At 71.7% G+C, this 115,343-nt stretch carries 103 protein-coding genes and 5 tRNA genes (2 of these 108 cut by a window edge); 88 read left to right on the plus strand and 20 right to left on the minus strand.

Annotation, left to right across the window (positions count from 1 at the left end; all coding sequences use genetic code 11):
• On the minus strand, nucleotides 1-466 hold the 5' portion of the coding sequence (locus ES689_RS04205; RefSeq protein ID WP_146900580.1) for a sulfurtransferase. It extends 434 nt beyond the left edge of the window; only the first 466 of its 900 coding nucleotides appear in the window; the start codon lies at nucleotides 464-466; the stop codon falls past the left edge of the window.
• 236 nt (nucleotides 467-702) lie between these two features.
• Between ES689_RS04205 and zapE the strand changes: the two genes are divergently transcribed.
• Nucleotides 703-1,734, plus strand: a complete 1,032-nt coding sequence (gene zapE / locus ES689_RS04210) for a cell division protein ZapE (RefSeq protein WP_146900583.1) — start codon at nucleotides 703-705, stop codon at nucleotides 1,732-1,734.
• A gap of 236 nt (nucleotides 1,735-1,970) precedes the next feature.
• Nucleotides 1,971-3,251, plus strand: a complete 1,281-nt coding sequence (locus tag ES689_RS04215; protein ID WP_146900586.1) for an ammonium transporter — start codon at nucleotides 1,971-1,973, stop codon at nucleotides 3,249-3,251.
• A gap of 303 nt (nucleotides 3,252-3,554) precedes the next feature.
• Here ES689_RS04215 and ES689_RS04220 read toward each other — a convergent pair.
• The 3 genes from ES689_RS04220 to ES689_RS04230 form a co-directional block, all read right to left on the minus strand.
• A tRNA-Val gene (locus ES689_RS04220) sits at nucleotides 3,555-3,626 on the minus strand.
• A gap of 63 nt (nucleotides 3,627-3,689) precedes the next feature.
• A tRNA-Cys gene (locus tag ES689_RS04225) sits at nucleotides 3,690-3,763 on the minus strand.
• Nucleotides 3,764-3,825: 62 nt separating this feature from the next.
• Nucleotides 3,826-3,897, minus strand: a tRNA-Gly gene (locus tag ES689_RS04230).
• 248 nt (nucleotides 3,898-4,145) lie between these two features.
• Here ES689_RS04230 and ES689_RS04235 point away from each other — a divergent pair.
• Both ES689_RS04235 and ES689_RS04240 read left to right on the plus strand, forming a co-directional pair.
• Nucleotides 4,146-4,221, plus strand: a tRNA-Val gene (locus tag ES689_RS04235).
• Nucleotides 4,222-4,896: 675 nt separating this feature from the next.
• Nucleotides 4,897-5,928, plus strand: a complete 1,032-nt coding sequence (locus tag ES689_RS04240) for an alcohol dehydrogenase catalytic domain-containing protein (protein ID WP_146900589.1) — start codon at nucleotides 4,897-4,899, stop codon at nucleotides 5,926-5,928.
• Nucleotides 5,929-5,986: 58 nt separating this feature from the next.
• Here the strand turns inward: ES689_RS04240 and ES689_RS04245 are convergent, their stop codons facing one another.
• The 5 genes from ES689_RS04245 to ES689_RS04265 all read right to left on the minus strand — a co-directional run bounded on the left by ES689_RS04245 (nucleotide 5,987) and on the right by ES689_RS04265 (nucleotide 11,365).
• A complete protein-coding gene (locus ES689_RS04245; protein WP_146900591.1) occupies nucleotides 5,987-6,940 on the minus strand; it encodes a manganese catalase family protein in 954 nt (317 codons plus the stop codon).
• Between the two features lie 117 nt (nucleotides 6,941-7,057).
• Nucleotides 7,058-7,906 (minus strand): glycosyltransferase family 2 protein, encoded by an 849-nt coding sequence (locus tag ES689_RS04250; RefSeq protein ID WP_146900594.1) that lies wholly within the window; start codon nucleotides 7,904-7,906, stop codon nucleotides 7,058-7,060.
• Nucleotides 7,903-8,952, minus strand: coding sequence for a glycosyltransferase (locus tag ES689_RS04255; protein ID WP_146900596.1), 1,050 nt, complete (start codon nucleotides 8,950-8,952; stop codon nucleotides 7,903-7,905). Before ES689_RS04255 ends, ES689_RS04250 begins: the two co-directional genes overlap by 4 nt.
• Nucleotides 8,949-10,166 (minus strand): glycosyltransferase, encoded by a 1,218-nt coding sequence (locus ES689_RS04260; RefSeq protein ID WP_146900599.1) that lies wholly within the window; start codon nucleotides 10,164-10,166, stop codon nucleotides 8,949-8,951. The genes ES689_RS04255 and ES689_RS04260 overlap by 4 nt, the downstream gene beginning before the upstream one ends.
• Nucleotides 10,163-11,365, minus strand: a complete 1,203-nt coding sequence (locus ES689_RS04265; RefSeq protein ID WP_146900602.1) for a glycosyltransferase family 4 protein — start codon at nucleotides 11,363-11,365, stop codon at nucleotides 10,163-10,165. Before ES689_RS04265 ends, ES689_RS04260 begins: the two co-directional genes overlap by 4 nt.
• A gap of 254 nt (nucleotides 11,366-11,619) precedes the next feature.
• Here ES689_RS04265 and ES689_RS04270 point away from each other — a divergent pair, with 254 nt between their 5' ends.
• From ES689_RS04270 to ES689_RS04300, 7 genes are all read left to right on the plus strand, one after another.
• Nucleotides 11,620-12,552, plus strand: a complete 933-nt coding sequence (locus tag ES689_RS04270; RefSeq protein WP_146900605.1) for a WcbI family polysaccharide biosynthesis putative acetyltransferase — start codon at nucleotides 11,620-11,622, stop codon at nucleotides 12,550-12,552.
• 32 nt (nucleotides 12,553-12,584) lie between these two features.
• A complete protein-coding gene (locus ES689_RS04275; RefSeq protein WP_146900608.1) occupies nucleotides 12,585-13,589 on the plus strand; it encodes a glycosyltransferase family 4 protein in 1,005 nt (334 codons plus the stop codon).
• Complete coding sequence (locus tag ES689_RS04280; protein ID WP_223269368.1) at nucleotides 13,586-14,950, plus strand: glycosyltransferase family 2 protein; 1,365 nt, start codon at nucleotides 13,586-13,588, stop codon at nucleotides 14,948-14,950. The genes ES689_RS04275 and ES689_RS04280 overlap by 4 nt, the downstream gene beginning before the upstream one ends.
• Before the next feature lie 238 nt (nucleotides 14,951-15,188).
• Nucleotides 15,189-16,322, plus strand: coding sequence for an ABC transporter substrate-binding protein (locus ES689_RS04285; RefSeq protein WP_146900611.1), 1,134 nt, complete (start codon nucleotides 15,189-15,191; stop codon nucleotides 16,320-16,322).
• A gap of 11 nt (nucleotides 16,323-16,333) precedes the next feature.
• A complete protein-coding gene (locus tag ES689_RS04290) occupies nucleotides 16,334-17,242 on the plus strand; it encodes an ABC transporter permease subunit (RefSeq protein ID WP_146901811.1) in 909 nt (302 codons plus the stop codon).
• Complete coding sequence (locus ES689_RS04295; RefSeq protein WP_146900614.1) at nucleotides 17,239-18,102, plus strand: ABC transporter permease; 864 nt, start codon at nucleotides 17,239-17,241, stop codon at nucleotides 18,100-18,102. Before ES689_RS04290 ends, ES689_RS04295 begins: the two co-directional genes overlap by 4 nt.
• Entirely contained in the window at nucleotides 18,099-19,181 is a 1,083-nt protein-coding gene (locus ES689_RS04300; protein ID WP_146900617.1) for an ABC transporter ATP-binding protein, read from the plus strand. The genes ES689_RS04295 and ES689_RS04300 overlap by 4 nt, the downstream gene beginning before the upstream one ends.
• Before the next feature lie 63 nt (nucleotides 19,182-19,244).
• Here ES689_RS04300 and ES689_RS04305 read toward each other — a convergent pair whose 3' ends face one another.
• Nucleotides 19,245-19,514 (minus strand): hypothetical protein, encoded by a 270-nt coding sequence (locus ES689_RS04305; RefSeq protein WP_146900620.1) that lies wholly within the window; start codon nucleotides 19,512-19,514, stop codon nucleotides 19,245-19,247.
• A 193-nt stretch (nucleotides 19,515-19,707) separates the two neighbouring features.
• Here ES689_RS04305 and ES689_RS04310 point away from each other — a divergent pair, with 193 nt between their 5' ends.
• A complete protein-coding gene (locus ES689_RS04310; protein ID WP_223269369.1) occupies nucleotides 19,708-20,514 on the plus strand; it encodes a DUF817 domain-containing protein in 807 nt (268 codons plus the stop codon).
• Here ES689_RS04310 and coaBC read toward each other — a convergent pair.
• Entirely contained in the window at nucleotides 20,474-21,742 is a 1,269-nt protein-coding gene (gene coaBC / locus ES689_RS04315; RefSeq protein ID WP_146901825.1) for a bifunctional phosphopantothenoylcysteine decarboxylase/phosphopantothenate--cysteine ligase CoaBC, read from the minus strand. The genes ES689_RS04310 and coaBC overlap by 41 nt on opposite strands.
• 181 nt (nucleotides 21,743-21,923) lie before the next feature.
• Between coaBC and ES689_RS04320 the strand changes: the two genes are divergently transcribed.
• The 4 genes from ES689_RS04320 (at nucleotide 21,924) to ES689_RS04335 (ending at nucleotide 25,134) form a co-directional block, all read left to right on the plus strand.
• A complete protein-coding gene (locus tag ES689_RS04320) occupies nucleotides 21,924-22,670 on the plus strand; it encodes an NRDE family protein (protein WP_191330172.1) in 747 nt (248 codons plus the stop codon).
• 119 nt (nucleotides 22,671-22,789) lie between these two features.
• Nucleotides 22,790-23,656, plus strand: a complete 867-nt coding sequence (locus ES689_RS04325) for a transporter substrate-binding domain-containing protein (protein WP_223269370.1) — start codon at nucleotides 22,790-22,792, stop codon at nucleotides 23,654-23,656.
• Between the two features lies 1 nt (nucleotide 23,657).
• Nucleotides 23,658-24,323, plus strand: coding sequence for an amino acid ABC transporter permease (locus ES689_RS04330; RefSeq protein WP_223269371.1), 666 nt, complete (start codon nucleotides 23,658-23,660; stop codon nucleotides 24,321-24,323).
• Nucleotides 24,310-25,134: an amino acid ABC transporter ATP-binding protein gene (locus tag ES689_RS04335; protein ID WP_146900630.1), complete on the plus strand. Its 825-nt coding sequence runs from the start codon at nucleotides 24,310-24,312 to the stop codon at nucleotides 25,132-25,134. The genes ES689_RS04330 and ES689_RS04335 overlap by 14 nt, the downstream gene beginning before the upstream one ends.
• Before the next feature lie 48 nt (nucleotides 25,135-25,182).
• Here the strand turns inward: ES689_RS04335 and ES689_RS04340 are convergent, their stop codons facing one another.
• From ES689_RS04340 to ES689_RS04350, 3 genes are read right to left on the minus strand one after another with little or no spacing between them, the layout of a single operon-like run.
• Nucleotides 25,183-26,502: an LLM class flavin-dependent oxidoreductase gene (locus ES689_RS04340; RefSeq protein WP_146900633.1), complete on the minus strand. Its 1,320-nt coding sequence runs from the start codon at nucleotides 26,500-26,502 to the stop codon at nucleotides 25,183-25,185.
• Nucleotides 26,499-27,914, minus strand: a complete 1,416-nt coding sequence (locus ES689_RS04345) for an O-acetylhomoserine aminocarboxypropyltransferase/cysteine synthase family protein (protein WP_146900636.1) — start codon at nucleotides 27,912-27,914, stop codon at nucleotides 26,499-26,501. The genes ES689_RS04340 and ES689_RS04345 overlap by 4 nt, the downstream gene beginning before the upstream one ends.
• A 25-nt stretch (nucleotides 27,915-27,939) precedes the next feature.
• Nucleotides 27,940-29,166 carry a cobalamin-independent methionine synthase II family protein gene (locus ES689_RS04350; RefSeq protein ID WP_146900640.1) on the minus strand — a complete coding sequence of 409 codons (1,227 nt, stop codon included), beginning with the start codon at nucleotides 29,164-29,166 and terminating at the stop codon, nucleotides 27,940-27,942.
• A gap of 160 nt (nucleotides 29,167-29,326) precedes the next feature.
• Between ES689_RS04350 and ES689_RS04355 the strand changes: the two genes are divergently transcribed.
• The 15 genes from ES689_RS04355 to ES689_RS04425 all read left to right on the plus strand — a co-directional run bounded on the left by ES689_RS04355 (nucleotide 29,327) and on the right by ES689_RS04425 (nucleotide 44,654).
• A complete protein-coding gene (locus ES689_RS04355) occupies nucleotides 29,327-30,658 on the plus strand; it encodes an aminotransferase class V-fold PLP-dependent enzyme (RefSeq protein WP_223269372.1) in 1,332 nt (443 codons plus the stop codon).
• Entirely contained in the window at nucleotides 30,655-31,104 is a 450-nt protein-coding gene (sufU, locus tag ES689_RS04360; RefSeq protein WP_146900647.1) for a Fe-S cluster assembly sulfur transfer protein SufU, read from the plus strand. The genes ES689_RS04355 and sufU overlap by 4 nt, the downstream gene beginning before the upstream one ends.
• 218 nt (nucleotides 31,105-31,322) lie before the next feature.
• Nucleotides 31,323-33,233, plus strand: a complete 1,911-nt coding sequence (gene thrS / locus ES689_RS04365) for a threonine--tRNA ligase (RefSeq protein WP_223269434.1) — start codon at nucleotides 31,323-31,325, stop codon at nucleotides 33,231-33,233.
• Between the two features lie 2 nt (nucleotides 33,234-33,235).
• Complete coding sequence (locus ES689_RS04370) at nucleotides 33,236-33,814, plus strand: HIT domain-containing protein (protein WP_223269373.1); 579 nt, start codon at nucleotides 33,236-33,238, stop codon at nucleotides 33,812-33,814.
• 54 nt (nucleotides 33,815-33,868) lie between these two features.
• Nucleotides 33,869-34,789 (plus strand): pyridoxal 5'-phosphate synthase lyase subunit PdxS, encoded by a 921-nt coding sequence (gene pdxS / locus ES689_RS04375; protein ID WP_146900650.1) that lies wholly within the window; start codon nucleotides 33,869-33,871, stop codon nucleotides 34,787-34,789.
• Nucleotides 34,779-35,417 (plus strand): pyridoxal 5'-phosphate synthase glutaminase subunit PdxT, encoded by a 639-nt coding sequence (gene pdxT / locus ES689_RS04380; RefSeq protein ID WP_146900653.1) that lies wholly within the window; start codon nucleotides 34,779-34,781, stop codon nucleotides 35,415-35,417. Before pdxS ends, pdxT begins: the two co-directional genes overlap by 11 nt.
• A 126-nt stretch (nucleotides 35,418-35,543) precedes the next feature.
• On the plus strand, nucleotides 35,544-36,308 hold the full coding sequence (locus ES689_RS04385; RefSeq protein WP_146900656.1) for a YebC/PmpR family DNA-binding transcriptional regulator: 765 nt from the start codon (nucleotides 35,544-35,546) through the stop codon (nucleotides 36,306-36,308).
• A gap of 9 nt (nucleotides 36,309-36,317) precedes the next feature.
• Entirely contained in the window at nucleotides 36,318-36,893 is a 576-nt protein-coding gene (ruvC, locus tag ES689_RS04390) for a crossover junction endodeoxyribonuclease RuvC (protein ID WP_146900659.1), read from the plus strand.
• Nucleotides 36,890-37,504 carry a Holliday junction branch migration protein RuvA gene (ruvA, locus tag ES689_RS04395; RefSeq protein WP_146900661.1) on the plus strand — a complete coding sequence of 205 codons (615 nt, stop codon included), beginning with the start codon at nucleotides 36,890-36,892 and terminating at the stop codon, nucleotides 37,502-37,504. The genes ruvC and ruvA overlap by 4 nt, the downstream gene beginning before the upstream one ends.
• A complete protein-coding gene (ruvB, locus tag ES689_RS04400; protein ID WP_146900664.1) occupies nucleotides 37,501-38,526 on the plus strand; it encodes a Holliday junction branch migration DNA helicase RuvB in 1,026 nt (341 codons plus the stop codon). The genes ruvA and ruvB overlap by 4 nt, the downstream gene beginning before the upstream one ends.
• Nucleotides 38,527-38,608: 82 nt before the next feature.
• Entirely contained in the window at nucleotides 38,609-39,043 is a 435-nt protein-coding gene (gene yajC, locus ES689_RS04405; protein WP_146900667.1) for a preprotein translocase subunit YajC, read from the plus strand.
• A 93-nt stretch (nucleotides 39,044-39,136) separates the two neighbouring features.
• A complete protein-coding gene (gene secD, locus ES689_RS04410) occupies nucleotides 39,137-40,900 on the plus strand; it encodes a protein translocase subunit SecD (RefSeq protein WP_146900671.1) in 1,764 nt (587 codons plus the stop codon).
• Nucleotides 40,900-41,913 carry a protein translocase subunit SecF gene (gene secF, locus ES689_RS04415; RefSeq protein WP_146900674.1) on the plus strand — a complete coding sequence of 338 codons (1,014 nt, stop codon included), beginning with the start codon at nucleotides 40,900-40,902 and terminating at the stop codon, nucleotides 41,911-41,913. Before secD ends, secF begins: the two co-directional genes overlap by 1 nt.
• Complete coding sequence (locus ES689_RS04420) at nucleotides 41,910-42,275, plus strand: rhodanese-like domain-containing protein (protein ID WP_223269374.1); 366 nt, start codon at nucleotides 41,910-41,912, stop codon at nucleotides 42,273-42,275. Before secF ends, ES689_RS04420 begins: the two co-directional genes overlap by 4 nt.
• Nucleotides 42,276-42,371: 96 nt before the next feature.
• Nucleotides 42,372-44,654, plus strand: a complete 2,283-nt coding sequence (locus tag ES689_RS04425; protein ID WP_223269375.1) for a bifunctional (p)ppGpp synthetase/guanosine-3',5'-bis(diphosphate) 3'-pyrophosphohydrolase — start codon at nucleotides 42,372-42,374, stop codon at nucleotides 44,652-44,654.
• Nucleotides 44,655-44,700: 46 nt separating this feature from the next.
• On the opposite strand, the gene ES689_RS04430 is transcribed toward ES689_RS04425, so the two are convergent.
• The 3 genes from ES689_RS04430 to ES689_RS04440 all read right to left on the minus strand — a co-directional run bounded on the left by ES689_RS04430 (nucleotide 44,701) and on the right by ES689_RS04440 (nucleotide 47,450).
• The gene (locus ES689_RS04430) at nucleotides 44,701-45,255 is read right to left on the minus strand and encodes a type IV toxin-antitoxin system AbiEi family antitoxin (protein ID WP_146900677.1); all 555 of its coding nucleotides are present in this window, start codon (nucleotides 45,253-45,255) and stop codon (nucleotides 44,701-44,703) included.
• A gap of 92 nt (nucleotides 45,256-45,347) precedes the next feature.
• Nucleotides 45,348-46,580 (minus strand): DUF349 domain-containing protein, encoded by a 1,233-nt coding sequence (locus ES689_RS04435; protein WP_191330176.1) that lies wholly within the window; start codon nucleotides 46,578-46,580, stop codon nucleotides 45,348-45,350.
• 90 nt (nucleotides 46,581-46,670) lie between these two features.
• Nucleotides 46,671-47,450: a peptidylprolyl isomerase gene (locus tag ES689_RS04440; protein ID WP_146900685.1), complete on the minus strand. Its 780-nt coding sequence runs from the start codon at nucleotides 47,448-47,450 to the stop codon at nucleotides 46,671-46,673.
• An 83-nt stretch (nucleotides 47,451-47,533) separates the two neighbouring features.
• Here ES689_RS04440 and ES689_RS04445 point away from each other — a divergent pair, with 83 nt between their 5' ends.
• The 39 genes from ES689_RS04445 to ES689_RS04635 all read left to right on the plus strand — a co-directional run bounded on the left by ES689_RS04445 (nucleotide 47,534) and on the right by ES689_RS04635 (nucleotide 91,324).
• Nucleotides 47,534-48,943: a replication-associated recombination protein A gene (locus tag ES689_RS04445; protein ID WP_146900689.1), complete on the plus strand. Its 1,410-nt coding sequence runs from the start codon at nucleotides 47,534-47,536 to the stop codon at nucleotides 48,941-48,943.
• Between the two features lie 244 nt (nucleotides 48,944-49,187).
• Nucleotides 49,188-49,817, plus strand: coding sequence for a 30S ribosomal protein S4 (rpsD, locus tag ES689_RS04450; RefSeq protein ID WP_146900693.1), 630 nt, complete (start codon nucleotides 49,188-49,190; stop codon nucleotides 49,815-49,817).
• A 174-nt stretch (nucleotides 49,818-49,991) separates the two neighbouring features.
• Nucleotides 49,992-50,204 carry a hypothetical protein gene (locus ES689_RS04455; protein ID WP_146900696.1) on the plus strand — a complete coding sequence of 71 codons (213 nt, stop codon included), beginning with the start codon at nucleotides 49,992-49,994 and terminating at the stop codon, nucleotides 50,202-50,204.
• 65 nt (nucleotides 50,205-50,269) lie between these two features.
• Entirely contained in the window at nucleotides 50,270-52,942 is a 2,673-nt protein-coding gene (gene alaS / locus ES689_RS04460; protein WP_146900699.1) for an alanine--tRNA ligase, read from the plus strand.
• A gap of 7 nt (nucleotides 52,943-52,949) precedes the next feature.
• Nucleotides 52,950-53,459, plus strand: coding sequence for a Holliday junction resolvase RuvX (gene ruvX / locus ES689_RS04465; RefSeq protein WP_146900702.1), 510 nt, complete (start codon nucleotides 52,950-52,952; stop codon nucleotides 53,457-53,459).
• A gap of 3 nt (nucleotides 53,460-53,462) precedes the next feature.
• Entirely contained in the window at nucleotides 53,463-54,710 is a 1,248-nt protein-coding gene (gene mltG / locus ES689_RS04470) for an endolytic transglycosylase MltG (RefSeq protein WP_146900705.1), read from the plus strand.
• Complete coding sequence (locus tag ES689_RS04475) at nucleotides 54,707-55,303, plus strand: shikimate kinase (RefSeq protein WP_370512326.1); 597 nt, start codon at nucleotides 54,707-54,709, stop codon at nucleotides 55,301-55,303. Before mltG ends, ES689_RS04475 begins: the two co-directional genes overlap by 4 nt.
• Nucleotides 55,300-56,391, plus strand: coding sequence for a 3-dehydroquinate synthase (aroB, locus tag ES689_RS04480; protein WP_146900711.1), 1,092 nt, complete (start codon nucleotides 55,300-55,302; stop codon nucleotides 56,389-56,391). The genes ES689_RS04475 and aroB overlap by 4 nt, the downstream gene beginning before the upstream one ends.
• An 80-nt stretch (nucleotides 56,392-56,471) precedes the next feature.
• Nucleotides 56,472-57,035 (plus strand): elongation factor P, encoded by a 564-nt coding sequence (gene efp, locus ES689_RS04485; RefSeq protein ID WP_123545904.1) that lies wholly within the window; start codon nucleotides 56,472-56,474, stop codon nucleotides 57,033-57,035.
• Between the two features lie 18 nt (nucleotides 57,036-57,053).
• Nucleotides 57,054-57,464, plus strand: coding sequence for a transcription antitermination factor NusB (gene nusB, locus ES689_RS04490; protein ID WP_146900715.1), 411 nt, complete (start codon nucleotides 57,054-57,056; stop codon nucleotides 57,462-57,464).
• Nucleotides 57,465-57,568: 104 nt separating this feature from the next.
• On the plus strand, nucleotides 57,569-58,111 hold the full coding sequence (gene pyrR / locus ES689_RS04495) for a bifunctional pyr operon transcriptional regulator/uracil phosphoribosyltransferase PyrR (RefSeq protein WP_146900717.1): 543 nt from the start codon (nucleotides 57,569-57,571) through the stop codon (nucleotides 58,109-58,111).
• Nucleotides 58,108-59,064 carry an aspartate carbamoyltransferase catalytic subunit gene (locus ES689_RS15815; protein ID WP_146900720.1) on the plus strand — a complete coding sequence of 319 codons (957 nt, stop codon included), beginning with the start codon at nucleotides 58,108-58,110 and terminating at the stop codon, nucleotides 59,062-59,064. The genes pyrR and ES689_RS15815 overlap by 4 nt, the downstream gene beginning before the upstream one ends.
• Entirely contained in the window at nucleotides 59,061-60,431 is a 1,371-nt protein-coding gene (locus ES689_RS04505; protein WP_223269376.1) for a dihydroorotase, read from the plus strand. The genes ES689_RS15815 and ES689_RS04505 overlap by 4 nt, the downstream gene beginning before the upstream one ends.
• Nucleotides 60,428-60,952 (plus strand): hypothetical protein, encoded by a 525-nt coding sequence (locus ES689_RS04510; protein WP_146900726.1) that lies wholly within the window; start codon nucleotides 60,428-60,430, stop codon nucleotides 60,950-60,952. Before ES689_RS04505 ends, ES689_RS04510 begins: the two co-directional genes overlap by 4 nt.
• Nucleotides 60,945-62,132 carry a glutamine-hydrolyzing carbamoyl-phosphate synthase small subunit gene (carA, locus tag ES689_RS04515; RefSeq protein WP_146900729.1) on the plus strand — a complete coding sequence of 396 codons (1,188 nt, stop codon included), beginning with the start codon at nucleotides 60,945-60,947 and terminating at the stop codon, nucleotides 62,130-62,132. The genes ES689_RS04510 and carA overlap by 8 nt, the downstream gene beginning before the upstream one ends.
• Nucleotides 62,132-65,407 (plus strand): carbamoyl-phosphate synthase large subunit, encoded by a 3,276-nt coding sequence (carB, locus tag ES689_RS04520; RefSeq protein ID WP_146900733.1) that lies wholly within the window; start codon nucleotides 62,132-62,134, stop codon nucleotides 65,405-65,407. Before carA ends, carB begins: the two co-directional genes overlap by 1 nt.
• Nucleotides 65,404-66,300: an orotidine-5'-phosphate decarboxylase gene (pyrF, locus tag ES689_RS04525; RefSeq protein WP_146900736.1), complete on the plus strand. Its 897-nt coding sequence runs from the start codon at nucleotides 65,404-65,406 to the stop codon at nucleotides 66,298-66,300. Before carB ends, pyrF begins: the two co-directional genes overlap by 4 nt.
• The gene (gmk, locus tag ES689_RS04530; protein ID WP_146901835.1) at nucleotides 66,297-67,202 is read left to right on the plus strand and encodes a guanylate kinase; all 906 of its coding nucleotides are present in this window, start codon (nucleotides 66,297-66,299) and stop codon (nucleotides 67,200-67,202) included. The genes pyrF and gmk overlap by 4 nt, the downstream gene beginning before the upstream one ends.
• Nucleotides 67,203-67,262: 60 nt before the next feature.
• Nucleotides 67,263-67,529, plus strand: a complete 267-nt coding sequence (gene rpoZ, locus ES689_RS04535) for a DNA-directed RNA polymerase subunit omega (RefSeq protein WP_146900739.1) — start codon at nucleotides 67,263-67,265, stop codon at nucleotides 67,527-67,529.
• A 183-nt stretch (nucleotides 67,530-67,712) separates the two neighbouring features.
• Nucleotides 67,713-68,933, plus strand: coding sequence for a methionine adenosyltransferase (gene metK / locus ES689_RS04540; RefSeq protein ID WP_146901837.1), 1,221 nt, complete (start codon nucleotides 67,713-67,715; stop codon nucleotides 68,931-68,933).
• 10 nt (nucleotides 68,934-68,943) lie between these two features.
• A complete protein-coding gene (locus ES689_RS04545) occupies nucleotides 68,944-70,959 on the plus strand; it encodes a primosomal protein N' (protein ID WP_223269377.1) in 2,016 nt (671 codons plus the stop codon).
• Between the two features lie 14 nt (nucleotides 70,960-70,973).
• Nucleotides 70,974-71,981 carry a methionyl-tRNA formyltransferase gene (locus ES689_RS04550; RefSeq protein WP_146900742.1) on the plus strand — a complete coding sequence of 336 codons (1,008 nt, stop codon included), beginning with the start codon at nucleotides 70,974-70,976 and terminating at the stop codon, nucleotides 71,979-71,981.
• Complete coding sequence (locus ES689_RS04555) at nucleotides 71,978-73,339, plus strand: RsmB/NOP family class I SAM-dependent RNA methyltransferase (protein ID WP_146900745.1); 1,362 nt, start codon at nucleotides 71,978-71,980, stop codon at nucleotides 73,337-73,339. Before ES689_RS04550 ends, ES689_RS04555 begins: the two co-directional genes overlap by 4 nt.
• Before the next feature lie 51 nt (nucleotides 73,340-73,390).
• On the plus strand, nucleotides 73,391-74,056 hold the full coding sequence (rpe, locus tag ES689_RS04560; protein ID WP_146900748.1) for a ribulose-phosphate 3-epimerase: 666 nt from the start codon (nucleotides 73,391-73,393) through the stop codon (nucleotides 74,054-74,056).
• Nucleotides 74,053-74,316 (plus strand): phosphoribosyl-ATP diphosphatase, encoded by a 264-nt coding sequence (locus ES689_RS04565; protein WP_123354635.1) that lies wholly within the window; start codon nucleotides 74,053-74,055, stop codon nucleotides 74,314-74,316. The genes rpe and ES689_RS04565 overlap by 4 nt, the downstream gene beginning before the upstream one ends.
• Before the next feature lie 67 nt (nucleotides 74,317-74,383).
• Nucleotides 74,384-75,223 (plus strand): ATP phosphoribosyltransferase, encoded by an 840-nt coding sequence (gene hisG / locus ES689_RS04570; RefSeq protein ID WP_146900751.1) that lies wholly within the window; start codon nucleotides 74,384-74,386, stop codon nucleotides 75,221-75,223.
• Nucleotides 75,224-75,225: 2 nt separating this feature from the next.
• Nucleotides 75,226-76,002 carry an imidazole glycerol phosphate synthase subunit HisF gene (gene hisF, locus ES689_RS04575; protein WP_146900754.1) on the plus strand — a complete coding sequence of 259 codons (777 nt, stop codon included), beginning with the start codon at nucleotides 75,226-75,228 and terminating at the stop codon, nucleotides 76,000-76,002.
• Nucleotides 76,003-76,016: 14 nt separating this feature from the next.
• Nucleotides 76,017-76,463 (plus strand): phosphoribosyl-AMP cyclohydrolase, encoded by a 447-nt coding sequence (hisI, locus tag ES689_RS04580; RefSeq protein ID WP_146900757.1) that lies wholly within the window; start codon nucleotides 76,017-76,019, stop codon nucleotides 76,461-76,463.
• Entirely contained in the window at nucleotides 76,456-77,979 is a 1,524-nt protein-coding gene (locus ES689_RS04585; RefSeq protein WP_146900760.1) for an anthranilate synthase component I, read from the plus strand. The genes hisI and ES689_RS04585 overlap by 8 nt, the downstream gene beginning before the upstream one ends.
• Nucleotides 77,979-78,635, plus strand: a complete 657-nt coding sequence (locus ES689_RS04590) for a Trp biosynthesis-associated membrane protein (protein ID WP_146900763.1) — start codon at nucleotides 77,979-77,981, stop codon at nucleotides 78,633-78,635. The genes ES689_RS04585 and ES689_RS04590 overlap by 1 nt, the downstream gene beginning before the upstream one ends.
• 47 nt (nucleotides 78,636-78,682) lie before the next feature.
• A complete protein-coding gene (locus tag ES689_RS04595; protein ID WP_123547220.1) occupies nucleotides 78,683-78,931 on the plus strand; it encodes a DUF6704 family protein in 249 nt (82 codons plus the stop codon).
• Entirely contained in the window at nucleotides 78,932-79,705 is a 774-nt protein-coding gene (gene trpC / locus ES689_RS04600; RefSeq protein ID WP_146900766.1) for an indole-3-glycerol phosphate synthase TrpC, read from the plus strand.
• 2 nt (nucleotides 79,706-79,707) lie between these two features.
• On the plus strand, nucleotides 79,708-80,916 hold the full coding sequence (trpB, locus tag ES689_RS04605) for a tryptophan synthase subunit beta (protein ID WP_146900769.1): 1,209 nt from the start codon (nucleotides 79,708-79,710) through the stop codon (nucleotides 80,914-80,916).
• Nucleotides 80,913-81,731 carry a tryptophan synthase subunit alpha gene (trpA, locus tag ES689_RS04610; RefSeq protein ID WP_370512327.1) on the plus strand — a complete coding sequence of 273 codons (819 nt, stop codon included), beginning with the start codon at nucleotides 80,913-80,915 and terminating at the stop codon, nucleotides 81,729-81,731. Before trpB ends, trpA begins: the two co-directional genes overlap by 4 nt.
• 88 nt (nucleotides 81,732-81,819) lie before the next feature.
• Nucleotides 81,820-82,821, plus strand: a complete 1,002-nt coding sequence (gene lgt / locus ES689_RS04615) for a prolipoprotein diacylglyceryl transferase (protein ID WP_223269378.1) — start codon at nucleotides 81,820-81,822, stop codon at nucleotides 82,819-82,821.
• A 238-nt stretch (nucleotides 82,822-83,059) separates the two neighbouring features.
• Nucleotides 83,060-87,640 (plus strand): glutamate synthase large subunit, encoded by a 4,581-nt coding sequence (gltB, locus tag ES689_RS04620; RefSeq protein WP_146901849.1) that lies wholly within the window; start codon nucleotides 83,060-83,062, stop codon nucleotides 87,638-87,640.
• On the plus strand, nucleotides 87,633-89,090 hold the full coding sequence (locus ES689_RS04625) for a glutamate synthase subunit beta (protein ID WP_146900772.1): 1,458 nt from the start codon (nucleotides 87,633-87,635) through the stop codon (nucleotides 89,088-89,090). Before gltB ends, ES689_RS04625 begins: the two co-directional genes overlap by 8 nt.
• 75 nt (nucleotides 89,091-89,165) lie before the next feature.
• Nucleotides 89,166-90,614, plus strand: a complete 1,449-nt coding sequence (pyk, locus tag ES689_RS04630) for a pyruvate kinase (RefSeq protein WP_146900775.1) — start codon at nucleotides 89,166-89,168, stop codon at nucleotides 90,612-90,614.
• 92 nt (nucleotides 90,615-90,706) lie between these two features.
• The gene (locus ES689_RS04635; RefSeq protein ID WP_146900778.1) at nucleotides 90,707-91,324 is read left to right on the plus strand and encodes a hypothetical protein; all 618 of its coding nucleotides are present in this window, start codon (nucleotides 90,707-90,709) and stop codon (nucleotides 91,322-91,324) included.
• 322 nt (nucleotides 91,325-91,646) lie between these two features.
• On the opposite strand, the gene ES689_RS04640 is transcribed toward ES689_RS04635, so the two are convergent.
• Together ES689_RS04640 and ES689_RS04645 are read right to left on the minus strand one after the other, a co-directional pair.
• Nucleotides 91,647-91,850: a cold-shock protein gene (locus tag ES689_RS04640; protein ID WP_055797427.1), complete on the minus strand. Its 204-nt coding sequence runs from the start codon at nucleotides 91,848-91,850 to the stop codon at nucleotides 91,647-91,649.
• Between the two features lie 300 nt (nucleotides 91,851-92,150).
• Nucleotides 92,151-92,233: transfer RNA gene (locus ES689_RS04645), tRNA-Leu, on the minus strand.
• A gap of 38 nt (nucleotides 92,234-92,271) precedes the next feature.
• Here ES689_RS04645 and ES689_RS04650 point away from each other — a divergent pair.
• Entirely contained in the window at nucleotides 92,272-92,877 is a 606-nt protein-coding gene (locus ES689_RS04650) for an ANTAR domain-containing response regulator (RefSeq protein WP_146900783.1), read from the plus strand.
• A gap of 63 nt (nucleotides 92,878-92,940) precedes the next feature.
• Here ES689_RS04650 and ES689_RS04655 read toward each other — a convergent pair whose 3' ends face one another.
• Nucleotides 92,941-93,417, minus strand: a complete 477-nt coding sequence (locus ES689_RS04655; RefSeq protein ID WP_146900786.1) for a PaaI family thioesterase — start codon at nucleotides 93,415-93,417, stop codon at nucleotides 92,941-92,943.
• A gap of 44 nt (nucleotides 93,418-93,461) precedes the next feature.
• Here ES689_RS04655 and polA point away from each other — a divergent pair, with 44 nt between their 5' ends.
• The 17 genes from polA to whiA form a co-directional block, all read left to right on the plus strand.
• Nucleotides 93,462-96,134: a DNA polymerase I gene (gene polA / locus ES689_RS04660; protein WP_146900790.1), complete on the plus strand. Its 2,673-nt coding sequence runs from the start codon at nucleotides 93,462-93,464 to the stop codon at nucleotides 96,132-96,134.
• Nucleotides 96,135-96,332: 198 nt separating this feature from the next.
• Nucleotides 96,333-97,094: a DeoR/GlpR family DNA-binding transcription regulator gene (locus tag ES689_RS04665; protein WP_123545849.1), complete on the plus strand. Its 762-nt coding sequence runs from the start codon at nucleotides 96,333-96,335 to the stop codon at nucleotides 97,092-97,094.
• The gene (gene pfkB / locus ES689_RS04670; RefSeq protein ID WP_146900793.1) at nucleotides 97,091-98,113 is read left to right on the plus strand and encodes a 1-phosphofructokinase; all 1,023 of its coding nucleotides are present in this window, start codon (nucleotides 97,091-97,093) and stop codon (nucleotides 98,111-98,113) included. Before ES689_RS04665 ends, pfkB begins: the two co-directional genes overlap by 4 nt.
• 22 nt (nucleotides 98,114-98,135) lie before the next feature.
• The gene (locus tag ES689_RS04675; RefSeq protein WP_146900796.1) at nucleotides 98,136-99,302 is read left to right on the plus strand and encodes a PTS mannitol transporter subunit IICB; all 1,167 of its coding nucleotides are present in this window, start codon (nucleotides 98,136-98,138) and stop codon (nucleotides 99,300-99,302) included.
• 57 nt (nucleotides 99,303-99,359) lie between these two features.
• Nucleotides 99,360-99,668 carry a PTS lactose transporter subunit IIB gene (locus ES689_RS04680; protein ID WP_146900799.1) on the plus strand — a complete coding sequence of 103 codons (309 nt, stop codon included), beginning with the start codon at nucleotides 99,360-99,362 and terminating at the stop codon, nucleotides 99,666-99,668.
• Nucleotides 99,669-99,670: 2 nt separating this feature from the next.
• Complete coding sequence (locus tag ES689_RS04685; RefSeq protein ID WP_146900802.1) at nucleotides 99,671-100,135, plus strand: PTS sugar transporter subunit IIA; 465 nt, start codon at nucleotides 99,671-99,673, stop codon at nucleotides 100,133-100,135.
• 19 nt (nucleotides 100,136-100,154) lie between these two features.
• Nucleotides 100,155-101,222: a zinc-dependent dehydrogenase gene (locus tag ES689_RS04690; RefSeq protein ID WP_146900805.1), complete on the plus strand. Its 1,068-nt coding sequence runs from the start codon at nucleotides 100,155-100,157 to the stop codon at nucleotides 101,220-101,222.
• A gap of 58 nt (nucleotides 101,223-101,280) precedes the next feature.
• Nucleotides 101,281-101,550 carry an HPr family phosphocarrier protein gene (locus tag ES689_RS04695; protein ID WP_146900808.1) on the plus strand — a complete coding sequence of 90 codons (270 nt, stop codon included), beginning with the start codon at nucleotides 101,281-101,283 and terminating at the stop codon, nucleotides 101,548-101,550.
• Nucleotides 101,551-101,627: 77 nt separating this feature from the next.
• The gene (locus tag ES689_RS04700) at nucleotides 101,628-103,316 is read left to right on the plus strand and encodes a DUF885 domain-containing protein (protein WP_146900810.1); all 1,689 of its coding nucleotides are present in this window, start codon (nucleotides 101,628-101,630) and stop codon (nucleotides 103,314-103,316) included.
• 148 nt (nucleotides 103,317-103,464) lie between these two features.
• Complete coding sequence (gene rpsA / locus ES689_RS04705; RefSeq protein WP_123545838.1) at nucleotides 103,465-104,910, plus strand: 30S ribosomal protein S1; 1,446 nt, start codon at nucleotides 103,465-103,467, stop codon at nucleotides 104,908-104,910.
• A gap of 111 nt (nucleotides 104,911-105,021) precedes the next feature.
• On the plus strand, nucleotides 105,022-105,672 hold the full coding sequence (coaE, locus tag ES689_RS04710; protein WP_146900814.1) for a dephospho-CoA kinase: 651 nt from the start codon (nucleotides 105,022-105,024) through the stop codon (nucleotides 105,670-105,672).
• A gap of 10 nt (nucleotides 105,673-105,682) precedes the next feature.
• Nucleotides 105,683-107,749, plus strand: a complete 2,067-nt coding sequence (uvrB, locus tag ES689_RS04715) for an excinuclease ABC subunit UvrB (RefSeq protein WP_146900817.1) — start codon at nucleotides 105,683-105,685, stop codon at nucleotides 107,747-107,749.
• Entirely contained in the window at nucleotides 107,739-108,641 is a 903-nt protein-coding gene (locus tag ES689_RS04720; protein ID WP_146900820.1) for an SDR family NAD(P)-dependent oxidoreductase, read from the plus strand. The genes uvrB and ES689_RS04720 overlap by 11 nt, the downstream gene beginning before the upstream one ends.
• Nucleotides 108,642-108,719: 78 nt before the next feature.
• A complete protein-coding gene (uvrA, locus tag ES689_RS04725; RefSeq protein ID WP_146900823.1) occupies nucleotides 108,720-111,689 on the plus strand; it encodes an excinuclease ABC subunit UvrA in 2,970 nt (989 codons plus the stop codon).
• On the plus strand, nucleotides 111,686-113,608 hold the full coding sequence (uvrC, locus tag ES689_RS04730; RefSeq protein WP_146900826.1) for an excinuclease ABC subunit UvrC: 1,923 nt from the start codon (nucleotides 111,686-111,688) through the stop codon (nucleotides 113,606-113,608). The genes uvrA and uvrC overlap by 4 nt, the downstream gene beginning before the upstream one ends.
• Nucleotides 113,609-113,660: 52 nt before the next feature.
• Entirely contained in the window at nucleotides 113,661-114,542 is an 882-nt protein-coding gene (gene rapZ / locus ES689_RS04735; protein WP_146900829.1) for an RNase adapter RapZ, read from the plus strand.
• An 85-nt stretch (nucleotides 114,543-114,627) separates the two neighbouring features.
• Nucleotides 114,628-115,343 carry the 5' portion of a DNA-binding protein WhiA gene (whiA, locus tag ES689_RS04740; protein ID WP_146900832.1) on the plus strand. It continues 265 nt past the right edge of the window, so 716 of the gene's 981 nt are visible here — the first part of the coding sequence; its start codon is at nucleotides 114,628-114,630; its stop codon lies off the right edge, out of view.

Here is a 115,343-nt window from a genome sequence, read left to right on the forward strand (position 1 = left end):
GGTCGTCCCGCTCGACGACGGGGTAGTCGGTCGGGACCGGCTCGGGGGCGTCGGTCGTGTACTCACGGCCCTCCGCCTCCCACGCCGCCCGGCCGCCGTCGAGCAGGCGCACGTCGTCGTGGCCGAAGAGGGAGAAGACCCACAGCGCGTAGGCGGCCCACCAGTTGTTCTTGTCGCCGTAGATCACGACGGTGCTGTCGCGCGCGATGCCGCTGCGGGACATCAGGGCGGCGAACGCCTCGCCGTCGACGTAGTCGCGCTGCACGGGGTCGTTCAGGTCGAGGTGCCAGTCGATCTTGACCGCGCCCGCGATGTGGCCGGTGTCCCAGAGGAGCACGTCCTCGTCGGACTCGACGACGACGAGGCCGGGCGTGCCCAGGTTCTGCTGCAGCCAGTCGGTGCTGACGAGGCGCTCGGGGTGGGCGTACTCGCTGAACCGTGCGGACGTGTCGTGCTCGACGACCATTGCTGTACCTCCTGGGTCGGCCCCGAGGGGCTGGGTGGCGCTGCGGGCTGGTGGTGCGGGGCTTGGGCGACGCTTCGGCGGGCGGTGCCGCCGGGGCGGCGGATAAGATCGCCGCGCGGCCCCGTCGAGGCTACGCACCCTCGGTGCGTGCCGACCGGGTCCCTCTGACTCTGACACATCTCGCGCCCCTGGCATTCCCCGGGGACGCCCGCCACGACGCCTGCGAGGTCGCACCGATGCCCACCGAACACGTGCCCGCCGGACCTCACCGCTCCGTGGTGTCGCTCGTCGACCGTGCCCCGACCATCACGGGTGCCGAGATCGTCGCCGAGCTCGTGCCGCCGCGCCAGTTCGCCGAGGCGTCCCTCGAGAACTACCGGCCCGACGACGCGTTCCCCTCCCAGGCCGAGGCGGTCCAGGCCGTCGCCTCCTTCTGGGCCTCCGCCGAGCGCCCGTCCCGGCGCGGGCTGTTCCGACGCCGTCCCGAGACCGAGGAGGCGCCTCCCGGCCTCTACCTCGACGGCGGCTTCGGCGTCGGCAAGACGCACCTGCTTGCCGCGGCGTACAACCGCGCGGCAGGTCGGCGCTACTTCGGCACCTTCATCGAGTACACCGCTCTCGTCGGCGCGGTCGGCTACGCGGGGGCGGCGAAGCAGCTCGAGGGCGCGGCGCTCGTCTGCATCGACGAGTTCGAGCTCGACGACCCGGGCGACACGATGATGATGACGCGTCTGCTCGGCGACCTCGCCGACGCCGGCACCCGGATCGCGGCGACCTCGAACACGCCGCCGGGAGCCCTCGGCGAGGGGCGCTTCGCCGCCGCGGACTTCCTGCGCGAGATCCAGGGGCTCTCCGACCGGTTCCGCACCCTGCGCATCGACGGGAACGACTACCGGCGCCGTGAGGTCGAGGCGCGGGCGCACGTCGTCGACGACCTGGACGCAGCCGTCGCTGCGGTCGCGGGCACCGCCTCCCTCGACGACTTCGGCGCCGCCGTGCAGCACTTGTCGACCGTGCACCCCAGTCGCTACGTCAAGCTCATCGGCGGCCTGGACGCCGTCGGGCTGCGCGAGGTCACGCCGCTCAGCAGCCAGACCGACGCCCTGCGCTTCGTCGCGTTCGTCGACCGTCTGTACGACGCCCAGGTGCGCGTGCTCGCGACCGGGACGCCCCTCGACGAGGTCTTCAGCGACGAGATGCTCGCGGGCGGCTACCGCAAGAAGTACCTCCGCGCGACGTCGCGGCTCGTCGCACTGACCTCTTCCTAGACCGCTCCGGACAGGTCAGGGGCGGCGTCCCTGCCGTCCCTGAGTCTCGGGAAACGCGTTGTTCACACGGGGCCGGATCCTGTTACATCGCCGAAACACGGGTGCACACGGTCCGAAACGAGGCGCCGCGACACTGGGGACCGCACCGCCCGAGCCCACAGCTCACAGCCCGCTCACCCTCGCGGACGGGTCGGGACCGGTGCGCCCCTGGCTCCCGAACTCGAGAGGTACCACCCATGGATCAAGGCAACACCGCGTTCATGCTGATCTGCGCAGCACTCGTGCTGCTCATGACGCCTGGACTGGCGTTCTTCTACGGAGGCCTCGTCAAGGCCAAGAGCGTCATCAGCATGATGATGCTCAGCTTCGGGGCGATGGGCCTCATCGGCGTCCTGTGGGTGCTGTACGGCTACGCGATCGCCTTCGGCAACCCGACCTCCATCCCCGGCGGCTCCGACGCGTTCGTCGGCATTCAGGGCTGGTTCGGCATCGACACCGCGTCGCTCGGCCTCGACTCCGCGTTCCAGGACAGCCTCGCCCCGGCCGGCGACTACCCGACGATCGCCTTCGCAGCCTTCCAGGCGACCTTCGCGATCATCACCGTCGCCCTCATCTCGGGCGCCATCGCGGACCGTGCCAAGTTCGGCGCGTGGATGATCTTCGCCGGGGTCTGGGCCACGGTCGTCTACTTCCCCGTGGCGAGCTGGGTCTTCAACTTCACCACCGACGACGACGGCAACGTGGTCGGCGGCTGGATCGCCGCCATGGGCGTCATCGACTTCGCGGGCGGCACGGCCGTCCACATCAACGCGGGTGCCGCTGCCCTCGCCCTGGCGCTCGTCCTCGGCAAGCGCGTCGGCTTCGCCAAGGGCGCCGACAAGCCGCACAACCCGCCCTTCGTGCTGCTGGGCGCCGGTCTGCTCTGGTTCGGCTGGTTCGGCTTCAACGCCGGCTCGGAGCTCGCCGCCGACGGCGTGGCCGCCCTCGCGTTCCTCAACACGATCGCCGCGCCCGCGGCCGCCGTCCTCGGCTGGCTCGTCGTCGAGAAGCTCAAGGACGGCAAGGCCACCTCGGTCGGCGCCGCTTCGGGCGCCGTCGCGGGCCTCGTCGCCATCACCCCGGCCTGCGCCGCGCTGACCCCCGGCTGGGCCGTCGTCCTCGGCGTCGTCGCCGGCGCCGTCTGCGCGCTCGCCATCGACCTCAAGTTCAAGCTCGGCTTCGACGACTCGCTCGACGTCGTCGGCATCCACCTCGTCGGCGGCCTCCTCGGAACGCTCTACCTGGGCATCTTCGCGAACGACACCGGCCTGATCTTCTCGGGCACGTTCACCCAGCTCGGGATCCAGGCGCTCTCGGCCGTGGCCGTCATGCTCTACTCGTTCGTGCTCGCCTTCGTCATCGGCTTCGCCATCGAGAAGACCATCGGCTTCCGCGTCAAGAACGAGGACGAGGTGGCCGGCATCGACCTCGCCCTGCACGGCGAGGAGGGCTACGTGCTCGAGAACGCGCGCGTCTAGCGCACCGCCTCGGCGCAGCTCGTCAGAACGGCCCCGGTCCTCGCGACCGGGGCCGTTCTGCGTGCCCGGCCGCCGTGCGTGCCGGGCCGTCGACACCCGCGGAAGCCGCGCGGACCCTCGTGAGCGCCGCAGGGTGTGCGCGGCTTCGAGGGGTGCCGGCAGCCGAGGAGGCGCGGGCCGAGCACCGGGGGAGCCGCCGGCAGCCCCCTGGACCAAGTCGGCGGACGACACGAGCTCGACGACGACACGAGTCCGCGTCCGGGAACGACGAAGGCCCCCGATCTCTCGGGGGCCTTCTGCGTGTGAGCGATACTGGGATCGAACCAGCGACCTCTTCCGTGTCAGGGAAGCGCGCTACCGCTGCGCCAATCGCTCATGCTTGTTCAGTTGTCTTCGTCTCGGGGAGACGAATCGATCATAGACCCAGAGGGTGGTCCATGGAGGTGGAGACGGGATTTGAACCCGCGTGAACGGCTTTGCAGGCCGGTGCCTCGCCTCTCGGCCACTCCACCACATGAGATACTCCCAGAAGGAGCCACCATCGGTGGACTCCCTCTGGTGAGCTTTACACTCGAGCGGATGACGAGATTCGAACTCGCGACCCTCACCTTGGCAAGGTGATGCGCTACCACTGCGCCACATCCGCATTTCGTTTCGCATTGCTGCGATGTTTCTTTTCGCATCGCTGCGATGTTTCTTTTCGCATCGCTGCGATGTTTCTTTCTTTTCGCATCGCTGCGAACAAGAAGAACACTACCCAGACCCTGGACAGAAAACAAATCGAGAGATGTTCGTGTCTTGGCCGCCTCCTCGACGCCTCGCCGGAGGTGCTGCCGGCCCCCTCGAATGGCGTCGGAGCCAGAAGATCCACTAGTATCGACGAGTCCCGATCAGGGGCGATTGGCGCAGTTGGTAGCGCGCTTCCTTCACACGGAAGAGGTCATCGGTTCGAGTCCGGTATCGCCCACCACGTTCTTCCTGTCATGTGACGGACCACGATCATGGCCTGACCCCGCTCCCCGTCGCCGTCCGTGCGCCCGGTCATCGTCGAACTCGCCCTCTGTCATGGCCCGCGGCCACGTCCGGAGGCCTCCGTCGCACCGATCACCACCCCGTACCCGTTCGACTCCGCCGAGCAGCAGGCCAGTGGGATCGACAACATGAGGATCATTCCGCTACGGTGTTGACCACTCCTAGAGGCCCGATGCGAGGACGCCACCCGACGGCGTCCGAGCGCCGCTGGACACCCGCAGCAGCCGGGTCCTCGTGTCACCTCGGCCCGAACCGAGACTGGGGGAGTCGCGGGCGCCGGCCCTCACCTGGCCGGCGCCCGTCCCCGCCGTTCGCCGGCAGCCGGGAGGATCGGCACCGGTCCACGTCGAGGACTCGGGGAGTGGCCTCGACGCGCAGGGCGACTTCGGCGCCGGCCAGCTGCACCGTGACCAGGTCGTCTGGCGGCACGGGTGGAGAGCCCCCCGCCTGACGCTGGCTTCCGGTGCTCGGGCACGCTCTCTTCCCACCGTCGGGCGGGCAGGTCCAGCACGACGCCGACAGGCCCCATCTCGTGCTGGTGGCGGTTCGCTCGTCGGCACCTCGGTGAAGGGCAGCGGCTCACCTCGTCGTCGAACGGTGCCAGGATCGGGGGATGCGCGCCGTCCAGTACGACCACTTCGGGTCCGCCCCGACCATCGTCGAGCTTCCCGACCCAGCAGCGCCGGCGGACGGCGTGGTCGTCAGGGTCGCTGCGACCGGGGTCTGCCGCAGCGACTGGCACGCCTGGAAGGGGCACGACGACTCGGTGCGGCTGCCACACGTCCCCGGGCACGAGTTCGCCGGCGTCGTCACCGCAGTGGGCGCGGACGTCACCCGGGTCTCCGTCGGCGACCGCGTCACCGCGCCGTTCGTCTTCGCGTGCGGCACGTGCGGCGAGTGCCGGGCGGGGGCGACCCAGGTGTGCACCCGCCAGGAGCAGCCGGGCTTCACCCTGCCCGGCTCCTGGGCCGAGTCCCTGGTCGTCCCGCACGCCGACGTCAACGTCGTCGCACTGCCGGACGCCGTCGGGTTCGCGGCCGCCGCCGCACTCGGCTGCCGCTTCGGGACGGCGTACCACGCGCTCCACGAGCGGGCCAGGGTGAGCTCGGGTGAGCAGGTCGCCGTCTTCGGCTGCGGCGGGGTCGGCCTCTCGGCGATCACCGTGGCCGTCGCGGCCGGTGCCCGCGTCGTCGCCGTCGACATCTCGCCCGCGGCGCTCGAGCGGGCTGCCGCCCTCGGCGCCGACGTCGTCCCGATGGACGACCAGGCCGTCGACACGGTCAGGGACCTCACCGGAGGCGGTGCGCACGTCGCCCTCGACGCCTACGGCAGCCGCGCCACGTCCGCCGCCTCGGTCCGCTCGCTCAGGCCTCGGGGTCGGCACGTCCAGGTGGGGCTGCTCCTCGACGACGAAGCCGCCCCCGTCATCCCGATGGGCCGGGTCATCGCCGACGAGCTCGAGCTGCTGGGCAGCCACGGCATCTCGATCGGCGAGTACGCCGCCATGATCGCCGACGTCGTCGCTGGCCGTCTGCGGCCCGAGGAGTCGATCGGGCTGACGATCGGCTTCGAGGACCTGCCGAGCGCCTTGGCCTCCATGGACCGCCCGGCGGCCACCGCCGGGATGACGGTGGCCGTCTGGTGACCGGTCGGGCCTGCGACCTGCCGGTCAGCTACCTGCTCGCCAGCGACCTGCTGGTCAGCTACCCGCCGGTGGGCCCGTAGAAGCTCTCGATGTCGGCGAGCTCCATCTCGGCGGTCTGCTGGATGAGCGACAGCAGGTCCTTGTCGAGCCCGGGCGAGAACTCCTCGAGACGCTCGGGCGAGATGGTCGACGGGGCCCCCTTCGGCGCCTGCTCGGTCGACGACAGCTCGGTGCCGTCGCCCGAGGGTGAGCTGCCCTGAAAGATCTTGCCTGCCTCCGACTTGCCGTCGAGGTCGAACGTGTACTGCTTGCTCTGCAGCCCGAGGTCGACCAGCTCCTTCACCTCGGGGAACTGCTCGGCGTTGGTCTTCGGGATCGGCAGCAGCTTGCCCCAGTCGACGCCGAGCGTCTCGAGCGCCTTGGCGTAGGCGTTCTCGTGCGCCTGGTCGCGGACGATCAGGTACGCGACCGTCTTGCGGGCGACGGGGTTGTCCGTCATCTCGTAGATGCGGCTCTTCTGCAGTCGGCCCGTCGACTCGAGCATGAGGTTGTAGAGCAGGTCGAGGGGCAGGTTGCCCGAGTTGTAGACGTAGCTGCCGCTCCAGGGGTTGCCGACGGAGTCGACCGGCAGCGCGCCCTGAACGCCCACGAGGTAGTGGTGGATGTTGCCCGTGTCGAGCGCGATGTTCAACGGCGTGGCCCCGCCGGCGCCTGGGGTGTCGAGCGGGTCGGTCAGCGTGCCGGTGTAGTCGGGGCTGCCGTCGAGGAGCCTCGAGATCGTGGTGCCGATCAGCTCGACGTGGCTGATCTCCTCGGTGCCGATGCCCTGGATGAGGTCGCGGTACGGCTTCGCCGCCGGCCCGCGGAAGTTCATCGCCTGGAACAGGTACTGCATCATGGTGCGCATCTCGCCGAACTGTCCGCCGAGGCCCTCCTGCAGGGCGTTGGCCGCTGCGGGGTCCGGCTCGCCGTCGGCGATGTCGTTGATCCAGGTCTGTGCGTGGAAGTACATGGTTCCTCCCTGGGCGCCGGTCGGCAGGGGTACAGACGGGGGACCGGGCAGCGGGGGACGAGACGGGGGACCCACGAGACGGGGGACCAGACGGCGGGGGACAAGCGCGCAGGCCGCTCAGGCCGTGACGCGCTCCCAGCCGCCGTCCTCGGCGACGCGCACCGCGCCTCCTTCACGGAAGGCCTCGAGCCAGCCGCCCATCGGCCACTCGCCCCATCGCTCGGCGAACCGACGGCCGTTGCGGAGGATGTCGTCGAGGTGCTGCCACGGCGGCGACGTCGTGGGGTGCCACTGGTGGTAAGCGTGCGCGCCGCCGACCCAGACGAGGGGGAGGCCGAGCGACCGCGCGGTGAAGGCGAAGTCGGTGTCCTCGCCGCCGTAGCCCTCGTAGCCGGGCTCGAAGCCCCCGGTCCGCCCCCAGGCGTCGGCTGCCAGGGCGAACGAGAGCGACCAGAAGAGCGGGTACTCGTCGTGCCCCGCGACGATCGTCTCGCCGGCCGCCGGCGCCGGGCGTGCGGTGTGCGGTCGCGTGGCGGCAGAGAGCGAGTCGTCGTCGAGGCCGACGTGCCCTTCGGGCAGGTACGTGACCGGGCCGCAGAGCAGCGCGTCCGGGTGCACCGCCGCGGCGGCCTCGTAGCCGGCGACCAGGTCGGGACCGGGGACGCAGTCCGCGTCGAGGAACACCACGAGCGACGCGCCGAGGGCGATCGCCCGGTCGGCACCTGCGTTGCGGCCGGTCGCGAGGCGCAGGCCGTCCGGCCCGGGGGGCACGTGCAGCACGTGCGCGTCCGCCAGCTCGGGCAGCGCGGGCGCCGGCGCCTCGTCGAGCCAGACGACGACGTGGGGGACCGAAGGCCGGAGGCGCGCTAGTGCCTCGCGCTGCGGCAGGAGGTGGTCGAGACGGGCTGCCGAGCACAGGGTCACCGCGACCGTCGAGACCGGCGTCGAAGTCTGCTGCCCCGTCACCGGGCGACCTCGGCGATCACCGCGGCCGCACGGGACGCTGCCCCCTCGACCTGCCAGAGCGACCAGTCGGGAGCGAGCGAGCGCGCCCGGTCGAGCAGCCCCGGCCACAGGTCGGGTACGGGCCAGCCGTCCTCGGGCACGACGGCGAGCCCCCGGTCGGCGAGGAGGCGCGCGGTCGTCCGCTGCTCGTCGAAGGGACGGTCCTGGGGCACGACGACGGCGCGGGAGCCGGCCGCCGCGAGGTCGGCGACGCTGTTCTGGCCGGCGGCCGAGACGACGACCTCCGCCCCGCGGAGGAGCGGCCACGGGTCGTCGACCCAGCTGTCGGGCGACGCGCCGAGCACGGACCAGCGCCAGGCAGGCGTCGCCGCCGAGGCCTCGGCGACACGCTGTGCGAGGCCCTCGCGGCCTTCGGCACCGCCGCCGGCCAGCACCAGGACCGTGCCGGCTGCAGGCGAGTCGGGGCCGTCGACCCGTCCGTCGTGCCGGGAGATCCCGCCGACGAGCCGGACCCTGTCCCGGACGCGGTCGAGAGCGGGCGAGACGTGCAGTCCCTCGGCCCAGGGCGCGAGCACACGGTCGGCGGCGTCCCAGCCCAGAGTGTGCGGGGCGTCCGACCGGTCGCCGGGCTGGGCGACGACGACGGGCGGGACGCCGAGCAGGCGGACGAGCAGCGTGACCTCGACCGAGACGTCGACGACGAAGGCGCGGGGACGGGCGTGCGCGATCCACGCCGCCACCGCGGCGAGGCGTCCGGCGTGGCCGTCGTGGTGCAGTGGGGCCCAGTGCAGCAGCCCCCGCACAGTCGGGTCGGTGCCCGAGTCGGGGTCACCGGGGGCCTTGGTCGTGCCGTCGGGTGCGACGACGTCATGGTCGTCCCGGGGGAGCTGCAGCCAGGTGGTGCGCTCGGGGAGGACGACCGGAGCGGCCAGGGAGCTGAACACGACGACGTCGGCGTCGAGGTGCGGCCGCACCGCGAGCAACCGGGTCAGGTGCCCAGCACCGTGGTGGTGCACGTACCAGCCGACGAGGGGACGCGCGGTCACGCGGCGGCCTCCGGGGCGAGCGGGGCACCGGCCTTGCCGGCGCCGGCGAGGTGACCGGCGACGAGGGCCTCGTGCACCTCCTCGACCACCTCGGCACGGCGGTGCAGCGAGAAGCGCTCCAGGGCGTCGGCGCGCACCCGCCGGCGGAAGCCGGGCGTCGTCGACGCGGCGTCCGCGAGACCCGCGGCGAGGTGGGCGAGCCCCACCACGTCGCCCCGAGCCACGAGGCCCGCGCCGATGCTCGAGCCGACGACCTCGGGCACGCCGCCGGTCGCGAACGACGCCACCGGCGTGCCGGCCGACAGCGCCTCGGCGATGACGAGCCCGAACGGCTCGTCCCAGCAGGGGGTGACGAGGGCGCATGCCGAGTGTCCGACGAGCTCCGCGAGATCCGGCTGGCGCAGCGGACCCACGTGCTCGGCGTCCGCTCCCAGCAAGGGCAGGACCATAGACTCGTGGTAGTCGACGTCGCCGACACGACCGGCGAGGACGATGCGCCGGCCGGCCAGGCGCGCGGCCTCGATCGCGAGGTGAGGGCCCTTCTCGGGCACGATCCGGCCCGTCCAGACCAGGTCGTCACCCCCGGGGCCCAGTGGCCAGAGATCGGTGTCGACGGCGTTCGGCAGGACCCGCGCCTCGACCCCCTCGGCTCGCCAGGCCGCGGCGGTGTGCTCGCTCACGGCCAGGAACGCGCTGCGCGGCTCGCCGCCCGCGCGGTGGTGCGCGAGCAGGTCGGGCAGGGTCGGGGTGTGCAGGGTCGAGACCACGGGCACGCCGAGCTCGCCGGCGCGCGACAGCACGTGACCGCTCAGGGAGTGGTTCTCGACCACGTCGATCTGGTCGGCGTGGTCCCGGATCCAGTCGAGCGCCCGGTGCAGCGCCGGCACGGCCACCTCGAGGTAGCCGTCCGGGTACGTCGAGTCGGTGGCGTCGGCCGGGTCGTCCCAGTGCACCGCAGGCAGGGCGAACTCCGGGGGCCCGCCGAGGAGGTCGTCGCTGCCCTCGACGGCGCAGAGCAGCACCTCGTGTCCGCGGGCGCGCAGCACGCGCACCTGGTGCCAGACGCTCGACTCCAGGCCGCCGGCGTGCGGCTCGGCGATCGGGTAGCGCAGGGGGGCCACGACGACGATGCGGCGAGGGCGCTCCGCCGTGCGCGCGGGCTCGCCGAAAGCCGACGACGAGGAGGCGGCTCCCGTCCCGGGCAGGGCCGTCACGAGACGAGCTCCGCGGGTCGGGCGGCAGACGAGGACGCGGCGGTGCTCGGCGCCGGTCGGGCCGTGGCCGAGGCGACGGCGCGCTCGTAGGCGGCGAGGTGCGCCTGCGCGATCTCGTCGCGCTGCGCCCGTCGCTGTTCGCGGCGCCCGGCCACGAGGGCTCGGCGGGACGCGGAGCCGGGCCGGGCGGACACGTCGGCGCGCGCCCGCACGAGGGAGTCGACGGCGGCCGCCAGCTGGTCGGCGTCGCCGGCGTCGAACGACGCGGTGTCCCCGGCAGCGGGGTGCTGGTCGTCGACGTGGCCGACCCGCGGCGCCGCGACGGGCACGCCCAGGTCCCAGCTCAGCTCGACCCAGCCGGAGTGCGTGCCGTGCGAGTAGGGCAGCACCACGACGTCGAGGTCGGCCAGCGCCTCCGCGAGCTCGTCGTCGTCCAGCCGCGGGTGGACGACCAACGAGACGTCGAGGTGACCGGGGGCACCGGCGACGAGGGCCCGCACCTCGGCGAGCGCCACGGCGTCGCGGACGCGCTCGTTGACGTCGACCCGCACGGTGACGGGCCGGCCGGCCGCGGCCAGCAGCCCGGCCGCCGCGATCAGGGTCGACACGGAGCCCGGGCCGTCGACGTTCGGCCGAAGGTCGCGCAGGCTGACGCCGACGACGACCTCGACGTGGGCGGTGCCGGTCGGGGCGACCGCGTCGAGGGGCAGGAGGTGCGGGTGCGGAACGACGACGGGCCGGCGTCCGAAGGTGCGCTCGATCTCGGCCGCGGCGCCCTCCGTCAGCGTGAGCAGCTCGTCCGACTCGGCGACGAGCAGCCCGAGGTGGGCGAGGTGCGGCGCCTGGTCGACGAGCTGGGGGTTGACGAGGTCGTGCACGGTGTGGACGAGGGGGATCCGGGCGGCACGGGCGGCGTCGACCACACGGCGGAGGTGCCCGAGGTCGTACGACTCGGTGCCGAAGTGCACGTGCAGCACGTCGACCTCGGCCGCGTGCTCGGCGATCCAGCCTGCGTCGAGGACGACGGGCGGCCACCACCGGGCGGGCTCGGCCGGGTCGGGCAGCGGGTCCGCGAGGCGGATCACGGCACGGCTCACGGCGGAGTCGTCGACCGGCTGGAGGTGCCGCACGTACGGGTGGCCGGCAGGCACGGACGCGACGCGCAGGGCGTCGCGGGCGGGCGGCGGGGTGTCGATCATCGGGCCTCCTCGGCTCAGTCATTGCGCGACGGTCGGCGGAGACCGTCGTGAGGTGAGCCGGGGCGACTCGGGGACCCTGGGGAGACCGGGGGCCCGGTTCGCGTCGAGGGAGGGGGCCGATGGGAGCGGCCTCTCTGCACCATAGCCCGCGACGGCCCCCCGTGCCCGCTCGCGGATGCTGGCCCTCGCGGCCCCCCATCCAGCACGATGGAGTCGTCGCGTCCGCCGCTCGCGGGACGTCACGGAGAGGCACCATGACCCAGCACACCCCGGCCGTCGACGGCCGCACCCGTCACTACGGGCACTTCTACGGTCTCGGCGAGCCCGAGGGCGACGGTCCCGTGGCCGTCGTGATCGGCAACTGCCAGGCCGAGTCGCTTCGGGTCGCGCTCGACGGGCAAGGACTGCGCACCGTCCGGACACCTGCTGTTCACGAGCTCGTCATGGCGGACCTGCCGCACCTGGACCGGTGGCTGGCCCGCGCCTCCCTGCTCGTCTCGCAGCCGGTGCGCGACGACTACCACGACCTCCCCCTCGGCACGCGGCAGCTGACCGCCCGGCTCGGCTCCGGGGCGCGGGTCGTCGCGGTGCCCGTCATCCGCTTCGCCGGCCTCTACCCGACGTCGGCGATCGTCCGGCCGCCGCGCGATCCGTCGCTGACGCCGCCGCTGGTCGACTACCACGACCTCGTCGTGCTGGCCGAGGCGGCCGCCCGGCGTGACGGCACGACGCCCCCGACCCCGCGGCTGGACCCGGAGGCCGTCCGGTCGGTCGCCGCGCTGTCGCTGCACGAGCTGCGGAAGCGCGAGCAGGCGCACGACGCTGTGGTCGTCTCCGACCTGTTCGGCGACCCGTCCTTCGCGCAGATGCGCACCCTCAACCACCCGGGCAACCCCGTGTGGACGGCGCTCGCGTCCCGGGTCCGTGACCGGCTGGGGCTGCCCGAGCACGTCGTCGACCCGGGGCGGCAGCTGCTCGACAGCGTCCACGCACCCCGGCTGCAGGCGGTCGTCGACGCCTTCGGGCTCGACGAGGCGCCCACCGACCACTGGGTGATCGAGGGCACGCGCGTGCCCGCGGACGAGGTCAAGGAGGCGCACCTCCGGTGGTACGAGCGCGAGCCGCAGGTCGTCGACGCCGGCCTCACCCGCCACGCCGACTCGCTGGCCCTGCTGGGGCTCGCGTGACCGCCGGGCTGTCAGGCGTACCGGCTCTGGTCGTGACCGACGACCCCCAGCACGGCGTCACGGCCCTCGCCCGCCGCATCGCCGACGCGGTCGCCCGTCGCACCCGGCGCGACCTCGTGGTCTCGCCGGCCGAGCTGACCGGGCCGACGCCGCCCGCCTCGGCCCACCTGCACTTCACCGACCGGCTGTGGGCGTCGTCGCCGGAGGACGCCGCCGACCGCCTCGTCGACCTGGCGGGCCGGGTCGCGCTCACGGTCACCCTGCACGACCTGCCGCAGCCGTCCGACGGCGAGCGCAACCTCGTCCGGCGCGGCCACTGCTACCGGCGGGTGGTCGAGGCCGCGGCGGGCACGGTCGTCAACAGCGAGCACGAGGCGCTGCTGCTCGCCGAGCACACGACCGCTGCCGTACGGCCTGCCGTCGTCCCCCTCCCCGTCGACCTCGCGGCGCCGCCCTCGGAGCGTCCCGCGCCCGACGGCACCGCAGCCGTCATCGGCTTCGTCTACCCGGGCAAGGGCCACGCGGAACTCGTCGACGCCGTCGCCCGGCTGCGGGGCCGCGGCGACGACCCGGCGGGGGCGCTGCGCGTCGTCGCCCTCGGCCGTGCCAGCGCGGGCCACGAGGCCGAGACCGACCAGCTCGTCGCGGACGCCGCCTCCCGCGCCGTCGTGCTCGACGTGACCGGGTACCTCGACGACGCGGTGCTCCTCGACCGCTGCCGTCGCGCCTCCGTGCCCGTCGCCGTGCACCGGCACGTCTCGGCGTCGGGCTCGATCGCGACCTGGATCGGCGCCGGGCGACGCCCGATCGTTCCGGACACGCGGTACTCCCGCGAGATGGCGGCGCTCCGGCCCGGCACCCTCACCCTGATCGACGACGATCCCGACGCCCTGGTCGACGCCGTCGCCCGGGCCGCGGCCGACCCGGACTCGACCTGGCTGGCCCCCGACGCCGTCACGACGCCCGGCATCGACGACGTCGCGGCCGCGTACCTCGAGTGGTGGGCCGGCCGCGAGCGCTCGGGGGCGACCTCGTGACCGACGCGCGACGAGACGAGGAGGCGGGTGCGCTGTCCCCGAGGCGGCCCAGGGGAGTCCCCGGCAACCGCTGGGACCTGCTCGACGGCCTCGTCCCCGACCCGCTGCCGACCGTCTCCGTCGTCGTGGCCCACTACCGCCAGCAGGCAGAGCTGGACCGGACCCTCGCCGCTCTCGCGCGACAGGACCACCCGGCCGACCTGCTCGAGGTCGTCGTCGTCGACGACGGCTCGCCCGAGGCGCCCCGGGTGCCGGCCGGCGTGCGGCTGGTCGTCCAGGCCGACGAGGGCTTCCGGCTGTCCGCCGCCCGCAACCTCGGGGTGCGCTCGTCGACGGGCGAGGTGATCTGCTTCCTCGACGCTGACACGGCGCCCGAGCCCGGCTGGGTGACGGCCATGTCGAGGCTCCCTGCGCTCGCGTCGGAGGCCGTCGTCGTCGGGAGGCGCCGGCACGCCGACTTCACCGGCGTCGCCGTCGAGGCTCCCGTCGAGCAGGAGGGACCACGGCACGAGCTGCCCGCACCGCGCTGGCTCGACGACGCGTACCGGGGCAGCCGCGACCTGCTCGACGCCGACGACCGCTCGTACCGACACGTCATAGGCGCCGTGCTCGCGTGCTCCCGTTCGTTCCTCGAGACCGTCGGCGGCTTCGACGAGGACTTCACGACCTACGGCGGCGAGGACTGGGAGTGGGCCTGGCGTGCCTGGCGCGGAGGCGCGCTGCTCGCCCACGAACCGGCCGCCGTCGCCTGGCACGACGGCCCGGACTGGGCCGGCCGCGACTCGGTCGACCGCCAGCGGCAGAAGAACGGCGAGACGCTCGTGCTCAGCGGCCTCGTCCCCGTCGAGGGCTCGCGTCCGCGAGGGCTGCGCGGGGCGACCCCCGACGTGCTGGTGCGGCTCGCCGCGGCGCCCTCGGCGGGCACCGCCTGGCTCTGCGTCGACACCGTCCTGGCCGCGCTGCCCGGCTCCGTCGTCGTGGTGCCCGACGAGCACCTGTCCGTCTTCGGCGCCGACGCCCGGGTCGTCGGCGCCTCGGCCGAGGCCGCCGCCCGGGCGGCGCGCACGGCGCGGGTGACCGTCGACCTGCCGGCCCCGGTGCGCGTCCGCGACGCCGCCCCCCTGCTCGAGGCGGTCTCCTCGATCGGCGTCGGGGTCCTCGGCACGGTCGAGGTGACTGACGACACGGCCGACCAGGGAGGGGGTGGCCCGGTGCTGCGCATCCGGTCGAGCCGGGCCGAGGCGCGCGCCCTCCTGCACGGGACCGAGGAACTCTTCGAGACCCGCAGTGGCCGAGCCCGGTGGTGCGAGCGGATCGAGGGCGAGCCCTCTCTCGCCGCCTACCTGGGCGGCTGGGGCTGAGAGCACGCGTCACCCCGTGATAGCGACAAGGCGACGCAGCCTTCTCCGTCGTCTTGTCGCCTTCGCGGAGTTTCCCGGCGGTCGGCGGCCCGCGCGCCATCGACCGTTCACCCGCCCTCCACCCGACGCCCCCCGGCACGACGCCGGGCCTCCCTACCGTGCACGCAGGCCGACCGACGCCCCTCCGCGAGCTGATCCCCAGACGCGACCGGCGGCCGAGCTCCAGGAGGACCCACCCGTGATCGACAAGCGATACCTCGCCGCCGCCGCCGCCCTCGGCGCACTCGCCCTCGGCCTGACCGGCTGCTCGGCCTCCGCTGACGCGTCCGACGTGGCTGGCGCCTCCGGCACCGACGCCGCCACCGCGACCAGCGCCGCCGACCTGGGCGGCATGGACGCCCTCGTCGCCGCCGCCGAGGCGGAGGGCGAGCTGAACGTCATCGCCCTGCCCGACACGTGGGCCAACTACGGGAAGATCATCGACGCCTTCGAGGCCGAGTACGACATCACGGTCAACTCGGACAGCCCCGACGTGTCGAGCGCCGAGGAGATCACCGCGGCCCAGAACCTGGCGGGCCAGGACGGCGCCCCCGACGTCTTCGACCTCGGCTCGGCCGTCGCGCTGGCGAACACGGACCAGTTCGCGCCCTACAAGGTCACCACGTGGGACGACATCGCGGACGACCACAAGGACGCGGACGGCACCTGGGTCTACGACTACACCGGCCTGATGTCGGTCGGCTACGACGCGGACGCCGTCCCCGAGCCCACCAGCCTCGACGACCTGCTCGGCGACGACTACAAGGGGAAGATCGCGATCAACGGCGACCCGACCCAGGCGGGCGCGGCCGCTGCCGCCGTCCAGTGGGCGGCCCTCCAGGACGGCGGCAGCGCGGACGACGTGCAGCCCGGCATCGACTTCTTCGGCCAGCTGGCGGACGCGGGCAACTTCCTGCCCACCGACCCGACCCCGGCGACCATCGCCTCGGGCGAGACCCCGGTCGTCTTCGACTGGAGCTACAACAACCTCGCGGCCGCGGCCGACGCGGGCGGGCGTGACTGGAAGACCGCCGTGCTGCCCGGCACGGCCCTCGCCAGCTACTACAACCAGGCGATCAACGTGGACGCGCCGCACCCGGCCGCCGCGCGGCTCTGGCAGGAGTTCATCATGAGCGATACCGCGCAGAACCTGTACCTCGCCGCCGGCGCCTACCCCGTCCGGCTGGCCGCGATGGTCGAGGCGGGCACCGTCGACCAGGACGCCCTCGACGCCGTGGGCGAGCAGCCCGAGGACACCGTGCAGCTGACGAGCGAGCAGACCGAGGCCGCCTCGGCCCTGCTCGCGCAGTCGTGGTCCGCGGCGATCGGCTGATCGTGACCACCCTGGCGGAGACCGTCCCCCAGGCCTCCGTCACCCCGGACGGCGCCGTACCCACGAGGGCCCGGCGCCGTCCGGCGGCGTGGTGGGGGCTCACGCCGTTCGTGCTGTACGTGCTGGCGTTCCTCGTGCTGCCGTGCCTGCTCGCGCTCGGCACCGGCCTCGTCGACGGCGACGGCCGGCCCACGCTGTCGAACCTGACGGCGCTCGGCGACCCCGTCGTGCTGCGCACCTTCGCGAGCTCGTTCCTCGTGTCGGGCGTCACCGCCGTCGGGGGAGCGGTCGTCGGCGCCGTCGTCTGCTGGGGCCTCACCGCCCTCCGCCCCGACGGGCTCGTGCGCAGCCTGGTCGACGGCGCCGCCAGTGTGCTCGCCCACTTCGGCGGCGTCATGCTCGCCTTCGCGTTCACCGCGACGATCGGCATCCAGGGCGTCGTCACGCAGCTGCTGCTCACCCGTGCGGGAGTCGACATCTTCGCGGGCGGAGCCTGGATCTACGAGGTCCCCGGCCTCCTCCTGCCCTACCTGTACTTCCAGGTGCCGCTGATGGTCATCACCTTCATGCCCGCGGTCACCGGACTCAAGCCCCAGTGGCAGGAGGCGGTGGCCACCCTCGGCGGCACCGCCCGCCAGCACCTGCTGCGCGTCGTCGTCCCGGTGCTGGCGCCCGCCTTCGCCGGCAGCCTGCTCCTCCTCTTCGCGAACGCGTTCTCGTCCTACGCGACCGCCGCCGCCCTCATCAGCCAGGGCTCGCAGATCGTGCCGCTGCAGATCCGCGCCGCGCTCGTCAGCGAGACGGTGCTCGGCCGGGAGAACGTCGCCGGCGTGCTCGCCCTCGGGATGGTTCTCGTGATGGTCGTGCTCATGGTCGGCTACTCGCTGCTGCAGCGCCGCACCGACCGGTGGACGCGATGAGCGCGTCCGGCCGCGGCACGAGCCGCGGCCCCGGCCCCGGCGCCGCCTCGCCCGCCGCCCGTCGCGCCGCCCTCGTCGTCATCGGCCTGGTCTTCGCCGTCCCGATCGCGGCCATGGGCGCGTTCTCGCTGCGCAGCGCGGACGGCACCGGCCACGACCTCGGCCACTGGCTCGCGCTGGCCGACCCGGAGAACGGCCGCGTCTACCGGAACCTCGTCGAGGGCGTGACGAACAGCCTCGTGCTGGCGGTCGTGACCGCCGTGCTCGTCCTCGTGATGCTCGTGCCCGCGATGGTGCTCGTCCACCTGCGATACCCGCGCCTGTCGCGCGTGCTCGAGTTCGTCTGCCTCGTGCCGATCACGGTGCCGGCGATCGTGCTGGTCGTCGGGCTCGCACCCGTCTACTCGGTCGTGGCGCGCCTCCTCGGCTCGGGGGCCTGGACGCTCGCCCTCGCCTACGGGGTGACCGTGCTGCCGTACGCCTACCGCGCCGTGCAGTCGGACCTCGCGGCGACGGACCTGCGGACGCTGACCGAGGCCTCGCGGACCCTCGGGTCGAGCTGGCTCTCGACCCTGGTGCTCGTCGTCGTGCCGAGCCTCCGCCGCGGCCTGCTCGCCGCGGCCTTCATCACCGTCGCCGTCGTGCTCGGCGAGTACACGATCTCGTCGCTGCTGAACCGAGTCACCCTGCAGACCTCGCTCGTCCAGATCAGCCGCAGCGACCCGTTCGCGGCCGTCATCGTGGCCCTCCTCGCGCTCGCGTTCGCGTTCGTGCTGCTCGTCGTGATGGGCCGAGTCGGCTCGATCGGCACGGCGCGTCCCGCCGTCCCCTCCTCCACCTCCCGGAAGGCCCTCTCGTGACCGCCACCCTGCCCGAGCGGCCTGCCGCCGCCTCCTCCACGACGCCCGTCCCCGAGGGCGCGACCGTCGCCTTCCGGTCGGTGGCCAAGGAGTACGCCGGGCACCGCGCCCTCACCGGCTTCGACCTCGACCTCGGCGCCGGCGAGCTGGTCGCCCTGCTCGGGCCGTCCGGCTGCGGCAAGACCACGGCGCTCCGCAGCCTCGCCGGGCTCGAGGCCGTGACGAGCGGGACCGTCTCGATCGACGGCCGCGACGTCGTCGGCGTCCCGACACACCGCCGTGACGTCGGGATGGTGTTCCAGGCGTACTCGCTGTTCCCGCACCTCACGGTGCAGCAGAACGTCGAGTTCGGCCTGCGGATGCGACGCGTGGCCCGGGCCGAACGGGCTCGACGCGCCGCCGAGATGCTCGACCTCGTCGGGCTCGGCGACCTCGGCACCCGGTACGCCCACCAGGTCTCCGGCGGCCAGCAGCAGCGCGTCGCCCTCGCCCGGGCGCTCGTCACCCGGCCCCGCGTGCTGCTGCTCGACGAGCCGCTCAGCGCCCTCGACGCGAAGGTGCGCGTCCAGCTCCGCGACGAGATCCGGCGCATCCAGCGCGAGCTCTCGATCACGACCCTGTTCGTCACCCACGACCAGGAGGAGGCGCTGGCGGTGGCCGACCGCGTCGCCGTCATGCGCGCGGGCGGCATCGAGCAGATCGGTGCGCCGGAGGAGCTCTACGCGACGCCGGCGACGCAGTTCGTCGCGGAGTTCGTCGGGACGAGCAACCGGCTGCGCTCGGAGGTCGTCTCGGGGCGGGTCCGGCTGCCCGGGGGAGAGGTGCCCGCCGTGGGTGCCTGCGCGGACGGCCCGGTCTGGGCCTACGTGCGGCCGGAGGACGTGGTCTTCGCCGAGCGGGGCCTCGCCGGGACGGTCGAGCAGGTGTCGTTCCGCGGGGCGACCGTGCGGAGCGTCGTGCGGACGGCGGGGGACGTGCTCATCACGCTCGACCACCGGGCCGACCGGCGCCGTCCGGTCGGCGACGCGGTCTGCCTCGCCATCACGGCGCAGGCCGTGGCCGTCGCCGCGATCGACTGAGTCCGCAGCGGACGGGGCGGCGTCGGGCCGGGCCCTGACGACGCATGCCGTCGCGGCTGCGGGCTAGTCGTTCTTCTTGGTCTTCTTCGTGGCGATGGCGTCCCGCTCGCCGCGCAGCGACTGGACGGTCTCGGGGTCGAGGAAGTCGACGAACGGGTTCGGCTGGCCGGTCTTGTCCGCGACGACCTGCGTGTAGGCCGAGGCGGCCTGACGCACCTTCTCCGTGGCCCGGCCCGCGCGCTTGGCGCTCACGGGACGATCGCTCATCACCTCGCCGTGGTGCTCGAGGGCCTTGACGAGGGACTTGAGGGCTGCGTCGATCTTCTTGCTCACGGGGGCATTGTGTCGCACCGAGGTTAACGCGCAAGTCGATGTCCCCCGGTCGGCCGTCGACGTCCCCCGACGGCGACAGGTGTCGATCTCCTCACCAGGGACGAGCGGGATGCTCCTCGAGGACGACGCAGCGTCGTGCCGTGTGCTCGTAGCGTCGACCCGACGCCGATCGCCGGTGTCGGGGGAGGCCGCCGTGAGCAGTGCACGATCCGTGGCGAGCAGTCGCGCAGGAGGCGCCGGCCGCCTCCACGAGGCCGCTCGCGACCTCGTCGCGTTCGGCGTCCAACAGGCACTCTCCTGCGCCTTCGCCGTGGCGGTGCTCGTGGGCCTCGCGGTCACGAGCGTCGTCGACGTCGGGCTGCCGCGCTACGACGCGATGCTCGTCTGGTGCGTGCTCGTCCAGGTCGTCTTCGTGGCGACGCGGCTCGAGACCCGCGACGAGCTCGTCGTGATCTGCCTGTTCCACCTCCTGGGCCTCGGCCTCGAGGTGTTCAAGGTGGCGGTCGGGTCGTGGTCGTATCCCGAGCCCGGCGTGCTGCGGATCGGCGACGTCCCGCTCTACAGCGGCTTCATGTACGCGGCGGTGGGCAGCTACGTCTGCCAGGCCTGGCGGCGCCTCGACCTGCGGGTCGACCGGCTGCGGATGTTGCCGACCCTCGCCCTGGCGATCGCCTTCTACGTCAACTTCTTCACGAACCACTGGGTCGTCGACCTGCGCTCGGCGCTGCTCGGCATCGCGGTCGTGCTGCTGGGCCCGAAGGGCGTGACGTTCCGGGTGCGGGGCCGCGACAGGCGGATGCCCCTGCTCGTCGCCTTCGCCCTGATCGGCTTCTTCATCTGGGTCGCCGAGAACGCCGCGACCCTGATGGGCGCCTGGACCTACGCCTCGCAGGCCGACGGCTGGTCGATCGTGCACCCGAGCAAGATCGGCTCGTGGATGGTGCTCGTCGTCTTCAGCTTCACGCTGGTGCTGTGGCTGAAGCAGCGCCGAGCAGGCTGACCACGGCGTCGAGCAGGGCGCGCGCCGTGTCGGCCTTGGTGCCGCTCGACTCCCCGACGACGGCGCCCTCCCGACCGAGCAGGACCGCGACGGACTCGTCCCGGCCGAAGCCCTCGGCCCAGCCGACCTGGTTGAGCACGAGCAGGTCGGCGGGCTTCCGCGCGAGCTTGCGGCGGCCCAGGGCGATCAGGTCGTCCCGCCCGGTCGAGGTCTCGGCGGCGAAGCCCACGACGACCTGGCCCGTCCGGCGCCGTGCCACGAGGCCGGCCAGGACGTCGACGGTCCGCACCAGGTCGAGGGTGAGGCGGTCGCCCGCGTCGTCCTTCTTCAGCTTGGCGTCGGCGACGGAGGCGGGCGTCCAGTCCGCGACCGCGGCCGCCATCACGACGACGTCGGCCTCCTCGGCCGCCGCCGTGGTGGCGACGTCCAGCTCGGCCGCGGTGCCGGCGGTCCGCACCTCGACACCGGCCAGCTGCGCCACCGCAGCCGCGACCTCGTCGTCGACGTGGGCCGCGACGAAGACCACGCGGGCGCCACGGGCCGTGGCCTCGCGGGCGACGGCGAGGCCCTGCTTGCCGCTCGAGCGGTTGCCGAGCCAGCGCACGGGGTCGAGGGGCTCGCGCGTCCCGCCGGCCGTGACGACGACGACGCGGCCGACGAGGTCGCGACCGGCCAGGTCACGCCGCCGCGCCTCCTCGGCCCGGCCCGCGACGACCGCGAGCGCCGCGTCGACGATCACGTCGGGCTCGCTCAGCCGCCCGGGGCCGCTGTCGCCGCCGGTCAGCGGGCCGTCGTCGGGACCGACCACGACGACGCCCCGCGCACGGAGCAGCGCCAGGTTGTCGCTGGTCGAGGCCGCCTGCCACATCTGCGTGTGCATCGCCGGCGCGACGACGAGCGGGGCCGTGCTCGCGAGCACGGTCGTGCCGAGCAGGTCGTCGCTCAGCCCGTGGGTGAGCTTCGCGAGGGTGTGCGCCGTCGCCGGCGCGACGACGATCAGGTCGGCCTGCTGGCCGAGGGCGACGTGGCGGACCTGCGCGACGTCGTCGAAGACGGAGGTGTGCACGGGGTTTCGGCTGATGGCCTCGAGGGTGGGCGCGCCCACGAAGCGGAGCGCCGCCTCCGTGGGGACGACGTGCACGTCGTGGCCGCGCAGCACGAGCTCGCGCACCACGGACACGGCCTTGTAGGCGGCGATGCCGCCGCAGATGCCGACGACGACGGTCAGCCGACGGGCGTAGGCGCCGACTGCGTCGTCGGCTGCTGCTGCGGCTGCCGTGTCGGCGGCGGTGCTGTCGGTCACGGTGGAGCCCCTGTCGGTCGGCCGCCGAGCTTGTGCCCGTCGGCGGGTAGCGTTGCAGCCACCACGATGCCGCATCCCGACGGATCGTGCCGGAGGAGGCCGCACGGTGTGCACCGTCGTCGTGTCCGTCGCCCCCGGCACCGAGTGGCCGGTGGTGTTCCTCGGGCTCCGCGACGAGTCGGCCGACCGCCCCTGGGATCCTCCGGCCGCCTGGTGGCCCGAGCTCGGCGACCGCGTCGAGGGCCTGCACGACCGCGAGGCCGGGGGAGCCTGGCTGGCCACTGCCACCGGGCCTGCCCGTGCCTCCGTCGTGCTCAACCGGCGTGAGCAGCCGCCCGTCCCCTACGGCGGCTGGCGCACCAGGGGAGACCTGCCGCTCGAGGCCGCCGCCGCCGGGCGGCTGCCGACCGGCCGTCCCGGCACCCGCACCTTCAACCTCCTCTCGGCCGACGCCTGCGGAGCCGTCCACACGAGCTGGGACGGCGACCGGCTCGAGAGCGTGCCGCTCGCCCCCGGCGTGCACGTCCTCACGCACGGCGCCCCCGACGACGACCAGGTGGCCCGCGTGGCGCGGTGGCTGCCGTCGTTCCGCGGCGTCGCGGCACCGACGGGCCCCCTGCCCGCGCACGACGAGGGCAGCTGGCGGCCGTGGCTCGACCTGCTGCGCGAGAGCAGCGCGCTGCCGCTGTCCGACGAGGAGGCGCTGGTCCGTGCCGACCTGCTGCAGGGCACCTGGTTCGGCTCCCTCTCGCTCAGCCTGGTCGCGCTGTCCGCCGACCGCGTCCTCCACGAGCACCTGCGGCTGGACGCCGGCTCAGGCGTCGACCTCCCGGGAGCCCTCGCTGCCCGCTGACCCGCCTCGGGTGGTCTCCCCGGCGTCATGAGGAGACACGGGGAATCACCGCCGCGCCTGCGCGGTTAGGGTCGGAGGCCCGGCAGACCCGGGCAGCTCATCGACCAGGAAGACCACCCGTGACGTTCTCGACTCCTCGCCTCTCCCGCACGACCCGGATCCTCGCCGTCGGCGTCGCCTCCGCCGCAGCCCTGGTGTTGACGGCGTGCGCCCCTGCCTCGACCGACGACGTCGTCTCGCAGACCGGCAACGCCACGGCGGACACCAGCGCGGCGAAGAGCCTCTCCGACATCCAGGACGCCGGCGTGCTCGTCATCGGCACCGAGGGCACCTACCAGCCCTTCACCTACCACGAGGGCGGCTCGGGAGCCCTCACCGGCTACGACGTCGACGTGGCCACCGCCGTCGCCGGGAAGCTGGGCGTCGAGGCCAGCTTCCAGGAGACCCAGTTCGACGCCCTGCTCGCCGGGCTCGACGCCGGGCGCTTCGACGTCGTCGCGAACCAGATCTCGATCACCGACGAGCGCGAGGCGACCTTCGACTTCTCGACGCCGTACACGGTCAGCCGCGGCGTCGTCGTGACGGCCGCCGACGACACCTCGATCACCTCGCTCGCCGACCTCGCGGGCAAGACGACCGCGCAGTCGCAGTCGAGCAACTTCTACGACACGGCGAAGGACGCCGGCGCCGACGTGCAGGTCGTCGAGGGCTGGGCCCAGTCGGTCGCCCTCGTCGAGCAGGGGCGCATCGACGCCACCGTGAACGACGAGCTGACCTTCCTCGACTACGTCAAGACCAACCCCGACCAGGCGGCGGCAATCAAGATCGCCGCGACGACCGACGACGTGTCGCGCTCGGCGCTCGTGACGACCAAGGGCAGCGACGACCTCGTGCAGGCGATGGACGACGCCCTCGCCGAGCTGAAGGCGGACGGCACCCTCGCGCAGATCTCCGACAAGTACTTCGGCCAGGACGTCAGCGAGTAACGTGCAGTCCTCACTCGACCTCTTCGGCCGGGCGTTCTGGCCGATCGCGTCGGGTGCCCTGGTCGCCTCGATCCCGCTGGCCCTCGCCTCCATGGCGATCGGTCTGGTCATCGCCCTCGTCGTGGCGATGATGCGGTTGTCGGGGCGCGCCTGGCTGTCCGGGCTGGCCCGGTTCTACACGTCGGTGATCCGGGGCACGCCGCTGCTGGTGCAGTTGTTCGTCGTGTTCTACGGGCTGCCGTCGATCGGCGTCCGGCTCGACCCGTGGCCGAGCGCGATCATCGCCTTCTCGTTGAACGTCGGCGGCTACGCGGCCGAGGTGATCCGGGCGGCGATCCTCTCCGTGCCCAAGGGCCAGTGGGAGGCGGCGCACACGATCGGCATGTCGCGTCCCCTGGCGCTGCGGCGCATCATCCTGCCGCAGGCGGCCAGGGTCTCGGTGCCGCCCCTGTCGAACACGTTCATCAGCCTCGTCAAGGACACCTCGCTCGCGAGCGTCATCCTCGTCGTGGAGCTGTTCCGGCAGGCCCAGCAGATCGCGACCGTGTCGAACCAGTTCCTGCTGATCTACCTCGAGGCGGCCCTGATCTACTGGGTGATCTGCCTCGTGCTGTCGTTCGGGCAGGACGCCCTCGAGAAGAGACTGGACCGACATGTCGCCCGCTGACCCGCCTCTCTCCGGCGCCTCCTCCCGACCCGGCCGACCCGGCCAGGCAGCCTCGCTCGTCCTCCGCGTCGAGGGCCTCCGCAAGTCGTTCGGCTCCACCGAGGTGCTCAAGGGCATCGACCTCGAGGTGCGACGCGGCCGCGTGGTCGCGATCATCGGGCCGTCCGGCTCGGGCAAGACGACCGTGCTGCGGTCGCTGAACAGCCTCGAGGTGCCCGACGGCGGGCGCGCCACCCTGTCCGACGGGCGCGTCGTCGACTTCGGCGGCAAGGTCGCCAAGCGCGACCTGCTCGCCCTCCGCGACCGGTCGTCGATGGTGTTCCAGCACTTCAACCTGTTCCCGCACCTCACGGTGCTGCAGAACGTGGTCGAGGGCCCGATCCGAGTCCAGGGCCGTGACCCCGAGGAGGCGCGGGCCGAGGCTCGCGAGCTCCTCACCCGGGTGGGCCTCGAGTCCCGCGTGGACGCCTGGCCGGTCGAGCTGTCGGGCGGCCAGCAGCAGCGCGTCGGCATCGTCCGCGCCCTGGCGCTGCGGCCGGAGCTGCTGCTCTTCGACGAGCCCACCAGCGCGCTCGACCCCGAGCTCGTCGGCGACGTCCTCACCGTCGTGAAGGAGCTCGCGGACGAGGGCTGGACCATGGTCGTCGTCACCCACGAGCTCGAGTTCGCCCGCCGGGTCGCCGACGAGGTCGTCTTCATGGACGACGGCGTCGTGGTCGAGCGCGGAGCTCCCGCCGACGTACTGAACCGCCCCCGCGAGCCGCGCACGCAGCAGTTCCTCCGCCGCGTGCTCAAGCCCCTCGACGACTGACCTCGCTCCGCCGGCGGCTGCGGGAACCCGCCGCACCCCGCCGTCCGGCTAGAAGTCGAACAGGTTGCCGCGGAGACCGCCGTCGCCGAGCTCCTGCCTGAGCACCCCGCGCCGCCGCAGCACCGGCACGAGCTCGTCGAGCATCCGGTGCACCGTGACGGGGTGCAGGTCGCCCGAGAAGATCATCCCGTCGCTGCCGCCGTCGTCGCCGAGCTCCTCGACGAAGTCGGCGAACTCGTCCGCCGTCCCGACGAACCCGGCCCGTTCGCTGACCAGGCCCTTGCGCGCCTTCACGGTGAGCAGCTCGCGCAGGGTCGCGTCCGCGAACGACCCCGCGCCGCCGAGCAGCCCCTTGATCGAGCCGTGCGACACGTGCTCGCCGAAGACGGCGGGGTCGACCGGCCGGTCGAGGTCGAGCGTCGTCAGGTCCGTCTCGAGGTCGCTCGACTGGCCGAGCGCGATCGCCCGCAGCACGTCGTCCGACGGGTGTCGGGACGCCTCGACGACCCGCACCGCCTCCTCCCGGCTCGGCACGATCTCGGGCTTGACGACGAAGAGCACCCGGATGTCGGACGCCGTGCGTCCGCGCTCCGTCGCGGCGCCCAGGATCCGAGCCCGGTAGTCGCGCACGCTCCCCGCGTCGAGCGGCGCGAGGGCCAGCTGCACATCCGACTGGGTGCCGGCGAAGGCGAGACCGCGAGCTGACCCTCCTGGCGAGACGACCACCGGGTCGCCGCGCTCGAACGGCACCGCGTTGAGCGGCCCCGCGACGTCGAAGTACTCGCCCTGGTGGCGGAACGCGTCGAGGGCGGCCCCGTCGGCGAAGCGACCGGTGCTCGGGTCGGCGACCAGCGCCTCCTCGCCCCAGCTGTGCCACAGGCGGCGGACGACGGCCATCCACTCGTCGGCGCGGTCGTAGGCGGCGTCGTGCCCGAGGGCAGGCAGGCCGAAGTGCCGTGCGCTGCCCGTGTCGGTGACGAGGTTCAGGCCGAAGCGGTCGTCGCTGAGGTGGGCCAGTGTCGCGAACTGGCGCGCGGCGAGGTAGGGCGGGTACGCGCCCGCGTTGATCGTCGGCGCGATCCCGATGCGCGACGTCGCGGCGAACAGGTACGGCGTCAGCATGAGCGGGTCGTGCTTGGGACCGCCGTAGGCGCCGCGGACGCGCAGGTCGAGCGTCTCGGGGGAGCCGAGCGAGAGCGCGTCCTCCATGATCACCAGGTCGAGCCCCGCCTGCTCGAGCTCGCGCACCGACTGCTGGTAGAGCGCGGGCTTCGTCCAGTCGTGGTTCCACTCCCGGTACGGGTTGCCCCAGCCCTGCGGGCCGAAGCCGCGCGAGAAGAACCAGCCGAAGTGCTGCAGTCGGGTCACGCCGCGTCCTCCTCTGCGGTCGGGCGCAGCCGAGGAGGCGCGGCGTCGGCCACCGGGACCGCGCCCGGGAGACGGGACGCCCCGGCCGAGCGCACTGCGGCCAGGCCGCGCCCGAGGTCGCGGAGCAGGTCGTCGACGTCCTCGATGCCGACCGACAGCCGCAGCAGCCCCGGCCAGATTCCGGCGGCGAGCTGCTCGTCCGGCGTCCGCAGCGCGTGCGTCGTCGTGCCCGGGTGCAGGATCAGCGACCGGACGTCGCCGAGGTGCGTCATGCGGCTGAACAGCTCGACGGCGTCGACGAACAGCTCGGCCGCCTCGATGCCGCCGCGCAGGGTGAACGAGAAGACGCTGCCCGCGCCCCGGGGCAGGTACCGCTCGGCGAGGGCGTGGTGAGGGCTCGACGCCAGGCCCGCGTAGTCGACGGACTCGACCTCGGGCTGCTGCTCGAGCCACGCGGCGACGGCCAGGGCGTTGGCCGAGTGCCGCTCGACGCGCAGCGACAGCGTCTCGACGCCCTGCTGGACGAGGAACGCGTTGAACGGCGACGGCGTCGGTCCGATCCGCGCCGCCACGACCTCGCGGGCGTACGCGAGCGCGGCCCGCCCGCCGAACCGCTCGGCGTAGCTGGCACCGGCGAGAGCGCGACGAGGCTCGACCAGGTGCGGGAACCGCGGCGTCCCGCTCGCGTCGACGACGGTCCAGTCGAACGCCTCGCCCGTGACGACGACGCCGCCGAGGGCGGTGCCGTGCCCCGCGAGGAACTTGCTCGCCGAGTGCAGCACGAGGTCGGCCCCGTCGTCGAGCGGACGCCAGAGGTACGGCGACGCGAGCGTGTTGTCGACGACGAGCGGCAGCCCGGCCTCGTGGGCCACCCCGGCGATCGCCGCCACGTCGAGCAGGTCGTTCTTCGGGTTCGGGATCGGCTCGCCGTAGAGGAGCTTCGTCTCGGGACGGATCAGCCGGCGCCAGGACTCGGGGTCGCCCGCCTCGTCGACGAACGAGACCTCGATGCCGAGCCGGGCGAAGTTGTCGACGAAGATGCCGCGCGTGCCCTCGTAGATGCTGCTCGCGCTGACGAGGTGGTCGCCGGCCTCGAGGAGGGCGAGCAGCGCGACCGTGATCGCCGCCTGGCCGGTGCCGACGAGCAGCGCGTCCGTGCCGTGCTCGAGCTGGGCGAGGCGGCGCTCGACGGCGGCCGTGGTCGGGTTGCCGCTCCGGGTGTAGACGTAGCCGGGGTCGTCGCCGGCGAAGCGGTCGCGGGCCTGGGCGAAGTTCTCGAAGACGAAGCCGGCGCTGAGGTGGATCGGCGAGACGCGGGCGCCGAAGTCGGCGTCGGTAGCGGCGCCTCCGTGCACCTGCTCGGTCGTGAACCCGTGTCGGTCGTGGTCTGCTCGCTGGTGTGCCTGGCTCACCGTGCGCCTCCTCTCATCCGTGTGCTCAGCCGAACAGGCGCGAGCTCGCGATGCGCGCGCCCTCGCCGAGCGCCGCGAGCTTCGCCACCGCGATCTGCGGGTGGATGCGCCCGCCGAGGCCGCAGTCGGTCGACGCGACGACCCGCTCGGGCCCCACCACCGACGCGAAGGCCTCGATGCGGTCCGCCACGAGCTCTGGGTGCTCGACGACGTTCGTCGCGTGGCTCACGATGCCGGGGATGATCTTCTTGTGCGCAGGCAGGTCGAGGTCGCGCCAGACCTTCCACTCGTGCTCGTGCCGCACGTTGGCCGCCTCGAACGAGTAGGCGCCGGCGGTGATCTCGAGCATGAGGTCGGCGATGTGCCGGAACTCGATGTCCGTCGTGTGCGGTCCGTGCCAGCTGCCCCAACAGAGGTGGAACCGGATCTGGTCCTCTGGCAGGCCGCGCAGGGCGTGGTTCAGCGCCTCGACCCGGATCCGCGTGAAGGCGCGGTAGTCCTCGACGCTCGGCTCGGGGACGATCTGGTCCCAGTTCTCGGCGATCGACGGGTCGTCGATCTGCACGGTGAGGCCGGCCTCGACGATCGCCGTGTACTCCTCGCGCAGAACCTCGGCCCAGGCCCAGATGTGCTCCTCCTCGGTCGCGTAGAAGTCGTTCGCGATGCGGGCGCCGCTGCCGGGGGAGAGCGAGGTGATGAAGCCGGACGACGGGTCGGCTCCGGTCGCGGCGAGCCCCGCCTTGAGGTTGGCGATGTCGGAGGCGATGGCCGACTGCCCGACGTAGGCGAGCGGCCCCGTCGTGCTGGGGAACGCGGTCGCGGTCTTGCCGGTGCTGATGCCCGAGGTCGGGTCCTGGTAGGCCTCGGCGAAGATCGTCCAGTCGCGCCGGTCGGGGAACGACGTCAGGCGCACGTTCCCCGGCGACGAGCGGACCGGCTCCTGCGAGAAGATGTCCGCGCCGGTGACCGACAGCCCCGACACGCGCTGGAACGAGTACGACCACCACGCGCCGTAGTCGACCGCGCTCGTCATCGCCTTGCCGTACTCGCCGTCGCCGACGACGGTGATGCCGAGGTCCTGCTGGCGCCGCACCAGGTCGACCACCGCGGCGGTCAGCAGCTCGTCGAACTCTGGCGTGCGCTCGAGCGTGAGGCCGTCGTCGGCCAGGCGGCGGGCGTCGTTGGCCGCGATGAGCTCGGGCGTGCGGGGCAGGCTGCCCGCGTGGCTGGTCTCGATCCTCTGGTTCGTCATGTGCCGATGCTGGTCCTCGCCCCCGCCCGTGTCACGTGCCTGCGTCACGCGCCGTCACGAAGGCGCAGGAGGCGGCGGTCCGGGAACAGGACCGGCGCCCTGGTCGTTGCCCTGGTCGACCACAGATCGGCCCTGGCTACGATCGTCGGGAAGGGACACAGTGACTCAGACACAGAACCAAGCACCCACCCAGCAGCAGGCCGTCGCCCGCGCCCTCGACGACGTCGAGGTCGAGCGCCTCCGCGCCGACTTCCCGATCCTCGCGCAGCAGGTCTCGGGCGAGCCCCTGGCCTACCTCGACTCCGGCGCGACGGCCCAGCGCCCGCGCTCGGTGCTCGACGCTGAGCGCCGGTTCCTCGAGACCGAGAACTCGGCCGTGCACCGCGGCGCGCACACGCTCGCGGCCCTCGCGACCGAGGCGTTCGAGGAGGCGCGCGAGACCGTCGCGCGGTTCGTGGGCGCCGCCTCCCACGAGGTCGTCTGGACCGCGAACGCGACCGACGCGATCAACCTGGTCGCGCACGGGTTCACGGCCGCGACCCTCGGCCGCGGCGGCGAGGCCGCCCGCCGCTTCGTCCTGCGGCCCGGTGACGAGATCGTCGTGACGGAGGCCGAGCACCATGCGAACCTGGTGCCGTGGCAAGAGGTGGCGGCCACCACCGGAGCCGTCCTGCGCGTCGTGCCGGTCGACGACGACGGTGTCTGGACGCTCGACGACGCCCGTGCGGTCGTCACCGAGCGCACGCGGGTGCTCGCCGTCGCCCACGTCTCGAACGTGACGGGGCTCGTGGCGCCCGTCGAGCAGCTGGTCGAGCTCGCCCACGGGGTCGGCGCGCTAGTCGTGCTCGACGCCTGCCAGTCGGTGCCCCACCGCCCCGTCGACTTCCGCGCCCTCGGCGTCGACTTCGCCGCGTTCTCCGGCCACAAGATGCTCGGGCCCACCGGCATCGGCGTGCTCGTCGGCCGTGGCGAGCTGCTCGACGCCCTGCCCCCGTTCCGCACGGGAGGCTCGATGATCACCACCGTGACGCTCGAGTCCGCCGAGTACCTGCCCGCGCCACAGCGCTTCGAGGCCGGGACGCAGCCGGTCTCGCAGGCCGTCGCCCTCGCCGAGGCCGTGCGCTACCTCGAGGCCGTCGGCCTCGAGCGCGTCCGCGACCACGAGGAGGCGCTGGCCGAGCAGCTGGTGGTCGGCCTGGCCGCGCTCCCCGGCGTCCGCGTCGTCGGGCCGCCCGCCGGCGTGCCGCGCTCGGGCCTCGCCAGCTTCGTCGTCGACGGCGTGCACGCGCACGACGTCGGCCAGTACCTCGACGCCCAGGGCATCGCCGTGCGCGTCGGCCACCACTGCGCCCAGCCCCTGCACCGGCGGCTCGGCGTGACGGCGACGACGCGAGCGAGCACGTACCTGTACACGACCGCCGCCGAGGTCGACCGGCTGATCGCCGGCGTCGCCGGGGTGCGCGGCTACTTCGGGGCGGAGGACGCCCGATGAGCGCCTCCCTCGACTCGCTCTACCAGCAGGTGATCCTCGACCACGCGAAGGCGCGACACGGCGACGGCGAGCTCCCCGCCGCCGACGCCGAGCACTTCGAGCGGAACCCCACCTGCGGCGACGAGATCACCGTGCGGGTCCGGCTCGAGCCGGGCACCGATCGCGTGGCCGACCTGCGCTGGCAGGGCGCGGGCTGCAGCATCTCCATGGCGTCGGCGTCGGTCCTCTCCGGCCTGGCGCCGGGCCGTACCCTGCCCGAGCTCGGGGCGCTGGTCGACGAGTTCCGGGCGATGATGCGGTCCCGCGGCGCGGGCGAGCCCGACGACGAGGTGCTCGGCGACGCGGTCGCGCTGCACGGCGTCTCGAAGTTCGTGATGCGGGTCAAGTGCGGCATGCTCGCCTGGGTCGCCGCCGAGGCCTGCGGCGCGGAGCTCGCGGCCCGCTGAGGGCCCGGTCCGACGGCGTCCGCGAGGCGGCGGCGTCGGCAGCAGGGGCCGCGCCGATCCGCACTAAACTGGCGCCCGTCCCCGATCGTCAGGAGCCCTCCACCGTGTCAGACCAGCCAGTCCCCGAAGCCGCCGCCGTTCCCGAGAGCATCGCGACCGTCGAGGCGACCGAGACCACGACGGGGCTCGAGCTGTTCACGGACAAGAGCGTCGTCGCGATGCGCGTCGGCGGCGAGCTCCGCGACCTCGCGTCCGAGCTGCACGCGGGCGACGTCGCCGAAGCCGTCACCGTCGGCTCGCCCGACGGCCTGGCCGTGCTCCGCCACTCGGCCGCGCACGTCATGGCGCAGGCCGTGCAGGGCATCAACCCGGAGGCGAAGCTCGGCATCGGCCCGCCCGTCACCGACGGCTTCTACTACGACTTCGACGTCGCCGAGCCCTTCACCCCCGACGACCTCAAGGCGATCGAGAAGGGCATGGAGCGGATCATCCGTCAGGGCCAGCGATTCCGCCGTCGCGTCGTCACCGAGGCCGAGGCCCGCGCCGAGCTCGCCGGCGAGCCCTTCAAGCTCGAGCTGATCGGCCTCAAGGGCGGCTCGGCCGACGAGATCGGCGACGACGGCGAGTCGATCGAGGTCGGCGGCGCCGAGCTGACCATCTACGACAACGTCGACCCGAAGTCCGGCGACGTGCTCTGGTCCGACCTCTGCCGCGGCCCCCACGTGCCGAGCACCCGGGTCCTCGGCAACGCCACGAAGCTGATGCGCGTCGCCGCCGCCTACTGGCGCGGCTCGGAGAAGAACCCGCAGCTGCAGCGCATCTACGGCACCGCCTGGCCCACGAAGGACGAACTGCGCGAGTACCAGGCCCGGCTCGAGGAGGCGGCGAAGCGCGACCACCGCAAGCTCGGCGTCGAGCTCGACCTCTTCTCGTTCCCGGACGAGATCGGCTCGGGCCTCGCGATCTTCCACCCGAAGGGCGGCATCATCCGTCGCGAGATGGAGGACTACTCGCGCCGACGCCACGAGGCAGCCGGCTACGACTTCGTGTACACGCCGCACATCACCAAGGCGAGCCTGTTCGAGACCTCGGGCCACCTCGGCTGGTACAAGGACGGCATGTTCCCGGCCATGAAGCTCGACGAGGCCAGGAACGACGAGGGCGAGGTCACCCGCCAGGGCGCCGACTACTACCTCAAGCCGATGAACTGCCCGATGCACATCCTCGCGTACCGCTCGCAGCCGCGGTCGTACCGCGACCTGCCGATGCGCCTCTTCGAGTTCGGCACCGTGTACCGCAACGAGAAGTCGGGCGTCATCCACGGCCTGACCCGCGTGCGGGGCATGACCCAGGACGACGCGCACATCTTCACCACGCGCGAAAAGATGAAGGAGGAGCTGACCGGCACCCTGAACTTCGTCCTGTCCCTGCTCCGTGACTACGGCCTGACCGACTTCTACCTCGAGCTCTCGACGAAGGACCCGGTCAAGTACGTCGGCGACGACGACATCTGGGACACCGCGACGCAGACCCTCCGCGAGGTCGCCGAGGAGTCCGGCCTCGAGCTCGTCCCCGACCCGGGGGGAGCCGCGTTCTACGGCCCCAAGATCTCGGTGCAGGCCCGCGACGCCATCGGCCGCACCTGGCAGATGTCGACCGTCCAGCTCGACTTCAACCTGCCCGAGCGCTTCGAGCTCGAGTACGCGGCCGCGGACGGCACACGGCAGCGTCCGGTCATGATCCACCGTGCGCTGTTCGGCACCATCGAGCGCTTCTTCGGCGTCCTCACCGAGCACTACGCCGGGGCCTTCCCCGTGTGGCTGTCCCCGGTCCAGGTCGTGGCGATCCCCGTGGCCGACGAGTACGGCGACTACCTCGACGACGTCGTCCGCCAGCTGCGCGAGAAGGGGGTCCGCGCGCAGGTCGACCACGGCGACGACCGGTTCCCGAAGAAGATCCGCACTCACACGAAGTCGAGGGTGCCCTTCCAGCTCATCGCGGGCGAGGAGGACCGCGTCGCCGGCGCCGTCAGCTTCCGCTACCGCGACGGCTCGCAGGAGAACGGCGTGCCCGTCGCCGACGCCGTGGCGAAGATCCTCGAGGCGATCGAGACGAAGGCCCAGGTCTGACCGTGGGGGAGGGTGCCGACGAGACGTCCGCCCACGTCGAGTCGGCGGACGGCTTCGCGTCGGCGCCCGACGCGTTCCAGCGCCTCTGGACCCCGCACCGTGCCGTGTACGTCAGCCGCGGCCAGGGCGCCCACGACGACGCCTGCCCGTTCTGCGCCGCCCCCTCACGGAGCGACGACGACGCGCTGATCGTCGCCCGGGGGCAGCACGCGTTCGTGCTGCTGAACCTCTACCCGTACAACCCCGGCCACCTGCTGGTCTGCCCCTACCGGCACATCTCGACCTACGACCTGGCGACGCCCGACGAGGTCGCCGAGATCGGCGCCCTGACCCAGACCGCCATGCGTGTGGTCCGCGAGGTCTCGCACGCCCAGGGCTTCAACATGGGCATGAACCAAGGGTCCGTCGGCGGTGCCGGCATCGCCGAGCACCTGCACCAGCACGTGGTGCCGCGCTACGGCGGCGACTCGAACTTCTTCCCGATCATCGCGCAGACGAAGGCCGTCACGCAGCTGCTCGGCGACGTCCGCGAGGCGCTGGCGGCCGCCTGGCCTGCCGGGCAGGACCAGGCCACTCGGTGACCCGCGGCACATCGGCGACGCACGCCCCCGGCCAGCGCCTAAACTGAGGGCATCATGAGCGACAGCACCCCCACCTCCGTCCCGTCCGCCGGCAGCACGACCGGATCGGACCGCGTCAAGCGCGGTCTCGCCGAGATGCTCAAGGGCGGCGTCATCATGGACGTCGTGAACGTCGAGCAGGCCAAGATCGCCGAGGACGCGGGGGCCGTGGCCGTCATGGCCCTCGAGCGCGTGCCCGCCGACATCCGCTCGCAGGGCGGCGTCGCCCGCATGAGCGACCCCGACATGATCGACGAGATCATCGCCGCCGTCTCGATCCCCGTCATGGCGAAGGCGCGCATCGGCCACTTCGTCGAGGCGCAGATCCTCCAGACGCTCGGCGTCGACTACATCGACGAGTCCGAGGTGCTGAGCCCCGCCGACTACGTCAACCACATCGACAAGTGGAACTTCACGACCCCGTTCGTCTGTGGTGCCACGAACCTCGGCGAGGCGCTCCGCCGCATCACCGAGGGCGCCGCGATGATCCGCTCCAAGGGCGAGGCCGGCACCGGCGACGTGTCCGAGGCGACCAAGCACATCCGCACCATCTCGAAAGAGATCGCGCAGCTGCAGGGCCTCAAGACCGACGAGCTGTACGTGGCGGCGAAAGAGCTGCAGGCGCCGTACGAGCTGGTGAAGGAGATCGCCGAGACTGGCAAGCTCCCCGTCGTCCTCTTCACCGCCGGCGGCGTCGCGACGCCCGCCGACGCGGCGCTGATGATGCAGCTGGGCGCTGACGGCGTCTTCGTGGGCTCCGGCATCTTCAAGTCGGGAAACCCGGCCGAGCGCGCCGCCGCCATCGTCAAGGCCACGACGTTCTTCGACGACCCGCAGGTCGTCGCCGACGCCTCGCGCGGCCTCGGCGAGGCCATGGTCGGCATCAACGTGCCCGACCTGCCCGCGCCGCACCGCCTCGCCGAGCGTGGCTGGTAGCCGACACGAGGAGGCGGCGGCCCCGCGGGTCGGGGTCCTCGCCCTCCAGGGCGACTTCCGTGAGCACATCGCGGTGCTGACCGCCCTCGGAGCGACCGCCGTGCCCGTGCGCCGGCCCGACGAGCTCGCGGGCGTGTCCGGCCTCGTCATCCCCGGCGGGGAGTCGACCGTGATGGACAAGCTGAGCCGCACCTTCGGCATGGCCGAGCCGTTGCGTGCGGCCGTCGACGCGGGCCTGCCCGTCTACGGCACCTGCGCCGGGCTGATCATGCTGGCCGACCGGGTCGTGGGCGGGCCGGCGAGCCAGCACACGACGGGGCAGCGCACGATCGGCGGGCTCGACGTCGCCGTTCGCCGCAACGCCTTCGGCGGTCAGAACGAGTCGTTCGAGACCGACCTCTCCGTGCCCGTGGTCGGCGATCCGCCCGTGCACGCCGTCTTCATCCGGGCGCCCGTGGTGGCTGAGGTGGGCCCCCTCGCCACCGCGATCGGCGTGCTCGACGACGGTCGCGTGGTCGCCGTCGAGCAGGGCAACCTGCTCGGCACCTCGTTCCACCCCGAGGTGAGCGGCGAGCTCCGGTTCCACGCCCGGTTCCTCGACAAGGCGCGCGCCTGGTCCTCGCGCTGACGCACCTCCTGGTCCCGGCTCCGCCCCGGCCCCGGCCCCGGCCCTGACCCGGAGCCGTCGCTGCCTCCTCGGCGGCGGGCCTGCCGGTAGGATGGTCCGGATCGTCAACCGGAAGTGAGGAGCACCGTGTCCGGGCATTCCAAGTGGGCCACGACCAAGCACAAGAAGGCCGTCATCGACAGCCGTCGCGCCAAGTCGTTCGCCAAGCTCATCAAGAACATCGAGGTCGCGGCCAAGCAGGGCGGGGCCGACATGTCCGGCAACCCGACGCTGGTCGACGCCGTCCAGAAGGCCAAGAAGACCTCGGTCCCCAACGACAACATCGACCGCGCCGTCAAGCGCGGGGCGGGCCTCAGCGGCGAGTCCGTCGACTACCAGACCATCGTCTACGAGGGCTACGGCCCGAACGGCGTGGCCCTGCTGATCGAGTGCCTCACCGACAACAAGAACCGCGCGGCGGCCAACGTCCGCACGGTGATGTCGCGCAACGGCGGCACGATGGCCGACCCGGGCAGCGTCGCCTACAACTTCAGCCGCAAGGGCGTCATCGCCGTCATGAAGACCGACGGCCTCAGCGAGGACGACGTCCTCGCGGCCGTGCTCGACGCCGGGGCCGAAGAGGTCACCGACCGTGGCGAGGGCTTCGAGATCGTGACGGAGCCGTCCGACCTCGTCCCGGCCCGCACGGCCCTGCAAGAGGCAGGGATCGACTACGACTCCGCCGACGTCGAGTTCGTTCCCGGCCTCAAGATCGAGGTCGACCTCGAGACCGCCCGCAAGGTGTTCCGTCTCGTCGACGCGCTCGACGACGACGACGACGTCCAGAACGTCTACGCCAACTACGACGTCCCCGCCGACGTGCAGGCCGCGCTCGACGACGACGACGACTGAGCCGCCGAGGTGACCCTGCGGGTGCTCGGCATCGACCCCGGCCTGACCCGCTGCGGGGTCGGGGTCGTCGAGGTCGACGCGACCCGCCGGGCCACCCTCGTGGCCGTGACCGTGATCCGGTCGCCGGCCGACATGCCGCTCGAGCAGCGCCTCCTCACCATCGGCCGGGGCATCGAGCAGCTCGTCGACGAGCACCGGCCCGACGCCATGGCGATCGAGCGCGTCTTCGCGCAGAACAACCTGTCGACCGTGATGGGCACCGCCCAGGTGAGCGGCCTGGCGCTGCGCGCCGCTGCCGAGCGCTCGGTGCCCGTCGCCATGCACACGCCGTCCGAGGTCAAGGCGGCGGTGACCGGCTACGGCTCGGCCGACAAGGCCCAGGTGGGCGCGATGGTCGCCCGCCTGCTCGGCCTCGCCGAGGCGCCGAAGCCCGCCGACGCGGCCGATGCGCTCGCGCTGGCGATCTGCCACGCCTGGCGTCGTGGCGGCGTGCCGTCGGCGCCCGCCGGCGCAGGCCTCACGGCCGCGCAGAAGGCGTGGCGCGAGGCGGAGAAGTCGGCACGGACTCCTAGGCTGGGCAGATGATCTCGAGCGTCCGCGGCACCGTGCTGTCCGCCTCCGGCACCAGCGTCGTCGTCGAGGTCGGGGGAGTGGGCCTGCGGGTCGGCGTCACGCCTCAGCTCGCCCTGACCGCCGCGGTCGGCACGACGCTCCAGCTGTTCACGACGCTGATCGTCCGAGAAGACGACCTCTCCCTCTTCGGCTTCGCCGAGCTCGAAGAACTCGAGGTCTTCGACCTGCTGCGGAGCGTCACCGGAGTCGGCCCGAAGTCGGCGCAGGGCGTGCTCGCCACGCTCAGCCCGTCGCAGGTCGCGCACGCCGTCGCGGACGACGACGACGCGCCGTTCCGACGCGTGTCCGGCATCGGGCCCAAGACCGCGAAGCTGATCGTCCTCTCGTTGACGGGCAAGCTCGACGTCCGGGCCGCCGCGCCCACCGTCACCGCCGCCTCCTCGACCTCCGCCGACGTCCTGACCGCCCTCGTCGGGCTCGGCTGGTCCGAGCGGGAGGCGCAGGCCGCGGTCGACTCGGTCGTCGCCGATCGCGGACCCGACGTCGCCGTCTCCGTGCCCTCGCTGCTGCGCGCCGCCCTCGGCCACCTCGGTCCGCAGAAGTCGCTGGGCTCGCGCGCGTGACCGACGCCGACCTCACGCGGCCCGTGGTCGAGTCCGAGGCCGAGCTCGCCTTCGAGGGCGCGCTCCGGCCCACCTCCCTCGACGAGTTCGTCGGCCAGAAGAAGGTGCGGGGCCAGCTCGAGCTGCTGCTCAAGGCGGCGTCGATGCAGGGGCGGACCCCCGACCACATCCTCATGGCCGGCCCTCCCGGCCTCGGCAAGACCACCCTCGCGATGATCGTCGCGCACGAGAGCGGGCGCCCGCTCCGGATGTCGTCCGGGCCGGCGATCCAGCACGCGGGCGACCTCGCCGCCGTGCTCTCGGCCCTCGTGCCCGGCGAGGTGCTCTTCATCGACGAGATCCACCGCATGGCGCGCTCTGCCGAAGAGATGTTGTACCTCGCCATGGAGGACTACCGGATCGACGTCATGGTGGGCAAGGGCGCCGGGGCGACCAGCATCCCGCTCGAGCTCTCGCCCTTCACGCTCGTCGGCGCCACGACGCGCAGCGGCATGCTGCCGAACCCCCTCCGCGACCGATTCGGCTTCACCGCGAACCTCGAGTTCTACGACCAGGCCGAGCTCACGGAGGTGCTGCGCCGAGCCGCGTCCCTGCTCGGCATCCCCGTGGACGGCGACGCCCTCGCCGAGATCGCCGGTCGTTGCCGCGGCACGCCGCGCATCGCGAACCGCCTCCTCCGTCGCGTCCGTGACTACTCGCTGGTCCACGGACGCGATGCCGACCTCGCCACCGTCCGTGACGCCCTGTCCCTGTACGACGTCGACGACCTCGGCCTCGACCGGCTCGACCGCGAGGTCCTGTCGACCGTGCTGAAGAGGTTCGGCGGCGGCCCCGTCGGGCTCGGCACGCTCGCCGTGTCGGTCGGAGAAGAGGCGGACACGATCGAGGCCGTCGTCGAGCCGTTCCTCGTGCGCATCGGCCTGCTGATCCGAACGCCCCGAGGTCGAGTGGCGACGCCGGAGGCCTGGCGGCACTTCGGCCTGCCGCACCCGTCAGGGGCGCTGTTCGGCGATGAACTATGATCGCCGCTAGGCCTGTCGGCGCGAGGCGCCCTCACCACCGCCCGCGCCGCCCATCCCCACGAGCTTCGAAAGGCAGTTCCTCATGGACGCCACAACAGTCATCATGGTCCTCCTCCTGGTGGTCCTCGTCTTCTTCATGTTCCGCAACAAGCGCAAGCGCGACGCCCAGCAGGCGACCCTGCAGTCCAAGATGGTCCCCGGCGTCGAGGTCATGCTGAGCTTCGGCGTCTACGGCACGCTCGTCTCCATCGACGACGAGGCGAACATCGCCGAGGTCGAGGTCTCGCCCGGCACCGTCCTGCGCGTGCACCGCCAGACCCTGGGCCGCGTCGTCGAGCCCGTCGTCGCCGACGACGACGTGGTCTCCGAGGCCGACGAGCTCGACGCCCGCCCGGCCGACGACCTGATCGCCGACGACACCACGACCGCCGACCGCACGTCGCCCGCCTACGGCGAGCGAGTCGACGAGACGCGCCTCGACTCCACCACCGACACGGACAAGCCGAACAAGGCCTGACCCGCCGACAGCCGGGGCCAACTCGTGAGCCCCGGCCCAGACGACGGCGCGCGCCCCTCGGGGCGCGCGCTCCCATGAGAAAGCAGAACCTCCGTGGCACGTTCGACGCCGGTCAAGAAGGCAATTCGTTCCCTGACGTGGTTGCTCGTCATCATCGCCGGCCTCGCCGCGCTGAACGGCACCGCCACCGCCCTCAACGACTCGGGTCGTGACGGCTGGTGGGACGGCGCGAGCTGGGTCCCCGAGCTGGCGCTCGACCTGCAGGGCGGCACGCAGATCACCCTCGCCGCGCAGCTCGACAACGGCCAGTCCGTGTCCAGCCAGCAGCTCGACCAGGCCGTGACGATCATCCGTCAGCGCATCGACAGCGCCGGCGTCTCCGAGTCGGAGATCACCCGCCAGGGCGCCCAGAACATCGTCGTGTCGATCCCCGGTCGGCCCGACAACGAGACGCTCGAGCGCATCGAGGCCTCGGCGCGGCTCACCTTCCGCCCCGTCCTCTACACCGAGGCCGTGAGCAACGCCGCGGTCGGCGGCGACGACGCCGACGCCACCGCCAGCCCGTCCGCGACGCCCTACACGCCGAACCCCGACCTGAACTCGACGCCGACGGCCTCGCCGACCAACGCCTCCGACCTCAACTGGATCACGGAGCAGCTCGCTGACGAGTACACCAACTACCAGTGCGCGGCCGACAACGACCTGTCGACCGCGCGGGACGACGAGCCGCTGGTCACCTGCTCGACCGACGGCACGGCGAAGTTCATCCTCGGCCCCGTCGAGGTCCAGGGCAGCGAGATCAGCGACGCCACGAACGGCCTCGCCACCGACTCCCAGGGCAACTCGACGAACACCTGGGCGGTCAACCTCGAGTTCGACGGCGAGGGAACCGACCAGTTCCGAGACGTGACCTCGCGCCTCGTCGCGCTGCAGGCCCCGCAGAACCAGTTCGCGGTGACCCTCGACAACCAGGTCATCACCGCACCGTCCGCCAACGCCGCCATCACCGACGGCAACGCCCAGATCACGGGCTCGTTCACGCAGGAGACGTCGAAGACCCTGGCGGATCAGCTCAAGTTCGGCGCCCTGCCCATCAGCTTCTCCGTGCAGAGCAACGAGAACATCACCGCGACCCTGGGCCAGACCCAGCTGGTGAGCGGTCTGATCGCGGGTCTCATCGGCCTGATCCTCGTGGTGATCTACTCCCTGGTCCAGTACCGCGCGCTCGCCTTCGTCACCGTCCTGTCGCTCATGATCGCCGCCCTGCTCACGTACCTGGTGATCGCGATCCTGTCCTGGCGTGAGGGCTACCGCCTGTCGTTGGCGGGCGTGACGGGGTTGATCGTGGCCATCGGCATCACGGCCGACTCCTTCATCGTCTACTTCGAGCGCATCCGCGACGAGCTGCGAGACGGCCGCATCCTCGAGAGCGCCGTCGAGTCCGGCTGGAAGCGCGCGATCCGCACGATCGTCGCCTCCGACACGGTCAACTTCCTCGCGGCCATCACGCTGTTCATCCTCGCGGTGGGCAACGTCAAGGGCTTCGCGCTGACGCTCGGCATCACCACGGTGATCGACCTGATCGTCGTGGCCCTGTTCACCCACCCGATGCTGCAGCTCATCGCCAGGACGCGCTTCTTCGGCGAGGGGCACTCGTTCAGCGGGCTGAACCCGAAGGCGCTCGGCGCCGTCTACCGCGGCCGGGCGCAGTTCCGCACCCCCGTCCCCGCCGGGGCCCGCAAGGGCGCCGGAGGCCGCGAGGCCGCGAAGCGCCAGACCATCGCCGAACGCAAGGCGGCGGAGAGCACCAGCACCCGAGTCGACGACTCTGCGCGCGATGAAGGGAAGGACAGCTGATGGCCAGCTTCTCCAAGTTCGGCAACGACCTCTACACCGGGGCGCGTTCCTACGACATCGTGGGTCGTCGGCGCACGTGGTACATCATCGCCGCGGTCGTCATCGTGATCTGTGCGACGGTGCCGTTCCTCCGAGGCGGTTACCACTTCGGCATCGAGTTCACCGGCGGCTCCGAGTTCCAGGTGGCCCAGCCCGCCGAGCTCGACCAGGACGTCGCGACTCAGACGGTCGACGAGGTCGCCCCTGGCTCGAACCCCCGCGTCACGCAGGTCGGCAACGACACCATCCGCGTGCAGACCTCACAGCTCGAGGCGACCCAGACCAACGACGTGGCCGATGCCCTCGCGACGGCCTACGACGTGCCTGCCGAGCGGGTCACCTCCTCGTTCATCGGCGCCTCCTGGGGTGCGGACATCACGGGCCAGGCCATCAAGGGCCTCGTGATCTTCCTCATCCTCGCCGCGATCGGCATGACCCTGTACTTCCGCACGTGGAAGATGTCCCTCGCCGCCATGACGGCCCTGCTGCACGACCTCGTGCTGACGGCGGGCATCTACGGCATCGTCGGGTTCGAGGTCACTCCTGCGGCCGTCATCGGGTTCCTCACGATCCTCGGGTACTCGCTCTACGACACCGTGGTGGTCTTCGACAAGATCCGAGAGAACACGGCAGAGGACGGCGAGGGCTCGAGGCGCACCTTCGGCCAGTCGATCAACCTCGCGATCAACCAGACGCTGGTCCGGTCGATCAACACCTCGGTCGTCGCCCTGCTGCCCGTCGCCGCGATCCTCTTCATCGGCGCGTTCGTCCTCGGTGCCGGCACGCTCCGTGACATCTCGCTCGCCCTCTTCATCGGCATCCTGGTGGGCACCTACTCGACGATCTTCATCGCCTCCCCGCTCTACGCGACGCTCCGGATCGGCGAACCCGACATCAAGAAGCGCGACGACCGCAAGCGAGCCGACCGTGCCCGCGACGCGGACGCCGCCGCGGCCTCGGTGATCGCGTCGTGAGCGTGCCCCTGGGCGGAGGTCCCACCTCCTCGATGCCCGAGGTGACCGCGCAGGAGGCGGTGGCCCTGGTGGGCGACGGCGCCTACCTGCTCGACGTGCGAGAGCAGTCGGAGTGGGACGAGGGCCACGCGCCCCAGGCCGTGCTCGTGCCCCTCTCCGAGCTGGCCGACAGGGTCGACGAGGTCCCCGCAGACCGCGACGTCCTCGTCGTGTGCCACTCCGGGATGCGCTCGATGCGAGCCACCGCCGCGCTCCTCCGCTCCGGCCTCCGTGCCGTCAACGTCGAGGGCGGCATGCTCGCCTGGCGAGACGCTGACGGCGACGTCGTCAGCGAGGGCGACGGCCGCCCGACGGTCGGCTGACCGGGAGCGAGTAGCGTTGTCCCGACTCGTGCACGACCAGGCGCCCGTTCCCGGAGGCGCGTCATCGTGCGCGAGCGACGACGAGGAGGCGCGGTCGTGACCGAGATCACCACGAGGGAGACCCCCGCGGGCCCCGAGCAGGGCGGCACAGCCTCCCTGCGCACGCTCTTGCCGCGGCTGTTCTCCCGCAGCCAGCCCGCCGGCGCCGTCGACCGTCTCGTCAAGACGGTCCGCATGCACCACCCCAAGGCCGACCTCGTCGTGATCGAACGCGCCTACACCGTCGCCGAGAAAGCGCACCGCGGCCAGCTCCGCAAGAGCGGCGAGCCCTACATCACGCACCCCGTGGCGGTCGCCCAGATCCTCGCCGACCTCGGCATCGGGTCGAAGACGATCGCCGCGGCGCTCCTGCACGACACCGTCGAGGACACCGACTACACGCTCGACATGCTGCAGCGCGACTTCGGCGACGAGATCGCCATGCTCGTCGACGGGGTCACGAAGCTCGACAAGCTGAAGTACGGCGACAGCGCCCAGGCCGAGACCGTCCGCAAGATGGTCGTCGCGATGTCGAAAGACATCAGGGTGCTCGTGATCAAGCTCGCCGACCGGCTGCACAACGCGCGCACCTGGGGCTTCGTCGAGTCGTCGTCGGCGACGCGCAAGGCGACCGAGACGCTCGAGATCTACGCCCCCCTGGCTCACCGGCTGGGCATCCAGGCCATCAAGTGGGAGCTGGAGGACCTGAGCTTCGCCGTCCTGCACCCGAAGCTCTACGTCGAGATCGACAACCTCGTCAAGCAGCGCACCCCGCAGCGCGAGCAGTTCGTCCAGAACGTCATCAACGCGGTCAAGTCCGACCTCAAGTCGACGAAGATCCGCGGCGAGGTGGTCGGCCGGCCGAAGCAGTACTACTCGATCTACCAGAAGATGATCGTGCGGGGGCGCGAGTTCGACGAGATCTACGACCTCGTGGGCATCCGCGTCCTCGTCACGTCGCTGCGTGACTGCTATGCCGTGCTCGGGTCCATCCACGCCCGGTGGAACCCCATCCCCGGCCGTTTCAAGGACTACATCGCGACCCCGAAGTTCAACCTCTACCAGTCGCTCCACACGACGGTGATCGGCCCCAAGGGGCGACCGGTCGAGATCCAGATCCGCACGCACGAGATGCACCAGCGGGCCGAGTTCGGCGTGGCGGCGCACTGGAAGTACAAGCAGAGGATGAACGGCGGTCGGGACGACACGGCGACCGGCGCCCGGACCGAGACCGACATGGCGTGGCTGGCGCACATCTCCGACTGGCAGGCGGAGACCGCCGACCCGGGGGAGTTCCTCGACAGCCTCCGCTTCGAGATCGGCGCGAAAGAGGTGTACGTCTTCACGCCCCAGGGCAAGGTCATCGGCCTCCCCTCGGGAGCGACGCCCGTCGACTTCGCCTACGCCGTGCACACCGAGGTCGGGCACCGCACGATGGGCGCCAAGGTCAACGGCCGTCTCATCCCGCTCGAGAGCGTGCTCAACAGCGGCGACGTCGTCGAGGTCTTCACCTCGAAGAACCCGGACTCCGGCCCCAGCCAGGACTGGCTCGGCTTCGTCAAGAGCCCGCGTGCCCGGAACAAGATCCGGCAGTGGTTCACGAAGGAGCGACGCGACGAGGCGATCGAGCAGGGCAAGGACGCCATCGCCCGCGCGATGCGCAAGCAGAACCTGCCGCTGCAGAAGTTGATGAACCAGGACAGCATCACCGAGGTGGCGTCCCAGCTTCGCTACGACGACGTCTCGAGCCTCTACGCCGCCGTGGGCGAGGGCCACCTCTCGACCCAGTCCGTCATCGAGAAGGTCCTGGCCTCGGTCCAGCAGCAGACCGAGGTCGAGGGGGAGTACGAGTTCCCGAGCAAGGGCGTCTCGCGTCCCCTCCGCAACAGCGACTCGGGCGTGCTCGTGCGGGGAGCCCCTGACATCCTGGTCAAGCTCGCCAAGTGCTGCACTCCCGTCCCCGGCGACCAGGTCGTCGGCTTCGTCACGCGCGGCCAGGGCGTCAGCGTGCACCAGGCGACCTGCCACAACGTCCAGGGCCTGATGCAGGAGCCGGAGCGGATGATCGAGGTCGAGTGGGCCCCGTCGTCCAAGAGCGTGTTCCTCGTCCAGATCCAGATCGAGGCGCTCGACCGCGCAGGGCTGCTCTCGGACGTGACCCGGGTGCTGTCCGAGCACCACGTGAACATCCTCTCGGCCAACGTCTCCACCTCCGACGAGCGGCTGGCGATCAGCCGCTTCGTCTTCGAGATGGGCGACACCACGCACCTCGACCGCGTCCTCAACGCCGTCCGTCGCATCGACGCCGTCTACGACGTGTACCGGGTCAGCGCAGGCTGACCCGGGTCGACCCCGTCCCCGGGGCGCCCACGGCCGTAGGTGCGCGTCAGACGGGCAGGGGGTCCACGAGCGTCCGCAGCCGCGCTGCCGCCCGTCGGCGGCCCGGCAGTCGGCCGTGCCGTCGGACCAGGCCAGTCACCCGGCGCGGATCGACGCCGTGGTCCGTGAGCAGGGTCCGCACCAGTCGCTCGGCGTCGCTCGACCAGTCGTCGGCGCGGAGGAGGTCGAGGACGGTGCGCGTCGGGGACGTCACCCTCACTCGACCGAGCTGGGTGATCTCGTCGTCGTCGATCAGCACTTCGCCGACCGTGATCCGTGGCCGGTCGTCGTGGTGCCGCGCCCACGACGGCACCACCGCCTCCAGGTGACGAGGGGCCGCCGCTCGCGCGCCCCAGATCCAGGCGGCCGTGCCTCGTGCCGCCACGACGACCGGGCCGAGGGAGTCGGCCAGGGCGGCGGCCCTGAGCCAGGCGTCGTCGGGATCGGCGACCGACGCCCAGCTGTCCGCCACTCGGCAGACGTCGCCGTCGAGCCCGGCGGCCTGGAGCTCGACGTCGGGGAGGTCGCGCGGGGTCAGGAGTCGGGGCAGGGTCGGGGACACGTCCCCAGCCTGGCCGACCGTCGCCCCCATGACGAACCGCCCGCCGGCCCCTGTGGAGAGCGACGGGCGGTCGGGGCCGGGGGAGGCGCGGGTCAGGACCCGAGCGCGTCCAGCCAGACGCGACGCGCGTCGAGAGCCTCGCGCGCCTCCTTCACCTTGCGGGCGTCGCCACCAGCCTCGGCCGCGGCGAGTTCGTCCTCGAGCTTGGTGATCGCGTCCTGCAGCTGGCTCGCGAGGCCCTCGGAGCGTGCCTTGCGCTCCGGGTTGTTCTTCTCCCAGTGCGTCTCGTCCAGCTGGCGGACGTGCGACTCGACCTTGCGCAGGCGGTCCTCGACGGGGCGGACCTGGTCGCGCGGCACGCGACCGATCTCGTCCCAGCGCAGCTGGATGGTGGTCAGGGCCTCGCGCGCCGACACGCGGTCGCCGTTCGTGAGGATCTTCTCGGCGTCGTCGAGCAGGGCGAGCTTCGCCGTCAGGTTGTCGGCGTACTCGGCGTCGTCCTGTGCGACGATCTCGCCCTTGGCGGCGTAGAGCACGTCGCCGGCGCGCTTGAAGCGCGCCCAGAGCGCGTCGTCGTACTTCTTGCCCGCACGGCCGGCGCGCTTCCAGTCGTCGAGCAGCCGCCGGTACTCGGGGATGCCGTCGGCGCCCTTGCTCGCCAGGGCGTCCGCCGACTCGACGAGCGCCTGCTTGCGCTGGCGCGCCTCGCGGTGCGTGGCGTCGAGGTCGGCGTAGAAGGCCTTGCGGTGCTGGTCGATGGTCGACCGGGCGGCGCGGAAGCGCTTCCACAGGTCATTGCCCTCGCCCTTGGGAATCCGCGGGCCCTCGGTCTGGTGCTTCTGCCACCGCGCGAAGATGTCGTCGACGGAGGCGGTGACCTGCTTCCACTGCACGCGCGCAGGGTCCTGTGCCGCGAGCGTCTCCGCCTCGACGACCAGGGACGTACGGTACACGACGGCCTCGGCCAGAGCCTCCTGGGCCTCGGCGCTCTGCTTCTCGGTGAGCTCGCCCACCGTGCTGTCGAGGGCGTCGACGCGGGTGCGGAGCGCGGCGACGTCGCCGACGGCGCTCGGCTCGACGAGCAGCTGCTTCAGGTGCGCGACGGTCTTGGTCACGTCGGAGGCGGACGCGCCCCGCTTGACCCGTTGCTCGAGCAGCGTGACCTGCCCGTTCAGCTCGGTGTACTTGCGCTCGTAGTAGGCGAGGGCCTCGGCGGGCGTGGCGTCGGGGTACTGCCCCACAGCCCTCTCGCCGTCGCCCTCGCGCACGTAGACGGTTCCGTCGTCGTCGACGCGGCCCCAGGGTGCCTGATCGTCAGTAGCCACTGTCATCCCTTGCTGGAGGTGCTCGTCGCGGAGCCCAGGACGGGCCCCGGCGATGGGTGCCCAGCCTATTGCACGAGCAGGGACGCCCGCCTACTCCAGGGTCAGGGACGTGATCGTGGTCGGGACGACCGGGGCGCCGTCGTTAGGCGACTCGGCCGTGGAAGGCGTCAGGCCCGCGTCCGTGACGTTCGCCGTGAGCTGGTCGAGGCCGCTCGTCACCCGCCCGACGACGGTGTAGCCGCCCGTCGACGCGTCGAGGTAGGTGTCTCCATAGGTGACGAAGAACTGGGTCGACTGCGAGTCCGGCTCGCCGCCCCGCGCCATCGCGATGGTGCCGGTCGGGTACAGGCCGTCGGACGGCACGTTCTCGAGGGGCCCGAACGTGAAGCCCGCGTCGCCCGTGCCGTCGCCGTTCGCCGAGCCGCACTGGATGAACTTCGCCGTCTCGGCGTCGCTCATCCGGTGGCACGTCGTGTCGGTGTAGAAGCCCTGCTGCGCGAGGTCGATGATCACCGACGCGGCCTGGGGCGCGGCGGCCCCGTCGAGCTCGATCCCGAGCTGGACGTCGTCGTTCAGGTCGAGCTGTCCCGTCCAGGTGCGCCCCTCGGCGATGTCGGAGCTCGGGACGTCCCCGGTGGCCGACGCCGACGGGGACGGGCTGGCGGAGGCGGTGGCCTCGTCGCCGCTGCCGTCCGTGTTCCACACGACCTGGGTCACGACCGCGAGCCCGACCACGACCACGACGCCGACGGCGGCGAGGAGGTTGTCCCGGCGGCGACGGCGCACCTGCGTCTCGTGCACCTGCTGGCGGGCCGTGTACGCCCTCAGCCGGTCGCGTGCCTCACGGTCCTGGTTCCTGCTCGGTGCCACGTGTCCTCCATGCCGGTGATGTCCCGCACGACCTTATCCGAGGTGCCCTCCGGCGTCGGCGGCCCGGTCTACCATCGGTACCCATGAGCCCTCTCCCGCAGAGCTCGACCCCACTCGCGGTCCGCATGCGCCCCACCAGCCTCGACGAGGTCGCCGGCCAGCGACACCTCCTCCGACCCGGCTCCCCGCTCGTGACCCTGGCAAGCGACACGACCGGTGAGCAGGGCGCCGTCTCCGTCATCCTCTGGGGGCCGCCCGGCACGGGCAAGACGACGCTCGCGCAGGCGATCGCCCACACGTCGGGGAGGCAGTTCATCGAGCTCTCGGCGGTGACGGCCGGCGTGAAGGACGTCCGGCAGGTGATGGAGAAGGCGCTGACGAACCGTGACCTCTACGGCACGACGACGGTCCTGTTCCTCGACGAGATCCACCGCTTCACGAAGGCCCAACAGGACGCGCTGCTGCCCGGCGTCGAGAACGGCTGGGTGATCCTCATCGCCGCGACGACCGAGAACCCGTCGTTCTCGGTGATCACGCCGCTCCTGTCGCGGTCGCTGCTGCTCACGCTCGAGCAGCTGAGCGACGACGACCTCGGCGACCTCGTCCGACGGGCGGTCGTCGACCCCCGCGGCCTGGCCGATCGGGTCGTCCTGGACGACGAGGCGCTGGCCACGATCGTCCGCCTGGCCTCCGGCGACGCCCGGCGGGCGCTGACCGCGCTCGAGGCCTCCGCCCACTCCGCGGCCGCGACTGCGGAGGAGGCGAGGGGAGCCCGTCCTGTCGACCCGTCCGCGGACGCGGACGCCGACTACGACCCCGACGCCGAGTACGACGACCCGGACGACGCCGACGACCGGCCGGTCATCACGGCCGAGACGGTGGCGCAGTCCGTCGACCGCGCGCTCCTCCGCTACGACCGCAACGGCGACGAGCACTACGACGTCATCAGCGCGTTCATCAAGTCGGTCCGTGGCTCCGACGTCGACGCGGCCCTGCACTACCTCGCCCGGATGATCGAGGCCGGCGAAGATCCGCGCTTCATCTGCCGGCGCATCATCGTGTCCGCCGGCGAGGACATCGGCATGGCCGACCCGAACGCGCTCACGGTGGCCGTCTCGGCGGCCACCGCCGTACAGATGATCGGAATGCCCGAGGGGCGCATCCCGATGGCCGAGGCCGTCGTCTACCTGGCCACCGCCCCGAAGTCGAACCGCTCGTACAGCGCCCTCGACGCGGCGATCGCCGACGTCCGCGCGGGCGCCGCCGGTCCCGTGCCGAAGCACCTCCGGGACGCCCACTACCCGGGGGCGAAGCGGCTCGGCCACGGCAAGGGCTACAAGTACTCGCACGACTCCGAGTTCGGGGTCGTCGAGCAGCAGTACCTGCCCGACGAGCTCGTCGGGCGCACGTACTACGACCCCACGGCGAACGGGAACGAGCGCGACGTCGCCGCTCGGCTCGAGAAGCTGCGCCGGATCACGCGCGGCGGCTGAGCCCGGGGCAGGCCTGCTTCGACACGCCCGTCGGCGGGGGTCGACCGCCCGACGGTGCTCCTGTATGCTCGGGTGGTTGCCTGCACTCGGGCGTCGACGCGCGGCTGCTGATGACGACCCGACCAAGGCGGTCAGACCTGTAGCCGGTCTCCGCCGCGGCGATCATCCCTCTTGTTAGGCCCGTCGGCGCTCACGCGCCAGGCCGGCGAACACCACCACCGACAAGATCTCGATAGGAACACGCATGTCCACCAAGTCCCGCACCCGGAGCAAGACGCGTCTCTCGCGTGCTCTCGGCATCGCCCTCACCCCGAAGGCCGCCCGCTACCTCGAGAAGCGTCCCTACGCTCCCGGCGAGCACGGCCGCACCAAGCGCAAGACCGACAGCGACTACGCCGTCCGTCTCCGCGAGAAGCAGCGTCTGCGTGCCCAGTACGGCATCCGCGAGGCACAGCTCAAGATCGTCTTCAACGAGGCCCGCAAGGCCTCGGGCCTGACCGGTGAGAACCTGGTCGAGCTGCTCGAGACCCGTCTCGACGCCCTCGTCCTGCGTGCCGGCTTCGCCCGCACCACGGCGCAGGCGCGCCAGATGGTCGTGCACCGGCACATCCTCGTCGACGGCAAGCTCGTCGACCGCCCCTCGTTCCGCGTCAAGCCCGGCCAGATGATCCACGTCAAGGCCAAGAGCGAGACCACCGAGCCCTTCCAGGTGGCCGCGGCCGGCGGTCACGTCGACCTGCTCCCCAAGACCCCTGGCTACCTCGAGGTCGAGATCGACAAGCTGCAGGCGCGCCTCGTGCGTCGCCCGAAGCGCGCCGAGGTCCCCGTGACCTGCGAGGTCCAGCTGGTCGTCGAGTACTACGCCGCCCGCTAGTCGCACCGGTACACCCGTACCACCACAGAGGGAGCGCTCCACGTCGCGTGGGGCGCTCCCTCCGTCGTTCCCGGGGGAGGTACGTCCTCCGTCGTTCCCGACGGACGACGGCGACGAAGTAGGCTGACGTGTCGTCTCGTGTGCTCGTCACGGGACACGTCGTGAGGAGCACCCGTGAAGAACCTGGTCCTGCTGTCCGTCGGAGTCGCACTCGGCCTCGTCGGTGCGCACCTCCTCAACTCGACTCCGCGCGGCCGCCGGTTCTTCGGCGAGCTCGACGGCGGACTCGACCACTTCCGTGCCGCGGTCGTCGACGGGTACCGCTCCCGCGACGCCGAGCTGCGCGGCACCGACCCGCACGACGACGGCACGACCAGCGCGAGCTGACCGCGTGGGGGCCCGAGCGCCTCCTCGTCAGCAGCCCCATCGACCGACCCCTCCTCAGGAGAACCATGCAGACCGCCGAGATCCGCCGCCGTTGGCTCGACTACTTCGGGGAGCGCGGGCACACCGTCGTCCCGTCCGCCTCGCTGGTCAGCGACGACCCGTCGTTGCTCTTCACCGTGGCCGGCATGGTGCCGTTCATCCCGTACCTCACCGGTCTCGTGCCGACGCCGTACGCGCGGGCGACCAGCGTGCAGAAGTGCATCCGCACCAACGACATCGAAGAGGTCGGCAAGACGCCGAGGCACGGCACGTTCTTCCAGATGAACGGCAACTTCTCGTTCGGCGACTACTTCAAGGAGGAGGCGATCGGCTACGCCTGGGAGCTGCTGACCTCGAGCGAGGCCGACGGCGGCCTCGCGTTCTCGCCCGACGACCTCTGGGTGACGGTCTACGAGCAGGACGACGAGGCGATCGCCCTCTGGAAGAAGGTGGCCGGCCTCCCCGACGAGCGCATCCAGCGACTCGGCAAGGACACCAACTACTGGCACACCGGCCAGCCCGGACCTGCAGGTCCGTGCTCCGAGATCTTCTTCGACCGGGGCCCGGCCTACGGCGCCGACGGCGGCCCGGCGACGGACGACGACCGCTACGTCGAGATCTGGAACCTCGTGTTCATGCAGTACCAGATCGAGAACGTCCGGTCGAAGGTCGACTTCGACATCGTCCGCGAGCTGCCGAACAAGAACATCGACACCGGCATGGGCCTCGAGCGCGTCGCCTTCCTCAAGCAGGGCGTCGACAACATGTACGAGATCGACCAGGTCCGTCCCGTCCTCGACGCCGCTGCCGAGCTGTCCGGTCGTCGCTACGGCGCGGTCCACGACGACGACGTCCGCATGCGCGTCATCGCCGACCACGTGCGCAGTGCGCTCATGCTCATGAGCGACGGCGTCCGGCCGTCGAACGAGGGCCGCGGCTACATCCTCCGGCGCCTGCTGCGACGCTCCGTCCGCTCGATGCGCCTCCTGGGCGTCGAGGGCACGACCTTCCCGGTCCTGTTCGCGGCGTCCCGCGACGCGATGAAGTCGGCCTACCCCGAGGTCGAGCGCGACTGGGACAGGATCTCGGGCCTCGCCTTCGCCGAGGAGGAGACGTTCCTCCGCACCCTGGCGGCGGGCACGAGCATCCTCGACATCGCCGTCGACGACACCAAGAAGGAGGCGGCGCCCGGCACCTCCCCCCGGCTCGCCGGGGACACGGCCTTCCTGCTGCACGACACCTTCGGGTTCCCGATCGACCTCACCCTCGAGATCGCCGAGGAGGGCGGGCTCACGGTCGATCGCGATGCGTTCGACCGGCTGATGAGCGAGCAGCGCGCCCGCGCCAAGGCCGACGCCAAGTCGCGCAAGGTGGCCCTCGCCGACCTGAGCGTCTACAGCGCGTTCCGCGCGCAGGGCGAGACGGTGTTCACGGGCTACGACGTGCTCGACACCGAGACGCGCGTGCTCGGCCTGATCGTCGACGGCGCGAGCGTCGACCGTGCCGTGGCGGGCGACATCGCCGAGGTGATCCTCGCCGAGACTTCCCTGTACGCCGAGTCGGGCGGCCAGGAGGCCGACGCCGGCAGCATCGTCGGCACGGGCTTCGACCTCGAGGTCCTCGACGTGCAGAAGCCGGTCAAGGGCCTGGTCAGCCACCGTGTGCAGGTGCGATCGGGCGAGGTCGGGGTCGGGGACGCGGCGACCAGCGTCGTCGACCCTGCCTACCGCCGTGGTGCCACGCAGGCGCACTCTGCGACCCACCTCGTGCACGCTGCGCTCCGGGAGGTGCTCGGCCCGGAGGCTCACCAGGCCGGCTCGTACAACAAGGCCGGCTACCTCCGCCTCGACTTCAACTGGAGCCAGGCGCTCAGCCCGGCCACCCGCAGCGAGGTCGAGGAGGTCGCGAACGCGGCCGTGCGCGACGACCTCGCGGTCACGACCCGCGTGCTGCCCCTCGACGAGGCCCGCTCGCTCGGCGCGATGGCGCTCTTCGGCGAGAAGTACGGCGAGACGGTCCGCATGGTCGACATCGGCGGCCCGTGGTCGCGCGAGCTCTGCGCCGGCACCCACGTCGCGACGAGCGCGCAGATCGGTCTGATCAACCTCGTCAGCGAGACCTCGGTCGGCTCGACGAACCGCCGGGTCGAGTCGCTCGTCGGCCTCGACGCCTTCCGTGACTTCGCCGCCGAGCGGGCCATCGTCTCCCAGCTGACGTCCTCGCTCCGCACGCCGCGCGAGCAGCTCCCCGAGCGGATCGGCGACCTCGTGTCGAGCCTGCGCGCGGCGGAGAAGAAGATCGCCGAGTTCGAGTCGGCGCAGCTGTCGCTGCGCGTTCCCGCGCTCGTCGAGCAGGCGTCGCCGGTCGGGTCCCTCACCGTCGTCGCCGAGTCCGTGGGCACGGTCAAGACGACCGACGAGCTGCGTTCGCTCGTCCTGTCGGTGCGCGAGCGCCTCGGCAGCGACTCGGCCTCGGTGGTGGCACTCGCCGCCGACGTGGCGGGCAAGCCCGCCGTGATCGTGGCGACCACGGCGTCCGCCCGGTCGGCGGGCGTCAAGGCGGGCCAGCTCGCCCGCACGGCGGCGGGGATCCTCGGCGGCGGGGGCGGCGGCAAGGACGACCTGGCCCAGGGCGGCGGATCCGACGTCGCAGCGATCGGCACGGCGCTCACGGGCATCGTCGCCGCGCTGGGGTCCTGAGCACCGCATGAGGACGGGCGTGCGCCTCGGCGTCGACGTGGGCAGGGCCCGCATCGGGGTCGCCAGGACCGATCCGTCCGGGATGATCGCGACGCCCGTCGAGACGGTGCCGCGCGCGGCGTCCGGATCGGCGGACGTCGACGCGATCCTGGGCCACGTGGCCGAGCTCGACGCCGTGGAGGTGGTGGTCGGCCTCCCGCTCTCGCTGTCCGGGGCCGACACCCTGTCCACCGGCGACGCGCGGGAGTTCGCCGCCGCCATCGCAGCCCGGTGTCCGGTGCCCGTGCGCCTGGTCGACGAGAGACTGTCGACGGTGAGCGCACAGACTGCACTTCGCGCCTCCGGGCGCAAGGGCAAGAGACAACGATCCGTCATCGATCAAGTCGCCGCTGTTATCATCGTCCAGCACGCGCTCGAGCTGGAGCGGTCGAGCGGTCTCCCGCCCGGCCACCTGGTGAGCGCCCCGGTCGCCGACGGCGGCGCCGGAGACCGACCCGACACCGACGAGAGACGATGACGCGTGGCCGACGATCCGAACTGGGACGACATCTTCGCCTCCCAGCCCCCCACCGAGCCGAAGGGCGACGCCGGTCGCCCTCCCGCCGCCGCTCCGACGTCTCGCCGGGCCACCCGCGAGCAGGAGAAGGCGCCGCGTCGCTCTGAGCGTCGAGCGAGCCGGGACGACGGCGGCCCCCGGCCCCGTCGGAGCCGCAAGGGCGGCGTCGTCCTCCTCGTCATCGCCCTCGTCGTCGTGGGCGGCGGGACCGCCGGCGTCGTCGCCGCGTGGGGCGCGGTCGCGCCGCTCGTCGCCAAGCTGAGCGGGAACGACGCGCCGGAGGACTACCCGGGCGCGGGGAACGGGACCGAGGTCTCGTTCGCGATCACGAGCGGCGAGAACGGCTCGGACATCGCCACCAACCTCTTCGACAGCGGAGTGACCGCCAGCTTCGAGTCCGTCTACTCGATGCTCGTCGCGGACACGACCCTCACCTTCCAGCCCGGCACCTACACGCTGCAGCAGGAGATGAGCGCCACGTCGGCGGTCACCGCCCTGCAGGACAGCGCCAACCGGGTCACCGACAAGCTCGTGATCCCCGAGGGCACCGCCGCCGTCGACGTCTACAGCCTCATCTCGTCGGCGACCGAGATCCCCGAGGCCGACGTCCAGGCCGCGGCCGCCGACGTGGCGTCCTTCGGCCTCCCTGCCGAGGCCACCTCGCTCGAGGGCTGGCTGTTCCCCGCGACGTACGAGCTCGACCCCGGGCTCGACGCGCACGGCTACCTGCAGCTCCTGGTCGACACGATGAAGCAGCGTCTGGTCGACGCCGGCGTGGCACCTGCCGACCAGCAGCACGTCATCGTCTTCGCCTCGCTGATCCAGCGCGAGGCCGGCCTCGCCGACGACTACCCGAAGGTCGCGCGGGTCTTCCAGAACCGCCTCGACGACGGCATGCTCCTCCAGTCCGACGCCACCGTCGCCTACGGCACGGGCAACACGCACCGGGTCACGACGACCGACGAGGAGCGAGGCGACGAGTCCAACCCCTACAACACGTACCAGCACGTCGGCCTGCCGGTGGGGCCGATCTCCAACCCGGGCGACCTCGCCATCAACGCGGCGATCGCCCCGGCGGACGGCACGTGGCTCTACTTCGTGACCACCAACCTCGACACGGGAGAAACGACGTTCTCCACCACGCTCGCCGAGCACGAAGCCGCCGTGAAGGTGTGGCAGGCATGGATGCGGGAGCACCCCGAGTACCAGTGACCGCCTCGACCGACACGACCGCCGGACGCCCGGCCGCGCTCGATCGCCCCGTGGCGATGATCGGCGCGATGGGCGCGGGCAAGTCCAGCATCGGCAAGAAGCTCTCCCGCCGCCTCGGCGTGGGGTTCCTCGACACCGACCGCCTGCTCGTGCAGCGGCACGGCCCCGTGGCCGAGATATTCGCCCGAGACGGAGAGCCGCGCTTCCGGGAGCTCGAGCGCGAGGTCGTCGCCGAGGCGCTCGCGTCGACCGGCGTCGTCTCGCTCGGAGGAGGCGCGGTGCTCGACCCGCTCACCCGGGAGCGCCTCCGGGGCGCCTCGGTCGTGCTCCTCACCGTGACGCCCGAAGCCGTGGCGGCTCGGCTCGAGGGCTCCAGCCGCCCCCTGCTGGCCCAGGGCGGCATGGACGCCTGGCGGGCCATCGCCCTCGAGAGGGAGCCCGTCTACCGCAACCTCGCCGACCTCGTCGTCGACACGTCCCGCCGCCCCGTGTCCCACGTCGTCGACGACGTGGTGGCCTGGCTCGCGGGTGCCGCCCCCGCCGCCGCCGCGGCACCCACCGATCTCCGCCACCGACAGGAAGACGACGCATGACCGACGAGACGACCGACGTCACCACCATCCGCGTCGAGGGCGACGCGCCCTACGACGTCCTCGTGGGGCACGGGGTGCGCGCCCGCATCCCCGAGCTGCTCGGCCCTCAGACGAAGAAGGTCCTGATCGTCCACGCGCCGACGCTCGGGCGCAAAGCGAACGAGCTCCGCGACGCCCTGGTCGAGGCCGGCCTCGAGGCCCTCATCGCCGAGGTGCCCGACTCCGAGGACGCCAAGCGGGTCGAGGTCGCGGCCTTCTGCTGGCAGGTGCTCGGCCAGGCCGACTTCACCCGGACCGACGCGGTGATCGGCCTCGGCGGGGGAGCCGTGACCGACCTGGCCGGCTTCGTCGCGGCGACGTGGCTCCGCGGGGTGCAGCTCGTCCAGGTGCCGACGACCGTGCTCGGCATGGTCGACGCGAGCGTCGGCGGCAAGACGGGCATCAACACGGCCGAGGGCAAGAACCTCGTGGGCGCGTTCTGGGCCCCGACGGCCGTGGTGGCCGACCTCGACATGCTCGACACGCTGAGCCGCAACGAGATCCTCGCCGGCTTCGCCGAGGTGGTGAAGGTCGGCTTCATCGCCGAGCCCGAGATCCTCGACATCGTCGAGGCCGACGTCGACCGTGCCGTCGACCCGACGACCCCCGAGTTCCGACGGGTCGTCGAGCTGTCGATCGCCCTCAAGGCGCGGGTCGTCGGGCAGGACTTCACCGAGCAGGGCCTCCGGGAGATCCTCAACTACGGGCACACGCTCGGCCACGCCGTCGAGCACGCCGAGCGCTACCAGTGGCGGCACGGTGCCGCGGTGTCGGTCGGGATGGTCTTCGCCGCCGAGCTCGGACGACTGACCGGGCGACTGTCGGACGACGCCGTCGACCGCCACCGGCGCATCCTCGAGTCGCTGACCCTGCCGACGAGCTACCCGCTCGGCCGCTGGAACACGCTGCTCGCGACGATGCAGCGAGACAAGAAGGCCCGCGCCGGCATGCTCCGCTTCATCGTGCTCGACGAGATCGGCAAGCCGACGATCGTCACCGGCCCCGACTCGAGCCTGCTCTTCGCGGCGTACCAGGAGATCGGCTCCTGAGGGCTCGCGGCCCGTCCGCTACACTCGAACCCGGCCAGATCCGGCCCCACCCACCTCACTCCCGATCGGACCTCGCACGCATGGCGACCACCAACGACATCAAGAACGGCGCCGTCCTCGACCTGGACGGCCAGCTCTGGAACGTGATCGAGTTCCAGCACGTGAAGCCGGGCAAGGGCGGCGCCTTCGTCCGCACCAAGATGAAGAACGTGCGCTCGGGCAAGGTCGTCGACAAGACCTTCAACGCCGGCACCAAGATCGAGTTCGCCAACGTCGACCGCCGCGAGTACACGTACCTCTACGCCGAGGCCGACGGCTACGTCTTCATGGACACCACGGACTACGACCAGATCAACGTGCCCGCCACCATCGTCGGCGACGCGAAGAACTTCATGCTCGAGAACCAGAACGTCCAGATGGCGCTGCACGACGGCAACCCGCTCTACATCGAGCTGCCCGCCTCCGTCGTCCTCGAGGTCACTTACACCGAGCCCGGCCTGCAGGGCGACCGCTCCACCGGCGGCACGAAGGCGGCCACCGTCGAGACCGGCTACGAGATCCAGGTCCCGCTGTTCCTCGAGACCGGCACCAAGGTCAAGGTCGACACGCGCGACGGCGGCTACCTCGGCCGCGTCAACGAGTAGTCGGCGGCCACCCGCACAGTGAGCGCACGCACCAAGGCGCGGAAGCGCGCCCTCGACGTCCTGTACGTCGCCGACATCCGCCAGATCAGCATGACCGACGCCCTGGCCGCCGAGACGGCACGGGCCCGTCAGGAGCCAGAGCGGAACTCCAGCTGGGGCTACGCCCGCGACCTCGTCCAGGGCGTCATCGACCACCAGGGCGAGATCGACGAGCTGATCGAGACGTACGCCCAGGGCTGGACGATGGCCCGCATGCCGACGCTCGACCGGGGCATCCTCCGGATCGGCGTATTCGAGCTGCTGCACAACGACGAGGTCCCCGACCACGTGGCGATCAGCGAGGCGGTCGAGTTGGCCCAGTCGCTCAGCACGGACGACTCGGCTCCCTTCGTGAACGGGTTGCTCGGGCGCATCGCCACGAGCGGCTAGGCTCGGTGCCGGCCACGGGCACCCTCGACGGGGGCGACGGAGCCGGCACCACCACCACCGACGTCCTTTAAGTTCCGTCCCGAGAGGCGGGGAAGGAGGTCCGATTGAGCACACGCACCGTGCTGAGTCAGGCTGACATCACGCGCGCCCTGACGCGCATCTCCCACGAGGTCCTCGAGTCGAACCGGGGACCCGACGGCCTCGTCGTGCTGGGCATCCCCACGCGAGGCGTCGTCCTCGCCGAGCGGATCGGCGCCCAGCTCTCGTCGATCTCCGGCGTCGCCGTCCCGACAGGCTCCGTCGACGTGACCATGTACCGCGACGACCTGCGCCGCAACCCGACGCGGGCGAGCCAGCCCACCCGGCTGCCCGACGGCGGCATCGACGGCGCGACCGTGGTGCTCGTCGACGACGTCCTCTACTCGGGGCGCACGATCCGCGCCGCGCTCGACGCGCTCAGCGCGCTCGGTCGTCCGAAGGCCGTCCGCCTCGCCGTCCTGGTCGACAGGGGCCACCGCGAGCTGCCGATCCGGGCCGACTTCGTGGGCAAGAACCTGCCGACGTCCGCGGCCGAGCGCATCTTCGTGCGCCTGCACGGCGTCGACGACGACGAGCTCGTCGCCATCGAGGGCGGTGAGGGGTCGTGAAGCACCTCCTGAGCACGGCCGACCTGAGCCGCGACGACGCCCTGCGGATCCTCGACGTGGCGGAGGACATGGCCGACGTCTCGACCCGGCAGGTCAAGAAGCTGCCGACCCTGCGCGGCACGACCGTCGTGAACCTCTTCTACGAGGACAGCACCCGCACCCGCATCTCGTTCGAGGCGGCGGCCAAGCGACTCAGCGCCGACGTCATCAACTTCGCGGCCAAGGGGTCGAGCGTCTCGAAGGGCGAGTCCCTCAAGGACACGGCCCAGACGCTCGCCGCCATGGGCGCCGACGGCATCGTCATCCGGCACCCGGCGTCCGGCGCGCCCCGCGTCCTCGCGGACAGCGGCTGGGTCGACGCCGGGATCGTCAACGCGGGCGACGGCACGCACGAGCACCCGACGCAGGCCCTGCTCGACGCCTTCACGATGCGCCGTCGGGTGCACGGCGACGCGAGCCGCGGCCGCGACCTCGACGGCCTCGAGGTGCTGATCGTCGGCGACATCCTGCACTCGCGGGTCGCGCGGTCGAACGCATGGCTGCTGCGGACCCTGGGTGCCCACGTGACGGTGGTGGCGCCTCCCACGCTGTTGCCGGTCGACGTCAGCCGCCTGGGCGTCGACGTGCACTACGACCTCGACGAGGCCATCGCCCGGGTGCAGCCCGACGTGGTCATGATGCTGCGCATCCAGCAGGAACGCATGGCCGAGGCGTTCTTCCCCAACGCCCGCGAGTACGCGCGCTCCTGGGGCCTCGGGGCGGCGCGCTTCCGGTCCCTGCCTCCCGCGGCGCTCGTCATGCACCCCGGCCCGATGAACCGCGGCCTCGAGATCGGCGACGACGCCGCAGACTCGCCTCGCTCCACCGTGCGCGAGCAGGTCGGCAACGGCGTGGCCGTCCGGATGGCCGTGCTCTACCTCACACTCGCCGGCGACCGGGAGGACTCCCTGTGACCACCACCCACCTGATCCGCGCCGTCGAGACCGTCGACGGCACCCGAACCGACGTCCTCGTCCGCGACGGGGTCGTCGTCGAGCTCGGCTCCGGCCTCAGCGCCGCGGGGGCCGAGGTGATCGACGCCGACGGCCTGCTCGCGCTGCCCGGCCTCGTCGACCTCCACACGCACCTCCGCGAGCCGGGCGGCGAGGGCGCCGAGACCGTCCTCACCGGGTCGCGCGCGGCTGCCGCCGGCGGCTTCACCGCGGTCAACGCCATGGCGAACTCGTCGCCGGTCGCCGACACCGCGGGCGTCGTGGAGCAGGTCCAGGCCCTGGGCGAGCGAGCGGGCTACGTCACGGTCCGGCCGATCGGCGCCGTCACCCAGGGCCTCGAGGGTCGCCGCCTCTCGGAGATCGGCGCCATGGCCCGGTCCCGAGCGGCCGTCCGCGTCTTCTCCGACGACGGCCACTGCGTCTCCGACCCCCTGCTGATGCGTCGCGCGCTCGAGTACGTCAAGGGCTTCGGGGGAGTCGTCGCCCAGCACGCACAGGAGCCGCGCCTCACCGAGGGGGCCCAGATGAACGAGGGCGCCCTGTCGGCCGAGCTCGGCCTCGGCGGCTGGCCCGCCGTCGCGGAGGAGTCGATCATCGCCCGCGACGTCCTGCTCGCCGACCACGTCGGCGCCCGCCTGCACGTCTGCCACGTCTCGACCGCCGGCAGCGTCGAGGTCGTGCGCTGGGCCAAGGCGCGGGGCATCGACGTGACCGCCGAGGTCACGCCGCACCACCTCCTCCTCACCGAGGACCTGGTCTCGAGCTACGACTCGCGCTACAAGGTCAACCCGCCGCTCCGCCGGGCAGAAGACGTGGAGGCGCTGCGGGCGGCCCTCGCCGACGGCACGGTCGACATCGTCGCCACCGACCACGCCCCGCACACCTCGGAGGCGAAGCACTGCGAGTGGGACGCCGCCGCGAACGGCATGGTCGGCCTCGAGAGCGCCCTCTCCGTCGTGCACCGGACGATGGTCGAGACGGGCCTGATCGGCTGGGCGGACGTGGCCCGCGTGCTGTCGGTCTCCCCGGCGCGGATCGGGCAGGTCGAGGGGCACGGACGACCGCTGGCCGTCGGGGAGCCCGCCGAGCTGACCCTCTACGATCGAGGGGTGAGCAGGACCTTCGGCACCGAGCACCTCGCGGGCCGCAGCCGCAACTCGCCCTTCCTCGGGTACACGTTGCCCGGGCAGGTCGTCGCGACGCTGCACCAGGGCTACGCCACCGTCCGTGACGGCCTCGTCGTCGACGAGCACGAGATCGCCGACCGCGCCGCTCGCGTGGCCGCGGCGGCCGTGCTGGCCGCCCCCGAGCCTGCAGGTGCTCCGTGAACCGCTGGGTGATCGGGGCGGGCATCCTCGTCCTGCTCGTGTTCGTCGTCCTCCTCATGGTCCGCTCCTGGCGCGCCCGAGGTCGACGGCAGGCGGACATCGCCCTGCCCGAGACGGCACCCGACGTCCTCTCGCCGGCCCTCGTCGAGCACGACGGGTTCTACGTCGCGACGACCCGGGCGGGCGACCCGCTCGACCGGATCGTGGTCGGCGGGCTGGGCTTCCGGGGCAGGGCCGTCATCTCGGTGCACCAGGAAGGCGTACGCCTCGAGATCGCGGGCGAGCCCGCGAAGCTGGTCCGCGCCTCCTCGATCCGCGACGTCGGCCGCGCGACCTGGACCATCGACCGCGTCGTCGAGACCGACGGGCTCGTGCTCGTCGCCTGGAGCCTCGGCGACACCGACGTCGACACCTACCTGCGCGTCACGGACGACCCCCGCCCGCTCGTCGACGCCGTCCGCACCATCACGACCTCGGCCCCCGCGGCCGGCACCACCACAGGAGAGCAGACCATTGACTGACGCGTCCACCACCACCCGGGCCGTCCTGGTGCTCGAAGACGGGACCCGCTACGCCGGCCGCGCCTACGGCGCCGTCGGGCGGACCCTCGGGGAGACCGTCTTCGCCACCGGCATGACCGGCTACCAAGAGACGCTGACCGACCCGTCCTACGCCGGGCAGATCGTCGTCATGACGGCCCCGCACATCGGCAACACCGGCGTGAACGACGAAGACCCCGAGTCGCGCCGCATCTGGGTCTCGGGCTTCGTCGTCCGCGACGCCAGCCGCGTCGTCTCGAACCACCGCGCCCAGGGCAGCCTCGACGACCAGCTCGTCGCCGACGGCGTCGTGGGCATCCGCGGCATCGACACCCGCGCGCTGACCCGTCGTCTCCGCGACGTCGGCTCGATGCGCGGCGGCGTGTTCAGCGGGGCCGACGCCGAGCTCGGCGACGACGAGCAGCTCGCCCTCGTGCGCGGCTCGGCCGACATGCGCGGCCTGAGCCTCTCGAGCCAGGTCTCGACCGTCGAGCCCTACGTGCTCGAGGCCGAGGGCGAACTCGTCGGCTCGGTCGCGGTGCTCGACCTGGGCGTCAAGACGTCGACGCTGCGCTACCTCGCCCAGCGCGGCTTCCGCGTGCACGTCCTCCCGCAGGACACGACCCCCGAGCAGCTCCGCGCCCTCGCGCCCGACGCGCTCTTCTTCTCGAACGGCCCCGGCGACCCTGCGGCCAGCGACGCCCAGGTCGAGCTGCTGCGCGGCGCCCTCCGCGACGGCCTGCCCTACTTCGGCATCTGCTTCGGCAACCAGCTGTTCGGCCGGGCCCTCGGCTTCGACACGTACAAGCTGCCCTTCGGCCACCGCGGCATCAACCAGCCGGTGCTGGACAAGACGACCGGCAAGGTCGAGATCACGAGCCAGAACCACGGCTTCGCGGTCGACGCGCCCGTCGAGGGCGTGCTCGACTCGCCCGCCGGCTTCGGCCGCGTCGAGGTCAGCCACTTCAGCCTCAACGACAACGTCGTCGAGGGCCTCCGCGCACTCGACATCCCGGCCTTCTCCGTGCAGTACCACCCCGAGGCTGCAGCCGGCCCCCACGACAGCAACCACCTCTTCGACCGCTTCCGCGAGGCGGTCGTGGCTCGGAAGTCCGGCCAGCCCGTCGACTTCGGCTCCGACCTCGAAAGCAGCAGCAACTGATGCCCAAGCGCGCAGACATCAACTCCGTCCTCGTCATCGGCTCCGGGCCGATCGTCATCGGCCAGGCGGCCGAGTTCGACTACTCGGGCACCCAGGCGTGCCGCGTCCTCCGCGAAGAGGGGGTGCGCGTCATCCTCGTGAACCCGAACCCGGCCACGATCATGACCGACCCCGACTTCGCCGACGCGACCTACGTCGAGCCGATCACCTCCGAGGTGCTCGAGGCGATCATCGTCAAGGAGAGGCCCGACGCGATCCTCCCGACCCTCGGCGGCCAGACGGCGCTGAACGCGGCGATCGCGCTCGACGAGGAGGGCATCCTCGCCAAGCACGGCGTCGAGCTGATCGGCGCGAAGGTCGAGGCCATCCAGAAGGGTGAAGATCGCCAGCTCTTCAAGGAGCTGGTGCTCGAGTCGGGCGCCGACGTCGCGAAGTCCTACATCGCGCACACCGTCGAGGAGGCGGTCGACTTCGCCGAGGACCTGGGCTACCCGCTCGTCATCCGTCCGTCGTTCACGATGGGCGGCCTCGGCTCGGGCTTCGCGTACACCCGCGACGAGCTCGTCCGCATGGTCACCGACGGCCTGCACCAGAGCCCCACCACCGAGGTCCTGCTCGAGGAGAGCATCCTCGGCTGGAAGGAGTACGAACTCGAGATGATGCGCGACACGGCCGACAACACGGTCGTCGTCTGCTCGATCGAGAACGTCGACCCGGTCGGCGTGCACACGGGGGACTCGATCACCGTCGCGCCCGCGCTGACGCTCACCGACCGCGAGTACCAGAACCTCCGCGACATCTCGATCGACATCATCCGTCGCGTGGGCGTCGACACGGGCGGCTGCAACATCCAGTTCGCGATCGACCCCGCGGACGGCCGCGTCATCGTCATCGAGATGAACCCGCGCGTCTCGCGCTCCAGCGCGCTCGCGTCGAAGGCGACGGGGTTCCCGATCGCCAAGATCGCCGCGAAGCTGGCGCTCGGGTACCGCCTGGACGAGATCCCGAACGACATCACCAAGGTGACGCCCGCCTCCTTCGAGCCCACCCTCGACTACGTGGTCGTCAAGGTGCCGCGGTTCGCCTTCGAGAAGTTCCCGGCGGCCGACACGACGCTCAGCACGACGATGAAGAGCGTCGGCGAGGCCATGGCCATCGGCCGCAACTTCGCCCAGGCGCTGCAGAAGTCTTTGCGCTCGCTCGAGAAGCGCGGGTCCAGCTTCCACTGGGAGGGCGAGCCCGGCGACCGGGAGGCGCTGCTCACCCTGGCGCACACGCCCACCGACGGCCGCATCGTCACCGTCCAGCAGGCCCTCCGCGCCGGCGCCACGGCCGAGCAGGTCTTCGACTCGACCGCGATCGACCCCTGGTTCATCGACCAGGTCGTCCTGATCAACGAGGTCGCCGACGAGATCGCCGCCGCGCCCGAGCTCGACGCCGACCTGTTCGCGCACGCCAAGGACCACGGCTTCAGCGACGTGCAGATCGGCCAGCTGCGCGGGCTCGGCGAGCAGGAGGTGCGCGAGCTGCGCTGGTCGCTCGGCGTCCGCCCCGTGTTCAAGACGGTCGACACCTGCGCGGGCGAGTTCCCCGCGCTCACCCCGTACCACTACTCGAGCTACGACCTCGAGACCGAGGTCGCGCCGAGCGACCGCCGCAAGGTGATCATCCTCGGCTCGGGCCCGAACCGGATCGGCCAGGGCGTCGAGTTCGACTACTCGTGCGTGCACGCCAGCTTCGCCCTGAGCGACGCGGGCTACGAGACGATCATGGTCAACTGCAACCCCGAGACGGTCTCGACCGACTACGACACGAGCGACCGGCTCTACTTCGAGCCGCTCACGCTCGAGGACGTCCTCGAGGTCGTGCACGCCGAGTCCGCCAGCGGCGAGCTCGTCGGCGTCGTCGTGCAGCTCGGCGGCCAGACCGCCCTCGGCCTCTCCAAGGGCCTCGAGGCGGCCGGCGTCCCGATCCTGGGCACCTCGCCCGACGCCATCGACTCGGCTGAGGAGCGGGGGCTGTTCTCCGCGATCCTGGACGAGGCCGGCCTGCTGGCCCCCCGGAACGGCACCGCGACCGACTACGAGAGCGCCGTCGCCGTCGCGGAGGAGATCGGCTACCCCGTCCTCGTCCGCCCCTCGTACGTGCTCGGCGGCCGCGGCATGGAGATCGTCTACGACAGCCCGTCGCTCGCCGACTACTTCGTCCGCGTGAGCGACCAGGCCATCATCGGCCCGGACGCGCCCCTGCTCGTCGACCGGTTCCTGGACGACGCGGTGGAGATCGACGTCGACGCCCTCTACGACGGCACCGAGCTCTACGTCGGCGGTGTCATGGAGCACATCGAGGAGGCGGGCATCCACTCGGGCGACTCGAGCTGCACCCTGCCGCCGGTGACGCTCGGCAGGGGCGAGATCGACCGCGTCCGCGAGGCCACGCTCGCCATCGCCGAGGGGATCGGCGTCCGCGGCCTGCTGAACGTCCAGTTCGCGATCGCGGCCGGCGTGCTCTACGTGATCGAGGCGAACCCCCGGGCGAGCCGCACGGTGCCGTTCGTCTCGAAGGCGCTCGGCATCCCGCTCGCCAAGGCGGCGTCGCTCGTCATGGTGGGCCAGAGCATCCGCGAGCTCGTCGAGGGCGGGCTGCTGCCCGCCCAGGACGGCTCGGACGTGCCGCTCGACTCCCCGATCTCCGTCAAGGAGGCGGTGCTCCCGTTCAAGCGCTTCCGCACGAAGGAGGGCCAGGTCGTCGACAGCGTCCTCAGCCCCGAGATGCGCTCGACCGGCGAGGTCATGGGCATCGACCGCGACTTCCCCCGGGCCTTCGCGAAGAGCCAGACGGCGGCGTACGGCGGGCTGCCCACCACGGGCACCGTCTTCGTCAGCGTCGCCGACCGCGACAAGCGCGCCATCGTGCTGCCCGTCCTGCGCCTCCAGCAGCTCGGCTTCCGCGTGCTCGCGACCGAGGGCACGGCGACCGTGCTCATCCGCAACGGGATCGCGGCCGAGATCGTCGGCAAGTTCAGCGCCGGCGGCGAGAGCGTCGTCGACCTGATCAACCGAGACGAGGTCGACATCGTCATCAACACGCCGAGCGGCTCGAGCGCCCGCGCCGACGGCTACGAGATCCGCGCCGCCACCGTCGCGGCCGACAAGGCCCTCTTCACGACGATCGCCCAGCTCGGCGCGGCGGTGGCGTCGATCGAGGCCATCCACACGCCGTTCGAGGTCACGAGCCTGCAGGACTACGGTCTGGCGCGGGCGGCACGGCGGTGACGGTCGACCCCGGCGCCTCTGCCGTCCCGGTCGACGGAGCCGCCGCCTCCTTCGGCACTCGCCTGGCCGACGTCCTCGAGGCGTCCGGCGGCCTCTGCGTCGGCATCGACCCGCACGCCTGGCTGCTCGAGGAGTGGGGGCTGCCGACAAGCGCGGCGGGCGTGCGCGAGCTCGGACTGCGCGCGGTCGAGGCGACCGCCGGGTCGGCCGGGGTCGTCAAGCCCCAGGTCGCCTTCTTCGAGCGGTGGGGCTCGGCCGGGTTCGCCGCGCTCGAGGACGTCCTCGCGGCCGCCAGGGACGCCGGCCTGCTCGTGATCGGCGACGCCAAGCGCGGCGACGTCGGCAGCACGATGGACGGCTACGCCGATGCGTGGTTCGCCCCCGACTCGCCCTTGCGGGTCGACGCCCTGACGGTGTCCCCGTACCTCGGCTTCGGCTCCCTGCGGGGCACGATCGACCGGGCCAGGCAGGTCGGCGCAGGGGTCTTCGTCCTCGCGGCGACCTCCAACCCGGAGGCGCGTGCCGGCCAGACGGCACTCGTCGCGGCCGCCGACGGCACGTCACGCACCCTGGCGGCAGGTATCGTCGACCAGGTGCGAGACGACGACCAGGCAGCGGGGGAGACCCGACTAGGCTCCGTGGGCCTCGTGCTCGGAGCGACCGTCGACCTCGCGTCGTACGGCATCGACACGGCAGCGTTGACCGGAGTCCCGGTCCTGGCGCCCGGCTTCGGCCACCAGGGGGCTCGCGTCTCCGACCTGACGGCCCTCTACGGCACAGCAGCGCGCGCCGTTCTCGTCTCGACCTCCCGAGGCGTCCTCGCGGCCGGCCCGGACGGGATGGCCGCGGCCGTCCGCGGCGCCGCGGAGGAGGTGCGCTCGTGCCTCGCATGACCCCGCCGCCGGTCGACCGTGCGGCTGCCGCGCGAGCAGCCGTCGCCGCTCGTCGTGCCCGCGCCGCCGTCAAGGCGTCGGTCGCCGAGCGGCGGCGAACGGCCCTCGACGTCGCCGAGGCCGCCTGGGCCGGCGAGCCGACGGCGCCCGAGGCGACACTGCGCGTCCGTGAGCTCCTCACCAGCATCCCCGGCATCGGGCCGACCCGTGTCGCCCGCATCATGACCGACCTCGGCATCGCCGAGTCGAAGCGCGTCGGCGGCCTCGGCGTCCGGCAGCGTCGGATCCTCGGCGACTGGCTCGCCGTGCGCGAGGCACGCGGCCGGGTCCGCTCGCGCCTCGTCGTCCTCGCGGGCCCCACCGCCGTCGGCAAGGGCACGGTCTCGACCCACATCCGTGAGAACTACCCCGACGTGCACCTCTCCATCTCCGCGACCACCCGCGCCCCGCGCCCGGGCGAGGTCGACGGCGTGCACTACTACTTCGTCGACGACGCCGAGTTCGACCGGATGATCCGCGAGCGCGAGCTGCTCGAGTGGGCCACCGTGCACAACTCGTACCGCTACGGCACGCCGCGGCCCCCGATCGACGCCGCGCTGCAGGCCGGGCGGAGCGTGCTGCTCGAGATCGACCTGCAGGGCGCCCGCCTGGTCCGCACGGCCATGCCCGAGGCGATCCTCGTCTTCCTGCTGCCGCCCACCTGGGACGAACTGGTCCGCCGGTTGATCGGCCGGGGCACGGAAGACGCGGCCGAGCAGCAGCGTCGGCTCGAGACCGCGAAGGTCGAGCTGGCCGCCCAGGACGAGTTCGACGTGAAGGTCGTGAACCACGACGTGCCCGAAGCGGCCCGCGAGGTCGTAGAATTGATGACTGCGCCCGAGGACGCACGCCCGCGGGCGTGACTCGCGCCCCGACCTCCGCACCTGCCGGTGCCTGACAGAACCCCACAACGAGGAGTACCCATGGCCGACAAGAACAAGGGCATCATCGATCCGCCCATCGACGAGCTGCTGTCGAAGGTCGAGTCGAAGTACGCGCTCGTCATCTTCGCGTCCAAGCGCGCACGTCAGATCAACGACTACTACGCCGACCTGCACGAGGGCAGCCTGTTCGACAACGTCGGCCCGTTGGTCGACAGCACCATCGACGACAAGCCGCTCTCCGTCGCGATGCACGAGATCAACGAGGACAAGCTCGAGGCCAAGCCCCTCCCCGCCGTCGCGGAGTAGCCACCTCACGATCGTCCACGGTCACCGTCTTCCCGCGACAGTGACGGTGGGCCGTCGTAGCATCGAACGAGGCCCCCTGGGAGACCGTCCCGCGGGGCCTCGCCGCGTCCGACGACGCTCGGTGCCCTCGGCACCGCCCTCGAACTCGCCCTCTACCCCGGAGCCCCTGTGACCTCGACCGACGTGACCCCCGCCAGCAGCACGACCGCCTCGACGAGCCTCCGGCTCTTCACGTCGGAGTCGGTCACCGAGGGCCACCCCGACAAGATCTGCGACCAGATCTCGGACGGCATCCTCGACGCGCTGCTCGCGGTCGACCCGCAGAGCCGGGTCGCCGTCGAGACGATGGTGACGACCGGGCTCGTGCACGTGGCGGGCGAGGTGACCACCAAGGGCTACGTCGACATCCCCACGATCGTCCGCGACCTCATCGTCGGCATCGGCTACGACTCGTCCGCCGTCAGCTTCGACGGCCGCACCTGCGGCGTCGAGGTCTCCATCGGTGCCCAGTCGCCCGACATCGCCCAGGGCGTCGACACGGCGCTGGAGGCGCGGGGCGGAACCTCCGACGACGCCCTCGACCGGCAGGGCGCCGGCGACCAGGGCATCATGTTCGGCTACGCCACCAACGAGACCCCGCAGTACATGCCCCTGCCCGTGTGGCTGGCCCACCGGCTCGCCGAGCGGCTGGCGCACGTCCGCAAGAGCGGCGAGCTCGACTACCTCCGGCCCGACGGCAAGACCCAGGTCACGGTCGGCTACGACGGGGTCGTCCCGCGCACGGTCGACACGGTCGTCGTCTCGACCCAGCACTCGCCGAGCGTCTCGAGCGAGCAGCTCGAGGCCGACGTCATCGCCCACGTCGTGCGACCGGTGCTCGACGAGGCCGGACTCGACTCCACGGACACGCGCTTCATCATCAACCCCACGGGTCGCTTCGAGATCGGGGGCCCGCAGGGCGACGCCGGCCTCACGGGCCGCAAGATCATCGTCGACACCTACGGCGGGGCGAGCCGTCACGGCGGCGGCGCCTTCTCGGGCAAGGACCCGTCGAAGGTCGACCGCTCGGCCGCCTACGCCATGCGCTGGGTGGCCAAGAACGCCGTCGCGGCAGGCCTGGCCGACCGCATCGAGCTGCAGATCGCCTACGCGATCGGCCGGGCCGCGCCCGTCGGGCTCTACGTCGAGACCTTCGGAACCGGCCACGTGGCCGACGAGGTCATCATCGATGCCGTCCGACAGGTCTTCGACCTCCGCCCCGCGGCCATCATCCGCGACCTCGACCTGCTCCGGCCGATCTACGCGGCGACCTCGACGTACGGGCACTTCGGCCGCGAGCTCCCTGAGTTCACCTGGGAGGCCCTCGACCGCGTCGACGCGCTCCGGGCCGCCGCCGGCCTCTGACCCGTCGCTCGTGAGCGTGCCCGTCCCGAGCGAGCGGTCCTCGCCGCGCGCGGTGGCGCGGGTGCTGGTCGAGTCGCCGTTGCCGCAGCTCGACCGGCTGTTCGACTACGCCGTCCCGCAGCACCTGCGCGACGAGGTCGTGCCCGGCATCCGGGTCAAGGTCCCGCTCCGGTCGGCCGGGCGGATCGCCGACGGGTTCGTCGTCGAGGTGGTCGAGTCGTCAGCGCACGGCGGCGAGCTGAGCGAGGTCGAGGCGATCGTCTCGACCGCCTCCGTGCTGGCCCCCGAGGTGTTCGCCCTGGCCAGGACCGTGGCCGACCGTGCGGGCGGCTCCGCCAGCGACGTGCTCCGCCTCGCGGTGCCGCCCCGCCAGGCGAGGGTCGAGAAACAGGTGCTCGCGGCCGCGACGGCCGCCGCCGAGTCGGGCGAGACGGTCTCGTACCCCGTCGTCGTCGCCTCCGAGGTCACCGGCTACGGCGCGGACCAGCTCGCGGGCATCGTCGCGGCCCGCGGCCGCGCCGCCGTCGACGCGGTGCCGCTGCTGGACGAGCTGCCCGACGGCTCGTGGGTCGGCCGGTGGGCCGTCACGGTCGCCCAGCTCGCGTCGGTGGCCCTGGCCGCGGGCGAGAACGCGATCGTCGCCGTGCCCGACCACCGCGACGAGGACCAGGTGCTGCGGGCCCTGGCCGCCCTGCTGCCCGCAGAGAGCGTGGTGCGGCTCGACTCGAAGCAGTCGAACGCCGACCGCTACCGGTCGGTGCTGCGGGCGAGGGGCGACCAGCCGCTCGTCCTCGTCGGCAACAGGTCCGTGCTCCTCGCGCCGTCGGCGCGTCTCGGCCTGATCGTCGTCTTCGACGACGGCGACCCCCTGATGGGCGAGCCGCTGAGCCCGTACGTGCACGCCCGCGACACCGCGCTGGTGCGGCAGTCCCAGCAGCAGACGGCACTCGTGTTCCTCGGCCACGCGCGCAGCACCGACGTGCAGCGCCTCGTCGAGATCGGCTTCCTCGCGGAGGTCCGTCCCGATCCGCGCTACCAGCCCCGTGTCGTGCCCACCTCACAGCAGCCAGCCCAGGACGGCTTCGCCGCACAGGCACGGATCCCCTCGACGGCCTGGACGGAGGCGCGGGCCGCGGTCGAGCACGGGCCGGTGCTCGTGCAGGTGGCCCACCCCGGCTACTCGCCGCGCCTGGCGTGCACCGAGTGCGGCGACACGGCACGGTGCACGCGCTGCGGCGGCCCGCTGGTGCAGCGTGCGCAGGGCGCACAGCCGGCGTGTTCCTGGTGCGGCGCCCTCGCGGTGGGCTGGCGCTGCTCGACCTGCGAGGGCACGCAGATGAAGTCGGTGGGCACGGGGGCGTCCCGCACGGCCGACGAGCTCGGCAAGGCGTTCCCGGGGGTGCGCGTGATCGTGTCCGACGGCTCCCGCCAGGTGACGCACGTCGACGCCGAGCCCGCGATCGTGGTCGCCACGCGGGGCGCCGAGCCGATCGCTCCCGGCGGCTACCGGGCCGTGCTCCTGCTCGACGGCGAGAGGATGCTGGCTCGCGAGAGCCTCCGCGTCGCCGAGGACTGCCTCCGCTGGTGGGCCAACGCCGCGGCCCTGGCGGCCCGTCGAGCCCCCATCGTGCTCGTCGGGGTCGGCGGGGCCATCGCCTCCTCGCTCGCGACGTGGGAGCTGGCCCGGTACGCCTCCGGCGAGCTGGCCGACCGACGCGAGCTCCGGTTCCCGCCCGCCGTGCGCGTCGCGACCGTCACGGGCGGGGTCGAGACCGTCGCCCGCGCCCTCGACGAGCTCCCCGAGGGCGTCCGCAAGGAGACCCTCGGGCCGGTCGACGTCCCCGACGCCGGCGTCCGCGCCATCGTGCGCTTCGACTACGCCAGCGGACACGACGTCGCGCAGGTGCTGCGGTCGCAGGTCATCCGCGCCGCGACGGAGCGCCGGAAGGCGATCGGCTCTCGACGCGGCCGGGGCCTGCCTACACTCAGGGTGCGGTTCGACGACGTCGAGCCGTTCACCGACTGACCTCCAGGATTACCTTGCGCCTCGTCTTCGCCGGCAGCCCGTCGGCCGCCGTCCCGTCCCTGACCGCCCTCGCCGCGAGCGAGCACGAGGTGGTCGCCGTCGTCACCCGCGACGACACGCCGCAGGGCCGTCGCCGTGTCCTCACCGCGACCCCGGTCGCCCTCGAGGCCGAGCGCCTCGGGCTGTCGGTCGTCAAGACGCGGAGGATCACCGAGGACGTGGCCGAGCGGATCGCCGCCCTCGACGCCGACCTCGGGGTCGTGGTCGCCTTCGGTGCCCTGCTCCGCGAGCCCGTCCTCTCCGCGCCCCGGCTCGGCTGGGTCAACCTGCACTTCTCCCTGCTCCCGCGCTGGCGCGGGGCTGCTCCCGTGCAGCGAGCGCTGATGGCGGGCGACGAGACCACGGGCGCCGTGGTGTTCCAGCTCGTGCCCGAGCTCGACGCCGGCGACCTGCTCGGCACCCTCGAACGTCCCCTCGACGGCACGGAGACCGCCGGCGCCCTGCTCGACGAGCTCGCCGCGAGCGGTGCGGACCTCCTCGGCGACGTCGTCGACCGGCTCGCCGCGGGCACGGCCGGGGCGGTCGTCCAGGTCGGCGAGGTGACCCTCGCCCCCAAGCTCGTGCTCGACGACGGCGCGCTCGACCTCTCGCTCCCGGCGACCCAGGTGGTCGACCGCTGGCGGGGCACCACGCCCGAGCCCGGCGCCCACCTGCCGCTCGGCGACGCCCGGCTCAAGGTGCTCGAGCTCCGCGCCGCGGACGTCGACGACGCAGCCGACGGCGACGACGCGGCGGGCCGGGAGCCGCTCGCACCGGGGCGGATCTCGCTCCGGGGCCGCCGCCTCCTGGTGGGCACGGGGAGCGCACCGCTCGAGCTCGTCCGCGTCCAGCCGCCCGGCAAGAAGCCGATGGCCGGAGCCGACTGGAGCCGCGGCCTGCCGTCGACCGACGACGTCCTGCTGACCGCGACCCACACGACCGCCACCACCCCCGCCACGACCGACGAGGAGGCCCCCACGTGAGCCGAGTCCAGCCCGCCCGCCAGGTCGCCCTCGACGTGCTGCGCGCCGTGGCCGACGACGACGCCTACGCCAACCTGCTGCTGCCCGCCCGCATCGCCCGGGCCGGCCTCGACGCGCAGGACGCGGCCCTCGCGACCGAGCTCACCTACGGCACGCTCCGCATGTCGGGCTACTACGACCGCGTGGTCGCCCTCGCCGCCCGGCGCCCGGCCGACGCGATCGACCCGGCGCTGCTCGACGTGCTCCGGCTCGGCGTGCACCAGCTGCTGTCGACCCGAGTCGCGGCCCACGCGGCCGTCGACGAGTCGGTGGAGCTCGCCCGCCAGGTCGGGAGCCGCGCCGGCACCGGCTTCGTCAACGGCGTCCTCCGGACGGTCGGCCGGTCGACGCCCGACGAGTGGCGCGAGCGCGTGCTCGCCGCGACGACCAGCGACGACGACCGGCTCGCCGCCGAGTGGTCGCACCCGGTGTGGGTCATCCGCGCCCTGCGCCGATCGCTCGCGGCCGAGGGCCGTCAGGACGAGCTCGTCGACCTGCTCGCCGCGGACAACGTGCCGCCCAGGGTCAGCCTCGTCGCCCTGCCGGGGCTCGCCGAGCCGTCCGAGCTCGGCGGCGACGACGCGCTGCTCTCGCCGCTCGCGCGTGTCAGCGCCGGGGGAGACCCCGCGCAGCAACCCGTCGTGAGCGCCGGTCGCGCCCGCGTCCAGGACGAGGGCTCGCAGCTGGCGGCCCTGCTCCTCAGCCGTCACCACGACGTCGTGCCGGGCGAGCGCTGGCTCGACATGTGCGCAGGCCCCGGCGGCAAGGCTGCCCTGCTGGCCGCCGAGGCAGCCAGGCTCGGAGCGCAGCTCGTCGCCAACGAGCTCGTCCCGGCCCGCGCGGGCCTCGTGCGCCAGGCCCTCGCGGTCGTCCCCGGGGACGTCGACGTCCGCGAGGGCGACGCCGTCCGCTTCGGCGTCGACGAGCCCGGCGGCTACCAGCGCATCCTGCTCGACGCGCCGTGCACCGGCCTGGGCGCCCTCCGCCGTCGACCCGAGGCTCGCTGGCGCAAGCAGCCCGCAGACGTGGGCGAGCTCACACGCCTCCAGGCCGACCTCTTCGCCAGCGCCCTCGACGCTCTCGCGCCGGGCGGGCTGCTCGCCTACGTCACGTGCTCGCCGCACCTCGCCGAGACGCGTGCGATCGTCGAGTCCGGGCTGCGTCGCCGCGACGACGTCGAGCTGCTCGACGGTCCCGAGGCGGTCGCCCGTGTCGCCGTGGGCGAGGTCGACCTCGCCTCCGGGCCCTACGTCCAGCTCTGGCCGCACCGCCAGGGCACGGACGCCATGTTCGTCGCCCTCGTGCAAAAGCGAGACTGAGGCAGGAGACCGCCTGGGGCCGAGGAGGCGCGTCGCCGGTAAGCTCGTCCGGTGTCCGTTCGCATCAGCCCCAGCATCCTCTCGGCCGACTTCGCCAACCTCGAGCGAGACCTTGGCCGGATCTCCGACGCGGACCTCGTCCACGTCGACGTGATGGACGGGCACTTCGTGCCGAACCTCACCCTCGGCCTGCCGGTCGTCGAGCGACTCCAGCAGGTCAGCCCGGTGCCGCTCGACGTCCACCTCATGGTCGAGGACGCCGACCGCTGGGCGCCCCGCTACGCCGAGCTCGGCGCGTTCTCGGTCACGTTCTCGGTCGAGGCGGCTGCCGACCCCGTGGCGACCGCACGGGCGATCCGCAGCAACGGGGCCCGCGCCTCCGTCGCCCTCAAGCCGGGAACCGACGTCGAGCCGTACCTGCAGAGCCTCGACGAGTGGGACATGATCCTGGTCATGACGGTCGAGCCGGGCTTCGGCGGGCAGTCGTTCATGCCCGAGACGATGCCCAAGCTGGCTCGTGCTCGCGACGCGGTCCGCGCCTCCGGCCTGGACGTCTGGCTCGAGGTCGACGGCGGCATCGGCCTCGACACGATCGTGACGGCCGTCGAGAACGGTGCCGACACGGTCGTGGCCGGGTCCGCCGTCTATGGCGGCGAGCCCGCCGAGCGCATCGCCGCGCTGAGGGCGGCCGCGGCGACGGTAGCCTTGTCGTCGTGAAGTCCTTCGACCAGCTGTTCTCCGAGCTCAGCGACAAGGCCCGTGACCGTCCCGAGGGCAGCGGAACCGTCGCCGAGCTCGACGCCGGCGTCCACCAGATCGGCAAGAAGATCGTCGAGGAGGCCGCCGAGGTGTGGATGGCCGCCGAGTACGAGGGCGACGTCGCCACGGCAGAAGAGATCTCGCAGCTGATCTACCACGTGCAGGTGCTGATGATCGCCAAGGGCCTGACGCCTGACGACGTGTGGCGACATCTCTGAGCCCGTCCCCACCACCTCACGACGTGACGCCGCCGACCCGCGGCCCCAGAACGGACAGCTCACCATCATGCTCCGCGTAGCAGTGCCCAACAAGGGCTCCCTCAGCGAGACCGCCAGCCAGATGCTCCACGAGGCCGGCTACCAGGGTCGCCGCGACCCGAAGTCGCTCTACCAGGCCGACGAGCGCAACGGCGTCGAGTTCTTCTACCTCCGCCCGCGCGACATCGCTACCTACGTCGGCCAGGGCGCTCTCGACGTCGGCATCACCGGCCGCGACCTGCTGCTCGACTCCGGCTCGACCGCCGGCGAGATCGCGCCCCTCGACTTCGCCTCCTCGACCTTCCGCTTCGCCGGCCCGGCCGGGCGCTTCCGCGAACTGGCCGACCTCGAGGGCCTCCGCGTCGCGACGAGCTACGTCGGCCTCGTCGGCGCGTTCCTCCGCGACGCCGGGGTCACGGCCCAGCTCGTGGGCCTCGACGGCGCCGTCGAGAGCGCCGTCAAGCTCGGCGTGGCCGACGCGATCGCCGACGTCGTCGAGACGGGCACGACCCTCCGCGCCGCAGGCCTCGAGGTCTTCGGGCCGGTCATCCTGCAGTCGACCGCCGTCCTGATCGCCTCCGACGCGCAGGCCGCGGGCATCGACGTCCTGCACCGTCGCCTCCAGGGCGTCCTCGTCGCGCGACGCTACGTGATGATGGACTACGACGTGCCGGTGTCGGCCCTCGACGCGGCGACCGCCGTCACTCCGGGCATGGAGTCGCCGACGGTGGCGCCCCTGCACGACGCCGACTGGGCCGCCGTCCGCGTGATGGTGCCGCGCGGCGACACCAACCAGGTGATGGACGCCCTGTACGACCTGGGCGCCCGGGCCATCCTCGTGAGCCCGATCCACGCCGCGAGGCTCTGACCGTGACGGCCGCCGATCCGTCCCTCGCGGTCCGCGTCGTCCCCTGCCTCGACGTCGCCGCCGGGCGCGTCGTCAAGGGCGTCAACTTCCTCGACCTGCGCGACGCGGGCGACCCCGTCGAGCTCGCCCGCACCTACTACGAGCAGGGCGCCGACGAGATCACGTTCCTCGACGTCACCGCGACCGTCGACGACCGGGCGACCACCTACGACGTCGTGCGGGCTACCGCCGAGCAGGTCTTCATCCCGCTGACCGTCGGCGGGGGAGTCCGCTCCACCGACGACGTCGCGCGCCTCCAGGCGGCGGGTGCGGACAAGATCGGCGTCAACAGCGCGGCGATCGCCCGCCCTGCGCTCGTCGGCGAGATCGCCGACCGCTTCGGCGCTCAGTGCGTCGTCCTCTCGCTCGACGTCAAGCGGTCTGCGCGCATGCCCTCCGGCTTCGTCGTGACGACCCACGGCGGCCGCACCGAGACCGACATCGACGCCGTGGCCTGGGCACGCGAGGCCATCGAGCGCGGTGCGGGCGAGCTGCTCGTCAACAGCATCGACGCCGACGGCACGAAACAGGGCTTCGACCTCGAGCTGGTGGCCCTGATGCGGTCGAACAGCCGTGTGCCGGTCATCGCGTCGGGCGGGGCCGGTGCTCTCGAGCACTTCGCCCCCGCCGTGGCCGCCGGCGCCGACGCCGTGCTCGCCGCCTCCGTGTTCCACAACCGCGAGCTGACCGTCGGCGACGTGAAGCGCGAGCTGGCGGCCTCCGGCGCCGTCGTCCGATGACACCGGGAGTCCCCATGACCCACCAGACAGCGCCCGACGAGGCCCTCACCCGCGAGACCGTCGGGCCGGTCGTGGCGCGCGCCCGCTTCGACGCGAGCGGCCTCCTGCCCGCGATCATCCAGGACGCGGGCTCGAGAGACGTGCTGATGATGGGCTGGATGGACGAGGAGGCGCTGCGCCGCACCCTGACCGAGGGTCGCGTGACCTTCTGGTCGCGCTCCCGGCAGGAGTACTGGCGCAAGGGCGACACCTCCGGCCACGCCCAGTTCGTCCGCGCGGCCGCCCTCGACTGCGACGACGACGCCCTGCTCGTGACAGTCGAGCAGATCGGCGCCGCGTGCCACACCGGTGCGCACTCGTGCTTCGACGTCGACCCGCTCAGCCCGGCCACCGCCTCCTCGACGGACGCGTGCACCGACGGTGCCGACCGGGACGACGCAGGGGAGGCCGACCGTGGCTGAGCGCTCGTCGACCACGCGCGCCGCCTTCGACGGGCTGCTCGACGGCCACCGCGTGGTCCCCGTGGTCCGCGACCTCTTCGCGGACGGCGAGACGCCGGTGGGCATCTACCGCAAGCTCGCCGCCGGCCGTCCCGGCACGTTCCTCCTCGAGTCCGCCGGCCAGGGCGGCATCTGGTCGCGCTGGTCGTTCGTCGGCGTCTCGTCGTTCGGCGTGCTGACGACGCACGACGGCGAGGTCCGCTGGCTCGCGCACGGGCTCGACGCCGAGCGTGCCCTCGGCGGCGCGACCGGTCGGCCGCTCGAGGTGCTGTCCGCACTGCACGAGCGCTGGGCCACGCCGCGCATCCCCGACCTCCCGCCGCTCACGGGCGGCCTGGTCGGCTTCGTCGGCTGGGAGGCGGTCCGCGAGCTGGAACACCTCCCCGACGTGCCGCCGGCCGACTTCACCGTCCCGTCACAGGCGCTGAGCTTCGTCTCCGAGCTCGTCGCGCTCGACCACCGCACCGGTGCCGTGATGCTGATCGCGACGGTCCTCAACGACGGCGTCGACGACTCGGACAGTCTCTGGGCCGATGCGCAGTCCCGTCTCGACCGCCTCCAGTCGGGCCTGGCGGCACCGAGCGAGACCTACCTCTCCGACGTCGACCTGGGCGTCCAGCCCTCACCGGTCGACCGGACGCCCCGGGCGGAGTACGCCGAGGCGATCGAGCGCTCGAAGCAGTTCATCGTCGACGGCGACGTGTTCCAGGTCGTCGTCTCGCAGCGTTTCGACCACGAACTGAGCGCCGACGCCCTCGACGTCTACCGGGTGCTGCGCACCCTCAACCCGAGCCCGTACATGTACCTCGTCAGCCTCGAGGACGCCACGGGCGAGCCCTACCAGATCGTCGGCTCGTCGCCGGAGGCGCTGGTCAAGGTCGACGGACGGCGCGCCTTCACCCACCCCATCGCCGGGTCGGCCCCCCGCGGCGCGACGCCGGAGGAAGACGGCGCACACGCCGAGCGCCTTCTCGGCGACGAGAAAGAGAGGGCCGAGCACCTCATGCTCGTCGACCTGGCCCGGAACGACCTGCTGAAGGTCTGCACGCCCGGCACCGTCGAGGTGACCGAGTTCATGCAGGTCGAGCGCTTCAGCCACATCATGCACCTCGTCTCGAGCGTCGAGGGCGATCTCGCCCCGGGCCGGAACGCCATCGACGCCTTCCGCGCGACGTTCCCCGCCGGTACGCTCTCGGGCGCGCCGAAGCCGCGCGCCCTCGAGATCATCGACGAGCTCGAGCCCGCCCAGCGCGGCGTCTACGGAGGCGTCGTCGGCTACTTCGACTTCGCCGGCTCGGCCGACGTCGCGATCGCCATCCGCACGGTCCTCCTGCAGGGCGGCGTCGCCCGCGTCCAGGCCGGTGCCGGCCTCGTCGCCGACAGCGACCCGGACGCCGAGGCACAGGAGGCGCGCAACAAGGCCGCTGCCCCCCTCCGCGCCGTCGCCGTGGCCAACGCCATGACGAGGCTCCGCTGATGGCGCCCCGGCGGCTCAAGCTCGTCACGATCCTCGTCGGGGTCCTCCTCGCCGGCGTCGGCCTGCTCACCTGGACGCAGCCGTGGTTCGGCGTCGTCGTGGAGTCCCCGCAGAGCGGGCAGCTCGACCTGACCGCGGCCGGCGACGTCGCCGGGTCGCCCGTGTCCGCGCTCTCCCTGGCCGCCCTGGCCCTCGTGGGCGCCCTCACGATCGCGGGGCGCGTCTTCCGGGTCGTCCTCGGGCTGCTGCAGGTCGCGCTCGGAGCCAGCATCGCCGTGACGGCGGGCACCGCGCTCTCCGACCCGGTCCGCGCCTCCGGCAGCGTCGTCACCGACGCCACCGGCGTCGACGGCCAGGACAGCCTGCGCGCGCTCGTCTCGTCGACGTCGGCCACCCCCTGGCCCTGGCTCGCGCTCGTCGTCGGCGTGCTCGCCGCCCTGCTCGGCGTGGCGATCGTCGTCACCTCGGGCGCCTGGCCGCAGGCCGGGCGCAAGTACACGGCCACCCGGCTCGTGCCGGCCGACCCGGCGAGCGACCCGAGCGCGACCTGGGACAGCCTCTCGGTGGGCGACGACCCCACCGACCCGGACGAACCGGCTGCCCCGATCGACGACGCAGGTCCCCGTCCGGGCCCCGGCGACCGACCCAGCCGGTAGACTCGACCCCGTACCGCACTGATCCGAGGAGCACCGTGAGCCAGCAGATGACGAAAGCCGCCGAGACCGAGACCGCCGACGACCTCGGCCACGGGAACTCCCCGGCGGCCTGGACGGCCGTCGTGATCATGTTGGTCGCCTTCTCGATCGGCACGGTCGCCTTCTTCTTCGCCGTCGTGTGGGTGGTCTGGGCCTCCGCCGCCCTGCTGCTCGTCGGCCTGGTCGTCGGTCTCGTGCTCAAGCGCGCCGGCTACGGCGTCGGCGGCCACCGCTACGTGCCGAAGGCGCACAACTAGGTGCTCGACGACCTGTACGCGGGCGCACTGGCCGACGCCGGGGCCCGCCGCGACGCCCTGCCCTTCGCCGCCGTCGAGGCCGCCGCGCTCGACCGTGCCCCCGCGCTCGACGCCCGGGCCGCCCTCGCTCCCGCAGCCGGCGTCAAGATCATCGCCGAGGTCAAGCGCGCGAGCCCCTCGCGGGGCGACCTGCACGCGATCCCGGATCCCGCCTCCCTGGCGCTGTCCTACGCCACCGGGGGAGCGAGCGCGATCAGCGTCCTCACCGAGGGGCGCAAGTTCAAGGGCAGCCTCGCCGACCTCGAGGCGGTGCGCGCCGTCGTCGACGTGCCCGTGCTCCGCAAGGACTTCATCGCCGACCCGTACCAGGTCTTCGAGGCGCGGGCGGCAGGCGCCGACCTGGTGCTGTTGATCGTCGCCGGCCTCGAGCAGGCCCGTCTCGTCGAGCTGCACGACCTCGTGCGCGAGCTCGGCATGACCGCCCTCGTCGAGACGCACTCGGCCGACGAGGTCGCTCGCGGCCTCGACGCCGGGGCCGAGGTGCTCGGCGTCAACGCGCGCGACCTCTCGACCTTCGAGCTCGACCCCGACCTGTTCGGCCGGCTGGCCGACTCGATCCCCGCCGGCGTCACCCGCGTCGCCGAGTCCGCCGTCATGTCGCCCGCCGACGTGGCGCACTATCGTCGCGCCGGCGCCGACGTCGTGCTCGTGGGCGAGGCCCTCGTCACGCACGGCGACCCCGTCGACGCGCTCACCCGCTTCCTGGAGGTCTGACCGTGGCACTGAGAGACGAGACCGGGCCGTACTTCGGCTCCTTCGGCGGGCGCTTCGTCCCCGAGTCGCTGGTCGCGGCGCTCGACGAGCTCGACGCCGCCTACAAGGCCGCCGCCGTCGACCCCGAGTTCCAGGCCGAGCTGGCCGCCCTGCACGCGACGTACACGGGTCGCCCGTCCATCGTCACCGAGGTGCCCCGGTTCGCCCAGCACGCCGGTGGTGCACGCATCCTCCTCAAGCGCGAAGACCTGAACCACACCGGCTCGCACAAGATCAACAACGTGCTGGGCCAGGCGCTGCTCGCCCGCAAGCTCGGCAAGACCCGCCTGATCGCCGAGACCGGGGCCGGCCAGCACGGGGTCGCCACGGCCACCGCCGCCGCCCTGTTCGGGATGTCCTGCGTCGTCTACATGGGCCAGGTCGACACCGAGCGCCAGGCGCTCAACGTGGCGCGGATGCGCCTGCTCGGCGCCGAGGTCGTCTCGGTGACCACGGGCTCTCGCACCCTGAAGGACGCGATCAACGACGCCATGCGCGACTGGGTGGCCAGCGTCGACACGACCCACTACGTGCTCGGCACGGTGGCCGGTCCGCACCCGTTCCCCGCGATGGTGCGCGATTTCCACAAGATCATCGGCGAAGAGGCGCGCGAGCAGGTGCTCGCCCTCACGGGCCGGCTGCCCGACGCCGTGACGGCCTGCGTCGGCGGCGGCTCGAACGCGATGGGGATCTTCCACGCGTTCCTCGACGACCCGTCGGTCGAGCTGTGGGGCTACGAGGCAGGCGGCGACGGCGTCGAGACGGGTCGCCACGCGGCCTCGATCACGCTGGGCCGCATCGGCAACCTCCAGGGCACGAAGTCGTACCTCATGCAAGACGAGGACGGCCAGACCCTCGAGAGCCACTCCATCTCGGCCGGCCTCGACTACCCGAGCGTCGGGCCCGAGCACGCCTGGCTCGCCGAGAGCGGCCGCGCCCACTACGAGCCCGTGACCGACGCCGAGGCCATGGCGGCGTTCAAGCTGCTCACGCAGACCGAGGGCATCCTGCCGGCCATCGAGACGGCTCACGCCCTCGCCGGCACCCTCAAGCTCGGTCAGCGCCACCCCGACTGGACGATCCTGGTGTCGATGAGCGGCCGGGGCGACAAAGACGTGGCGACCGCGAGCCGCTACTTCGGGGTCCTCGACGAGGAGGCGCAGCAGCTGTGAGCGACATCACCTCCGCCCCACAGACGGGCAGCAAGGTCGCGACGGCCATCCGTGCCCGTCGCGACGCCGGCACCGGCGCCCTCATCGGCTACCTGCCCGTCGGCTTCCCCGACCTCGCGACGAGCATCGAGGCCGCGGTGACCCTCGCCGAGAACGGCGTCGACGTCATCGAGCTCGGCCTGCCCTACTCCGATCCCGTCATGGACGGGCCCGTCATCCAGGCGGCGACGCAGCGGGCCCTGGCCGAGGGCTTCCGGGTCCGCGACGTGTTCACCGCCGTCCGCGAGATCACGTCGCGCACCGCGGCCCCGGTCGTCGTCATGACGTACTGGAACCCGGTCGAGCAGTACGGCGTCCGGCGCTTCGCCGACGACCTGGCTGCAGCGGGGGGAGCCGGGCTCATCACGCCCGACCTCATCCCCGACGAGGCCGCCGCCTGGCTCGAGGCCTCCGAGGCCACGGGCCTCGACCGCGTGTTCCTCGCCGCTCCGTCCTCGAGCGACGACCGCCTCCGCCAGTCCGTCGAGCGGAGCCGCGGCTTCGTCTACACGGTCTCGACGATGGGCATCACCGGCGCACGGACCGACGTCGACTCCGCGGCCCACACGCTCGTCGACCGGCTGCGCGCCGTGGGCGTCGAGCACGCCTGTGTCGGCCTCGGCATCTCGACCGCGCAGCAGGTCCGCGAAGTGCTCGAGTACGCCGACGGGGCCATCGTCGGCTCCGCGTTCGTCCGGGCCCTCGCCGACGGCGGGCTGCCCCGCCTCGCCGAGGTGGCCGCCGACCTGTCGTCCGGCGCCGCCCTCCGTCCCTGACGTCCGACGCCGACGACGGCCCGCGCTAGAGTCGTCCTCGCGTCGGCCCGCCGTCGTCCCGTAGTCCCCCCTGAAAGGCGCCCCGAACGTGTTCGTTCCCCTGAGCATCCCGAGCCCCTCCGTCGACTGGCAGTACTTCGACCTGACGAGCTGGATCAACTCGACGTTCGGCGCTGCGCTGCCCGGGTCCCTCCGCATCCACGCGTACGCGATCTGCATCCTCGTGGGCATCGTCGCGGCGGTCCTCCTCACGAACAAGCGTCTGACCGACCGGGGCGCCGAGCGCTGGGTCGTCATCGACGTCGCCATCTTCGCCGTCCCGCTGGGCATAATCGGAGGCCGGTTCTTCCACGTCGTCACCCACCCCGCCGACTACTTCGCCGGGCAGGAGTGGTGGCGGGCCTTCGCCGTCTGGGAAGGCGGGCTCGCCATCTACGGTGCCCTGCTCTTCGGCGCCCTCGGCGTCTGGCTCGGCTGCCGCGCCTCCGGCCTGCGCTTCTCCGTGTTCGCCGACGCGCTCGCGCCCGGGCTGCTCGTCGCCCAGGCCTTCGGCCGTCTCGGCAACTGGTTCAACCACGAGCTGTTCGGCCTGCCGACCGACCTGCCCTGGGGCCTCGAGATCGAGTCGACCAACCCCGCCTACCCGGTCGGCCTGCCCGAGGGCACGCTGTTCCACCCCACCTTCCTCTACGAGATCATCTGGATGCTGGCCGGCGTGGCCGTCCTCCTGCTGATCGAGCGCAAGACGCCGATGCAGTGGGGCCGCGCCCTGGCGTTCTACCTGGTCTGGTACGGGATCGGCCGCTCGGTCTTCGAGTCCATCCGCACCGACCCGAGCCTCCTCTTCTTCGGCATCCGCACCAACGTCTGGGCTTCCTTCGCCGCGATCGTCCTCGGCATCGCGATCTGGGTCGTGGCGAACCGCCGCCACACCGGCCTGCTGCCTGGTCCGTACGTGCCGGGGCGCGCGCCGTCCGATCGTGCGGCTGAGGTAGACTCGCGCGACACGTACACGGAGGACGACGACGAACCCGAGTTGGTCACCGTGGCATCATCGGACGACAACACCGAGACCACGCCACGCTCCTGAGCCAGACGGGCACGGTCAGCACTCACGACCCGCCTCGCTCCCTCAAGAGCACCCTCCGCGACGAGCACCGCCTCACGGCTGCCACAAGCAGCCACGGGAAGTCACGCTGCGCCGCACCCGGGCCCGCCACCACCGCCCGGACAGCACCTGCCGACGACGGCCGCCTCCGCGGCGTCGTCTCGACGACGGGCCGACGACGTCCCGACCCCCATCGGATCTCCCCGTGAGGACGGATCACATGGCGCTCACGCCAGTTCACCAGCAGTTCAGCACCGTTCCCGCTGCTGCGGGCCTGTATGACCCGCGCAACGAGAAGGACGCCTGTGGCCTCGCCATGGTCGCCACCCTCCGCGGGACCCCGGGCCACGACATCGTCGACGCCGCACTCGGGGCCCTCCGCAACCTCGAGCACCGCGGCGCCATCGGCTCCGACGCGGGCACGGGCGACGGGGCCGGCATCCTCTGCCAGGTCCCCGACGCCTTCCTCCGCGCCGTCGTCGACTTCGAGCTGCCCGAGGCCGGGCAGTACGCCGTGGGCATCGCGTTCCTGCCCACCGACGAGCAGGAGCGGGCTGAGCTGAAGACCGGCGTCGAGCGGATCGCGAACCTCGAGCAGCTCGACGTGCTCGGCTGGCGCGAGGTGCCCGTGCGCCCCGACGAGCTCGGGACGCTGGCCCGCGGCGCGATGCCGGCCTTCGAGCAGCTCTTCGTCCGCAGCCGTCGTCACGGGGCCGACGGCGAGCTCCTCTCGGGCGTCGCGCTCGACCGCCAGGCCTACCGTCTGCGCAAGCGGTCCGAGTCGAAGCTCGGCGCGTACTTCACGTCGCTCGGCAGCCGCACCATGGTCTACAAGGGCATGGTCACGACGCTGCAGCTCGAGCCCTTCTACCCCGACCTCAGCGACGAGCGCTTCGCCTCGAAGCTGGCCGTCGTGCACTCCCGGTACTCCACCAACACGTTCCCGTCCTGGCCGCTCGCGCAGCCGTTCCGGATGATCGCGCACAACGGCGAGATCAACACGGTGCGGGGCAACCGCAACTGGATGCGGGCCCGTCAGTCACAGCTCGAGTCTGAGCTGCTTGGCGACCTGAAGCCCTTGCTCCCCGTGGTCAGCCCTGGGGCGAGCGACTCCGCGTCGTTCGACGAGGTCGTCGAGCTCCTCAGCCTCACCGGTCGCTCGCTGCCGCACGCGATCATGATGATGGTCCCCGAGGCATGGGAGAACCAGGTCGACATCGACCCGACCCTGCGCGACTTCTACGAGTACCACTCGATGATCATGGAGGCGTGGGACGGCCCCGCTGCCATCACCTTCACCGACGGCAGCCTCGTGGGCGCCACCCTCGACCGCAACGGCCTGCGCCCGGGCCGCTACCTGGTCACCGACGACGGCCTCGTCGTCCTCGCCAGCGAGATCGGCGTGCTGCCCGACATCGACCCCGCGAAGATCGTCCGCAAGGGCCGTCTGCGCCCCGGCAAGATGTTCCTCGTCGACACCGAGGCCGGCCGCCTGATCGAGGACGACGAGATCAAGCGCGACCTCGCCTCGTCCGAGCCCTTCGGCGAGTGGCTGGCCGAGGGCCGCATCCGCCTCTCCGAGCTGCCCGAGCGCGAGCACATCGTGCACACGCCGGCCTCCGTCATCCGCCGTCAGCGCACCTTCGGCTACACCGAAGAAGAGGTGCGGATCCTCCTCACGCCCATGGCGAAGACCGGGGCGGAGCCCCTCGGCGCCATGGGCAGCGACACGCCCATCGCGGTCCTGTCCGAGCGCCCGCGCCTCCTCTTCGACTACTTCACGCAGCAGTTCGCGCAGGTGACGAACCCGCCGCTCGACTCGATCCGCGAGCAGGTCGTCACGTCGTTGTCGCTCGGCCTCGGCCCGGAGCGCAACCTGCTCTCGGCGACCCCGGAGCACGCGCGCCAGGTCGTGCTCGACTTCCCCGTCATCGACAACGACGAGCTCGCAAAGATCCAGCACATCGACCCGAGCCCCGGCTCGCGTGTCACCTCGACCATCCGCGGCCTGTACCGCGCCGACAAGGGCCCCCGTGCCCTCGAGAAGCGCATCGCGGCCATGTGCAACGAGGTCGACGACGCCATCGAGGCCGGGGCCGAGTTCATCGTGCTCTCCGACCGCGACTCGAACCAGGACTTCGCGCCCGTCCCGTCCCTCCTCATGCTCGCCGCGGTCCACCACCACCTGATCCGCACCGAGAAGCGCATGTCGGTCGGCCTGATCGTCGAGGCCGGCGACGTCCGCGAGGTGCACCACGTCGCCACCCTCATCGGCTACGGCGCCTCGGCGATCAACCCGTACCTCGCCATGGAGACCTGCGAGAACCTCGTCCGGTCGGGCATGATCACCGGCATCTCGCCGGAGGACGCCGTCCACAACCTGATCAAGGCGCTCGGCAAGGGCGTGCTCAAGATCATGTCCAAGATGGGCATCTCGACCGTGTCGAGCTACGCCGCCGCCCAGGCCTTCGAGGCCGTCGGCCTCAGCCAGGAGTTCGTCGACACCTACTTCACCGGCACGTCGAGCGTGCTCGGCGGGGTGGGCATCGACGTCGTCGCGTCCGAGAACAAGCAGCGCCACACCAGCGCGTACCCGACCGACGGGTCAGTGGTGGCGCACGAGCGCCTCGCGACCGGTGGCGAGTACCAGTGGCGCCGCGAGGGCCCGCGTCACCTGTTCAACCCCGACACCGTCTTCCGCCTGCAGCACGCGACGCGCACGCGCCGGTACGACATCTTCCGCGAGTACACGAAGCTCGTCGACGACCAGTCGGAGGACCTGATGACCCTGCGCGGGCTCTTCTCGTTCCGACAGGGCCTCCGCCAGCCCGTGCCGCTCGACGAGGTCGAGCCGATCGAGTCGATCGTCAAGCGGTTCTCGACCGGCGCGATGAGCTACGGCTCCATCTCGAAGGAGGCGCACGAGACCCTCGCGATCGCCATGAACCGCCTGGGCGGCAAGTCCAACACGGGCGAGGGCGGCGAGGACGTCGACCGACTGCTCGACCCCGAGCGCCGCAGCGCGGTCAAGCAGGTCGCGTCGGGTCGGTTCGGCGTGACGAGCATGTACCTCACGCACGCCACCGACATCCAGCTCAAGATGGCCCAGGGCGCCAAGCCCGGCGAGGGCGGGCAGCTGCCCCCGACCAAGGTGTACCCGTGGGTGGCACGCACCCGCCACGCGACGCCGGGCGTCGGCCTGATCAGCCCGCCGCCGCACCACGACATCTACTCGATCGAAGACCTGAAGCAGCTCATCTTCGACGTCAAGCGCGCCAACCCGACGGCCCGGGTGCACGTCAAGCTCGTGAGCCAGTCAGGGATCGGCGCGGTCGCCGCGGGCGTGACGAAGGCCCTCGCCGACGTGGTCCTCGTCTCGGGCCACGACGGCGGCACGGGCGCCAGCCCCCTCAACTCGCTCAAGCACGCCGGCACGCCGTGGGAGATCGGCCTCGCCGAGACCCAGCAGACGCTGATGCTCAACGGCATGCGCGACCGCGTCGTCGTGCAGGTCGACGGCCAGATGAAGACCGGTCGGGACGTCGTGATCGCCGCGCTGCTCGGCGGCGAGGAGTTCGGCTTCGCGACCGCCCCGCTGATCGTCGAGGGCTGCATCATGATGCGCGTCTGCCACCTCGACACCTGCCCTGTCGGCGTCGCCACGCAGAACCCCGAGCTCCGCGCGCGGTTCTCGGGCAAGCCCGAGTTCGTCGTCAACTTCTTCGAGTTCCTGGCGCAGGAGGTGCGCGAGATCCTCGCCTCCCTCGGCTTCCGCAGCCTCGACGAGGCGGTCGGCCGCACAGACGCCCTCGACGTGGACCGTGCCCTCGACCACTGGAAGGCGTCGGGTCTCGACCTCTCGCCCGTGCTGGTGGGGCCGAAGTTCGACGACGACGAGCCCCGCCGCAACCACCGACAGCAGGACCACGACCTCGAGTCGCACTTCGACGTCGAGCTGATCGCCCTCAGCGCCGACGCGCTCGAGAACGGCGGCCGGGTCGCGATCTCGCTGCCCATCCGCAACACCGAGCGTGCCGTCGGCACCATGCTCGGCCACGAGGTGACCGTGCGCCACGGCGAGAACGGCCTCCCCGAGGGCAGCATCGACGTCACGCTGACCGGGTCCGCCGGGCAGTCGCTCGGCGCGTTCCTCCCGGCGGGCATCACGCTCCGCCTCGAGGGCGACAGCAACGACTACGTCGGCAAGGGCCTGTCGGGCGGCGTCGTCGTCGTGCGTCCGTCGCGGGAGAGCACCTTCGTCGCCGAGGACAACGTGATCGCCGGCAACGTGATCGGCTACGGCGCGACCCAGGGCAGCCTGTTCATCCGTGGCATCGTCGGCGAGCGCTTCCTGGTCCGCAACTCCGGAGCCAGTGCCGTCGTCGAGGGCGTGGGAGACCACGCGCTCGAGTACATGACCGGCGGGCTCGCCGTCATCCTCGGCGACACGGGCCGCAACCTCGGCGCGGGCATGTCGGGCGGCACGGCCTACGTGCACCGCCTCCGCAGCGAGCGCGTGAACGCCGAGTCGTTGGCCTCCGGCGAGCTCGAGCTGCACCCGCTCGGCAGCGCCGACGTCGAGATCCTCGCCGACCTCCTGTCGCGGCACCTCGCCGAGACGGGCTCGCCCGTCGCCGAGCGCCTGCTCGCCGACGTCGACGCCTCGGCGTCCGAGTTCGTCAAGGTCCTGCCGCGTGACTACGCCGCCGTCCTCGCCACCCGGCAGACGGCCGTCGACGAGGGTCTCGACCCCGATGGCGACGAAGCCTGGAAGCGAATCCTGGAGGTGACCGGTGGCTGATCCGAAGGGGTTCCTGAAGACCCAGAAGCGCGAGCTTCCGAAGCGTCGTCCCGTGTCCGTGCGTCTGATGGACTACAAGGAGGTGTACGAGCAGCAGGAGAGCGGCGAGCTCCGCCGGCAGGCGGGCCGCTGCATGGACTGCGGCGTGCCGTTCTGCCACCAGGGCTGCCCCCTCGGCAACCTCATCCCCGAGTGGAACGACCTCATGTGGCGCGGCGAGGGCCGGCAGGCCAGCGAGCGGCTGCACGCGACCAACAACTTCCCCGAGTTCACGGGCCGCCTGTGCCCTGCGCCCTGCGAGGCATCCTGCGTGCTGGGCATCAACCAGCCGCCGGTGACCATCAAGCAGGTCGAGGTCAGCATCATCGACCAGGCCTTCCAGTCGGGCTGGGTCACGCCGCATCCGCCCGAGCGCCTCACGGGCAAGACCGTCGCCGTCGTCGGGTCCGGCCCGGCCGGTCTCGCGGCCGCGCAGCAGCTGACGCGCGCGGGCCACACCGTCGCCGTCTACGAGCGCGACGACCGCATCGGCGGCCTCCTGCGCTACGGCATCCCCGACTTCAAGATGGAGAAGAAGCAGATCGAGCAGCGGCTCGCCCAGATGCGGGCCGAGGGCACGCGCTTCCGTGCCGGGGTCGAGATCGGCCGCGACATCGCCTGGGACGACCTCCGCGCGCGCTACGACGCCGTCGTGGTCGCCACCGGCTCGACGGTGCCGCGTGACCTCGACATCCCCGGCCGCGACCTCTCCGGTGTCCACTTCGCCATGGAGTACCTGGTGCAGCAGAACCGCACCGGCGCCGGCGACCGGGTCGACGACCAGATCACGGCGGAGGGCAAGCACGTCGTCGTCCTCGGCGGCGGCGACACCGGTGCCGACTGCATCGGAACGGCGCACCGTCAGGGCGCCCTGTCCGTGACGAACCTCGCGATCGGCCAGCAGCCCCCGGAGGAGCGGACCGAGTCTCAGCCCTGGCCCACCTTCCCGACGCTGTTCGAGGTCGCCAGCGCCCACGAGGAGGGCGGCGAGCGGATGTACCTCGCCTCCACCGTCGAGTTCCTCCACAACGAGGTCGGCGAGGTCCGCGCCGTCCGCGTGGCCGAGACCGAGTACCTCGACGGTCGTCGCGTGCCCAAGGCGGGCACGGAGCGCGAGATCCCCGCCGACCTCGTCCTCCTCGCCCTCGGCTTCACCGGTCCGGAGCGAGACGCGATCGAGCAGCAGCTGCGGGTGCCCTTCGACTCGCGCGGCAACCTCGACCGCGGCGGCGACTACCAGACGTCCGAGCCCGGCGTGTTCGTGACGGGCGACGCCGGCCGCGGCCAGTCGCTCATCGTGTGGGCGATCGCCGAGGGCCGCGCGGCGGCCTCGGCCGTGGACGCTTGGCTCGAGGGCGAGACGATCCTGCCGTTCCCGGTCAAGCCCACGGATCGCGCCATTTCGGTCTGACCCGGCACGAGTCGGGAATAAGGTGGTGGGACGGGTCCTCAGCCGTCCCACCCCCCTACCTACAGTAAGGAACACATGAGACGCGCAAAGATCGTCGCCACCCTCGGGCCGGCGACGTCGAGCTACGACGACATCCGGGCCATCATCGACGCCGGCGTCGACGTGGCCAGGATGAACCTCAGCCACGGCAGCTACGACGTGCACGAGTCCGTCTACGCGAACGTGCGCAAGGCCGCGGCGGACGCTGAGCGTCCCGTGGCCGTGCTCGTCGACCTGCAGGGCCCGAAGATCCGCCTGGGCAAGTTCTCGGACGGTCCGCACGACCTCGCGGTCGGCGACGTCTTCAAGATCACGACCGACGACATCCTCGGCACGAAGGAGATCTGCGGCACGACCTTCAAGGGCCTGCCCGGCGACGTCGCCGTCGGCGACCCGTTGTTGATCGACGACGGCCGCGTCAAGCTGCGCGTGCTCGAGACCGACGGCACCACAGTGACGACCGAGGTCGTCGTGGCGGGCACGGTCTCGAACAACAAGGGCATCAACCTGCCCGGCGTCGCCGTCAGCGTCCCCGCCCTGTCCGAGAAGGACGAAGCGGACCTCCGCTGGGGCCTGGCCCTCGGTGCCGACTTCATCGCGCTCTCGTTCGTCCGCGACGCCGACGACGTCACGCGGGTGCACGAGATCATGGCGGAGGAGGGGCGCCGTCTGCCCGTCATTGCCAAGATCGAGAAGCCGCAGGCCGTCGACAACCTCGAGGCCATCATCGACGCGTTCGACGGCATCATGGTCGCCCGTGGCGACCTCGGCGTGGAGCTGCCCCTCGAGGCGGTCCCCATCGTGCAGAAGCACGCCGTCGAGCTGTCCCGCCGCATGGCCAAGCCGGTCATCGTCGCGACGCAGATGCTCGAGTCGATGATCTCCAGCCCGATCCCCACGCGCGCCGAGACGTCCGACGTCGCCAACGCCGTGCTGGACGGTGCGGACGCGGTCATGCTCAGCGGCGAGACGAGCGTGGGGGAGTACCCCGTCGTCACGGTGCAGACCATGGCACGCATCGTCGCCTCGACCGAAGAACACGGCCTCGAGCGCATCCCCCCGCTCGGCACGAAGCCGCGCACGCAGGGCGGCGCGATCACCCTCGCGGCGGCCGACGTCGCCGACTTCGTCCAGGCGCGCTACCTGTGCGTGTTCACCGAGTCGGGCGACTCCGTGCGTCGCATGTCGCGCCTCCGTCACTCGATCCCGATCCTGGCCTTCACGCCGAACGAGGCGACTCGTCGCCGCATGGCTCTCAGCTGGGGCGTCCAGTCCTTCCTGGTCGAGAACGTGACCCACACGGACGCCATGTTCGAGCAGGTCGACGACATCCTGCTCGGCAACGCGCTCGCCCTCTCGGGCGAGAAGGTCATCGTGATCGCCGGGTCCCCTCCCGGCATCGCGGGGTCGACGAACGACCTCCGGGTGCACCGCGTGGGCGACGCCCACGGCGAAGCCGCGCCGGCCTACGCCAGCAAGAACTAGCTCGCACGCTCGGCCCGGCCGGGTCGCCTCCTCGGAGGCGGCCCGGCCGTCGTCGTTCCCGGGCCCACAGATTGCGGGCGTAGCCTCCCGCCATGTCCGTCGGCCCGTCCCACCCCCGTTGCTTCGTCGTGGGAGGTGCCCTGTGGGTGGTGCCGAGCGGGACCGGCCACGACGTGGACGCGACCAGGCGCAGCCGGGCGGGCACCGGGCTCGCTGCCGACGGCCGGTCGTCCCTCGTCGATGCCTGGACCCTCACCGGGGGAGTGACGGGCGGCTTCTTCATGGGGACCGTGGCGGGTGCCGTCTGGCACGTCCGGGGACTCGTCGACCTCGTGGCGTTCGTCATCTCGGGCGCTGCCGTCGGGGCCGTGCTCGCGATCGGCACGAAGCGGCTCTTCGCCGACTTCAGTGAACCGGGCCCGGGTGACGCACAGTCCGTCGCGACCGACCGCGACCTGCCGGCCGTCCGTGTGCCGTGGGACGTCGCGAACGCGGCACCGAACGACGCCTCGGGCGACGAGCTCGCCCTGTGGTCCCTCCGGGCCGAGCGCTGGCGCCTCGCTCGCGCCGCCGTCGAGGCCAGGGCCCTGCGGGTAGATGCGGACCCTGACGACGGGGGAGCCGAGGCAGAGACGGAGTACCGCGGAGCTGCGGCGGACTACGAGCCCGTCGCGCGCCTCCTGGGTCTGCCGTTGCCGCTGCCTCTCTGACCGCCTCCCCGCGGCAGCCGTCGTCGCACCGCTCCGCCCGCGGCCCGCGCCGACGCACGACTCGGCGTCGGCAACTCCTGAAGCGTGCTCGGCGACACCTGCCGCCGGCCCGACGTGCGACAGCGCCGACGCACCCGTGAGGACTTGCCGACGCGAACCCGCCGTCGACATCGCACCGGGAGGTCGGCACCGGGCCGACTGCTGGTGGCCAGTCCGGAGGAGGTGCGGGCACGAAGAAGCCCCGATCCGCCGGAGCGGATCGGGGCTTCAGTGTCGGAGACGATCAGATCGTCACCATCGGCGTCTCGAGGACGCCGCCGAGTCAGATGACGCGGATGTTCTCGGCCTGGAGGCCCTTGTTGCCCTGAGCCGTGTCGAACTCGACCTTCTGGTTCTCCTCCAGGTTGCGGTAGCCGTCGCCGGCGATCGCGGAGAAGTGCGCGAAGACGTCAGTGGATCCGTCGTCGGGGGTGATGAAGCCGAAGCCCTTTTCGGAGTTGAACCACTTAACGGTACCTGTTGCCATTTTTCTTGTTCCTTCAATCAGAGTTGTCGATCCCGATTTCGAGATCGCTCGTCGCGGTGCCTTTTTGTCCGCTCCCTCTGAGAACGACGCCTCCAGGTCGGCGTTCCGGGGAACGACGACCTGGCACGTCGCGAGATACAAATGCGTAACACAACAACCAGTTCCCCCAGCGTAGTGCACGAGCGGCCCGTGTCCACTGTTTCGACACACGAAGTCGAGATCGTCTCGATCTTCTCTGGTGGTCGTGCCACGTCGGCACCGCGCAGACGCCGCGGGCAGGGGGAGGGGAGTCGTCGACCGTGCCGGATGTGGGACTCGAACCCACACGCCCTCTCGGACAGAGCATTTTGAGTGCCCCGCGTCTGCCATTCCGCCAATCCGGCTCACGACGACGAGGCGAGAATACCGTAGGCTCTGCTTCGTGAGTGACCAGGAAGCAACACCAGCAGCACCCCGTCGCGTCGTCGTCGCAGAGGATGAGTCCCTCATCCGTCTCGACATCGTCGAGATCCTCCGCGACAACGGATTCGAGGTGGTGGGCGAGGCCGGAGACGGCGAGACCGCCGTCGCCCTCGCGACCGAGCTCCGCCCCGACCTCGTCATCATGGACGTCAAGATGCCCAAGCTCGACGGCATCTCGGCCGCCGAGACGCTGAGCAAGAACCACATCGCGCCCGTGGTCCTGCTGACTGCCTTCAGCCAGAAAGAGCTCGTCGAGCGAGCCAGCGAGGCCGGCGCCCTGGCCTACGTGGTCAAGCCCTTCACCCCCAACGACCTCCTGCCCGCGATCGAGATCGCCCTCTCGCGCTACACGCAGATCATCACGCTCGAGGCCGAGGTCGCCGACCTGGTCGAGCGCTTCGAGACCCGCAAGCTCGTGGACCGCGCCAAGGGCCTGCTCAACGAGAAGATGGGCCTCACCGAGCCCGAGGCGTTCCGCTGGATCCAGAAGGCCTCGATGGATCGCCGGCTGACCATGCACGACGTCGCCCAGGCGATCATCGAGCAGCTGAGCGTCAAGAAGTAGCGAGCGGCGTACCCGCCCGCGAGGAGAGGCCCGTCCCTGGTGGGGCGGGCCTCTCCTGCACCGTCAGCCCCGGGCGTCGGTCAAGTAGTTGGTGATGCGCACGGTCGAGAGCAGGCGTCCCTCGTCGTCCGTCATGACGACCTGGTGCGTCGCGAGGGTGCGGCCGAGGTGGATCGCGGTGCAGGTGCCGGTCACCCACCCGGTCGTGGCCGACCGGCTGTGGCTGGCGTTCAGCTCGATGCCCATCGCGAGGCGCCCCGCCCCGGCGTGGACGTTCGCCGCCACGGAGCCGAGGGTCTCGGCCAGGACGACGTGCGCCCCGCCGTGCAGGATGCCGACCGGCTGGGTGTTGCCCTCGACGGGCATCCGGCCGACCGCGCGCTCCGCGCTCATCTCGAGGATCTCGATGCCCATCTTCTCGGCGAGGGCGCCGACGCCGCGGCGCCGGAAGAGCTCGACCGCGTCGTCGCTGAGCGCCGCGTCGGGACGCACGGTCCGCTCGGCGTCGTTGGACGAGAAGGAGGTGGTCGCGTCGGTCATGGTGCTCCGGATCCGCTGTCGGGGGCGCCCGCTAGGCTGACGGGGTGTCGGACGAAACGAAGCCTACCCTCCTGGTCATCGACGGCCATTCCCTCGCGTTCCGGGCGTTCTACGCCCTGCCCGTCGACAGTTTCGTGAACCGGGAGGGGCAGCACACGAACGCCATCCACGGCTTCATCTCGATGCTGCTCAGCCTGCTCAAGAACGAGAAGCCGACCCACCTCGCTGTCGCCTTCGACATCTCGCGGTTCTCGTTCCGCACTCGCGAGTACCCCGAGTACAAGGGCACGCGCTCCGAGACGCCGGTCGAGTTCGTCGGCCAGATTCCGCTCCTCCAAGAGGCCCTGCACGCGATGGGCATCACGACCATCACGAAAGAGGACTTCGAGGCCGACGACATCCTCGCGACGCTCGCCGTTCGCGGTCGCGACGACGGCTACCGGGTCCTCGTCGTCTCCGGCGACCGCGACGCCATCCAGATGGTCAACGACGACGTCACGCTGCTCTACCCCTCGGCACGAGGCGTCAGCGAGCTCACGCGATACGACCGCGACAAGGTGTTCGAGCGCTACGGCATCGAGCCGCACCAGTACCCCGAGATCGCGGCTCTCGTCGGCGAGACCAGCGACAACCTGATCGGCATCGACAAGGTCGGCGAGAAGACCGCCGTCAAGTGGATCAACCAGTTCGGCAGCCTCGACGAGGTCATCGCCCACGCCGACGAGATCAAGGGCGTCGTGGGCGGCAACCTGCGCGAGCAGAAAGAGCGCGCGATGCGCAACCGACGCCTGAACCGCCTCGTGACCGACGTCGAGCTCCCCGTGGCGCCCCGCGACCTCGAGCGCCGCGCCGTCGACGCCGAGGCCGTCCGCGAGCTCTTCGACAAGCTCCAGTTCCGCACCCTCCTCGAGCGGGTGCTCACCCTCGCCGACGCGAGCGGCGCGACGCCCGACGCCGCGGGCGAGGGCGCCGTCGTGGCCGCCCCGGCCGGACTGCCCGTCGTGCGCACCCTCGTCGACGAAGAACTCGCCTTCTGGTTGAGGAAGCACGCGTCCGACCCGGCCTCGCCGGTCGGGCTCAGCGTCGAGTACGGCGCCGAGGGCGTCGTGGGCCTCGGCATCTCGTCCCACGACGAGTCCGCGTATGTGCCGTGGGCCACGGGCCGCGGCGACTACGTGGCCCTCGAGGCGTGGCTCGACGCGGACTCGCCCAAGGTGCTGCACGACGCCAAGCGTGCGTACAAGGCGTTGTCCAAGGCGGGGCTCGCGCTCACCGGCATCGCGGGCGACACGCGGGTCGCGGCGTGGCTGCTCAGGCCGGGCCGCACCTCCTTCGCCCTGACCGACCTCGTCTACGAGCAGCTCGGCGAGACCCTCCCCGTCGCCGACCCGAACCAGCTCGTCCCCGCCGACGAGCAGGTAAGCGTCGCGACGGAGGCCTGGTACACGCTCCGGCTCGCCGAGTCGTTCCACGAGTCCCTCGACGAGGGCTCCCGCACCGTCCTCACCGACCTCGAACTGCCCCTGGTCCCCGTGCTGGGCGACATGGAGCTCACGGGCGTCGCGGCCGACCACCCGGTCCTTGCCGAGCTCTCCACGCGTCTCGGCGAGACGGCGGCAGGTCTCGCGACGGACGCGTTCGCCGAGATCGGCCGCGAGGTCAACCTCGGCTCGCCGAAGCAGCTGCAGGAGGTCCTGTTCGAGCAGCTCGAGATGCCCAGGACCCGGGCGACCAAGACCGGGTACTCCACCGACGCCGCATCTCTCGCAGACCTGCAGGAGAAGCACCCGCATCCGTTCCTCGGGCTGCTGCTGCAGCACCGCGACGCGACCAAGCTGCGGCAGATCATCGACACGCTCGACAAGTCGATCGCCGACGACGGCCGCATCCACACGACGTACGACCAGACGGGCACCACCACCGGCCGCATCTCGTCCGTCGACCCGAACCTCCAGAACATCCCGGTCAAGGCCGCCGTAGGCCGCGAGATAAGGGCCGCCTTCGTGCACGGTCCCGAGTACGAGACCCTCCTGACTGCGGACTACTCGCAGATCGAGATGCGCATCATGGCCCACCTCTCCGGCGACGCCGGGCTGATCGAGGCCTTCAACGCGGGAGAAGACCTGCACCGCTTCGTCGGCGCCCGCATCTTCGGCGTCGAGCCGGCTGACGTGAGCCCGGCGATGCGGACCAAGGTGAAGGCGATGTCGTACGGCCTCGCCTACGGCCTCAGCGCCTTCGGCCTGTCGAAGCAGCTGCGCATCGAGAGCTCCGAGGCGAAGCAGCTGATGACCGACTACTTCGAGCGCTTCGGCGCCGTGAGGGAGTACCTCCGCAACGTCGTGGAGAAGGCGCGTGAAGACGGCTACACCGAGACGATCTTCGGTCGCCGGCGCCCCTTCGCCGACCTCAAGTCGCCCAACCGGGTCCTGCGCGAGAACGCCGAGCGAGCTGCGCTCAACGCGCCCATCCAGGGGTCGGCTGCCGACATCATGAAGAGGGCGATGCTCGGGGTGCGCAGCGAGCTCGACGAGCGCGAGATGGCCAGCCGCGTGCTGCTGCAGGTCCACGACGAGATGATCGTCGAGGTCGCGCCGGGCGAGGTCGACGACGTCCGCGACATCGTCAGCCGTCGCATGAGCGGGGCCGCCGAGCTCCGCGTGCCGCTCGACGTCAGCGTCGGCCTCGGCGGCAGCTGGGACGCTGCCGCCCACTAGGGCGAGGGGCCATTGGCCCCTGAAACGGGCACAAGCGGGGCCGACACGCGCGTCAGACTTGACCGGCAGGCCCGAACGGACTTATATAAACCCGGAACAACATCTGTTCTCGTTCCGCCTGCCCCAGCTGTCCACCCGCTATCCCCGCTCGGCCTCACCGCCCCGCGAGCCGCACGACTGACGACGGAGTCTCCGCGCATGTACGCTCCCGAGCGCCACCAGCAGATCCTGGACTCGGCGCGCACGCGCGGCCGCGTCGAGGTCGCCGGCCTGGCCCGAGAGCTGTCCGTGACGCCGGAGACCGTGCGTCGCGACCTCACGGCCCTCGAGCGTCGGGGCGTGCTGCGACGCGTGCACGGCGGCGCCATCGCCGTGGAGCGTCTCGGGATCGAGCCCCACGTCGCCGACCGCGAGGGCTCCGCCGCCGGCGAGAAGGAGCGGATCGCCCGCGCAGCCCTCGACGAGCTGCCCGACGGCGGGTCGATCATCGTCGACGCCGGCACCACGACGGTCCGGTTCGCCGAGCTGCTGCCCACCGATCGCGAGCTCACCGTCGTGACGCACTCGCTGCCGGTCGCGAACGTGCTGGTCGCCCGGCCCAACGTGACCCTGCACCTCCTGGGCGGGGTCGTCCGCGGCCGGACGCTCGCGGCCGTGGGGGAGTGGACCCGCACCCAGATCGCCGAGGTCTTCGCCGACGTCGCCTTCATGGGCACGAACGGCCTGTCCGCCGAGCGGGGCCTCACGACGCCCGACCTCGCCGAGGCGCGGGTCAAGAAAGCGCTGATGGCGGCGTCCCGGCGCACGGTCATCCTCACCGACCACTCGAAGTTCGGCCGCGAGGACTTCGCCCGCGTGGCTCCCCTCTCCGAGGTCGACACGGTCATCACCGACACGGGCGTCGACGCCGACCTCGCGGACGACGTCGAGCGCTCCGGCCCCCGGGTGGTGATCGTGTGATCGTCACCGTCACCCTCAACCCGAGCCTCGACCGCACCGTCGAGGTCGGTCGACTCGACCGCGGCGACGTCGTCCGCACCGGCGCACCGCTCCTCGAGCCCGCAGGCAAGGGCGTCAACGTCGCCCGTGCCCTGACTGCGCACGGCGTGCACAGCGTGGCCGTCCTCCCGGTCGGCGGCCGCGAGGGCGCCGAGCTGAGCGCCCTCCTCGACGCGGCCGGTGTCAGCGCGCGCTACGTGCCCGTCTCGGGTCGCACCCGGTCGAACCTGACCGTCGCCGAGCCCGGCGGCACGGTCACCAAGCTGAACGAGCCCGGTCTCGCGCTGAGCCACGACGACCTCACCGCCATCACCGCGGTCGTCAGGGCCACGGCGGAGGACGCGACCTGGGTCGTCGTGTCCGGCAGCCTGCCGCCCGAGATCAGCACGGCGACCTTCGCCCGCTTCGTCGACGACGTCCGCCGCACCGGGGCGAAGCTCGCGGTCGACACGAGCGGCGACGCCCTGTCCGCGGCGGTCGAGGCACGTCCCGACCTCCTGAAGCCGAACCTCGCCGAGCTCGCCGAGCTCGCGGGCCGGTCGCTCGACACCCTCGGCGACGTCGTGGCGGCCGCCGAGGCCGTCCGCGCCTCCGGGGTCGGCACCGTGCTCGTGAGCCTGGGAGCGGAGGGCGCCGTCCTCGTCGGCCCCGACGGAGTCGTCGTCGGCACGTCGCACGTCGCCGTCCCGCGCAGCACGGTCGGCGCGGGGGACAGCTTCCTCGCCGGCTACCTCGCGACCGAGACCGCAGGAGGCGCCCCCCGCGACGCCCTCCTCGCCGCCCTGACCTGGGGTGCCGCAGCCACGAGGCTGCCCGGCACCACCGTCCCGGCACCGTCCGACCTCGACGCCTCCGAGGCGTCGCTCCTGGCGCAGCCGGACCTGACGAGCCCGCTCGTCGGGGACGCGGCCGCCGCCTCCTCGATCCCCACCCGACGCACCACGTCCCTGCCCACCACCCTCACCGAGACTCACCACTGAGTACGAAGGAGTACCGCCCCTCATGTCCGAATTCACCCCCACGGTCACCGGAACAGGAGTCCGCGCGCGCGTCCAGCGCTTCGGCGGCTTCCTGGCCGGCATGGTCATGCCGAACATCGGCGCGTTCATCGCCTGGGGCCTCATCACGGCCCTCTTCATCCCGACGGGCTGGACGCCCAACGAGACCGTCGCGTCGCTCGTCGACCCGATCATCCTGTACCTGCTCCCGATCCTGATCGCCTACACCGGTGGACGCATGGTCCACGGTCAGCGCGGTGCCGTCATCGCCTCGATCGCCGTGATGGGCGTCATCGTCGCGACCGACAAGCCGCAGTTCCTCGGCGCGATGATCGTCGGCCCGCTGGCCGCGCTGCTGCTCAAGCAGTTCGACCGGGCGCTGGACGGTCGCATCAAGTCCGGCTTCGAGATGCTCGTCAACAACTTCTCGCTCGGCATCTTCGGCGGGGCGATGGCGATCGGTGCCTACTTCGGCATCGCGCCCCTGACGTCCGGCCTCACGACCGTTCTCGGCAACGGGGTCGACTTCCTCGTGGAGCGCGGCCTGCTGCCCTTGGCGTCCCTGCTGATCGAGCCGGCCAAGATCCTGTTCCTCAACAACGCCATCAACCAGGGCGTGCTGACGCCCCTCGGCATCGACCAGGCTGCCGAGTCCGGCAAGTCCATCTTGTTCATGCTCGAGTCGAACCCCGGTCCGGGCCTCGGCATCCTGCTCGCGTTCCTCTTCTTCGGACCGCGCGCCATCCGTCCGTCGGCGCCCGCAGCGATCATCGTGCAGTTCTTCGGCGGCATCCACGAGATCTACTTCCCGTACGTGCTGATGAAGCCCATCCTGCTGATCGGCGCCGTCCTCGGCGGCGCGACCGGTGTCGGCTTCTTCCTCCTGACGGGGGTCGGCCTGGTCGCGAGCCCCTCGCCCGGCAGCATCATCGCCTACGCCCTCGTCGCCGCCCCCGGCGACTTCCCGGTGATCCTGGTCGGCATCCTGCTGTCCGCCGCCGTCTCGTTCGTGGTCTGCTCGTTCCTCATGGGCTTCGGCCGCAAGGAGAAGCGCGAGGCCGCCGCCGAGGACGACGCCGCCCAGGCGCAGGCACTCGCCGACGCCCAGGCCGCCACGGCCGCCAACAAGGCGACCAGCAAGGGCACGGCCGCGCCCTCAGCGTCCAACTGATTGACTCGGGGGGCCGGCTCCGGCCGGCCCCCCACCCTGAGAAACAAGGAGACTGACATGGCAACCCTCGACGGTTCCTCCATCAAGAAGCTCATCGTCGCGTGCGACGCGGGCATGGGCAGCAGCGTCATGCTCGCCTCGACCCTGAAGAAGCAGCTCAAGAAGAGCGGCGTCACCGTCGAGCACTCGCCCGTCGCCGACATCCCGGCCGACGCCGACGTCGTCGTGACGCAGAACAACCTCGCCGAGCGTGCGCGCGGCGTCGTGCCGAACATCCCCGTCGTCCCGTTCCAGCTGTTCATGGGCGACCCCTCGGTCGCCAAGGTGGTCAAGGCCATCCAGGACGGCACGACGGTCGAGGTCTGACGATGGCGGACCAGCAGGCACCCGAGCTGACGTCGCTCCTCGCGGAGTCGTCGATCCGTCTCGACGAGAGGGCATCGAGCCGCGACGAGGCCATCCGCGCCGCAGGCCAGGCGCTGATCGAGGCCGGGGCGATCGACGAGTCCTACGTCGACGCCATGTTCGAGCGCGAGAACTCGGTGTCGACCTACGTGGGCGAGGGCGTCGCGATCCCGCACGGCACGCTCGCCGGCAAGGACTCGGTGAAGAAGGACGCGCTCGTCGTGCTCCGCTTCCCGACCCCGGTCGACTGGGACGGCAACGAGGTCTCGGTCGCCGTCGGCATCGCCGCGGCGGGCAACGGCCACATCGCCATCCTGAGCCAGCTCGCCAGCATCCTGATGGACCCCGACTCCGCCGCCGCGCTCCGCGGTGCCACGACGACGTCGGAGGTCTACGAGCTGCTCGCGTCGACCGACGACGACGAGTGACGGGCGGCTCGGTCTCCCCGTGAGAGCAGCGAAGTGGTGGGCCCCGGGCGACGTGCGTCTCGACGACGTGTCGACGCCCGGGGCCTCTCGCGGTGAGCTCCTCCTCCGTGTCGACAACTGCTCCGCCTGCGGCACCGACCTCAAGATCATGCGGTCGGGGCACCCCCACATGACCGGCCCGCAGGTGATGGGACACGAGGTCGCGGGCACCGTCGTCGAGGTGGGCGACGGCGTGTCGGGCTGGTCGGCAGGGGATCGAGTCCAGGTCATCGCCGCCGTCCCGTGCGGCACCTGCGACGTCTGTCGGGCGGGCCGGCCCAGCGTCTGCCCGCTTCAGACGAGCATCGGCTACCAGTACGCCGGCGGCTTCGCCGAGTTCATGGTCGTCCCTGCCGCCGTCCTCGCCGTCGACGGCGTCAACCGGATCCCCGACCACGTGTCGTCCGAGGAGGCCTCGCTCGTCGAGCCCCTGGCCTGCGTCCTCAACGGACAGGAGCTCGCGAGGGTCGGGACCGGCGACAGCGTCCTCGTCATCGGATCGGGGCCGATCGGCTGCATGCACGTCCGGCTCGCGCGAGCCAGGGGAGCGCGGCAGGTGATCCTCCTCGACGCGAACGCGGATCGTCTCGCACGGGCCGCTGCCCTGGTCCGCCCTGACCTCGCCGTCGCGGTGGAGGCGGGTGCGGACGGCCGGCAGGACGTCCTCGACCAGGTGCGCGCCGCCTCCGGCGGTCTCGGCGTCGACGTCGTCATCACCGCGGCGGCCTCGCGACCGGCCCAGGAACGGGCGCTGGCCCTCCTCGCACCCGGCGGCCGCCTCAGCCTCTTCGGGGGCCTCGCCCGCGGAGACTCGCTGATCAGCATCGACTCGAACCTCGTGCACTACCGTGAGCTGACGATCGTGGGCGTCAACGGGTCGAGCCCGGCACACAACCGCGAGGCACTGCGCCTCATCGCCTCGGGCGAGGTCGTGGTGGGCGACCTCGTCACCCACCGCTTCCCGCTCGAGCGCCTGCACGACGCCCTCGAGGCCATCGCCAGCGGCGAGGCCATCAAGGTCACGATCGAGCCTCACCCCCACGACTGACACCGTCCAGGGCCCCGGCCCGCACCTCGACCAGACCGGTCTCGACCAAGGAGAAGAAATGCCAGAACGCACCGTCACCATCGCCTCGAGCGTCGGCCTGCACGCCCGTCCCGCCTCGCTGTTCAGCCAGGCCGCCGGCAAGAGCGGCGCGAAGGTCACGCTGACCTCGCCCGCGGGCAAGACCGTCAACGCCGCCAGCATCCTCGGCGTCCTGTCGCTCGGCATCGGCCACGGCGACGAGGTCGTCCTCGCCACCGACGGCGACAACGCCGACGCGGCCCTCGACGAGCTGGCCACGCTGCTCGAGACGGACCTCGACGCCGAGTAGCGCCCGTCCGTCCTGCGGGGCGTCGCGTCGACACCGGTCGAGGCGACGCCCCGCCGTCGTATCGCTAGCCTCGACCCATGACCGAGCCCACGACGCCTCCCGTCCGCCCGCAGACCCCGATCGACGGCATCGCCGAGCGCTGGGTCGACCAGCTCGTCGACCTCGACCCCACCACCGCGACGTGGATCGGACGCGAGGGGCGCACGGGCGAGTACGGCGACTACTCGCCCGCCGGGCACGAACGCCAGGTCGAGGCCGTCCGGCGTGTGCTCGCCGAGCTCGAGGCCGCGTCGCCGGTCGACGACGTCGACCGCGTCACCCAGGACGACCTGGGGGCCGAGCTCCGCCTCGACCTCGAGTACGCCGAACAGCGCCTGCAGCTGCGCGACCTCAGCGTCCTCGCGTCGCCGATCCAGGCGATCCGCGACGTCTACGACCTCATGCCCACCGAGACCGAAGCCGACTGGGTCGACGTCGCGTCGCGACTCGGCCGCGTCGACCGGGCCCTCGCGCAGCTGGTGGAGACCCTCCGGCAGGGCATCGCCGAGGGCGTCGTCCCGGCGCGGCGCCAGGTGGAGGCGGTGGCCGAGCAGTGCGCCCGGATCGGGTCGCCGGACGGCTTCTTCGCCGAGCTCGCCTCGTCCGCGCGACTGGCCGACGGCACCGCCCCCTCGTCGGCGCTCGCGTCCGACCTCGCGAGGGGCGCCTCCTCGGCGGGGGAGGGCTACCTCGCCGCCCGCCGGTTCCTCCTCGACGAGCTGTTGCCGGCGGCCGCGGTCGAGGACGGCGTCGGCCGCGACGCCTACGCCCTGCACTCGAGGCGGTTCCTCGGAGCGACCGTCGACCTCGACGAGACGTACGAGTGGGGACTCGACGAGCTCGCCCGCATGACGAGCGAGCAGGAGGCGGTGGCTCGCGAGATCGAGCCGGGCGCGGACGTCGCGCGGGCGATCGCCGTCCTCGACGCCGATCCCGCGCGACAGCTCGAGGGCACGGAGGCGCTGCAGCAGTGGATGCAGCAGCTCAGCGACCGCGCCGTGGCCGAGCTCGCCGGCACGCACTTCGACGTGCCGGAGCCCGTCCGGCGTCTCGAGTGCCGCATCGCGCCGACCAGGGACGGCGGCATCTACTACACGAGCCCCAGCGACGACTTCTCCCGCCCCGGCCGCATGTGGTGGTCGGTGCCCGAGGGCGTCACGCGCTTCGGGACCTGGCGCGAGACGACGACCGTGTTCCACGAGGGGGTGCCGGGGCACCACCTCCAGCTCGGCCAGGCGGTCTACAACAGCGCGCTGCTGAACACCTGGCGCCGTCAGCTCGCGGGCACGTCGGGGCACGCCGAGGGGTGGGCCCTCTATGCCGAGCGGCTGATGGACGAGCTCGGCTGGCTGTCCGACCCGGGCGACCGCCTCGGCATGCTCGACGGTCAGCGGATGCGCGCCGCCAGGGTCGTGCTCGACATCGGCGTGCACCTCGGCAAGAAGTTCCCCGGCTCGACCGAGCCCTGGAGCCACGCGAACGCGCTCCCGTTCATGCGCGCCAACGTCAACATGGACGATGAGTTCGTCCGTTTCGAGGTCGACCGCTACCTCGGCTGGCCGGGCCAGGCGCCCTCGTACAAGGTCGGTCAGCGCATCTGGGAGGACCTGCGGGCCGAGCGGGCTCGTCGCGAGGGGGCCGACTTCGACCTCCGCGCGTTCCACCGCGAGGCGCTCCAGCTCGGGGGCGTCGGGCTCGACACGCTGCGGCGCGCGCTGCTCTCGTAATCGTTGCCCGCCGGGGCGACGCGCAGGTAGTATGTACCAGCGCTATCTGCGCCGATCTGTCCGCACGCCGCGGTCGACACCCCCGAGAAGGCCCAGCCCTCCGGGACGACCACGGCCCGATACATGCTTTCACTGGAGCACTAACTACATGACAACCGTAACGACCAAGGCACCCAAGCAGGTCGCCATCAACGACATCGGATCCGCTGATGACTTCCTGGCCGCGGTCGAGAAGACCCTGAAGTTCTTCAACGACGGCGACCTCATCGAGGGCACCGTCGTCAAGATCGACCGCGACGAGGTCCTCCTCGACGTCGGCTACAAGACCGAGGGCGTCATCCCCTCGCGCGAGCTGTCGATCAAGCACGACGTCGACCCCACCGAGGTCGTCGAGGTCGGCGACACCGTCGAGGCCCTCGTCCTCCAGAAGGAGGACAAGGAAGGCCGTCTGATCCTGTCCAAGAAGCGCGCTCAGTACGAGCGTGCCTGGGGCGACGTGGAGAAGATCAAGGACGCCGACGGCGTCGTCACCGGAACGGTCATCGAGGTCGTCAAGGGCGGCCTCATCGTCGACATCGGCCTCCGTGGCTTCCTGCCCGCGTCGCTCATCGAGCTGCGCCGCGTCCGCGACCTCACGCCCTACCTGGGCCAGGAGATCGAGGCGAAGATCCTCGAGCTCGACAAGAACCGCAACAACGTGGTCCTGTCGCGCCGTGCGCTCCTCGAGCAGACGCAGTCCGAGAGCCGCACCACGTTCCTCAACAACCTGCACAAGGGCCAGGTCCGCAAGGGCATCGTCTCCTCGATCGTCAACTTCGGCGCGTTCGTCGACCTGGGCGGCGTGGACGGCCTCGTGCACGTCTCCGAGCTCAGCTGGAAGCACATCGAGCACGCCAGCGAGGTCGTCGAGGTCGGTCAGGAAGTCACCGTCGAGATCCTCGAAGTCGACCTCGACCGTGAGCGCGTGTCGCTCTCGCTCAAGGCGACGCAGGAGGACCCGTGGCAGGTCTTCGCCCGCACCCACGCGATCGGACAGGTCGCGCCGGGCAAGGTCACGAAGCTCGTCCCCTTCGGCGCGTTCGTCCGCGTCGCGGACGGCATCGAGGGCCTCGTGCACATCTCCGAGCTGTCGGCGAAGCACGTCGAGCTGGCCGAGCAGGTCGTCGCCGTCGGCGACGAGGTGTTCGTCAAGGTCATCGACATCGACCTCGACCGTCGCCGCATCTCGCTGAGCCTCAAGCAGGCCAACGAGGGCGTGGACCCCGAGGGCACCGAGTTCGACCCGGCGCTCTACGGCATGCTCACCGAGTACGACGACCAGGGCAACTACAAGTACCCCGAGGGCTTCGACCCGGAGACGAACGAGTGGCGCGAGGGCTTCGACTCGCAGCGCGAGAAGTGGGAGCAGGACTACGCTGCCGCCCAGGCTCGCTGGGAGGCGCACAAGAAGCAGGTCGCCGCGTCGCTCACCGAAGAGGCCTCCTTCGAGGCTCCCTCGGGCTCGACCTTCTCGAGCGAGACCGCCGGTGCCGGCACCCTCGCCGACGACGAGTCGCTCGCAGCACTGCGCGAGAAGCTGTCCAGCAGCAACTAGTCACACCCAGGTCGCGGCGCCTCGGCGCCTGACCGACTCGAACGGCGGCCCCCTCCTCGAGGGGGCCGCCGTTCGGCGTTCCCGGGCCGCGGTCCCAGGTAGCCTCGACGCATGTTCGTCTGTGGCCTGACCGGTGGCATCGCCGCCGGCAAGAGCGTCGTGTCCCGCCGTCTCGCCGAGCGGGGTGCGGCACACGTCGACGCCGACCAGCTCGCGCGAGAGGTCGTCGCTCCGGGAACGCCCGGCCTCGAGGCGATCCGGCGGCGCTTCGGCGACGACGTCCTCACCCGCTCGGGAGAACTCGACCGGCCAGCGCTCGGCGCTCTCGTCTTCTCCGACCCGGCGGCCCGTCGGGACCTCGAGGCGATCACCCACCCGGCCGTCCGCGAGCTCTCCCGGCGACGGATGGAAGAGGCCGTTGCCGACGACCCCGCGAGGGTGGTCGTGTACGACGTCCCCCTCCTGGTCGAGACGCGGGGCGCGGGCGAGTTCGACGTGGTCGTCGTCGTCCACGCGCCTCGCGAGGTGCGGTTGACGCGTCTGGTCGAGCTCCGGGGGATGAGCCCCGAGGAGGCGGTCCGCCGGGTCGACGCGCAGGCCGACGACGACGCCCGTCTCGCCGTCGCTGACCTCGTGGTCGACTCGTCGATCTCGCTGGAGGCGACGCTCGTGCGGGCGGACGAGGTCGCCGAGGTGCTCCGTTCGCTGTCAGCGGCGAAGGCGGCGGGGCCCTCGGGGCCGAGTGTCAGTGGTCGCTCCTAGACTCGGAGACATGGAACCGACCCGTAGCGTCCGCCCCTTCGAAGTAGTCAGCGAGTACGAGCCGAGCGGTGACCAGCCGGCCGCCATCGCCGAGCTCGCGGGGCGCATCAACGCGGGCGAGACCGACGTCGTGCTGCTCGGCGCCACCGGCACCGGCAAGTCCGCGACCACCGCCTGGCTCGTCGAGCAGGTCCAGCGCCCGACCCTCGTCCTGGCCCACAACAAGACCCTCGCCGCGCAGCTCGCCAACGAGTTCCGAGAGATGTTCCCGCACAACGCCGTTGAGTACTTCGTCTCGTACTACGACTACTACCAGCCAGAGGCGTACGTCCCGCAGACCGACACCTTCATCGAGAAGGACAGCTCGATCAACGCCGAGGTCGAGCGGCTGCGGCACTCCACGACCAACTCCCTGCTCAGCCGACGCGACGTCATCGTCGTCTCGACCGTGTCCTGCATCTACGGGCTCGGCACCCCCGAGGGGTACATGCAGGCGATGATCGCCCTGCAGGTGGGCATGAAGATCGACCGAGAGACGCTGATCCGGCGCTTCGTCTCGATGCAGTATCAGCGCAACGACATCGACTTCTCCCGGGGCAACTTCCGGGTGCGCGGCGACACCATCGAGATCATCCCGATGTACGAGGAGCTCGCGATCCGCATCGAGATGTTCGGCGACGAGATCGAGGCCCTCTACGCCTTGCACCCGCTGACGGGCGACGTCGTCCGCACGATGGACTCGGTCTCGGTGTTCCCCGGCTCGCACTACGTCGCGGGCACCGACGTGATGCACCGCGCCATCGGCACCATCAAAGAAGAACTCGCCACCCGTCTGGACGAGCTCGACAAGCAGGGCAAGCTGCTCGAGTCGCAGCGCCTCCGCATGCGCACGACCTTCGACCTCGAGATGATGGAGCAGATCGGGTTCTGCAACGGCATCGAGAACTACTCCGCTCACATCGACGGCCGGGGTCCGGGCGAGGCGCCGCACTGCCTCCTCGATTACTTCGCCGACGACTTCCTCGTCGTCATCGACGAGTCGCACGTGACGGTGCCGCAGATCGGCGCGATGTACGAGGGCGACGCCTCACGCAAGCGCACCCTGGTCGACCACGGCTTCAGGCTGCCGAGCGCACTCGACAACCGCCCGCTGAAGTTCGAGGAGTTCCTCGGCCGGGTCGGGCAGAAGGTCTACCTGTCGGCGACCCCTGGCAAGTACGAGCTCGGCATCACCGACAGCGTGGTCGAGCAGATCATCCGCCCCACGGGCCTCGTCGACCCCCAGATCGTGGTCAAGCCCTCCGAGGGCCAGATCGACGACCTGCTCGACGAGATCCGCGTCCGCGTCGAGAAGGACGAGCGCGTGCTGGTCACGACGCTCACCAAGAAGATGGCCGAAGAACTGACCGACTTCCTCACCGAGGCAGGCGTGCGGGTGAGGTACCTGCACTCCGACGTCGACACCCTGCGACGAGTCGAGCTGCTGACCGAGCTGCGCCAGGGCGTCTACGACGTCCTCGTCGGCATCAACCTCCTCCGTGAGGGCCTCGACCTGCCAGAAGTGTCGCTGGTCGCCATCCTCGACGCCGACAAGGAGGGCTTCCTGCGGTCGTCGACGTCGCTCATCCAGACCATCGGACGCGCGGCCCGCAACGTCTCCGGCGAGGTGCACATGTACGCCGACGTCATGACCGACTCGATGCGCAACGCCCTCGAGGAGACAGACCGCCGGCGCGAGAAGCAGGTGGCCTACAACCTCGAGCGCGGCATCGACCCGCAGCCGCTCCGCAAGAAGATCGCCGACATCACCGAGGTCCTCGCTCGCGAGGGCGCGGACACGGCCGAGCTGCTCGCCGGGCGTCAGGGCGGCAAGCGCGCACCGACGCCCAACCTCCGACGTGAGGGCAAGGCCGCGAACGCGGCCAACGGGCTCGAGTCGATCATCGCCGACCTGAACGACCAGATGCTCCAGGCGGCCGCCGAGCTCAAGTTCGAACTCGCCGGGCGCCTCCGCGACGAGGTCGCCGACCTCAAGCGAGACCTGCGCCAGATGGAGGCGGCCGGCCATGCTCGCTGATCGCCGCCTTCGTGTCGTCGTCACCGGCGCGACCGCCGGGCTGGGCTACTTCGCGGCCGAGCGCCTCGCAGCCCTGGGCCACCAGGTCGTTCTCGCTGCCCGCAGCCCGGAGCGCGCCGTCCGCGCGGCCGACGCCGTGCGCGACCGCGTCCCCGGCGCCGACGTGTCGACCGTCGACCTCGACCTGGCCGATCTCTCCTCGGTGCGCTCCGGCGCGGACGCGCTCACGGCCGCCGGCGGCGTCGACGCGCTCCTCGCGAACGCAGGGGTCGTCGGCTCGCGCCGACGCCAGACGACGGCCGACGGATTCGAGCTCCAGTTCGGCACGAACCACCTCGGTCACTTCGCGCTCGTGTCCCACCTCCTGCCGGCCTTGTCCGAGTCGCCTCGGGGACGTATCGTCCACCTCGGCAGCATCAGCCATCGCTTCGTCCGCCTCGACCTCGACGATCCCATGATGGTCTCGAGCTACTCGGGGGCCGTCGCCTACGCGAGGTCGAAGCTCGCGGTCATGACCTTCGGCATCGAGCTCGACCGGCGCCTCCGGGCCTCGGGGTCGTCGGTCTCCAGCGTGATCGCGCATCCCGGCCTGTCCTTCGAGTCGCTCAGCGACCCGAGACCGCCCGTCGTCGAGCCGAGGCGACCGCCCGCCGTCGTCACCTCGGCCATGCACGCGTTCTCGCAGGGCAAGGAGGCGGGGGCCGAGCCGCTCGTGCACGCGACAGTCGGTACCGACGTGCAGGGCGGGGAATACTGGGGCCCCTCCGGGGGGTTCCAGCTCACCGGTGCCCCTGCTGTCGTCCCCACGAAGAAGCACGCGCGAGACCCTGCCTCCGCGGAGCGGCTCTGGACCGTGTCCGCCGAGCTCACCCACACAGAACCCGTCCTCTAGCGCGCGGACGCTCCTCCTGACCTGTCCGTCGGGCCGATCTGACTGTCGGCCGACCTCGATGTCAGGGGCTTCCGTAGAATGGTAAGAGTGTCAATCTCACCCGTAGAAGGTTCCTCCGTGCTCAGCGTGCGGGGTGCCCGAGTCCACAACCTCGACAACGTCGACCTCGAGATCCCGCGCGACTCGATGGTCGTCTTCACCGGCCTCTCGGGGTCGGGCAAGTCGTCTCTCGCGTTCGACACGATCTTCGCCGAGGGCCAGCGCCGCTACGTCGAGTCGCTCTCGGCCTACGCGCGGCAGTTCCTCGGGCAGGTCGACCGCCCCGACGTCGACTTCATCGAGGGCCTGAGCCCCGCCGTGTCGATCGACCAGAAGTCGACGAACCGCAACCCGCGTTCCACCGTCGGCACGATCACCGAGATCTACGACTACATGCGCCTGCTCTGGGCCCGCATCGGCATCGCGCACTGCGCCGTGTGCGGCGAGGTGATCAGTCGCCAGACCGTTCAGCAGATCGCCGACCAGCTGATGACCCTCGAGACCGGCACTCGCTTCCAGGTGCTGAGCCCCGTCGTGTCGCAGAAGAAGGGCGAGTTCGTCGACCTCTTCGCCGAGCTCGCCTCGAGCGGCTACTCCCGTGCGATCGTCGACGGCGAGCAGGTCCAGCTGAGCTCGCCCCCCAAGCTCAAGAAGCAGGTCAAGCACGACATCTCGGTCGTGGTCGACCGTCTCGTCGCCTCCGACGAGGGCCTCACCCGCCTGACAGACTCGCTCGAGACGGCCCTGCGCCTCACCGACGGCCTCGTCACGGTCGACTTCGTCGACACGGACGCGGGTGCCGCGGGCAAGTACCGCACCTTCTCCGAGAAGCTCTCCTGCCCGAACGGCCACCCGGTGCAGCTCACCGAGGTGGAGCCCCGCACCTTCTCGTTCAACGCCCCGTTCGGTGCCTGCCCCGAGTGCTCGGGCCTCGGGACGCGGATGTCGGTCGACACCGACCTGGTGCTCGGCGACCCCGACCTCAGCCTCGCCGAGGGCGTCATCCTGCCCTGGACGAACTCGGGCAAGGGGCTCTACAACTACTTCCAGAAGCTGCTCGAGGGGCTGGCCGCCGATCTCGACTTCAGCCTCAAGACTCCGTGGCGCGAGCTTCCGGCGCGCATCCAGCAGGCCGTCCTGCAGGGCAACGACTTCGAGGTGACGGTGAAGTGGAAGAACCGCTTCGGCCGTGAGATGAAGTACTCGACCGGGTTCGAGGGCGTCATGCCCTACATCGAGCGGAAGTACGCCGAGGCCGAGACCGACACGCAGCGTCAGCGCTACTCCGAGTACCTCCGCGAGATCCCGTGCTCCGTCTGCGGCGGCAAGCGGCTGAAGCCCGAGGTGCTCGCCGTCACGGTCGCCGAGCAGAGCATCGCCGACGTCGCCGAGCTCAGCCTGACCGACGCGTTCGCGTTCATGAACGGGCTCACGCTGACGACCCGCGAGGCGCGCATCGCCGCGCAGGTGCTCCGCGAGATCCGCGTGCGCCTCGAGTTCCTGCTCGAGGTGGGGCTCACTTACCTGTCCCTCGGCCGTGCCGCGGGGTCGCTCTCCGGCGGCGAGGCCCAGCGCATCCGACTGGCGACCCAGATCGGCTCGGGCCTGACGGGTGTGCTCTACGTGCTGGACGAGCCGAGCATCGGCCTGCACCAGCGCGACAACCGACGGCTGATCGACACCCTCGTCAAGCTCCGCGACCTCGGCAACACGCTCATCGTCGTCGAGCACGACGAGGACACGATCAAGACCGCCGACTGGGTCGTCGACATCGGACCGGGCGCCGGCGTCAACGGTGGCAAGGTGGTGCACTCGGGCAGCTATGAAGACCTGCTGACCAACACCGAGTCCTACACCGGCGACTACCTCGCCGGCCGCCGCTCGATCGCCACGCCGACCACGCGTCGCCCGGTCGACCGCGACCGGGTGGTCTCCGTCGTCGGCGCGAAGGCCAACAACCTGCGCGACGTCACCGTCGACTTCCCGCTCGGCGTCTTCGTCGCGGTGACCGGCGTAAGCGGCTCGGGCAAGTCCTCCCTGGTCAACGACATCCTCTACAAGGTGATGGCCAACAAGCTGAACGGTGCTCGCCAGATCCCGGGGCGCCACCTCCGCGTCACCGGTCTCGAGCACCTCGACAAGGTGGTGCACGTCGACCAGGCGCCGATCGGTCGGACGCCGCGCTCGAACCCCGCGACCTACACCGGCGTCTTCGACCGGATCCGCAACCTGTTCGCCGAGACCGTCGACGCCAAGGCCCGCGGCTACCTGCCGGGCCGGTTCAGCTTCAACGTCAAGGGCGGCCGCTGCGAGAACTGCGCGGGTGACGGCACGATCAAGATCGAGATGAACTTCCTGCCCGACGTCTACGTCGCCTGCGAGGTCTGCGGGGGCGCGCGGTACAACCGCGACACCCTGGCGGTCCAGTACAAGGGCAAGAACATCTCCGAGGTGCTCGACATGCCGATCAGCGAGGCGGCCGACTTCTTCGAGCCCATCTCGGCGATCTCGCGGTTCATGAAGACCCTGGTCGACGTCGGCCTGGGCTACGTGCGCCTCGGCCAGAGCGCGACCACCCTGAGCGGCGGCGAGGCGCAGCGCGTCAAGCTGGCGACCGAGCTGCAGAAGCGCTCGAACGGGCGCAGCATCTACGTGCTCGACGAGCCCACGACGGGCCTGCACTTCGAAGACGTGCGCAAGCTGCTGCTCGTGCTCGACGGTCTCGTCGACAAGGGCAACACCGTCATCACCATCGAGCACAACCTCGACGTGATCAAGTCGGCCGACTGGCTGATCGACATGGGGCCAGAGGGCGGCGCCGGGGGAGGCACGGTGCTCGCCACCGGCACGCCCGAGCACCTGGCGACCGTGCCGGAGAGCCACACGGGCGTCTTCCTCGCGGAGATCCTCGAGTCGGGCCACGCAGCACCCGGTCCGGCCGCGGCCAAGAAGAAGAAGACCGCGACCACGACGGGCACCCGGCGGCGGGAGGCCGTCGAGGCTCGATGAGCAACACCGTCTCGTGGCGTCCGCCGGCGCGTGAGATCCCGACCGACCCCGGGGTCTACCGCTGGCGCGACGAGCGCGGCAGGGTGCTCTACGTCGGCAAGGCGAAGAATCTTCGCGCCCGGCTCAGCAACTACTTCGCTCCGTTGCCGACCCTGCACGAGCGCACGCGACGGATGGTCCTCACCGCCCGCAGCGTCGAGTGGACGGTCGTCGGCAGCGACATCGAGGCGCTGCAGCTCGAGTACACCTGGATCAAGGAGTTCGACCCGCCGTTCAACGTCAAGTTCCGTGACGACAAGACCTACCCGTTCATGGCGGTGACGCTCGGCGACGAGGCCCCGAGGGTCATGGTGACGCGCAACCCGCGGATCAAGGGCGCCAAGTACTTCGGGCCCTACCCGAAGATCTGGGCCGTGCACGACACGATCGACCAGATGATCAAGGTCTTCCCGATCCGCACCTGCTCCGACAGCAGCTACAAGAAGGCGATGGAGACCGGCAAGCCGTGCTTCCCGGGCCAGATCGGTCGCTGTGGCGGACCCTGCTCGCACAAGGTCTCGATCGAGGAACACCGCGCGATCGTCGACGAGTTCGTCAAGTTCATGGGCAGCTACGACAAGAAGGTCATCGCCGACAAGCAGAAGGCGATGAAGACGGCCGCTCTCGAGCAGCGCTACGAGGAGGCGGCCCGCTACCGCGACCAGGTGCAGGCCCTCGAGGCGGTGCTCGACAAGTCGGCGGTCGTGCTGCGCGACTCCGTCGACCTCGACCTCTACGCCCTCGTCGAAGACGAGCTCGCCGCCGCCGTGCAGCTCTTCACCGTCCGCGGCGGTCGCATCCGCGGTTCCCGCGGCTGGGTCGTCGACAAGGAGATCGACATCACGTCGGGCGAGCTCGTCGAGCAGGTGCTGCAGGGCCGCTACACCGCGGGCTCAGAGGTGCCCCGCGAGATCGTCGTGACGACGGTGCCCGACGACAACGACGCTCTCGAGGCAGTCCTGAGCGAGATCCGGGGGAGGGGCAGGGTGCAGGTGCGCACCGCTCAGCGCGGCGAGAAGGCCGCGCTCATGCAGACGGCCACACTCAACGCGCAGCAGTCCTTGATGCTCTACAAGACACGTCGCAGCGCCGACTTCGCGACCCGGTCGACCGCCCTGGCCGACATCCAGGAGGCGCTCGGCATGACCGAGGCGCCGCTCCGCATGGAGTGCTACGACGTCTCGCACCTGTCCGGCACCAACATCGTCGCCTCGATGGTCGTCTTCGAGGACGGCCTGCCCCGCAAGGACCAGTACCGGCGCTTCAACATCCCGCAGTCGACGGACGACACCGAGTCGATCTACCAGACGCTCAGCCGTCGGCTCTCGCGCCTCGACGACGAGCTCGCCCCGGTGGCCGAGGTCGGTGAGGAGCGCAAGCGCTTCGCCTACCGCCCGAACCTCTTGATCGTCGACGGAGGCCAACCCCAGGTGGCCGCCGCACGTCGGGCGCTCGACGACGCCGGGGTGACCGACATCGCGCTCTGCGGCATCGCCAAGCGGCTGGAGGAGATCTGGCTGCCCGACGACGACTTCCCCGTCATCCTGCCGCGCAACTCCGACGCGCTCTTCCTGATCCAGCGGATTCGCGACGAGGCTCACCGGTTCGCGATCACGCACCAGCGACAGCGACGCAAGCGCGACATCACGACCCAGCTGGCCGAGATCCCGGGCCTGGGGCCGTCGCGTGTGGCACGACTGCTCAAGCACTTCGGCTCGGTGAAGCGGCTCAAGCAGGCCACGCCGGACGAGATCTCGTCGATCCGGGGCATCGGGCCGACGCTCGCGGCGGCCGTCGTCGGTCAGCTGGGGTCCGCAGAGCTCGGCGACGGCGAGTCCGAGGCCACGGTCGAGACCGACGACGCCCGCGCTCCCGCCTAGACTCGATCCGCCCGTCCCGCACCGACCCGCCACCAGCGAAGGCCCCGCCACCATGAGCGACGCACACGAGCAGCAAGAGGTCATGATCGTCACCGGGATGTCCGGGGCCGGCCGGTCGACCGTCGGCAACGCCCTCGAAGATCTCGGCTGGTACGTCGTCGACAACCTGCCCGCCCAGATGCTGCGCCCCCTCCTGGACCTCGCCGAGCGCGCAGGTGACTCCCTGCCGAAGATCGCCGCGGTGGTCGACGTCCGAGGCGGCCGGCTCTTCTCCGAGGCGCAGGAGGCGGTGCGCACCCTCCGGGAGAGCATGCCGAGCAAGGTGCGGGTCCTGTTCCTCGACGCCACCGACGCGGCCCTCGTCCGCCGCTTCGAGCAGGTCCGTCGGCCGCACCCGCTGCAGGCCGACGGCACGTTGCTCGACGGCATCGTGGCCGAGCGCTCCCGGATGGAGGAGCTGCGGGAGACGAGCGACGTCATCATCGACACCTCAGAGCTCAACATCCACCAGCTCGCCACGACCATCACCGAGAAGTTCGCCGAGTCCGAGCGGGCGGGCGTCCAGGTGACGGTGCTGAGCTTCGGCTTCAAGTACGGGCTGCCCGCGGACGCCGACATGGTCGGCGACGCGCGTTTCCTGCCGAACCCCTTCTGGGTCCCGGAGCTGCGGTCGCAGACGGGTCTCGACGAGCCCGTGACGAGCTACGTGATGGCCCAGAGCGGGGCCCACGACTTCGTCCGTGCGTTCGGGGCCGCCTGCGAGCCCGTGCTGGCCGGCTATCAGCGCGAGAACAAGAGACACGCTACGATCGCCATCGGCTGCACGGGCGGGAAGCACCGATCCGTCACCCTGGTCGGCGAGCTGGCGGCGCATCTGCGCGGGCTCCCCGGGGTGGCCGTCGCCGTGAAGCACCGCGACCTGGGCCGGGAGTGACCCGGCGGTCGCACGGGCGCGCCCTCCGGCTGCGCGGGGCCGTGCCCCGCACGCCCGACAACGACTGATGAAAGAGGAACGACCAGTGGCACAGACCGCCGACGTCAAAGAAGAACTCGCCCGCGTCGAGGTGAGCAGGACGACGGTCCGGGCCGCCGAGGTCGCGACGATCCTGCGGTTCGCCGGCGGACTGCACGTCATCTCCGGGCGGATCGCCGTCGAGGCCGAGCTCGACAGCCCGGTGATCGCCCGCCGTGTCCGCAAGGACCTCGCGGAGCTCTACGGCGCACGCAGCGACGTGTCCGTCGTCTCGGCGTCGGGCACGCGACGCACGACCCAGTACCTCGTCCGCGTCCACGAGGCAGGCGAGACCCTGGCCCGACAGACCGGGCTCATGGACGCACGCCGACGTCCCGTCCGCGGCCTGCCGAACCGTCTCACGACCGGGTCGCGCGACGACCTCGCGGCGATCTGGCGCGGGGCCTTCCTCGCCCAGGGCACCTTGACCGATCCCGGCCGATCCGCCTCTCTCGAGGTCGTCTGCCCGGGCAACGAGTCGGCCATGGCGCTCGTCGGCGCGGCCGGCCGGCTCGGCATCCCGGCCAAGGCCCGCGAGGTCCGCGGGGTGCACCGGGTGCTCGTCCGCGAGGGCGAGGCCATCAGCGCGATGCTCACGGTCATGGGTGCCCACAAGAGCGTCAGCGAGTGGGAGGAGATGCGCCAGCGCCGCGAGGTCAGGGCCACGGCCAACCGCCTCGTCAACTTCGACGACGCCAACCTCCGACGCAGCGCCCAGGCGGC

Origin of the sequence: Frigoribacterium sp. ACAM 257, assembly GCF_007954365.1 — a bacterium.
Lineage (GTDB): Bacteria > Actinomycetota > Actinomycetes > Actinomycetales > Microbacteriaceae > Frigoribacterium.

Excerpts from the sequence above, each read along its gene's own strand:
- ES689_RS04675 (WP_146900796.1), top strand. The coding sequence starts at position 98,136 with ATGTCCGAATTCACCCCCACGGTCACCGGAACAGGAGTCCGCGCGCGC.
- ES689_RS04695 (WP_146900808.1), top strand. The coding sequence starts at position 101,281 with ATGCCAGAACGCACCGTCACCATCGCCTCGAGCGTCGGCCTGCACGCC.
- ES689_RS04335 (WP_146900630.1), top strand. The coding sequence starts at position 24,310 with ATGTCGCCCGCTGACCCGCCTCTCTCCGGCGCCTCCTCCCGACCCGGC.
- uvrB (WP_146900817.1), top strand. The coding sequence starts at position 105,683 with ATGGAACCGACCCGTAGCGTCCGCCCCTTCGAAGTAGTCAGCGAGTAC.
- secF (WP_146900674.1), top strand. The coding sequence starts at position 40,900 with ATGGCCAGCTTCTCCAAGTTCGGCAACGACCTCTACACCGGGGCGCGT.
- hisG (WP_146900751.1), top strand. The coding sequence starts at position 74,384 with ATGCTCCGCGTAGCAGTGCCCAACAAGGGCTCCCTCAGCGAGACCGCC.
- ES689_RS04270 (WP_146900605.1), top strand. The coding sequence starts at position 11,620 with ATGACCCAGCACACCCCGGCCGTCGACGGCCGCACCCGTCACTACGGG.
- ES689_RS04240 (WP_146900589.1), top strand. The coding sequence starts at position 4,897 with ATGCGCGCCGTCCAGTACGACCACTTCGGGTCCGCCCCGACCATCGTC.
- rpoZ (WP_146900739.1), top strand. The coding sequence starts at position 67,263 with ATGGCCGACAAGAACAAGGGCATCATCGATCCGCCCATCGACGAGCTG.
- yajC (WP_146900667.1), top strand. The coding sequence starts at position 38,609 with ATGGACGCCACAACAGTCATCATGGTCCTCCTCCTGGTGGTCCTCGTC.
- ES689_RS04595 (WP_123547220.1), top strand. The coding sequence starts at position 78,683 with ATGACGAAAGCCGCCGAGACCGAGACCGCCGACGACCTCGGCCACGGG.
- rapZ (WP_146900829.1), top strand. The coding sequence starts at position 113,661 with ATGAGCGACGCACACGAGCAGCAAGAGGTCATGATCGTCACCGGGATG.
- gmk (WP_146901835.1), top strand. The coding sequence starts at position 66,297 with ATGACCCCGCCGCCGGTCGACCGTGCGGCTGCCGCGCGAGCAGCCGTC.
- ES689_RS04665 (WP_123545849.1), top strand. The coding sequence starts at position 96,333 with ATGTACGCTCCCGAGCGCCACCAGCAGATCCTGGACTCGGCGCGCACG.
- ruvA (WP_146900661.1), top strand. The coding sequence starts at position 36,890 with ATGATCTCGAGCGTCCGCGGCACCGTGCTGTCCGCCTCCGGCACCAGC.
- coaE (WP_146900814.1), top strand. The coding sequence starts at position 105,022 with ATGTTCGTCTGTGGCCTGACCGGTGGCATCGCCGCCGGCAAGAGCGTC.
- zapE (WP_146900583.1), top strand. The coding sequence starts at position 703 with ATGCCCACCGAACACGTGCCCGCCGGACCTCACCGCTCCGTGGTGTCG.
- sufU (WP_146900647.1), top strand. The coding sequence starts at position 30,655 with ATGAGCGCCTCCCTCGACTCGCTCTACCAGCAGGTGATCCTCGACCAC.
- efp (WP_123545904.1), top strand. The coding sequence starts at position 56,472 with ATGGCGACCACCAACGACATCAAGAACGGCGCCGTCCTCGACCTGGAC.
- ES689_RS04245 (WP_146900591.1), bottom strand. The coding sequence starts at position 6,940 with ATGTACTTCCACGCACAGACCTGGATCAACGACATCGCCGACGGCGAG.
- rpsD (WP_146900693.1), top strand. The coding sequence starts at position 49,188 with ATGTCCACCAAGTCCCGCACCCGGAGCAAGACGCGTCTCTCGCGTGCT.
- ES689_RS04445 (WP_146900689.1), top strand. The coding sequence starts at position 47,534 with ATGAGCCCTCTCCCGCAGAGCTCGACCCCACTCGCGGTCCGCATGCGC.
- aroB (WP_146900711.1), top strand. The coding sequence starts at position 55,300 with ATGACCGACGAGACGACCGACGTCACCACCATCCGCGTCGAGGGCGAC.
- hisI (WP_146900757.1), top strand. The coding sequence starts at position 76,017 with ATGACCCACCAGACAGCGCCCGACGAGGCCCTCACCCGCGAGACCGTC.
- rpsA (WP_123545838.1), top strand. The coding sequence starts at position 103,465 with ATGACAACCGTAACGACCAAGGCACCCAAGCAGGTCGCCATCAACGAC.
- ES689_RS04635 (WP_146900778.1), top strand. The coding sequence starts at position 90,707 with ATGTCCGTCGGCCCGTCCCACCCCCGTTGCTTCGTCGTGGGAGGTGCC.
- ES689_RS04295 (WP_146900614.1), top strand. The coding sequence starts at position 17,239 with ATGAGCGCGTCCGGCCGCGGCACGAGCCGCGGCCCCGGCCCCGGCGCC.
- ES689_RS04685 (WP_146900802.1), top strand. The coding sequence starts at position 99,671 with ATGGCGGACCAGCAGGCACCCGAGCTGACGTCGCTCCTCGCGGAGTCG.
- ES689_RS04680 (WP_146900799.1), top strand. The coding sequence starts at position 99,360 with ATGGCAACCCTCGACGGTTCCTCCATCAAGAAGCTCATCGTCGCGTGC.
- ES689_RS04265 (WP_146900602.1), bottom strand. The coding sequence starts at position 11,365 with ATGATCGACACCCCGCCGCCCGCCCGCGACGCCCTGCGCGTCGCGTCC.
- uvrC (WP_146900826.1), top strand. The coding sequence starts at position 111,686 with ATGAGCAACACCGTCTCGTGGCGTCCGCCGGCGCGTGAGATCCCGACC.
- ES689_RS04700 (WP_146900810.1), top strand. The coding sequence starts at position 101,628 with ATGACCGAGCCCACGACGCCTCCCGTCCGCCCGCAGACCCCGATCGAC.
- uvrA (WP_146900823.1), top strand. The coding sequence starts at position 108,720 with ATGGTAAGAGTGTCAATCTCACCCGTAGAAGGTTCCTCCGTGCTCAGC.
- ruvX (WP_146900702.1), top strand. The coding sequence starts at position 52,950 with ATGAGGACGGGCGTGCGCCTCGGCGTCGACGTGGGCAGGGCCCGCATC.
- alaS (WP_146900699.1), top strand. The coding sequence starts at position 50,270 with ATGCAGACCGCCGAGATCCGCCGCCGTTGGCTCGACTACTTCGGGGAG.
- pdxS (WP_146900650.1), top strand. The coding sequence starts at position 33,869 with ATGAGCGACAGCACCCCCACCTCCGTCCCGTCCGCCGGCAGCACGACC.
- pyk (WP_146900775.1), top strand. The coding sequence starts at position 89,166 with ATGAGACGCGCAAAGATCGTCGCCACCCTCGGGCCGGCGACGTCGAGC.
- ES689_RS04640 (WP_055797427.1), bottom strand. The coding sequence starts at position 91,850 with ATGGCAACAGGTACCGTTAAGTGGTTCAACTCCGAAAAGGGCTTCGGC.
- gltB (WP_146901849.1), top strand. The coding sequence starts at position 83,060 with ATGGCGCTCACGCCAGTTCACCAGCAGTTCAGCACCGTTCCCGCTGCT.
- ES689_RS04590 (WP_146900763.1), top strand. The coding sequence starts at position 77,979 with ATGGCGCCCCGGCGGCTCAAGCTCGTCACGATCCTCGTCGGGGTCCTC.
- ES689_RS04655 (WP_146900786.1), bottom strand. The coding sequence starts at position 93,417 with ATGACCGACGCGACCACCTCCTTCTCGTCCAACGACGCCGAGCGGACC.
- ES689_RS04720 (WP_146900820.1), top strand. The coding sequence starts at position 107,739 with ATGCTCGCTGATCGCCGCCTTCGTGTCGTCGTCACCGGCGCGACCGCC.
- ES689_RS04350 (WP_146900640.1), bottom strand. The coding sequence starts at position 29,166 with ATGACGAACCAGAGGATCGAGACCAGCCACGCGGGCAGCCTGCCCCGC.
- carB (WP_146900733.1), top strand. The coding sequence starts at position 62,132 with ATGCCCAAGCGCGCAGACATCAACTCCGTCCTCGTCATCGGCTCCGGG.
- ES689_RS04215 (WP_146900586.1), top strand. The coding sequence starts at position 1,971 with ATGGATCAAGGCAACACCGCGTTCATGCTGATCTGCGCAGCACTCGTG.
- thrS (WP_223269434.1), top strand. The coding sequence starts at position 31,323 with ATGCGCGTCGGCGGCGAGCTCCGCGACCTCGCGTCCGAGCTGCACGCG.